This window comes from Eximiradius proteiniborus (genome assembly GCF_058546985.1).
On record NZ_CM178592.1, the window covers coordinates 403,700 to 519,042 of the forward strand.

Below are 115,343 nucleotides of genomic sequence, written 5' to 3' on the forward strand. Positions count from 1 at the left end.
CAAATATGTAGATGATTTTAAGAATATTATTTTAGAGTATAGAACGAAAAGTGAATTTATTAAACATGCTAATGTAAGCGGAATTGTTGTCAAAGATGATTATGGAAGAGTGAAAAGCGTTTATGGGATTAGCGTTGATTTGGAAGAGAAAATACTTCTTGAAAAAAATTTAATAATTGAAAAACAAAAAAATGAAGAAGCACAAAAATTTAAATCAATTATTTTGGATTTGATTGGTCACGAATTCCGGACTCCATTAATAGGGATTTTAGGATTTATAAAAATATTGATGAATAATACAAAAAATGAGGAAGAAAAAGAAATACTGAATTATATCTATCATTCATCTCAAAGATTGAATTCTTCTCTCAATTCGGTTATTACTCTTGCAGCTATTGAAAGCGGACAAATAGAAATCAATTTCAAAAGCATTGATTTGATGGAATTGATATATAACATTTATAATTCTTTCGAACCAATTGTTAAAGAAAAGAACATTACTTTTGACATTAATTTGAAGAACTATTCATCCAAAATTGTGTTTGATGAAAATTGCCTCTATCTTATTTTATCAAACTTAATTGATAATGCCATTAAGTTTACCGAAAAAGGCAGAGTTTTCCTAGATTGTGGAATAATAACAAAAGAGAATGGAGAAAAAATGTTAAATATTACAATTCAAGATACAGGCATTGGAATGGATTCGAGTAAATTTGATGTTATTTTTGAGCCATTCAGACAAATTAGTGAAGGTCATAAAAGAATATATGAAGGTTTGGGTTTGGGGCTCACAGTAACAAGGAAATTAGTCGAAAAATTCAATGGTTCAATTCAAGTAGAGAGCAAATTAAATGAAGGTTCTATCTTCACAGTCTTTCTACCTCTGGCATAATTCATTTTATAAAAAATATAACTTTTATTAATTTACCAATTATTTTTTCATCAAATGGAGAAATTATGAGGAAAATTATTTTTTTTATTATCGCACTAACTTTGGGAATTAATATGTCTGCTCAAACATTACCAACACGAGAAGAAATCCCTGACAAATACAAATGGGATTTAACTCATATCTATAAAACAGACGCAGATTGGGAAAAGGATTATCAGACATTGACAAAAGACATCTCAATGATTTCAAAGCATAAAGGAAAAGTAACAAAATCTGCAAAAAACTTATTAGATGCTTTCAATGATTATTATTCATTAGAAAAAAGACTAATGAAACTATATTTTTATAGTTCGATGGCAAGAGACCTGGATATTACAGACGGTAAATATCAAACAATGTATCAAAAAACACAGGAATTGTATAGCAATTTTGCTGCTGCTTCGTCATTTTTGATGCCAGAAGTTATGGAAGCCAACGAAGAGACAATCAGACAATACATAAAACAAGAAAAAGGTTTGCAAAATTATTCCCAAACGCTCGATAATATGCTTAGAATGAAGAAACACACTTTATCCGCAAAAGAAGAAGAACTCTTGGCAAAATTATCTCCAGTAATGAGTATTCCAAGTGAAACTTATGGAATTTTGAATGATGCTGAATTACCCTTTCCTTCCGTGAAAGATTCAAAAGGTAACGATATTCAAATCTCTCACGGTAGATTTCGTTCTGCTTTGTATTCCAATGATAGAGACTATCGTAAACGCATTTATAAAGCATATTATGAGCCTTATCGTCAGTTAATAGGTACTTTTGCTTCATTATACAATGGTCGTCTGAAAACAAGAAAAATTAACGCTGAGATTAGAAACTTCTCTTCACCGCTTGAAGCTGCATTGTACGATGATAATGTGCCGGTTGCTGTTTATGAAAATCTGATTAAAGCAACTCACGATAATATTAAGCTCTTGCACCGTTGGGGTGAAATCAAGAAAAAGGTGATGAAAATTGATGAACTTCATCCATATGATACCTATGCATCTTTATTCCCATCATTGACAAAAGAATATTCTTTTGATGAAGCGAAAGAACTTGTTTTGAAAGCTCTTGCTCCACTTGGAGAAGAATACCAGAAAGTTCTCAAAATGAGTTTCGATAATCGATGGATTGATGTTTATGAAACGAAAGGCAAAAGAAGTGGAGCGTATTCAAATGGTTGTGGATGCGGGGTTCATCCTTATATTTTACTTAACTGGAATAATACATTAGATGATGTGTTTACCTTAGCACACGAGTTAGGCCATAATATGCATTCGTATTTTACAGAACTCAAACAACCATATCATTATGCAAATTATTCAATTTTTGTTGCAGAAGTTGCATCGACTACTAATGAAGCACTTTTGCTTGATTATCTGTTAGAAAATGCTAAATCGAAAGAAGAGAAAGCTGCACTTATTGAGAAGTTCTTACTTAATATTCAACAAACGTTTTTTAGACAAACTCAATTTGCTGAATTTGAAAAAATAACTCACGAAAGAGCTCTCAAAGGTGAAATAATGACTGCTGATGAGCTATCGAAAGTATTTGGAGACTTATATCAGCAATACTGGGGACCTTTAATGGTAACAGACGAAGAAGAATATATTTCCTGGGCAAGAATTCACCATTTGACCAAATATAATTTCTATGTTTTTCAATATGCAACTGGATTTGCTGCCGCCCAGGCTTTTGCTGAAAATATTAAAAAGCAAGGGAAACCTGCGATTGATAAATATCTCGAATTCCTCTCTTCCGGAAGTTCAATTTATGGAATTGAAGTTCTGAAACGTGCCGGTGTTGATATGACAACTCCTGAACCTGTAAACAAAACATTGGAAAAAATGAAAAAATACTTAGATGAACTTGAAAAACTTCTCAATAGTTAAAAGCATTATTCTATAATTTTTGAAGACAGGTTGTTGCTCGACCTGTCTTTTTTTATATTTATTGATAATCATATTTATTATTCATTTATGAATAAAATCTCAAAATGTTTTGATAAATTGCAATAGAAATTGAGCACAATTTGAGAAAACAAATGAAAGTATTAGTTACGGGTGCAACTGGTTTTATTGGTAGTCACGTAGCAGATAAACTTCTGCAAAAAGGATACCAGGTCCGATGTATTGCTCGTAAATCAAGTAACTTACGTTGGTTAGAAGGCAAGAACTTTGAAATAGTTGAAGCAAGCTTAGATAATAAGGATAGCTTAGTAAGAGCAGTAGAAGGTGTTGATTATATTTATCACATAGCGGGGCTTACTTTTGCTAGAAATTACGAAGAATTTTTACGTGGGAATAGAGATGCTACTGCAAATTTGCTTGATGTAACTGAAAAATATGCACCTAACATAAAGAGGTTTCTTTTTGTGAGTAGCCAAACTGTTACTGGACCAGCAAAATCATTAGATGAACCAGTTGATGAGACTACTCCTTGCCATCCGATTACGTCCTATGGCAAAAGTAAGAAAGCAGCAGAAGACGTTGTGCTTTCTTATTTGGGGAAGATACCTTTTACAGTTGTTAGAGCTCCTGCTGTATATGGACCTCGCGATACTGCAATATTCGATGTTTTCAGAACAGTAAAAATGGGGCTTGGTGCTATGGTAGGATTTCGGGACAAATATATCAGTTTGATTCACTCTGAAGATCTTTCACGTGGAATTATTGAAGCGGCTGAAAGCGATAATACTGCTAATGAAATATATTTTGTTTCAAGTGAAGAATTTTATACTTGGAAACAGTTAATAAATTTGATTGCAGAGAAAATGGATAAAAAGTTTGTAATAAAAATAAGGCTTCCTCACTGGGCTGTTCTTACTGTTGCTGGTATTTCAGAATTTCTGGGCAAATTTTCAGCAAAACCCCCTGTGTTTAATTACGAAAAAGGTATTGATTTTATTCAAGATTACTGGATCTGCTCAACTGCAAAAGCAAAACGTGATTTTGGCTACAAGCAACTTATGTCAATTGAAGATGGTATGAAAAACACTATAGATTGGTACAAACAAAATAAATGGCTATGAGAAATACCTACAAAATAATTATTATCTCTTTTTGTTCTATTATTCTGGCTATTTCAATTATTAGTTTTTTAGTTAATCTTAAAAATATATCTATTTCTCAAAAACAACAATTCACAAAATCTGTTCAATTAATGGATACTGTGAAAATCTTTACTAATAATTACGGTATTCCATATTTTAAAGCTAATAGTGATAATGATTTATTTTTTGCCGTTGGTTATTTCCACGCGAAAGAAAGACTATGGCAAATGGATGTAGCTCGTCGTGCTGGAAAAGGCAAGTTATCTGAAATTTTTGGTGAAAAGACATTAAAATATGATTTATTTCTTCGTACTCTCAATTTAGAGAATACAGTTAGAGAAACCAAAGATGTATTAAGCAAAAAATCATTACAAATTCTTACATCTTATACAAACGGTGTTAATTTTTATATTCAAGAAAATAAAAATAAATTAAGTTTCGAGTTCGGACTTCTTTCTTATGAACCAGAAGAATGGACAGTAGATGACTGCATAATAATTAGTAAAATGATGGCTTTTGAGTTAAGCCTCGGTTTTTATTACGATATTGCTTTCGGAGAAATGGCTAATTCGTTTGGGTACGATAAAGCAAAGAAACTAATACCTTCCTATCCTTCCAATAGCCCGTTTGTTCTTGATGAAACAGTAAAGACAAGAAACTATTCTATTCCAGAAATTTCTCGTGATTCAATTAAGCTTGATAGTTCTTCAATCACACGTTCCTGTAATAATAAGTTTGATAATATTTGTAAAGATGATTTAAAATCAATCTTTCAAACAATTTTTGAAACAAGAGATTTTTTAGGAATGAATGGGATGTCCATTGGTAGTAATTCTTGGGCAAGAAATAAAAGTTTTAATAATAAATCAGCTGCAATTTTAGCAAACGACCCCCATCTTCCTGTGGGATTGCCTGCAAGATGGCTACCAATGCATATTCAATCAGATGAGCTAAATGTTTTTGGTTTTTCCATACCTGGAATACCATTGGTAATAATAGGACGTAATAATAATATTGCTTGGGGAATTACTAATGTTATGCTTGATGACGTAGATTTTTTTGTGGAAAAAGTAGATAATTCTGGGAAATTCTATTTTTCAAATGATTCTATAAAAAAAGAAATTACTTATGTTCTAGATACTGTTAATATTCGTGGCAAAGAAAATTACGTTTACTATAGAAAATTTACTGAAAGAGGGCAAATTATTTCTGATTTGCATATCTTTAATAATGAAAAAAACTCAAAAAATAAATATCTCGATAAATTTTCTCTTACTTTTCGCTGGGTTGGTAATGTCGCAAATGATGACTTTATTAATATGTATAATATTAATAAAGCAAAAAATTGGCAGCAATTCACAGAGGCATTGAATTTATGGAGTGCCCCAGCTCTGAATTTTACCTATGCTGATAAACAAGGGAATATTGGTATAGCTCCAAGTGGATTTATTCCTATCCGTGATATAAATTGCAATCCTAATTTTCCAAATAATGCTTTTGAAAATAAAACTGGTTGGTTAGGAATTGCAAAAGGCAATGTTTTCGGAAAGCTATATAATCCTCAAAAACGATTTGTTGCATCAGCCAACAACAAAACTGCCGATGGAATACCTTATCACATTACATCATTTTGGGAACCTCCTTCAAGAATTGAGCGAATTGAAGAATTGTTATTAATTAGCGAAGAATATTCTGTAAGAGACGCTCAATATATGCAAATTGATTATTATTCGATGTATGCGAAACAAATGTTTATGTATATCATTCCTATACTTGAAAGATATAAGAATTTGCTGGATTCAGATGAAATAAATATTTACCGTGTCTTCAAAAAATGGGATTTTGTTTTAAATACTGAGAGTTTGGAAGCAACAATTTTCAATTTATTTATAGAGCGATATCTTTATAATACTTTTTTTGATGACCTTGGCGAAGGGTACTATAAAAAGTATCTTTTACTTAGTGGCATACCACTTAGAAAATTGATGGAGATTACAGAAGATAATTTTAATATATTCTTCGATAACGTTAAAACCTCGAATGTAGAAAGACGTGATTATCAAATTGTGAAAAGTTTCAAGGAAGCAATTAAAAAAGCTCAAGAAATTTTCAAAAATACAAATTATAAAAGTTGGAAATGGGGAAATCTTCATACTATTAATCTTAAACACAAACTTTCAGAAGTTGATTTTGTTGGCTCAGTGGTTACAGTTGGTCCATATCCAATCGGTGGGAATAGCACAACAATCAATAATACAGAATATAGAATATACAATAATTATGAAACAGTAATTGCTCCATCGGTTCGTTTTGTTGCCGATATGGGGGAGGATATTCTGTATTTTTCTCTCCCAGGTGGTGTTAGTGGAGATCCGCTTAGCCCAAATTATTCTAATTTAGTCCAAATTTGGTTAAATGGTGGATACATAAAATATTATTTTAATGATTTTTATTCAAATGATTTAAATCTTTCAGTTGTAATGGAACCAATATTATCTGAAATTGAATAAAATAAAAAAATATTATTTTCGATTTGTTATTTTTGTATTCAAGAGAAATTTCATTATTTCATTTTATAAATGTGAGGTATAAGAATGTCAAAAGAAAAAAAATCAAAAACTAAGAATCCAAAATATGTTTATTATTTTGGTGGTGGCAAAGCCGAAGGCGATGCAAATATGAAAGAACTCCTTGGTGGTAAAGGTGCAAATCTTGCTGAAATGGTGAATATGGGGTTACCAGTTCCAGCCGGTTTTACAATTACTACTGAGGTATGTACATATTTCTATCAAAATAATAAAACTTATCCGAAAGAATTATATAAGCAGGTTGAAGAAGCTATAGAAAAATTAGAAAAGGAAATGGGGGCAAAATTTGCTGATCCCAAAAATCCTTTATTAGTATCAGTTCGTTCTGGTGCTCGTGCATCAATGCCCGGAATGATGGATACTATTCTCAATTTAGGCTTAAATGATATTACTGTTCAAGGATTAATTGAACGTTCCGGCAATCCTCGTTTCGCTTATGATTCATATCGTCGTTTTGTTGCTATGTATGGCGATGTGGTCCTCGAAATGAAACCGGAAAACAAAGATGAAGAAGATCCATTTGAAGTAATTTTGGAAAGAAAGAAGCACGCTCGTGGAGTAAAACTTGATGTTGAACTTACCGCTGAAGATTTAAAGGAATTGGTATCTGAGTTTAAGCAAGCCATTAAAGAACGCACTGGTAAGAACTTCCCGGAAGATCCTAAAGAACAGCTCTGGGGTGCAATCGGTGCTGTTTTCAATTCCTGGATGAATCCAAGAGCAATTGTTTATCGCAAACTTAATAATATTCCGGAATCTTGGGGTACTGCTGTCAATGTTCAGGCTATGGTCTTTGGCAATATGGGAGAAGATTCTGGTACTGGTGTGGCTTTCACTCGTGATGCTGCAACAGGTGAAAATTATTTCTATGGTGAATTTTTAATGAATGCTCAGGGTGAAGATGTTGTTGCTGGTATTCGCACTCCACATAAGATTGAATTATTAAAAGAAATTGATCCAGATTCTTATAATCAACTTGAAAAAATTCGCAAAATATTGGAAAAACACTACCGCGACATGCTCGATATTGAATTTACAATTCAGAATAAAAAGCTTTATATGTTGCAATGCCGTGTCGGAAAACGCACAGCAATGGCAGCAATGAAAATTGCAGTTGATATGGTTAATGAAAAACTCATTAAGCCAAAAGAAGCATTGATGAGAATAGAACCCGACCAGCTCAACCAATTGCTTAGACCTGTTTTCGATATTAACGAGAAGAAAAAAGCACTGCAAGAAAATCGCTTGTTAGCTAAAGGGCTTAATGCCGGACCAGGCGCTGCAACCGGAAAGATTGTATTTAATGCAGAAGATGCTGTTGAAGAAGCAAAGAAAGGTGAAAAAGTTATTTTAGTGCGTATTGAAACATCGCCAGAAGATATTGCCGGAATGAATGCTGCAGAAGGTATTCTTACTGCCCGTGGTGGTATGACTTCCCACGCGGCACTTGTTGCAAGACAAATGGGTAAGGTTTGTGTTGCTGGATGTGGCACATTGGTGATTGATTATAAAGCTCGCACCTTGAAAGTCGAAGGTTCGGATGTCGTTCTCAAAGAAGGCGATTGGATTTCTATTGACGGTTCAACTGGTGAGGTAATTGCTGGTAAAGTTGAAACTAAACCAAGTGAAGTAATTGAAGTATTGCTGCAAAAGACTTTAAAGCCTGAAGATGCACCAACTTACAAAATTTACGAGCAAATAATGAATTGGGCTGATGAGTATCGCCGTTTGAATGTTCGCACAAATGCTGACCAGCCAGATCAGGCAGCCAATGCGGTAGCATTTGGTGCCGAAGGTATTGGTTTGTGCCGTACCGAACATATGTTCTTTGGTGAAGGTAAAATCGGTCCAATGAGAGAAATGATTTTGGCTGATAATGTTGAAGATCGCAGAAAAGCTTTAGCAAAATTACTTCCATTCCAGAGAGCAGATTTCGAAGGTATTTTTGAAGCAATGGATGGTCGTCCGGTTACAATTCGAACAATAGATCCTCCACTTCACGAATTCTTGCCACACGACGAAGCCGGACAAAAACAAGTAGCCAAAGAAATGGGAATAGATTATAAGAAAGTTAAAGAAAGAGTTGAGGCTCTTCACGAGTTCAATCCTATGCTTGGTTTCCGCGGCTGTCGCCTTGGTCTAATCTATCCAGAAATCACGGAAATGCAAGCACGTGCTATTTTTGAAGCAACTGTAAATGTAATGAAACGTGGCAAAAAAGTTCTTCCGGAAGTAATGATTCCGCTTGTTGGAAATGTGAAAGAATTAAAGCACCAAGAAGAAATTGTTCGCAACGTTGCCAATAAAGTAATGGAAGAAACTGGCGTTAAGTTCGATTATTTGGTTGGTACAATGATCGAAGTGCCAAGAGGTGCAATAACTGCAAAACAAATTGCAGAAGTTGCAGAATTCTTCTCATTCGGAACAAACGATTTAACGCAAACTACTCTTGGTTTGAGCCGAGATGATTCTGGTAGATTCTTGCCAGAATATGTAAACCGTGAAATATATGCAGTAGATCCGTTTGTCTCAATAGATCGTGAAGGTGTCGGCTTCTTAATGAAACATGCAGTTTCCGAAGGAAGGATAGCTCGTCCGAATATTAAACTTGGAATTTGTGGAGAACACGGCGGAGATCCATCATCAGTTGAATTCTGCCACGAAATTGGCTTGAATTATGTTTCTTGTTCTCCATTCAGAGTTCCTATTGCTCGTTTAGCTGCTGCACGTGCAGCAATTCGCGAAGATTTAGCTAAAAAAGCAGAAAAAAAAGATAAGAAAGAATCTAAAAAATCTGATAAAAAGAAAGAAAAAAAAGATAAAAAATAAAGTAATAAAGAGATGATTTTTGATTGTATTTTAAGGCGAGTTTCTATAACTCGCCTTTTCATTAATATTTTGATAGTTAATATTTAATGTAAATCGGAACTGTCGAAAAATTATTATTAATACTATTCTTGTTCTTTTCTATTCAAATTTTTTTATTAATTTTGAAAAATTGTTTAAGTGTAATTATTTATTAAATGGCAGTTTTTATTAAAAAAATCGCTTTCCCTGATAAAAAATTAATTGAAACCCATTGGAATGACGGATTTAAGTCAACTATCAAACTTGAAGTTTTACGAAATAATTGTCCTTGTGCTGATTGCCAAGAAAATAACGCTCAAAACCAATCTGGATTTATTAACTTGAATCAATTTAAACCAGGAAAGTTTTCAATTAAAAAGATAAATGTAGTTGGGAACTATGCTATTAATCTGATTTGGGAAGATGGGCACGACACAGGTATTTATCCATTTGATTTTTTACGTGTTTTATTTGAAAAATATAAACTTCAAGATGAAGAAATAGAAAAAATGATAAACATTAATAATCAATCGCAAAATAATTAAAGGAGTGTTATGAGAACCGTTAAAGTTCCTAAAGGAACAGAACTAACTTGTAAAAACTGGCAAATTGAAGCCGCATATAGAATGATTCATCATAATTTAGATCCTGAAAATGCAGAAAAACCCTCTGAATTAATTGTTTACGGAGGATATGGTAAGGCTGCTCGCAACTGGGAGTGCTTCGACGCAATAGTCAATTGCCTGAAAAACTTAAATGAAGATGAAACTTTGCTCGTTCAATCCGGAAAACCAGTTGGTGTTGCTAAAACTTACACTTCTGCACCAAAAGTCATTATTGCAAACTCTAATCTTGTTCCAAAATGGGCAAACTGGGATGAATTCCGTAAGCTCGATGAACTTGGATTGATGATGTATGGACAAATGACTGCTGGAAGCTGGATATATATTGGTACTCAGGGAATTTTACAAGGCACTTACGAAACTTTTGCAGAATGTGCTCGCCAGCATTTTGGCGGTGATTTAGCTGGTCGTTTCTTGCTCACCGGTGGAATGGGAGGAATGGGTGGAGCTCAGCCTCTTGCTGCTACTTTTGCTGGTGCAGTATCAATAACAGTTGAAATTGATGAAACAAGAATAGATAAAAGAATTCACGACGGTTATTGCGATATTAAAGTTGATAACTTGGACAAAGCACTTGAGCTTGTTGAACAGTACAAAAGAGAAAGAAAAGCAATTTCAATCGGATTGATTGGGAATACCGCTGAAATACTTCCCGAAATATTACGTCGTGGAATTATTCCTGATGTAGTAACTGACCAAACAGCTGCTCACGATCCTCTTAACGGATATTATCCTGCTGGCTATACGAAACAACAAGCTGATGAACTGAGAAAAAATAATCCTCAAAAGTATTTAGAAGAAACATATAAATCTATTGCAATTCACGTTCAGACAATGCTTGAATTCCAAAAACATGGTTCTATAGTTTTTGACTATGGAAATAATATTCGTGGTATTGCAAAAGAATACGGTAATATTAATAATGCTTTCGATTTTCCTGGATTTGTTCCTGCTTATATTCGTCCACTGTTTTGTGATGGCAAAGGTCCTTTCCGTTGGGTTGCTTTATCTGGCGATCCGAATGATATTAAGAAAACTGATGAAGCAATAATGGATCTGTTCCCGAATGATACTGCTTTATATCGATGGATTAAAAATGCTCAGCAACGTGTTCGTTACCAGGCTTTGCCTGCAAGAATATGCTGGCTTGGATATGGTGATAGAATGAAAGCAGGATTACTATTCAACGAGCTTGTTAAAAATGGTGATGTAAGTGCACCAATCGTTATTGGGCGCGACCATTTAGATTGTGGCTCCGTTGCTTCACCTTATCGCGAAACAGAAAGTATGAAAGATGGTTCAGATGCTATTGCTGACTGGGTTTATTTAAACTTTGCTTTGAATGCAATTGGTGGCGCTTCTTGGGTTTCTTTCCACCATGGTGGTGGCGTTGGTATGGGACTTTCGCTTCATGCTGGTATGGTAGTTGTTGCAGATGGTACCGAAGAAGCAGAAGGCAGACTATCACGTGTTCTTACCTATGATCCTTTAATGGGTATTTTGCGTCATTCTGATGCGGGTTATGAACGAGCCATTGATAACGCTAAAAAGCACAACATTGTAATTCCGATGTTAAAATGATATTAAAGTTTATAATAAAAATTACGATAAAAAAATGTAACTTATTTGTTTTATATTAGTATATTGAAATAAAAGGAGGTGTAACTCTAAATTTTTATTCTTTCATTATTGTAACTTTCAAGGTAATAGTTGTGGGAAGAAAAAAGAAAATAGATTCGTTAAAAATAACAGCGAATGGAAGCCATTCTGAGGATTTGAAAAATGGTAATGAAGGTGCAAACACAAGCTTAAATTTGACTGATCAGATTGAACAGCTATTTAAAACCGATAGAAAAAAGTTCTTGGGCTTCATTCGTCAAAGAGTCCGTAGCCAGGAAGAAGCAGAAGATATTTTACAGGACGTTTTTACAAACGTTTTAGCTGCTTCTGCAAACGTTCAGAAGCCAATTGAAAATATTGCTTCGTGGGTGTTTACTGCTGTTCGTAACCGCATTATTGATTCATATAGAAAAAAAAGAGCTGAAACTTTTACCGATATGCAAACTCAAGGTCAAGCCGACGAAGGAGTAGATTCATTTGAAAACTTTCTGGGAGATTTATCTACCAGCCCAGAAAGTGATTTGATTAGAAAAACTATTTGGGAAGCTGTTCTGGAAGGTTTAAATGAACTTCCTGATGAACAGAAAGATGTTTTTGTAAAAAATGAGTTCGAAGGTATTTCATTCAGAGAAATGTCCGAAGAAACAGGAGTGAACATTAATACTTTACTTGCTCGTAAAAGGTATGCTGTTTTGCATTTAAGAAAAAAACTAAAGGATTTGTATAAGTCTGTAAATAATTCATGAAACTATTAATAATCTATGTTTTTCACCCCAATATAGTATCTGCTGTGTTGGGGTTTTTCTTTTGTTTTTGATAAGTATTTACCGAGAATTTATGGATGAAAATCCACCTAATTCAATTATAAATAAAGTTGTTGTGTGAAAAACAAACGATATTGTTAGTTGATTTACGGATAAATTGGTAACGATAAAAAAATATCTATTAATTTTATTGTCATTTATTTTTCATTTATAAATATATAATATTCACTATATATTAATTTAGAGTTAATAAAATCTATAAATACTTATAAATTATAGGTTTAGGTGCGTCTAAATTTATTTTTTCTTTGTTTTATTCTTAATTATCTCTTTATTTTGTATAGTTTATAAGGTTACTTAATATAAATTTATTAAGGTAGTATATGGCAAATGTTCTTCAGAATTACGAAAATCTAAAGAAAGCTCTCGAATTTGCTTCAACCGATGCTGATAATACCGGAAAAATTATTATTCAGGTTGGTTCTGCAACTTGCGAAAAAGCAGCAGGTTCTGATGCTATTCGAGACGAATTCATCAAGCTTATCAAAGCTTCCGGACGTGACGACATTGTTGTCAAGCAAACCGGTTGTACTGGTCGCTGCTCGCAAGAACCAATTGTTGGTGTTTTTATTCCCAAGCAGTTTCCTGTAAAGTATTCTCAGGTTAAAGTCGAAGAAGTATTAGAGATTTTTCAAACACACGTGCTTGGGCAGCAACCTGTTGCTAAATTTATGCTTGACAAAACAACGGAAACGCTCTACAAACACGTTGTAACAATATGTTCGTCGAGTCGATGCAATACTGACAACAAGTCTTGGATTGATATTTTCAACAGACTTATTAAAGAAAAAAATTTGCCTCCAACTGAAGTAAAAGTACTTCAAGGAGGCTGTATTGGTTTATGTACAGAGGAGCCAAACGAAATTAGCCATGGCGTTATGATGGTTTTCCCTGAAAATGTTATCTACAAATTTCATAATGAAGAAGAATTATCAAAAATAATTGATATTCATATAGTTGAAAATGGTCGCGCACGCGATTTTATGGTTCATACTGATAATTTAACAGAAGTATATTTTAAATTTTATGGTGATGTATCTTTCTTTAATAAGCAAACAAGAATTACGTTAAGAAATTGTGGTATTATTGACCCTGAGAGCTTAACAGATTATATTCATGCTCAAGGATTTGAGGCTCTTGCAAGAGTTCTTTATAAAGGTGATCCTGAATTTGTAATAAATGAAATTATTAAGTCCGGATTGAGAGGTCGTGGTGGTGGCGGTTTCCCAACCGGTATCAAATGGCGTAATACCAGAACGATGAATCCGGATCCTATTAAATATGTTGTTTGTAATGCTGACGAAGGCGATCCAGGTGCATTTATGGATAGAAGTGCTCTCGAAGGAGATCCATTCTCGATTATTGAAGGTATGATAATCGGAGCGTATGCTATAGGTGCATCAAAAGGTTATGTATATATCCGTGCTGAATATCCGCTTGCCATTCAACGCATAGAAAATGCAATTTGGAAATGCCACAAAATGAATTTGCTTGGCAAAAATATTCTTGGTTCTGGATTTGATTTTGATATAGAAATAAGATTAGGTGCCGGTGCTTTTGTTTGTGGTGAAGAAACAGCATTATTGCAATCTATTGAAGGCAAACGTGGACAACCCGTTATTAGACCTCCGTATCCATCAGTAAAAGGATTATGGGGACATCCTACTTGTATCAACAATGTGGAAACCTGGGCTAATGTTCCTGCTATTATGCTGTATGGTGCAGACTGGTTCTCTCGTATTGGCACAGAAGGAAGTAAAGGCACAAAAGTATTTGCTCTCGCTGGTAAAGTGAAAAATACAGGGCTTATTGAAGTTCCTATGGGGACTACACTTCGTGAAATTATTTTCGACATCGGTGGCGGTATTCCAAATGGTCGTCAGTTGAAAGCTGTTCAGACTGGTGGTCCGTCTGGTGGATGTATCCCAATGAATAAAATCGATACTCCTGTTGATTATGAAACTTTAAAAAGCATCGGCTCAATGATGGGTTCCGGTGGTATGATTGTTCTTGATGATGCAGACTGTATTGTATCCACTGCAAAATTCTTCCTTGAATTTACAAAAGATGAATCTTGTGGAAAGTGCTTGCCTTGCCGTGAAGGTACTTTCAGAATGCTCGAAATTCTTGAGAAAATTACTTCTGGACACGGTGAAATGGAAGATTTGGACAAATTAGAAAGACTTGGGCGAGCAATTCAAAAGTCTTCTCTCTGTGGTTTAGGTATGTCTGCTCCAAATCCAGTTCTTTCAGCGTTAGAACATTTTAGAGAAGAATTCGAAATACATATCAAAGAAAAACGCTGTCCTACTCAAAGATGTTCTAAACTTATCACATACAAGATTATACCTGAGAAATGTACAGGTTGTACTCTTTGTGCAAGACGCTGTCCGGTTTCTTGTATTCGTGGATTTGCTAAAAAACCACACGAAATTATGCAAGAGCATTGTATTAAATGCGGAGAATGCTACAATGCTTGTAAGTTTGATGCAATAGAGAAAATTTAAGGAGGAGAATAAATGAAATATGTAAATGCAATAATAGATGATATCCCGGTTTCCGTAGTCGAAGGCACAACTATTATGGAAGCTGCGGATAAAATTAATGCTCATATCCCACGGTTGTGTTATCATCCGTTTCTTTCTACAGAAGGTGCATGTCGTATTTGTGTTGTAGAAGTTGAAGGTGCTCGCAATTATTTGCCTGCATGTGCTACTGCTATTCAGGAAGGAATGGTAATTCGCACTAATTCACCGCAGATACGTCAAACTCGCAGAGATTTGGTTGAATTGTTGTTGGATAATCATCCTCGTGCTTGTTTGACTTGCGTCAGAGACGGTAATTGTGAACTTCAAAATCTTGCTTATAAGCTTGGCGTGAGAGACAGACTTTATGCAGGAGAAAGAAAACGTCATCCAATTGAAAATTCAAGTGTATCTGTTATTCGTGATGCCGAAAAATGTATTCTATGCCGCCGTTGTGTGCGTGTTTGTTCGGAAATTCAAGGTGTTCATAACCTTAGCCAGATGCATCGCGGCTTCCGAACTGTTGTTACTCCTGCTTTCGAAGCACCTATGGATGATTCTGTTTGTATAAAATGTGGTCAGTGTATCAATGTTTGTCCTACCGCTGCTTTTATAGAACAGGATGCAACTGAAATAGTTTGGAAGGCACTAGAAAACCCAGATTTGCACGTAGTTGTTCAGACTGCTCCAGCAATTCGTGCTGCAATTGGTGAGGGATGGAACCTTCCACCAGGTACTTATGTAACTGGTAAAATGGTTACAGCTCTTCGTCGCCTTGGATTTGACGCTGTATTTGATACTGATTTTGCCGCCGACCTAACTATTATGGAAGAATCTCACGAACTAATCGAGAGAATAAAAAAAGGTGAGAATTTACCTTTGATTACTTCCTGTTCACCAGGGTGGATTAAGTTTTTAGAGCATTTCTATCCTGAATTAATTCCAAATGCATCTTCTTGCAAGTCACCTATGCAAATGGAATCCACACTTCTTAAAACGTACTATGCAGAAAAAATGGGCATAGACCCTGAGAAAATTTTTGTTGTGGCAATTATGCCTTGTGTTGCGAAAAAATATGAAGCTAAAAGACCCGAACATTATATGAAAGAAAATGTTCCTTATACAGATGCAGTTCTTACAACTCGTGAGCTTATCTGGATGATTAAGGCTTATGGAATTGACTTTGTAAATCTTCCTGATAGTGAGTTTGATGCTCCTTTGGGCTATTCAACAGGAGCTGGTGATATATTTGGTTCTACTGGTGGTGTAATGGAAGCTGCGCTTCGCACTGCTTACGAAAAAATTACCGGTGAAAAAATTCAAGAACTTGAATTTACAAATGTTCGTGCAATTGAAGGATTACGCGAGGCAACTATTCAAATCGGTGATCTATCTCTGAACGTTGCAGTTTCTAATGGATTAAATAATGCTAAAAAGATTTTGGAAAAAATCAAGTCAGGTGAAAAACAATATCATTTAGTTGAAATTATGGCTTGCCCAGGTGGATGTGTTGCTGGCGGTGGACAGCCACTTGTCAATGCAGGTGATTATGTTTATCCATTAGATCCGGAAACAGTTCGTAAACGTCAAATGGCACTATATAGAATTGACGAAAGTAAAGAGCTGAGAAAATCTCACGAAAATCCTTTCATTATCAAATTGTATGAAGAATTTTTAGGTGAACCGGGTAGCGAAAAAGCTCATCATCTTCTTCATACTACTTATGAACCAAAATTACCAAGGGGGATTAAATAATGGAACAACCTATCTATACATTGGATCAGGATATTCAGGATTTTATTTCGAATTGCCTGAATTTAGAGCATCCTGAAAGTTATCTTATTGCAGTTCTGCATAAAGTACAAGAACGCTATGGTTATCTTTCGGAAAAACATATGGACGAAGTTGCTCACCTGTTGCAAGTTCCTACTTCCACTGTTTATGGTGTTGCAACTTTCTATCATTTCTTCAAGCTCAAACCAGCTGGTAAATATAAAATTTCGATCTGCCTTGGCACAGCTTGCTTTGTGAAAGGTGCTGATTTAGTCCTTGATTCATTTAAAACTGAACTTGGATGTGGAGTTGGCGAAACAACCGCTGATGGAATGTTCTCAATCGAGGGAACACGTTGCCTTGGTGTTTGTGCATTAGCCCCGGTTGTAACAATTAATGAGCAAGTTTTTGGCAATGTTAAGCCAACTCAGGTTACTGAAATTTTGCATAAAATAAAAGAAGCGAAACCAACTGGTGCAAAAACTTATTGATAAGTCATTCATTTAATAAAACGAGCCACTCTTTTTTAAGTGGCTCGTTTTTTATTCTTGTTTTTAAGTTAGGCTTTTTTTCATAAATTAAGATTTTATTTTCGTGCAAGTTGAAAAAAATGATTGACGTTAATTCTTCTATTGGTGTTTTTGATTCAGGAATTGGTGGGCTAACAGTTCTCAGGCAACTAATTCGGTTTATGCCAGATGAACACTATATTTATCTTGGTGATACTGCTCGTGTTCCGTATGGGAATAAATCAGAGTCAATTGTTCGCACATATGCTGAGCAATTTACTCGTTTTTTAATTGCAAAAAATGTAAAATTAATTGTTGTAGCCTGCAATACTGTTTCCTCTGTTGCATTAGATACTGTTAGAGAAATTGCCGGGGATATTGAAGTTATTGGGATGATTGAACATACTTCCTACGCTGCTTTAAGAACCACATTGAACAATAAAATTGGTATTATTGGCACTCGTGCTACAATTAATAGTAATGCATATCTGGAAGGTATTAAGTCAATAGCCGGTGGAGAAAATGTTAAAATCATCTCGCAAGCTTGCCCACTATTTGTTCCTATTGTTGAGGAAGGATTAATAAATCATCAAATTGCTTATCTTGCTGCACAAGAATATTTATCAAATTTGATAAGCGAAAATGTCGATACGATAGTTCTTGGCTGTACTCACTATCCTTTATTGTCTCGTGTGATTTCTGAAATTGTTCCTGGTGCTACTCTGATTGATTGCGGTGAACACTCTTCCGTCGCAGCATTGAGAAGTTTAGCTGAGAAAAATTTATTACGTAAACAATCCTCTACTATTAATCAAAAGCCAGAAATTGAATTTTATGTTACTGATATTCCTTCTGTATTTTATGAGCAGGCTCAAAGATTTCTTGGATTTCCTATTGATACACCTAAAACAATTGATTTCAGGGATTTAGTATAAAATGGAAAAATTAATCTTAAAGAAAAATGCCGATGAGAGAATAAAACACGGTCATCCTTGGATTTTTAGCAATGAAGTTGAGAGGCATATAAATTGCGAAGATGGTGAAATTGTAGAAATTGTTTCTTCAAGTGGAATATCTTATGGATTAGCATTCTATAATGCTCATAGTTTAGTTTCTGCTCGTTTGTTATACACAGACAAATTTGATTATTCGCTTATTTGCCAAAGAATTCGGCATTCGCTTGAATATCGAAAATCCATTTTCCAAAATGAGGATTCATACAGAGTTGTTTTTGGAGAATCAGATTTATTACCGGGTCTGATTGTTGATAAGTATTCAAATTTCCTTTCTGTTCAATTTCTGTCTGCTGGTGTGGATAAAATAAAAGATACAATTATTAATGCACTTTTAGAGGTCATCCCAAATATCGAGGGTATTATCGAAAAAGATATTTCTACACATAGGAAATCTGAAAATTTGCCAGAAATCGAGACTATTCTCTACGGAAATATTCCCGATAAAATTCGTTTCAGCGAAAATAAAATTCTATTTGACGTTTCCCTCAAAGAAGGTCAAAAGACGGGTTATTTCTTAGATCAGAAAATTAATCGTAAGTTTCTTCAAGATATTTCGGCAGGAAAAACTATCCTTGATTGTTTTTGCAACCAGGGCGGATTTGCCCTAAATGCAGCAGTTGCTAATGCTTCCTATGTTTTAGGGATTGATATTTCTCAGAATGCAGTTGATGCATCGAGTAATAACGCTAAAATTAACAACTTTAATAACGTCGAATTTATTAAAGATGATGTTTTTAATTTTCTGGAAAAAGAAAATACACGAGGGAAGAAGTGGGATATTATTGTTCTCGACCCACCAGCATTTACAAAAAATCGTAAAACTCTTCCGAAAGCAAAAGCTGGATATGCAAAAATTAATCGTTTAGCTTTGAGATTATTAAATAAAAACGGTTTTTTAGTTACCTCTTCTTGCTCGCATCATTTGAAAGAACAGGATTTTTATGAGATAATTCAACGTGAAGCATCGAAGCAAAAAATAAAATTAAGGCTTGTTTATCGTGGTATGCAGTCGCCCGACCATCCAATTCTAATTTCAATGCCTGAAACTCAATATCTTAAGTTCTTTGTTTTTCAATCGATTTGATATAACTTAACATCTTCGAAAGCAAAAAAATTAATCTAAACTAAAATAATATTTAAAAAAAACACTCTATATAGTTTGTGTAATGTTGCTGAACACAAAAAAGGGATATTTATGGCAAAGAATGTTAAAAAAAATGCATTGGATAATACAGTTGTAAAATCTATTAAGCCAGGACTTAGGAATGTAATGATCAATGGCAAAGAAACAACTGTTGAAATCACCTGCAAATTTGATATTTCTGGATTTGATAGAGATACAATTCTTGAATGGTATAGAATTATCAATTTAGGAAGACGTCTGGATGACAAAGCAGCTTTATATCTGAAAATGGCAAAAGGATGGTCTTATCACGCACCTTTTGGTGGACATGACGGAATTCAGCTTGCAATAGGTGTGTCTTTTCGTCAAAATAAGGATTTTTTATTCCCTTATTATAGAGATATGCTCACCTCACTCGCAGCAGGGATTACCCCAGAAGAAATTATCCTAAATGGGCTTAGCAAGGAAACTGATGTAGCGGGTGGTGGTCGACATATGAGCAATCATTTTGCTAAGCCATCTATTAGAATACAAAATGTTTCCTCTTGCACAGGGAACCACTCTTTGCATGCTGCTGGTGTAGCTCGTGCTATTAAGAAGCTCGGTTCAGATGAAGTGGCTATTTGTTCAAATGGCGAGTCAGCTTGTTCGGAAGGCTACTATTGGGAAGCTATAAACGTTGCCACTTTGGAAAAATTACCAGTTGTATTTGTTATTCAAAACAACAAATATGGTATTTCTGTTCCATTAGTAGATCAAACAGCTAATCAGGTCGTTTCTGATAATTATAGTGGAATGAAGGATTTGCTTATTGTTAATTGCGATGGACGCGATCCATTCGATTCTTATCGTGCTATGCAAAAAGCAATCGAGTATGCCAAATCTGGTGCTGGACCTGCAATGGTGCACGCTGACTGTGATAGAATTGGTTCTCATTCAAACTCTGATCGTCACGAAGCGTATCGCTCTGAAGAAGAGCTTGCGATAGTCCGTAGGCGCGACCCAATGTTGCAATTAAGGACTTTTATAATAGAAAGTGGAATTGCGACAGAAGAGGAAATATTAAAAATCGAGGAAGCAAATAAAAAGGAAGTATTTGATGCTGCCGATAGAGCTGAAGCAGCTCCAAGTGCAAACGGTAAATCATATGATCAATTTGTACTGCCAGAACCATATTTCAAAGATGAATTAAATGTCGATGAGTTTATCGATTCTTCATCTAATCAAGTGAGTTTTCTCGAAGCAATTAATCTGACACTTAAAGAGGAATTTCGCCGCAACCCTAAGACTTTTCTCTGGGGACAGGATGTCGGGAAAGGTGGTGTTTTCAATGTAGTAAAAGGTATGCCGCAAGAGTTTGGGAAAGATCGTGTGTTTAATGCTCCTATTGCCGAAGACTGTATCGTTGGCACTGCGAATGGTTTCTGCCGGTTCGATAGAGATGCTCGTGTAGTTGTTGAAGGTGCTGAATTTGCAGATTATTTCTGGCCTGCTATGGAGCAATTAGTTGAATGTTCTCACGATTATTGGAGGACTAAGGGGCAATTTACACCGAACATTGTCATTCGTTTAGCAAGTGGTGGTTATATTCAGGGTGGATTATACCATTCACAGAATTTAGAAGCAGTATTTACGACTTTACCGGGAATACGTGTTGTTTGTCCTTCATTTGCAGATGATGCCGCTGGTTTGCTCCGCAATGCTATACGTTCCGAAGGTGTTACTTTATTTCTCGAACCAAAGTTTTTATATAACTATAAAGGTGCTTACTCTCATTTTCCGAATGAGAATTATTTCATACCTTTTGGGAAGGCAAAAATTATTAAACGTGGTTTTTCTATGACAATTATTACTTATGGGAATGCAACTCACATAACTCTAAATGCTCTGAAAGAACTTGAAAAAAATAATATTTCAACTGAAATTATTGATCTGCGTTCACTTTCTCCTTGGGATAAAGAGACTGTTTTTGAATCAATTAAAAAAACTGGTCGTGCACTTATTGTTCACGAAGATAAAGTTTTTGGTGGATTTGGTGGCGAAATTGCATCAACAATTTCGGACGAAATGTTCAAATACTTAGATGCTCCTGTGAAGAGAATTGGTTCAAAGAATACACCAGTGGGTTTTGCAAAATCTTACGAAAATGAAATCCTATTAAGTGTAAAAGATGTTGTAGAATCTGCTATCTCTTTGATGAGTTATTAGGGAATACTCTTATTAATTTCATCTTCTTTAACAAAAAATCGAATAACTGAAAATTCAGGTTATTCGATTTTTTTATTGTCATTTAATTAATTATTTATAAACTTTCATTAGTGAAAATGAGAGGATATGTGTAAGCATCATCATATTTTTGACGCATTTTCAAAAAATTAGTGATATATTGCCCACAATTGCTTCCAATCTTATTTTCTTCCATTTCTCCAATACTTAGTATTACATCAAATCCTGATGCCTCAAGTTGTTTCACTAATTTGTGAACATTCGAATTCGAAAAGACTTCTGAAACAATGTTATTATTTTTTGATGCAGCAGTTGGATTGACAGGCGTTAATTTTATTAAGAAAAATTCAGGATTAAAATACTCTCTAATAATATTAACATCAACTTCGGCATCTTTAAATAAAGCAAAGTTTAATGTTATTTTTCTATTATTTCCGCTGTAAAATTTTTCACCATATTGAGCGATTTCTTGAAAATTCATTTTTTTTACTGGGATAATTTTATCTCTTTGAGCATAGTTAGTAGAATGGATTGAGAATTGAAGCTGAAATGTATCGTCATATTTTTTCTTCTTTATTTCAAGTAATCTTGCAAAAAAATTATCTCTTCCAATCGGTGCAACTGTTGACAAGGAAGGGATAAAGTTTTTAGCTTTGAAATGTTGGTCAAATTCTTCCAATACATCGAGAACGTTTTCATTCAAAGTTGGTTCGCCCATTCTCGAAAATTGTATTTTGAATTTATCGGTGTTTATTTCACGCGTTGGGAAGCGTCTGGAAACAATATAATCGATTTGTTGGAAAATTTCTTGTTTAGATAATTTCCCAAAATACTGCCAACCTGAATCACAAAACTTACATCCGATTGGGCAACCAAACAATGTGGATACAATTAATACCCATTTCTTTTCTCTGGGAATAGGCGGTTGTGTTGATTCGACAAATTCTAAATATTTCCCTTCCCCGAATTCTGCAATATAAACTGTTGCTATATCTGATTTTTCTGTTTCTGCAATAACTCTCATAGCTTATTCCAATTTTTTAAATAAACACTCATTGCAGCTTCCATTCCTTGTCCAGCTGCTATTGATGCTTGTCTTATGTTTTTCTCCGTAGCAACATCTCCGATTAAAAATAATCTATCTGATTTTAAAGCTTTTTCACTCATCTTTGGTAGATTTTTTTCTCTACCTATTGCTACAATTAAATAATCAACTTCAAAATTGACTAACTCACTATCCTTAATGCAATTTAACAACAATTTGTCATTTATTCTAATGATTTTTATTAACTGAATATTTTTTTCTAATGAAATATTGTTAATTTTATTGCAAGTATCAACTAATGTCCGAATTGCTTTGGGGTTACATCCTCTCATTATTATCGAGACAGTATTTCTCTTTGATAATGAGATTGCATAATCAAATGCTGCATCTCCACTCCCTAATACCGCTACTTTACAATTGTTTATTTGATGTTTGATGTTCGAAATTTCATAAAAAACATATTTTCTTGCTTCTTCTTCAATTATTACCTCAGAAAGTTGAATAGGCTTCGTTCCAGTTGCAACAATACAAATATCGCATTTCTTAGTATTCTTTGTTAGGCTCAAGATAAATTCGTTATCGATAATTTCTATTTGCTTTACTTCGTCGTAAATAACACTAATACCCAATTTATAGATTTGTTCATTAATCAACTTGCAAAACATATCACCAGAAATTCCATCTGGAAAACCCAAATAGTTTTCTATTAAATTTGCATTTTGCAGTAGTCCACCTATGCAATTTCTTTCAATTAATTCGACATCGAATCCAAATCGCCTTAATTGCATAGCTGCAGTACATCCAGCTGGTCCCGCACCAATAATAATCACTTTCAAATATTATTCTCCAAATAGTTAATTAATTCGCTTGATAAAGGTGTGGAATTAATTGAAAATGAGAGATTAATGAATGATGATAAATGTAAATCTAAATTATATGTTGCTGTTGTATCAATTGGAACTATAGTGTGAAATCCATTGACAAATGAAGAACGAGCAGTGGTTTCAACACACAAGTTGGTGATTACACCTGTAATTATCACTTGTTTTATTTTTCTCTCTTGTAAAATATTTAACAAATTAGTGCAGAAAAATGCGTCATATTGATTTTTGTTTATGAAAATTCCTTTAGTACTATCAATTTTATCATAAATTTCATTAAAAACACCGGATTCAGGTGTTAAATGTTTCCAACGTACTGCCATCTGCCTGGCATTCTCTTCGTTATTTGAGTGTTTTGTAAAAATAACAGGAAAATTATTACGATTGAATATTTTAATCAATTTATTTATGTTTGTAACAATTGATTTCGCTGATGGAATAAACGCATTAGATTCTTCGAGTAGGAAATAATTTTGCATATCAAGCACTATCAAAGCTATCGCATCGGTTGCAAACTCTCTGAATTTTCCTAATCCGTAATCTTCAAGCTTTTTTTGCATCTCTTGAGCAACCTTTTCGATACTTGCTGGAGTAAAATATGGTGATTTCTTCATTGCTGATGCTTATTCATATCTTAATGCTTCAATTGGGTCAAGTTTTGCAGCTTTCCAGGCTGGATAAGCACCAAATGCAACGCCTAAAAGTGTGCAAATAATAACGCTAAATACAACCCATCCGATTGGAATTGAGAATGTTCCACCAATCATTAATCCGAATGCTCCACCTGCTAAAATACCAACAACAATACCAATTGCTCCGCCAACCTGACATAGTGTAATAGATTCAATAATAAACTGATACATTATCCAACGTCGCTTAGCTCCAACCGCTTTTCGAACACCTATTTCGCGTGTCCTTTCTTTAACAGAAACTAACATTATATTCATTATTCCAACACCTGCGGCAATTAAAGCAATACCTCCGCTAATAAACCCAAACCATTGCAGGTATTTTGTAAGCCCTGAAAATTGTTCTTTGATTGATTCATTTGTTTCTATTTCAAAATCATTTTCTTCCCAAGGCTTTAAATTCCTAACTAATCGCATTACTCCAATGGCTTCGTCAATAGCCTGAGTAAATTCATCTCTTGATCGTGCTCTTAAAACAATCTGTACAGAGGATTCCCAGAACGAAGCAAAATAATTAAGTAAGTGAGTGATAGGAATTAAGACCATATTATCCTGACTTTGCCCAAACATTGCTCCTTTTGGTTCAAGCACACCAATTATTTCATACTTCTGGTTGTTAATTGTAATCATTTTGCCAATTGGATTAATATTAGGGAATAATTTCACCTTAACATCATTGCCTATGACAGCAACATTTCGATTTGCAATAATATCGCTTTTAACAATATTTCTTCCATCTGAAAAATTACGGTTTTCCAAAATAAAATAATCCTCATCAACACCTATCAAATTAACATCTGGATTTGTTTCGTTGTTACCAAATTTCACAGTTTGCCCGGAAGAAACAGATACAGCAGAAGCAAGTGAAACAAGCGATAATTTATTTTTCAACTGTTGATATTGTGCATAAGTAATAGGCTTTCTTCTTGCATATTTTCTCCAAGAATTGCCCATCTGTATTTTAGGATCTTTGAATATATAAAATGTTGTTTCTCCAAGTGCTTCTATTTCGCCTTCAACAGTTGAATTGATTGATGCGACAAGCGAGCCTGCGCCAATAATAGCAAATACTCCGATAGATATACTCAATAGAGTTAAAAAAGTTCTGAGCTTATTAACTCGAATTGAGTCAATTGCTAATTTTACACTTTCAAGAATATTCATATTACCTCACAGTGTTCTTTTCAAATTTACGTAATTAGCATAAATTAGTTTCAAATTTATTGATTCTCTTTATAAAAAATTCAGTTAATATTATTTTCATTCTTATTTCATATAAATATTCAATTTTGAATAACTATTCAATTTCGCATTCCAAAATAAAAGTTCATTCAAAATTGAAAGATTAATTTTAGGTTTGTCTAAAACTTGTATTTCTATATATATCAATTGATTATATTGGCGATTTCTTATGTTTTAAGTGTGGTATATTAATTGTATGTATTATGAACAGTATATTTTGTATTGGAGGTAAATATGAAAATACTTATCGTTGATGATGATTGCTCGACAATCGAAATGTTGAAAAATGCTTTAGAGATTAATGGTTACGATTGTGATGCTTTTAATGATGCAAGGGAAGCTCTTGATCATTATCAGCCTTACAAATACGACGTTGTTCTTTGTGATTACTTTATGCCAAATATTAACGGAATTGATCTGCTCAAACACTTAAAAGCATTAAACGAAGATATTGTTTTTATTTTGTATTCAGGTTCTCCAAATCAAGCTATTATTAAAGAAGCGTTCAATTTCGGTGCCACTGATTTTCTTAATAAGCCTATGGATTGGAGTGCTTTTATTGAACTTATCCAATTTTATGAATGTAGCTTTGATATTTAAATAGAATGAAAAAATGACAGATACTTCAAATATAATTTCAAAAATAATATTGAATGATTCAATTAATACTATCGATGTTTTTTTTGAATTTTGTCCTATTCCAATAATTTTGTTCGACACTCAGTGGCGTATCAATAAGTGGTCTAAAAAAGCTCAACAAATTTTCCTTTGGGAAGAGAATGAAGTAATTGGCAAATCTGTTTCTCAAATAAATTTTGTTTATGAACAAGATATTGAATTATTCCAAAATGTGATTAATGAATTGACTGCTAGTGACAGTTGTTCAAGTAAAAATCGTAATTACAAAAAAGATGGTTCGGTTGTTGTTTGCGAATGGATTAATGTTAGATATTGCAATGCAAGTGGTGAAACGATTGGTTATTTAACATTTTGTCAGGATATTACTGAACTTGAAGAAAAAAAATCTCTTCTTGAAGAAATCAAACATTATTTCTCTACATTTTTTGATTCTATTCCTATCCCCGTTATCTATTTAAATAATAATCTGATTATTAAAAATTCAAATAGTACTTTTAATAAAATTTTCCAAACTAATTCGAATAAACTTTCGAATATTAACTTAACAGAACTTGATTCAAACTCACAGACAACTAAACACAACTTGCATCAACAACTTATAAACTTTATTAATTCTGATGAGCTGACATTAGTAACCGATACTACACTTTTAATAAGTCCAAATAATGTTCGGGATTATTATGTTTCTTTTACCAAACAATTAGATAGAAACAATAAATTAGTTGGAATTTTCGGATTTTTCCTTGATATTACCAAAATTAACATCCTGTCTCGCGAGTTAAACGAATCTATACGACTATATCAAAATTTATTTCACACAAGTTCTGACGGAATTGTATATGTTTCCAATGACTGGGAAATAATTGATGCTAATAAAACTTTTTGTGAAATGGTCGAACTGAATTATTACGAGATAAAAGGCAAAACAATACAGACTATAATAAGCTCTATTCATACTTCTAATTTGGACAAAGAAAATCATTTTATTGATGAATTAATATTCCTAAAAAAAGATAGAAGCAAAATTATTTTAAATGCCAAAATTTGGGCAAAAAAAGATTTCTTCGGTAAAACTAACGGGTATTGGATGATTTTCAGAGACGTTACTGTTGCTCGTGAATTAAGGAAACAATTAATTGAAACTCAACAAAGATATGAGCTTGCAGTCGAAGGTTCTAATGATGGCTTATGGGATTGGGATGTTCAGCAAGAACGACTTTGGCTTTCTCCTAAGTTGAAAAATATGCTTGAAATTGAATCAGAATGCAATATTTACAATAATTCATTTATATTAAATTTAATTCACTCAGATGATGTGAATTTTGTAGTTGAGACAGTTCAACAACATTTCAGTCAATTCTTGCCGTTTGCTTTTGAATTGCGATTAAAATCAAACAAAAATAATAGCTACAGATGGTATTTAGTTAAAGGAAAAATTATTAAAGATGAAAATGATTTACCAACACGTGTTGCTGGTAGTTTACAGGATATTCACAAAAGAAAAATACTTGAAGAAAAGGAAAAAGTATTATTAAGCAAACTCATTCGTTCAAATGAAGAACTCCAGCAATTTGCTTATGTTGCTTCTCACGACCTACAAGAACCTTTGCGAATGATTAGCAGTTTTCTGCAACTTTTCAAATCGCGATATTTTGGTTCACTCAACAAAGAAGCAACTGAATTTGTAAACTTTGCGATTGATGGCTCTATAAGAATGCAACAAATGGTAAACGATTTATTGTCTTATTCCCGGATAAATACTCGTCCCGGAAAATTTGAACCTGTTAATATGAACAATCTTGTAAGCAAGGTTATTGATAATTTAAAGTTAGCTATTAAAGATAAAAAAGCGTGTATTTATTTCAATGAACTTCCAGAAAACATTGTTTGCGACGAAGGACAAATGTTCCAACTTTTCTTAAATTTAATTAATAATGCACTGAAATTCTCAAAAAATGAGGTTAGACCAGAAATTGTAATCTCTTCTGACGAAAACGAGAGTGAATATGTTTTTAAAGTAAAGGATAATGGTATAGGAATTGACGAACAATTTAAAGATAGAATTTTTAAGATTTTCCAGAGATTACACACGCGAGACGAATTCCCGGGCAACGGCATTGGGCTTGCTATTTGCCGCCGAATAGTTCAACGTCATAATGGTTGGATTACCTTCGAATCCGAATTGAACGAAGGAACTACTTTTATTTTTTCTATTTCGAAAAACATTAAGGATGAGCTATATGAATTATGATTTACGTCCTGCTGAAATTTTATTAGTTGAAGATAATATCGGTGATGTTCGCTTAATCGAAGAAGCACTCAAAGATACCAAGTTGCTTAATAATTTACATAATGTTTCTGATGGTGTATTCGCGATGGATTTTTTGCGCAAGCAAAATGGTTTTGAAAATGCCCCTACACCTGATCTTATTATTCTCGATCTTAATATGCCAAGAAAAAATGGGTTCGAAGTTTTGGAGGAAGTAAAGAAAGATGAAAAGTTAAAGAAAATACCAATTGTGGTGATGACAGTATCTAATGATGAACAGGATATTCTGAAATCATATAATCTTCACGCTAACTGCTATGTAACAAAGCCATTGGATTTTAGTCAATTTTGCGAAATAGTTCGGCGAATTGAAAATTTCTGGTTTTCAATTGTAACACTTCCAAAGAGGGAAGAATGAAAATATTAATGATTGAAGATAGTAAATCTGACTACTTTTTAATAAAAACTCTTATTGAAGAATATACTAATGAAAATGTTGATATTAATTGGCAAATCAGATTGGAAGATGGTATAAGCGAATTCAACAAAGATAATTTTGATTTAATTCTGCTTGACTTAGCTTTACCTGATTCATTCGGTATTAATACATTTTTTAAAATGCAGACACTTGCAAAAGGAGTTCCTATTGCTGTACTTACTGGTTATCAAGATGAAGATTATGCTATTATGGCTGTTCGAAATGGTGCAATTGACTATATCTCAAAAAATAACTTAAATACTGGTATTCTAAGACGAGTATTGAAATACGGATTAGAACATAATAGCAACTTAGAAGCATTACAAAAGTCAAAACAAGCTTTTCAAAAATTCTTTGATTTTGCAAACGATGCTGCTTTTATTATGGATTGCAATACTGGAATTATTTATGATATTAATTACACAATGTATAATCTCCTTGGATACAAGAAAAAACCCAACATTGGAAAGCACTATTCTAAAATTTTTTCCAATACTAAACTTTTTCTTCAGGAAAACTTTCTCGAGTCAGTAAAGATTAATGGTTCGATTCATCATTCTGTCAGTTTTCCAAAAGCAAAAGGCGGTTATCTATTTGTTGATGTTTCTGCCTCGATTGTTCCTTGGGGAATGAATAAAGCAATCCTTTTCCTTTTGCGCGAAGCAGAAAAACGTCTTGAATTAGAAAGATGTCTGATTGAATTAAATGTACAGATTGAAAACCTAATTAAAAAGAACATAAACGGTAGTAATAATAAAGAAACATTGAATATTCTTAAATCAAGTGCTTTTCAGAAATTTCAGCAAGCAAAAGAAGAAATTGCTTCTTTCAGTGAAAAAGAAAGGCAATCCAAAATTTTACGTAAAGCATATATAGAGGAAGTTAAGAAATATTATGGTCTAATTGATATTAATTATTTAGAACCTTTCGAGGAAAATTTAGATGAAATATCTACAAAGCATTTACAAAACATTTTTGATTTAATTGATTCACTGACAAAGTCTATGGAGGTAGCCCATTTAATTGAGCAAATCCGTTCCGACAAAGATTTTTCTACTAAAAAAGAAAGAATCGTATTACCAAAAATACTTTATTCAATTGAGCAGGCTATAGTAAATAGTCCTCTGAATTACAGGAACATTAAAATCTCTTACGAAGGTGATGAGGAAATTTTGATTCATAATGGTTTAGTTATTCGATCGCTACTTAATAATCTTATCGATGTCGTCTCCAAAATTGCTGTTGATGAACAAATAACGATTGCTAACAGAATTGGAGATGATTTTTATGAAATAAGTATTTTAGGTGATTTTTCTCCAAATCTTTTTGTGTTTAATAATACAAAAAAGATAAACAATTCCGGTACTTTTCAAAGCATTTCTATTAATTTAAAACTAATTGAATTTATTATGAAATCTATTAATGGAACTTTGAAAATTCAACCACATAAAAACAAAAAATCACAAATTTGTGTCATTTTGCCACTAAATGATATGTGAGTAATACTGAAATAGCTACTCAATTTAACTTTTCCTATTTATTCTTTATTATACTTAAATAATGAGCGTTTGCTAATTATTTAAGTATTTTTTTGTAATTTTAAAGTGATAACAAATTAATTCTGTTAATTTTCGTCAAAGTTCTTTTATGTTTTGAAGGTTAAAAAATGAGAAAACTATTTTTGTTAATATTTATTATATTTTTGGGATATTCAATTGAATTAGTGTCTTCCAATATAGAATTATTGGATATTTTGAAAAAAGAGATGAAAAGAAGTCAGGAAGAGCTATCATCACAGAAGTTGCCACCATATTTTATCTCTTATTATGTATTAGAAACTCAAAAAGCTAATATACAAGCCTCTTTCGGTAAAATAAGTATAAATAGCTTTGATCAATCAAGATTTCTGGATATTGATCTACGAGTAGGTAGCCACAAATTTGACAATACTCATATCATTAGAGGAAATCCTTTTGATTTTTCATCGAGTGTAAGCAAAATATCATTGCCATTAAACAATGATGAAATTTCAATTAGAAATATCATTTGGTATGCTACCGATCAGATATATAAAAATGCTACCGAGCGATATGAAAAGGCATTGACAAATCAGGCAGTAAAAGTTGCCGAAGAAGATACTTCTGACGATTTTTCCAAAGAAAAACCAATTCGAGATATTCAGACCTGGCAAAATATCAATTTACTTCATAATGATAATAATAAACAAAATTATTATTTGGATACAGCTAAGTGGGCTGGTATTTTGCGAAATTTATCAGCTAAATTCAACTCTCACAAATGGCTACACAATGCGTCTATTTCTTTTTCGTTCGAAGTTAATAATAAATTAATCCTAAATACTGATGGATTTGAGGTTGCTACCAGCGAAAGCTTTGCTCGAATTTTTATCTATTTGAAAACAAAAGCAGATGATGGAATGAGTCTTCCACTGTACCAATCGTATTTTGCTTTTACACCTGACGGATTGCCTTCGGAAGAGGAAATCTCTAAAAAAATTGATGAAATGATAGTTCTTCTTGATAAATTACGTAATGCTCCATTAGCTGAAACTTATTCTGGTCCTGCAATATTATCAGGAGAAGCGGCTGGTGTGTTTTTTCACGAAATATTCGGACATAGGGTGGAAGGACATCGTGAAAAAGATCCTTCCAGTAGCCAAACTTTCAAAAGTTCGCTTGGAAAAAAAATTCTACCAGATTTCATTAATGTAATCTTCGACCCTACTGTTTCTGAAATTAATGGGAAGGCAATTTCTGGTTATTACAAATATGACGATGAAGGTGTGCCAGCTCAAAGAGTTGAAACCGTCAAAAATGGCACTTTCAATGGCTATCTAATGTCTCGAATTCCTATTGAAAACTTTCCTAACTCAAATGGTCACGGCAGAAAACAGATTGGGTATCAAGCAATTTCCCGCCAGTCAAATTTAATTGTTCAAGCTACTCAAACAGTATCTAATTCTGAATTAAGAAATAGACTTATAGAAGAAGCCAAAAAGCAAAACAAAGAATATGGATTGTTTTTTGAACAAGTTTCAGGTGGTTTTACTTTTACCACGCGATATATTCCAAATGCATTCAATGTTACCCCGATTGTTGTTTATAAAGTATATGTTGACGGTCGTCCTGATGAACTTGTTCGAGGTGTTGATTTAATTGGAACACCGCTTACAACATTCTCAAATGTGATTTTAGCAGCTAATGATATAGGTATCTTCAATGGCACTTGTGGAGCCGAATCTGGAGGAGTGCCTGTATCTGCTGTTTCTCCAAGTTTATTAGTTTCGAGAATAGAAGTTCAGAAAAAAGTTAAATCACAAGCTAAACCCCCAATATTAGAGGCACCTGATTATGAAGCAATTTCTCAATGAACAAATTGAATTTTATGAAGTTCAGAAATTTAAACAAAAAACACTAACTGTTTTGGTAGTTGTAGCAGCTATTTTCCCATTATTATTTTTTATTTATGGTTATTATCTTCAATCGGTTGAGCATATCCCTTTTGGAGATAAACCATTATCCAATCAAGGATTATTAATATCAATTGCTATTTCATTGATATTTGCTGTAGGTATTCTTGTGCTTTTCTTTTCGAGTAAGTTGGAAACCTATATTACAAAATCCGGTATTCACGTTAGACTATTTCCTTTTATGAAGTTTAAAACGTATAGTTTTGACAATATTAAACGTTTCAATATCCGTGAATATAGTCCTATCCTTGATTATGGAGGATGGGGAATTCGTATTGGACCTGCTGGACGTGCATTTAACGTCTACGGTAAAGTAGGAATTCAACTGTTATTTAAAGATGGTGCACGATTGCTTATTGGCACTCAAAAGCCTGAAGATTTCTATAATGCTTTATCCAAATTTTGCAATCAAAACGAGGTTCATAAATGAAAAAAATATTTTTGCTTGTTGTATTTGGGATACTTATCTCTGATTTGTATGCCAAAGATGAAATAATGCAAGCTTTGCGAGATGAAATGAATCGTTCTATGAAACAACTGAAAATAGAAAATTTGCAAAAACCATATTTCATTGAATATAAACTTGAATATTCAACAAATTTCAATGTGCAAGCAGTTTTAGGAAATACTACCGATTTGAAAGCTTTACCAGTTGCTCGGCTTACTGTTAATGTGAAAGTCGGCGATTATCAGTTCGATAACTCAAATTATATTGATTTTGGATTAAATTTGTTCGGTAGTGGTGATGACGAAGAACAATTTATGAACCGACGTATTCCTACTGAGCTTGATTACTATAATCTTCGAAAACATTTGTGGCTTGCAACTGATGCAGCCTATAAAAGAAGTGCTGAAATATATACCAAAAAAGAAACTTCTCTAAAAAATAAAATCAGAAGGGACACAACCCCTGATTTTATTAAAACACAACCATATAAGTCTATAGATACTAATTATATAGTCAATATTGACATTAATAAATTAGAAGAAATCGCAAAAAAAGTTTCTTCTGTTTTCAGAAGCTATGAAAATATTGACGTTTCTAAAACAACTGTTGAAGGTATTGATGAATTTGTTTATTACATTAACAGTGAAGGCACTGAATACATTAAAAGAAACAGTCAGTGTGGGGTAGAGGTCATTGCCGCAACTCAATGTGTCGATGGTATGCTTGTTTTTGATTTTTTTTCGTCATATAGCAGAACTCCTGAAAAACTTCCTACGCTTGATTCACTAATTAAAGGTGCTGATCTTGTTGCCAAAAATGTTTCACAATTGAAGAATGCCTCAACTATCGATGAGTCATACAACGGTCCAATATTATTTACTGAACAGGCTTCTGCTGAATTGTTTGCTCAAATTTTTGTCCCAAATCTTGTTGCTCAAAGAAAACCGATGATGGATGGTGGCTTCTTTACTGATGATGATAAATTTTCTGTTTTTCAGAATAAAATCGGTGGCAGAGTGTTGCCTGAATTTATTTCTGTATGGGCAAAACCAAACCTTTCAGATTATAAAAACACTCAGTTGTTTGGTTATTACAAAATCGATGATGAGGGAATTCAAGCTCAGGATCTGCTATTAGTTGAAAATGGTTATCTAAAGAATTTAATGTCCTCTCGTGTGCCTACTCGTCGGGTAAAACAGAGTAATGGACATAATAGAGGTGGTTCTGCTATGTTTAGCAACATTATTTTATCTGCTAATAAAAATCAACTTTCATTCAATGAACTGAAAAGCAAACTGATAAAACTTGTAAAAGCCCGCGAACTTCCTTACGGCATTATTGTAAAGAAAGTACAAAATATCAATATTCTTTATACCGGTTTGTATGGTTTAACTTTTGGAAATATTGATATTCCACGGGGTGGAAATAAGTTACTGATAACACAGGCTTATAAATTATATCCAGATGGCAAAGAAGAATTAGTTCGTGGGGCTTTCGTAAATAATATTTCTACCCAATCTTTTAAAGATATTATATATGTTGGGAAAAATCAATTTGTTTATAATTTTTTAGCAAGCGCTGTTGTAAATCCATTTATGACGGGTGGGAAATCATATCTTCCAGCGAGCATAGTTTCATTTGACTTGCTTCTTGAAGATGGTGAGATTAAATCAAGCGATGACGATTTTAAGAAGCCACCAATTTTGTCTAAACCTGTTGTTTTGAATTGATTTGTTTTTCATTTTTTGAACTATTATGAATTTTATAAATCCATTGTTTTTGATTGGCTTAGTTGCAGCTTCAATACCTGTATTATTGCACCTTCTTAATTTACGTAAATTAAAGAATATTGAGTTTTCATCTTTAAAGTTTTTAAAAGAACTACAAAAAACTAAAATAAAAAGATTAAAAATAAAGCAAATTATTTTATTGATTCTGCGAACTCTTATCATTACTTTCACTGTTCTTGCTTTTGCTCGACCAATTATCGAAGGCTCAATACCTGGATTCGAGAATTATGCAAAGTCGAGCATAATAATTTTGATAGATAACTCCTATAGTATGGATGTTTCTGATGAGTTTGGGAATAGATTTGTTCAGGCGAAAAAAAGTGCCGAGAAAATTATTAATTCTATGAAAGAAGGAGATGAGGCACTAATTATTGAAATGTCAAGTATTAATATTAATAATACTTTTCAACCTGCTTTTACTAAAAATAAAGATTTGTTAATTCAGTCTCTGTCTCAGATTAAATTGCAGCCTATACCTGCTTCATTGGATAATTCAATGAGATTAGCCGCAAAATTTTTTCAAAACGCTAATAATTTTGCAAAAGAATTATTTGTTATTTCAGATGCACAAAAAAATGTCTTTCATTCAGAAGATTCACTAAAACTAAATAATAAAAACATTGCTATATACTTTATTCCAATTGGTTATTCATCGAATAGTAATTTTGAAAATCTTTCTGTTGATTCTGTCGATGTTCTTACAAAATTTTTCACAATAGGGAAAACAGTTGAATTATCAGTTACAGTAAAAAATCATTCTGAAAAGGATGCAAAAGGTGCTTTAATAAGTTTACTGTTTAACAAACAGAAAGTGGCTCAGAAATCATTTGATATTTCTGCAAATTCTACTAAAACAATTCCTATTGCAGCCCAAATTCAAAAATCGGGTGTGGTTTCCGCAGCAATAGAACTTGAAAACGATGCTTTTCTTGCTGATAATAATCGATACTTTGGATTTATTGTTCCTGAAAAACCTAATATTGCAATCTTCGGTGAGCAAACTAACAACTACTTTCTTAAAGCATTATTCTCAACAGATGATGCTCAGAATCAAATAAATGCTTCATTTTTTGATGAAAGCTCAGTTGATAATCTTGATTTAAATAAGTTTGACTGTTTAATACTTAATTTTTCAAATTATTCTGAAAACAAGAAAAAACGGATAAAGGATTATGTTTCCAACGGTGGTTCGGCAATATTTTTCCCATCAGAACCAATTAATGATAATTATCGGAATTTACTTGCAGAATTTGGATTTAATTTATCTGATAAAAAGAGTTTTTCGGAAAAATCTCCTGCAACATTTTCAAATTTTGATGCAAAACATCCCATTTTTGACGGTATGTTCAAACTTTCCGGCGATGCTATTAACGTTAACCAAATAGACAACCCAAAAATATTTACGATTTTACCTGCAAATACAGGTTTCCCAATAATTGAATTTCAGGATGGCTTTTTCCTATCAGAAAATCAATTTGGAGATGGTAAATGCCTTTATTTTTCTGTTGCACCAAACTTAAATTGGAGTAATTTCCCACTGCTTTCGCTTTTCCCATCATTAATTTTTAGAAGTGTATTTTATTTGTCTTCTTCTATTACATTAGGTTATTCTTTTGATGTTGGGAGTCGGCAGACCGTGATGATTCCAAAAAAATTATCTACTAACCCTAATTTTAAGTTAATTGATCCATCCGGAAATCAAACCATTGTTCAACTGCCTCTTCTACAAACTGGCGCGGCTTTATATCTCGAACTATTTAATGAAACTGGTGTTTATCAAATAATTAATTCTCAGAACAAAATAGCATATGTATTTTCTTTGAATATGCCTAAAAATGAATCTAATATTCAAAAACCAGATATTTCAACGCTTCTATCTCATCTCTATTCGAAAACAACTCTCAACAAGAATATATTTATTCTTACAAATTACTCTCAACTATCACATGATTTGAAACGAGCCAGAATTGGAACGGAGATTTGGAGTATTTTGTTACTACTGGCTATTTTCTGTGTTATTGCTGAAATGATTGTTCAAAAAGTATCTAAAAATCAGGATTTTTCGGAATAATTCAGATTTTACAAGTTTAAAATGAATTATTCAAATTGCTTATTTATGGATTATTTTTTATTCAATTCCTCAAATGATAAATCCATCAATGGATAATTATTCCAGCCTTGATAGTCAAAGTGCCACCATTCAGTTGGATAATGAGTAAATCCAAAATGAGACAAAATGTCAAAGAGAAATGAACGATTTTTTAGCACTTCTTCAGGCAAATATGGATATTCTGGGTGTGCTTTCTCTGAGAAATCATCAAATAAAGTAGGCAGTGGAATTTCGTTGCCTGTCAATAAGTTAATTAATGATAAATCAACTGCACATCCTCGATTATGGCGTGAACCGTATTTTGGATTAGCAACAAAATTTGTATCCGGATATACTTCATAAAATTTCAAAGTTGCTGAGTATGGTCTGTATGCATCATATATTTTTAATCCTAACCCTAATTTGTTTAATGAATCCTGAAGCTGTTTAAGAGCAATTGCAACAGGTTTACGAGCGTAAGCTTTAGCCATTGAGTATATGATTTTACCAGTAAAATTATTTTCAGATGCATATCTTATGTCTAATTTTATATTCGGTATATATTCCTCCAAATCAACCAATTCCATATTTGGATTTTTTAGCACTAAAGCTTGGTAATCTGAAATACATTGTATTAATGGTAATTTATACGGATTTGGTTTATTTCTGCAGTCATTAGTGCTTTCAGAATTGCAACTGATTAATAAAAGAAATAAGACATTACTTAATAATGTCTTATTAATTAAAGATTTACATTTCATTTTTTCAAAAATGTATTTAAAAAACAATTTATCTGAAATCTAATATAAAAAAATATTATTTGATACAGAATAAAATTAAACTTTTGCCATCTTGCTTATTCCGTCAATAATTGTTTTATCTTCTTTTGCAAAGCAGAGCCTTAGCATTGTTTTACCTTCTTCGCTTTTAACATAAAATACAGAAGGTGGTATAGTTGCTACTCCATATTCCTTGACAAGTGTCATAGCAGCTTGAGTATCATCAGCAAAAATATTTGATGGTAAATCTACCATAATGAAATAGCTTCCAAGAGGTTTGTGTGGAATAAATTTTGTTTTTAATAATTCATTATATATCAAATTTCGCTTTTCTTGGTATAGTTTTCGGAACTCAGGTAAATAATCATCCAATTTTGAAAAAGCATAAGCCATAGCGTGTTGAGCTGGTGTATTTACAGCAAAAGTTGTCCATTGATGCACTTTCTGAATAGCGGTAGCAAGAGTTTCATTTGCAATTGCATAGCCAATTTTCCAGCCTGTCATACCAAATGTTTTGCCAGTTGATGAAATAGTGATTGTTCTTTTTTTCATTCCATCTATAGATGCCATTGGAATATGTGCTTCATTATCAAATGTTAAAAATTCATAAACTTCATCGGTTAGCACAAGCAAATCATGCTTAATTGCAAGCGAGGCGATATATTCAAGCTCATTTTTTGTAAATATTTTGCCAGTAGGATTATGTGGGGTATTAACTATTATCATCTTTGTCCTATCATTTATTGCATTGGCAAGTTCATCAAAATCAAATGAAAAATCGGGTTTTCTGAGTGTAACAGCAATAGGAGTACCGCCTGCAAGTGTAATATCTGCAAGATATGAATCATAGAAAGGTTCAAAAATAATTACTTCATCACCAAGTTCAATAAAAGCCATAATAGTCGAAAACAAGGCTTCAGTTGCACCAGCTGTTACAATTACTTCATCAAGCGACCAATCTAAATCATAATATTTTTTATGATAATCAGTAATTGCTTTTTTTAATGACAAAATTCCTGAGCTTGGTGCATATTGATTTTTTCCCGACTTCATTGCTTCATAAGCTGCGTCCATTATCCATTGTGGACCATCAAAATCAGGAAAACCCTGTCCTAAATTAGTTGCTTTGTAATCAAAAGCAAGTTTGCTCATTGTAGCAAATATCGAAGTTGTCATTGAAGAAATTCTGTTAGCATTAAATATTTTGCCCATAAAGTATCCTCTAATAATTATTTTTTTCAAATTTACAAAAAAATGGGAATATTTATTTTAATCGTGAAAAAATATTGTATTTAGAATAATTAATTATTACTTTTGCGATAGTACTCTTTAATTTCATTTCAAAAAGGTGAAACTATGAAAATTCGCAAAGAAGATGCCTTATTGTACCATAGTATGGGACGTAAAGGCAAAATTGAAGTTATTACTACAAAGCCTTGTGTTACACAAAGAGACTTGTCTCTTGCTTATTCACCGGGTGTTGCTGAACCCTGTCGTGAAATTCATAGCGATGAGAGTTTAGTCTATGAATATACTGCAAAAGGCAATCTCGTTGCTGTTATTTCAAATGGGACAGCTGTGCTTGGTCTGGGTGATATCGGTCCTCTTGCCGGAAAACCAGTTATGGAAGGAAAAGGCGTTCTTTTCAAGTCATTTGCCGATATAGATGTTTTCGACATTGAACTTGCTTCTAAAGATGTAGATGAAATAATCAGAGTTATTGAAGTTATTGCTCCAACTTTTGGTGGAATTAATTTGGAAGATATAAAAGGACCTGAATGCTTTGTAATAGAAGAAGAATTGAAGAAACGACTTGATATTCCAGTTTTTCACGACGACCAGCACGGAACAGCAATTATTTCAGGCGCTGCTTTGCTCAATGCTCTTGAAATTGTAGGAAAGAAAATTGATGAAGTGAAGGTAGTGTTTAACGGTGCAGGTGCTTCGGGTATCGCTTGTGCAAAATTCTATATTTCACTTGGTGTGAAAAAAGAAAATATCATTATGTGTGATTCGCAGGGAGTAATTTACAAAGGTAGAACAAAGGGAATGAATACTTATAAAGAAGAGTTTGCTATTGAGACTGATGCCCGAACTCTTGCTGATGCACTTGTCGGGGCAGATGTTTTTGCAGGGCTTTCTCAAGGGAATGTCGTTACGAAAGACATGGTTCGCACAATGGCAGATAATCCAATAATTTTTGCAATGGCAAATCCTGACCCCGAAATTTCTTACGAAGATGCTGTTGAAGCTCGACCAGATGTTATTATGGCTACAGGTCGCTCCGATTATCCAAACCAGGTGAATAATGTTCTTGGTTTTCCGTTTATTTTCCGTGGTGCATTAGATGTTCATTCCAAGGCTATCAATGAAGAAATGAAACTTGCTGCTGCTTATGCATTAGCCGCTCTTGCAAAGGAAGAAGTGCCTGAAAGCGTCAAACGTGCGTACGGAGTAAAAGAAATGAAATTTGGACGTGAATATATTATTCCGAAGCCATTCGACCCACGTGTGCTTACATGGGTTGCACCTGCTGTTGCTAAAGCAGCAATGGATACTGGGGTTGCTCGTCGAAAAATTGAAGATTTCGAAGAATATAAACGTCAATTAAATATTAGAATGGGACGAGCTCAGGTAATTATGACACCAATTTTCAAAAGAGCCAGCCAAAATCCGAAGTCAGTTGTACTTCCCGAAGGTGATAATCCGAAAATTATGCGAGCAGCTTTGAACGCTATTGACGCAAAAATTGCAAAGCCAATTTTGCTTGGCAATCCAAAAGTGATAGAAGAAGTAGCGAAAGAACATGGTATTGATATTTCCGAAATGCAAATAATTGATCCAATGAATTTCAATAATCTTAATAAATACATAGACGAGTTTTTAGCACTACGCCAAAGAAAAGGTATTATCCGGCAGGAGGCTTACGATAGATTGCGTTTCCGTAGAAATTACTTCGGTGCAATGATGGTTCATCTGGGTGATGCCGATGCTATGGTTACTGGGGTGAGCACTCATTATCCGGATGCTGTACGACCAGCGCTCGAAATCATTGGCAAAGATCCAAAATACAACCATGCTTGTGGCTGTTATATTGTCTCATCCAAAAATAAAGCCTACTTTCTGGCTGACACAACTCTTAATATTGAACCTACTCCTGAGGCAATTGCAGATATAGCGCTCGCTACAGCTGATTTTACTGCGAATTTCGATATAACACCTAATATTGCTTTGCTAACATATAGTAATTTTGGTTCTGCTTATGGGGCATCACCTGAAAAAATGCGTAAAGCTTTGGAAATTATTCGACATAAAGCACCAGAATTAATCGTTGATGGTGAAATGCAAGCTGATACGGCAGTGTCTCCTGAAATAATCAATGAAACATTTCCATTTAGTGTTCTCAAATCAGGTGCAAATGTATTAATTTTCCCAAATCTTGATGCTGGCAATATTGCATACAAGTTGCTTGGGAAGATAGGAGGAATGAGATTAATTGGTCCTGCCTTGCTTGGTATGGAGCGTTCGGTTCATATCCTTCAACGTGGCTCTGATGTTGATGATATTTTCAATATTATCGCAATTGCTGTTGCTGATGCAATACATAAAGAATAAAAATTAATTTTAACTCTCTATTTCAGATATACCTATTAGGAGGATTAACTCTTAATAGGTATTATTTTTTTGAAATTATTCGTTATTTCTTTAATTTTGTAATATTATAATATGAGCGTTCTTTAAAAATATGTTGTTATCTGAAATTGAATTATATCCGTTAAGCAAAAGTAAAAAAATCACTGGTTCGCGACGGCTTGTAAGAGAAAAAGTTCTGCAAATTTTAGTTGCTTTTGAAGTTTCAGGAAGTGATTTAGATTTCCTTTTTACTAATATTTTCTATCGAGAATACACATTCGATCCAGCTAATCCACCTCAAGGCGTTCTTCTAAAACAAGAGCAAATTATTGAATTAGAGGCTGATATTCCAATTCTATGGAAAGAAGACAATATTAATTTTGCTCGAAGCCTTATCAATGCTTCAATTGAATTGAAAGATTTTACTATTAATTTAATCAAAGAAGAAGTTCGGCACTGGGAAATAGAACGAATAGCTCTAATAGATCGGATTCTTATTAATATGGCTCTTGCCGAATTTATTTATTTTCAGGAAATTCCTGAAAAAGTTACAATTAATGAAATTATTGAAATTTCAAAGAATTATTCTACTGACAAAAGTAACATTTTTATTAATGGTTTGCTTGATAATTTCAGAAAAAAACTAAAAGAACAAGGAAAAATTAAGAAAACCGGAAAAGGATTAATAGAAAAGTAATTACTCGTAGCTGAAATATAAATTATGAGCCGCTTCAGAAAAATGAAGCGGCTCATTTGTTTTTACAAAATCATACGTCATTGGTTTTCAATCATTTCCTTGAATTTTGCCGTAGGGAGTGATTTAGGTCTGATAATTGGCAAGCTATAAGCACGAGCAATAATATTTTGTGCACAAATACCCAATGCACGCGAAACAGCGAACAAAACAGTGTAATAACTAAATTCCTGTATTCCATAATGATAAAGTAAAGCACCAGAACCTGCATCGACGTTTGGCCATGGGTCCTTTATCTTTTTCACTTGTGATAATACGTTTGGAACTACGTTGAATACTCTTGCAACAGTTTTGAATACAGGATCATTTGGCATATATTTTTTGCCAAATTCCAAGAATGCTTCAAATCTTGGGTCAGTAATTCTAAGAACGGCATGTCCATAACCAGGAATTACTTTGCCTGAATTTAAAGTATTCCAAGCGTATTTTTCAAGTTGCTCTTCGGTAGGTGCCCCACCAAATTTTTCCATTGTATCAAGTATCCAAGCTAAACACTCCTGATTTGCAAGCCCGTGGAGCGGTCCAGCAAGCCCGTTCAATCCACCTGAAAGAGCGTAATACAAATCAGACAATCCGGAATTAATAGTTGCTGCTGAGAACGATGAAACGTTTCCACCTTCGTGATCGCAGTGCAATGTTAGATATAATCTCATTAATTTACTGAATTCGCCGTTAGGGTCGTCAATTCCAAGCATATAAGCATAATTGGCTGCCCAATCCAAATTATCAGCAGGCTCGATACGTGGTCCTTTATTGAATCTCTTTCTATAAACGTAAGCCGCAATAGCAGGAAGTTTGGCAATAATATTTAATGCATCTTCCAGAGTAGGTATCCAATACTCGGATTTTGGCAATCCCTCTGAATATCGTTTTGCAAATTCTGACTCAATCTCCATTACAAGTATTGCAGTATTGAACATTGCCATTGGGTGTGAATTATCTGGCATTGAGTCGATAACTTTCCAAACATAGTCTGGAACTCTCTGACGTGCTAATAGTTCGTTCTGTAAATCACGCAACTCGGTATCATTTGGCAATTCGCCCGTAAGCAATAACCAAAATACCTCTTCTGGAAGCTTATCTACTAAATCTTTCAGCGGAATTCCACGTATTATAAGACCTTTATCAGGCGGAACTTCGGAGGTGTCGCATACTAATGCTTTTACTCCTCTTAATCCACCATAAACCTGTGCTAACTTCACATCGGAGACAATTCTATCTCCATATTCGTTTAGAAAATGTTTGATTTCTTCTACCTGTTTTGGTAGAATTTCACCAAGTCTTTGTTTTAATAGGGACATAGAGAAACCTTATTATTGGAAAACAACTTAATAATGTTGAAAAAAATAGATTCTGCCTTAATTTAAAGAATTTTTCTTTTTATTCAAAATAATATTTGTCGATTTACAAGCAATTTTTTTGAACTTATAAATAAAAATAATAATTGTGCCAGTTCGTTATGTATTACTGATTTGAACAGTTGTATGATTACTTAAATATAATAATGATGGATTTGAACTATTTTTTCTTTATCATATTGTCGGTTCTTGCTGTTGCTTCTGCAATTGTAACCATTTCAACAAAGCATCCTATCAGGTCTGCAATGGCTTTGGTAGTGCATTTTTTTATGTTGGCAGGACTTTATCTTACTCTTAATGCTCAATTTGTTGCCGTAATGCAAATATTGGTTTATGCTGGGGCAATTATGGTTTTGGTAGTCTTTGTGATAATGCTTCTTAACTTGGGCAAGGATCAATCTCTTGAAAAGAAGATAACAATAAATAATTTCGGTGGGATAATATTAGCAGGAATTTTTGGATTTGCTATTATTTATGCGTTTGTTAATCTATATCCTGAACCTACTTCTTTCCCCGTGTATAATTTGAATTTTACTACTGTGCAAGCTATTGGACGGTCGTTGTTTACAAACTACATAGTTCAATTTGAAGCTATAGGGCTTTTGCTTACTGCTGCAATAATTGGTGCCGTATTACTTGCAAAACGAAAATTAATGTAAAGAGGAATATTATGCTCATTACAAATATACCTTTGGAATTTTATTTAGTCCTTTCTGCAATATTGTTTGTCATTGGTGCTGTTGGTGTTCTTACTCGCAGAAATGCGATTATTATATTTATGTCTATCGAAATTATGCTGAATTCAGTAAATCTAACTTTTGTAAGCTTCTCAATTTTTTTTGGCGACACTCTTGGTCAGTTGTTTGTTTTTTTTGTGATGGCAATTGCTGCGGCTGAAGCTGCGATTGGTCTTGCTATTGTTCTTGCTTTGTATAGACTTAAACAAACTGTTTTTGTTAATGAAGTGAATTTACTAAAGTTGTAATTTCTTCGAATTATTTTGGTAAATTTTTATTGACAAAATAATATCAAAATTTTATTCTATCAAAACCAATTTTGAATTGAATAATAGGTATCTGAAAAGTATCATCTTTGGTTTTACGTTTTTTTTCTGCGTTAATAATAAGTAATGATGAGGCTGTTCCAACCATTGCACCAGCAATAACATCTGAAAACCAATGTTTATCAAAATATATTCTTGCCATTCCTGTTGAGCCTGCTATTGCATAATATATTATTGGTAAAATTGAACTTTTACTTCTGTAGGATAATATTGTTGCCATTGCGAATACCATAGAAGTGTGTCCAGACGGCAGGGACATAAAACTATCATCTTCATATGAAAAATACTCAAAACGTGAATTACCTGATTCAACATATGGTCTGGCTCTTCCAATGCTTGTTTTTAATACTGTCGTTATCAATCCATTTAACAAAACGCTTTCATACAAAAGGCGACCGGTTTTTCTTGTTGATTTTGAGTTGAAAATATAACCTGTGCTGTAAACTATTCCAGGAAATACACAGAAAGAAATAGGTTCCCCCAGTTGATTAGCAATTATTTGAAATTGATTAAAATTATCATCCTCAACTGTTTTAAATATATTCCTGATCTCCTCATCGTATTGAGCTGCAAGCAAAGTACTCAACACAATTGCAGATGGTACTGCTAAATCTTTAATTTGAGCGTTAGAGACATTTCTAAATAATTGGCGGTAATCTTCTTTAAATTCTCTCCAATCATTAGAAATGTAGCTCGAAAATAAGTTGTTGTTGGTTAAGACAACTGTAATGAGAATAATTAGGATTTTCTTCATTTTTCAGATATTTTTACTATTTTTGTTTATTAATTTATTAATATTTTCTGAATTAATTGAAATTATTATGAAAAAGCTAACTGACTTACTAAAAAAAATCTCTTATCGTGAAGTAATAAATTTAGTTGATAGAAGTATTTCTTCAATTAGTTATGATTCCAGACTTGTTTCTTCTGATACTCTTTTTGTCGCTATGCAAGGCACAAAGGTTGACGCGCATTCTTTTATTCCTGATGTAATTAAACAAGGATGCAAGACTATTGTCTGCGAGAAAGTGCCAGATTCATACGATGATGTTACTTTTATTAAAGTAGACAGCTCACGGCAAGCACTCGCGGAAATTTCTCACTGGTGGTTTGATGATCCTACACGTTTTATGAAAATGATTGGGGTAACCGGAACAAATGGGAAAACAACAACTACTTATCTGATAGCTCAAATATTAGAGAGGATGGGACTTAAAGTTGGGATTATCGGAACAACGGGAATTTTTTTCCTGAATCGTTTTTATAATGCAACTCATACAACTCCTGAATCGTTTGAACTTTGTCGTATTTTTAAAGAAATGGCGGCAAACGGAGTTCAATGCGTTGTTATGGAAGTTTCATCTCATTCATTAGAACAAAAGAGAGTGTTTGGTATTGACTTTGATTTAGCAGTTTTCACAAATCTTACACACGACCATTTAGATTATCATAAAAATATGGAGAATTATGCTTCTGCTAAAAAGATTCTATTTGACAATTTAAAACCAGACGCTATAGCAATTTTGCAAGGTGATTCCGAGTGGGCTAAGTTTATGGTTTCTAATTGTCAATCCAAAAATATTTCTTTTGTTGGAAGGAATAATTCGAATAAATATGTTATCCATAAAGAAAAAATAATGCGAGATGGCATTTCTTTCCAACTCTCAATTAATATTTTCAATTTAGAAATAAATACATCACTTTTAGGGAAGTTTAATATTGATAATTCCTCGCTTTCAGTTGCCTCTTGCATTGAGCTTGGTTACAATCCGGATGATATAGTTGTAGCAATGAAAGAAGTTTCGCCGGCAGAAGGTAGAATGTCTTCAATTCAGTTGCGAACAGGTGCAGTGGGTATAGTTGATTATGCCCATACTCCTGATGCTCTTGAAAAAGCATTGCTTACTTGCCGGGAAATTCTTCAAAGCACAGGGTATAGTAATTCTAAACTAATTTGCGTTTTTGGATGTGGGGGAGACCGGGACCGTTCGAAGCGACCTAAAATGGGTGATATTGCATCTCAAATTGCAGATATTGTAATAATAACTGACGACAATCCGCGAACAGAAGATCCGGCGAATATCAGAAAGGAAATTCTTGATGGTATAGCAGAAGTTAATAAGTCTAAAGTAATTGAAATTGCTGAGCGCGCTGAGGCTATTCGTTATGCTGTAAATATTTCGAGAAATGAAGACATTGTTTTAGTAGCAGGTAAGGGACACGAAAAATATCAAATTATCGGTCAAACTCGCTTTCATTTTGATGATCTTGAACAATTGAAAAAAATGTAAGATAATTATTCAACAACAATTACTTCTCTTTCAAGTAATATTCCAAATTGCTCCTGAACAGATTGCCTGATATTTTCTGAAAGTTGGTATATTTCTTCTCCTGAAGCATTTCCGTAATTAACTAATATTAATGAATGTTTGTCATAAACTCCACAATTACCTACACTCCGACCTTTCCAACCGCATTTTTCAATTAAATATGCAGCCGGAATTTTATATTTATCGTTCGACAGAAAATAAGGAATATCCGGATATTTTTCTTTTAAAGTTAAAAATTGACTTTCATCAACAACCGGATTCTTAAAAAAACTACCTGCATTTCCAATATCCAACGGATCAGGCAATTTTCTTTTTCGAATTCTTTTGACAGTATTCAGTACATATTCAGCATCAGGCATGACAAATGAAAATTTGTCGAGTTCTTGTTTAATATCTTTGTAATTGATATTGGGTTTCCACTCTCTTGAAAGTTCGTAATATACGTTTGTAATAATGGCTTTTCCTTCGAGGTTGCCTTTAAAAACGGAACTACGGTATTCAAATTTACATTCGTCTTTATCCACAACTTCAATTTTACCAGTTGTTGAATCTATGTATTCAACTTTGTGAAGATAATCTTTTTGTTCTACACCATAAGCACCAATATTTTGCACAGGAGCAGCACCAACTTTGCCCGGAATGGACACTAAGTTTTCTAATCCATACAATCTATTTTTCACACATAGTTCAACAAAATCACTCCAATTCTCTCCTGAAGCAACTTTCAAAATTGTATTTGATTTAGTTGAACCTTCGAAATGAACACCTTTGATTTCGACCAAAATAACAAGTCCCTGGAAATCACTCCTAAATAGTAAATTCGAACCACCTCCAAGAATTATCCTGCGATTTTCCTGAAACTGCTTCGTTTGCAATAAATCAAATATATCATCTATACTATGAACTTTAACGAAATATTTTGCTTTCGTGTCTATTCCGAATGTGTTGTATCTTTTTAACGATATGTTCTCTAAAATATTTATCATTCTATAAAATAAATTCCATTGTAAGAAAAGGAAAGAAGTAAAATAATGATAGTTACCCATCCAATCGTTTTTCTAACAACACCAATATCTCCCTCTTGAAGAACTGGTGGGTGATCTAATTTAACAAAAAACTTTGTTACCAATGCCCATACAAGCCACCCAAACCATGACTTGAAAATAAAAGGTACTTTTGTATCAATAAATGAAAGTATTGGCAATAATAGTTCTTGAAACCAGATAAATAATTTATTCGGATTATCAACTTTCAGAGCTTCATACAAAGCACCAAAGAGTGAAAATATTCCCAAAATGATTAATATTCCCCAACATATACGTGCAATCTTTGCATGGTTTGTTCTTCCAAACATTGCATATGTAATATGTCCGCCATCGAGCTGTCCAATAGGAAGCATATTTAAAGTAGTAACAAATAATCCAAACCATCCTACATTCAAAAAAGGATAATGATATATTTCATTCATTGGTGGCAAAAATCCGTTAGGATTAGCAAATAATTTGGCAAGCAACCAGAAAAGTATTGTATCTCCGAAAAATAAACTCTTATTGGGAATCTCTCCACCATAAAGAGTGATATATTCTGGGTGGATTGAATAAAGAAAATCAATAGGTGGGAGCGTTGCAAATCCATAAATAAGAAAAATTAACGAAACAATAAATCCAGCAATTGGTCCTGCCGCGCCAATATCAAAAAGTGCTTTACTATTAGGAATTGGTGAACGTGTCTTAATTACTGCACCAAAAGTTCCGAAATTAATTGTAATTGGTATTGGAAATGGTATGTAATACGGTAGAGTTGCATCAACACCATAATATTTCGCAGCAAAATAATGTCCAAATTCGTGGGCAGACAAAAAAGTTAAAATTAATACAGCATAAGTAATACCGTAATGCCAATTCAATACTTCTGTGAAATCTACATTTGCCCACTGTGCTCCTGCAATCGAGCAAGTAATAAATGTTGCTACAAAGAGCCCTATATGAATAATTAACGAGCTTTTTGTTTTCTTTTTTATTGAATAATAATCATCCATTTTTATTTGTTTTTTTCGGGTCTCATCATAGGGAATAGTATGACATCACGTATTGAACTTTCGCCTGTCAGCAGCATAACAAGCCTATCAATCCCAATGCCCAACCCAGCTGTTGGTGGCATACCAACTTCAAGCGAATATAAGAAGTCTTCATCAACAACCATTGCTTCTTCATCACCTGCTGCTCTAATTCTTGCTTGTTCTTCAAGACGCTGTCTTTGGTCCCGGGGATCGTTAAGTTCACTGAATGCATTTGCAAGTTCATTTCCATTTACAAATAATTCAAATCGTTCAACAAGACCTTCTTCGTTGCGATGCTTTTTGGCAAGTGGCGACATTTCGAGAGGATAATCTATTACAAAAGTTGGCTGAACAAGATGTTCTTCAACTTTTGCACCGAATATCTCATCAAGTATTTTCATTGATGAGGCATCCTTATCTATTTCAACGTTTAATTTTTTTGCTATTTCAAATAATTCTTCACGCGACTTTCCTTTTAGTTCATATCCTGTATATTGCTTGAACAAATCAAACATTTTGGCTCTGCGAAACGGTGGTTTTAAACTAATTAGTTTTCCTTCAAATTCTACTTCATAAGTGCCATTTACTTCTAAAGCAGTTTTTGAAATCAATTCTTCTGTTAAATCCATCATCCAGTTGTAGTCTTTGAATGCAACGTAAAGTTCTAACATTGTAAATTCAGGGTTGTGAGTTCTATCCATCCCTTCATTCCGGAAGTTTCTGCCAATTTCATAAACTCCTTCAAAGCCACCTACAATCAAACGTTTCAAATATAATTCAACTGCTATTCTTAAATATAAAGTAATATCCAAAGCATTCAGGTGTGTAATGAATGGTCGTGCTGTTGCACCACCATAAATAGTTTGCAAAATTGGTGTATCAACTTCTAACCAACCTTTTTCATCAAAAAATTTTCGAATGTAAGAAATAATTTTTGAACGTTTAACAAATGTATTTTTAATGTCAGGATTTACAATTAAATCAACATATCTACGGCGGTAACGAAGCTCTTTATCAGCAAATGCGTCATATACAATTCTATTTCCCTGCTCGTCAATTTCTTCCTTTACCACAGGTAAAGTTCGCAAACATTTTGCAAGTAGAGATACTTTTCGTGCGTGAATAGTGATTTCACCAGTTTTTGTTCTAAATGCAAATCCTTCAATTCCAATAATATCGCCTATATCAAGTAATTTTGTATTTTCGTAAAAATCTGGTAAATCATCCTTTTTCATATAAATTTGAATTTTACCGGTTTCATCTGCAATGTGAAAAAAACTAGCTTTTCCCATTCTCCTTATTGCAGAAATACGTCCTGCAACGCCGACATTTGATAATTCATCGGGTTTTTCGTCATTATAATTCTCTAAGATAAATTTTGCAGAATGTGTTTTATTAAAACTATATGGGTAAACCTCAATTCCTGCTTTTTCAAGCAGTTCGAGTTCTTCAAAACGTCTTAAATCTTGCTCGTTTAATTGTTCTGCCATTATTAACCTCAAAATTGCAAAATATAACTTTGCAAATTAATAATTTTTTACGATTTATCAGATAAAATGATAATTACTCAAATTGTATTTTGAACGCAAATTTTTTTTTTGTATTATTGAGTAAATAACTTAAACAGGATTGCGTAATGAACCAAGATAATTCATATAACATAGAATTTTTATCTGAAGAAGCGAAAATCGCAAAAATTTTATTGAAAAAACAGGTTCTTGGTGGAAATGATGCGCTAGAATTCAATCTTGCTATACAAAAATGTAAAGAGCAGAATGTTAGTGTTATCATTGCTGATTTGTGCGAAGTCGAAGTTATTAATAGCACAGGCTTGGGTATGCTTGTCGGGACAATGAGCACATTACGCAATTCCGATATTTCATTTGCTTTAGTAAATGTGCCTGAGAAAGTTAAGTATTTACTCGAAGTTACCCATTTGCACAAGGTTCTTCGCATATATAACAATATTGAAGAAGCTATCTCAATACTTAAATAGAGTTACTTATGAATACATTAGAAGAGAAAATTGCTCATCTTAAACTAAATTATGAGCATTGTTCACATTTAGAGTTTCAGCAATTTGCCGATGAATTTATTGACCTTTTAAACAAAGGTAAAATTCGCGCTGCTGAAAAAATTAATGAAGAATGGGTAATAAATACCTGGGTGAAAGAGGGCATTCTTATACTCTTTCGATATGGGAAATTGATAGAAATATCTGTTTCTGATGAATTCCGATTTTTTGACAAACATACTTTACCACTAAAACAAATTTCACTCGAGGATAATATTAGATTAGTTCCTGGTGGCTCATCCATTAGAACCGGAGCATACATTGCGAATGGTGTGATTTGTATGCCACCTATGTATATAAACATCGGGGCTTACATCGATTCGGGGAGTATGGTTGATTCTCATGCACTCGTTGGGACATGTGCTCAAATCGGGAAAAATGTTCATATTAGTGCTGCAGCTCAAATAGGAGGTGTGCTTGAACCAATTGGAGCTCGTCCGGTGATAATCGAGGATAATGTGCTCATCGGTGGTAATTGTGGCATCTACGAAGGGGTGCTCGTTCGACAGAACGCGATTATTGCATCAGGTGTTATTTTAACTGCATCTACTCCAATATACGACATTGTTCATAATCGTATTATAAAGGGCTCAAACGACAAACCATTGGAAGTGCCACGCTCCGCTGTTGTTGTGGCAGGTAGCAGAAAAGTTAAAGGCTACTTTGCAGAAAATTATGGATTGGGTATCTATACACCCGTTATTGTGAAATATAGAGATGAACAAACCGACGCACGAGTAGCTTTGGAAGAAATATTAAGATAAGTTTATGATTGAGCATCAATTATTGCTTTATCTAATTTTACTCGTAATAGCATATATAAGCCTATTATAAAAAATAATAGCAGTGATAATATTGCCAGCCTATAAGATGAAGTAAATTGATACACCAAACCAAAAAGCAATGGAGCAAGCCAACTTGTTCCACGTTCGCTTATTTCATAGAAACTAAAGTATTCTGCTTCCTGATTTTTTGGAATAATTTTTGAAAAAAGTGAGCGGCTCAAAGCCTGAGTGCCACCCATTACTAATCCAATTGTCAGACCTAAGATTAAAAACTCAGTTTTACCAAATAAAAAACCGAATGCAAAAATAATTGCACAAATCCAGATAATAATGCTTATTGCTAATGCTTTTTTAGTTCCTAAATAGTTCGCAAGTTTGCCAAATAGTAATGCACCTCCGAAAGCAACAAATTGAACAATCAATATTACAAACGTTAGAAAAGACATTTCCAAACCAAGTTCCTCTTGTCCAAATTGTGCTGCAAGGGCTATTACTGCTTGCACACCATCGTTGTACATCAAATATGCAATCAAAAAATACAGTGTTCTTGGATATTTTTTAGCATTTTTAAATGTATCAATGAACTGTTCGAAACCGCCCCTTAATATTTTTACTGGACTTTTGTCTCGTTTGTTTATCTGATTTTTATAATTTCTTATCCATAATAATGGAAATAAAGTAAATATTGCCCACCAAGCTCCAGCAGAAGCAAGACAAATACGAACAGCATCAGATGTACTTATTCCAAAGCTTTCAGCATTGCTAAAGAAAACGAGATTTATCAGTAGGAGTAAACCACCACCGATGTATCCAAATGCCCATCCTTTCGACGAAACTTCATCGCGTTCGTCTATTGTAGAAATATCATTTAAAATTGAGTTATATACAACAATGGAAGCACCGAAAGAAATATTTGCAACTACAAACATCCAGCCACCAAAGACATATCTGTTTCCGTCCAAAAAAAATAAACTCAATGTTGCTAATGCTCCAATATATGCGGCGACACCTAAAATTAATTTTTTTGCTTTTGTTTTGTCTGCAATGCTTCCAATTATTGGGAGAAAAAATACTTGCAAGAAAACAGAAATCGAGACTAAGTATGGATAGTATGAACCACTTGCAATTTCTAACCCATAAACATTAATCTGTCCATTGACTGCAACATTGTTTGCGATAGAAGTAATATATGGTCCTAAAAAAACTGTTATGACAGTTGTAGGAAAGGCTGAGTTAGCCCAATCATAAAAATACCAACCCAGCCTTTCTTTTTTGTTTTGAACGGACATTTTATTTTGAATTTAAAAATTTAAGAAATTCATCTTTATTAGTAGTGAAGGCAATTTGATTTATAACTTTTCCATCTGCATTCATCAAAACATAAAATGGAATTGCAACTGAATTAAAATGTTCCATTTGGTATTTTTTATTTGAAATATATGGTTCTTCTCGTAAATCTGTTATTAATTTAACTTTTACAAGTTCATTCAGTTTTGCAGCAACTTCTGGTAATGTGAATATGTTTCTTTCCATTAGCCTGCAATTTGGGCAATGCTTACCTGTGAAGTCAAGTAAAATGAGCTTATTAGAATTTCTTGCTTCAATTTTTGCTTGCTCTATATTGTCGAACCATTTTTGTTCTGTTTGGGCTGTGCCTACTACATTAGAAGTTGTTTCAGGAGCTGGCAAAAATGCTTCAAGGAAACCCATCGAAGAACTGAAAAATCCCGTTGCAACATACAATGAAATACTTGCAAATAATATTGCAAAAGTTAAACGAGTTGGGCTAACTGAATCGATTGGGGCATCGTGCGACATTTTGAATATGCCGAGAATATAAAGAGTAGCAAGGGAAAGGCAGGCTACCCATATCGCTATAAATATTTCTCTGCTTAATCCAATTCCCCAGTCAGCAAAAGCATTGTTCAAAAATTTAAGTGTTGCTGCGATTACAAGAAAACCAAGCACAACTTTGATGTTGTTCATCCAGCCTCCGGCACGAGGCAAAGAAGAAAGAGCGGTAGGAAATAATGCAAGCAAGAAAAATGGAGCTGCAAGAACAGTAGAAAATCCTAACATACTAATGATTGGGTAGAACCATTCACCTGATGCAGCACTTACCAAAGCTGCTGCTACCAACGGACCCGTACAGGAAAAAGAAGCTAACGAGAATGTTAGTCCCATCAGAATTACACTAAATATACCTTCTCCCTGCATACTCTTTTGATTAAGTTTGTTCGTTATTGATGTCGGTATTTGAAGTTCGAAAGCTCCAAATAAACTATATGCAAATACGATAAAAATAAGGGCGATAACAAAATTTACCCAAGGACTAGATGTGAAATCCTGTATTCCGCTCGCACCAAATAATATTGAAAATAGGAAACCAAGTCCTGTAAAAGTGAAAATAATTCCAAATGCATATACTAATGCATCTCTAAGCCCTTTACCCTTATTTTTTTCAGCTCTCTTAGTAAAAAATGATACTGTAATAGGCACCATAGGGAAAACGCAAGGAGTTAGAAGTGCCAATGCTCCAGCTGTCATTGAAAACCACAGGAATGACAATATTCCTTGCTCTTTCTTTTTTTCTAACTCAGATTTTGGTTGTGATTTTGCAGCAGCAACTTCTGTAATGTTCTCTTTTACTGTGTCTAATGGATTCTCAACTATATTTTTTGATACTGTATCTATTTCATTTTCCAATACTTCTTTTTCGCTACTTGCATAGATATCATTTGAAACTATTGCAGAATAATCTTCAGGTGGCAAACACCTTTCTTCTTCACAGAGTTGCATATTTGCAATAATCTTTACTTTATCTTTTGCGAAATTAAGATCTTTTTTGGCTACTAAAGGAACAATAAAGTTTACTGTACCTTTATGGTATAATACCTCGATTTCAAATGCTTTATCAAACTTTTTTTTAGGCTTTGGCTCTTTTACTTTTCCAATAATTTCAACTAAATTTTTTGGTTCGGCACTGATTACAGTTGGCATTGGACCCAATCCATCTGGACCAATAACTTCAACGAGCGAGTATGAATACCAATGCCCATCAAAAGTCATTGTGAGTTGAACATCGAATTTTTCACCTTTTTTGACTTCTAATTTAGAAGGTTTTGCAACTAATTTTACAGGGGAGGCGGCATTTAAACTAAAATGTAATTCAATTAAAAAAAAGAATAGTAACAAAAAGAATCTTCTCATAAATAATATACCTCGAAATTATACATTCAATTATTCATTATCGCCTTGGAAATAATTAATAAGTCTTTTATCTTGAAAATTCCTTTGGGGTCCGGCAGAACGTTTTTTGATAGCATCTTTCAGATTATCTGTAAATACTTTAGCGGCATTATATCCGTATGTTCGCAATAAATAATTTATGGCAATTACTTCTGCAATTACTGTAATATTCTTACCCGGAATAATTGGTAATTTTACCATAGAAATTTCTACACCCATAATGTTAGCATAAGTCTCGTCCAAACCTGTTCTTGTATACTCTTGTTTTTGAGACCACTCTTCCAATTCAACAATTATCTCAAGTCTTTTCTGAAAACGAATTGCTCGTATGCCAAACATTTGCCTGATGTCAATTATTCCTAAACCCCGAATCTCCATAAAGTGTTGGACTAAACTTGTCCCCGTTCCCATTATTATTGTTTCGCGCTTCTTTGTTAACATTACAATATCGTCTGCAACAAGTCTATGACCACGCTCAACTAAATCAAGAGCGATTTCACTTTTTCCAATCCCACTTTTCCCAATAAATAGAACTCCTACACCATAAACGTCAACGAAAGAACCGTGAACAACTACGTGTGGAGCAAATTGATCATCTAAATATTCTGATAAAAGATTAAATGCTTTTGTTGTATTGTAATCAGTTGAAAAAACAGGTATGTTGTGTTCTTTTGCAATTTGTAAAAATTCCGGGAAAGGTTCACGACCATTGGTAATAATCACACAGGGTATATCGAATTGAGCCAAATTTTTTATTGAGTTAATTCTTTGTTGCTTTGATAAACTTTTTAAGTAAAAATACTCGGTATTTCCAATGATTTGAATTTGATTATGATTAAAGAGCTCAACAAATCCTGCCAAGGCAAGCTGCGGACGATGCAAATCTTTGTTTTTTATTAATTTATCTAAACCAATATTGCCAGTAAGAAGCTTTAATTTAGCAGGAGAATTTAGCAAAGATTCAACAAAAATACTCTCCTGAGTTATTTCTTCTAATTCTTCAAATTTCATTTTACAATTCTATCTCAGTTTTAGTATTATTTTTAGAAAAAGCTGGATTATTATTTAATACGTTTCTTACTTTTTCTTCTAATTCGCTCATCAATTCAGGCTTTTCTGATAATATTTTTTTCAAACCATCTCGTCCCTGCACTCTTTCATCTTTATAAGTAAACCACGAACCACTTTTTGTAATTATTCCGTGTTCAATTGCAACATCCATCAAATCACCAATCTTAGAGATCCCTTCATTATAAAGAATATCAAATTCTACTTCTTTGAACGGAGGAGCAACTTTATTTTTCACTATCTTAACTTTTGTTCTGCTTCCGATTGCTTCTTGTCCATCTTTTATAACTTCTTTACGACGAATATCTATTCTAACCGAAGCATAAAATTTTAAAGCATTGCCACCAGTAGTAGTTTCTGGATTACCATACACAACTCCAAGCTTACTTCTGAGCTGATTAGTGAAAATTACTGTAGTTTTAGTCTTTCCAATTGCAGCATTTAATTTTCTCATTGCTTGCGACATTAATCTTGCTTGCGAGCCCATTTGTGCATCGCCCATTTCTCCCTCGATTTCAGCACGTGGAGTGAGTGCTGCAACAGAGTCAATTACAATTACATCAATTGCATTGCTTCTAACAAGCGTCTCAACTATTTCCAAAGCTTGTTCACCAAATTCAGGTTGTGCAAGCAGCAAATTGTTTAAATCCACACCAAGACGCTCAGCATACTTTACATCAAGAGCGTGTTCTGTATCGACAAATGCCGCTATTCCACCTCTTTTCTGTGCTTCGGCTATGATATGCAAACAGATAGTAGTTTTACCTGATGATTCAGGACCAAAAATTTCCGTTATTCTTCCTCTTGGAACTCCTCCAATCCCGATGGCTGCATCAAGCGACAAACATCCTGTTGGAATTGCTTCCACTTGAACTACGTTTCTGTCGCTCAATCTCATTATAGAGCCTTTGCCGTAATTCTTTTCGATTTGTTCGATAGCTAATTTCACAGCTCTTTGTTTTTCATCACTTATCTTTTGTATGTCTTCTTTTGCCATTTTATTATTCACTAATTATTAAACAAAAATAATATGAAATTGAAAATTATTAACGTGTAAATTATTAATAAATTTTTATAAAAAATGTCTGATTTTTTCTATCGTATCAAAAACATCAATTGGCTTTAAAATATAATCATAATAATCAACTTCAGAAGCTTTTTCTTTATCTTCTAAAGAAGTAGAAGCAGTGATGAAAATAATTGGTACCTTGTAACCATTTTCTTGCAGTATTTTTGCAGCTTTTATTCCATCTATATTTGGCATTTTAATATCCAGTAAAATAAGAACTAAATTTTTTGCTGACTTGGCTTTTTCTACAACTTCATCTCCACTCATTGCTTTAACAATTTCGATGTCGTGAAAATTATTTAATAAAATCTTTTCTAATAGAGTAATATTGGTTAAATCATCATCTGCGACTAATACTTTTCTTTTCGATGTGTTGTCTTCAGATATTTCCAAATTTTTTTCTTGACCAATATCTGATAAAGATAATTTTTCAGATGGAATTGTGAAATAAAATCTACTTCCTTTTCCCTTAGTTGATTTTAAATGCATTTTCCCGCCAATAGATTCTACCAATCCTTTTGCGATTGTAAGCCCTATTCCAGCACCTTCGTAACTTCTTGTAAATGTAGGGTCTTCCTGTACAAATGCATCAAATATTTTTTCTTGATGTTCTTCAGAGATTCCTATTCCTGTGTCCTCAACAAAAAATTCAATACTAGAGCCTTTTTTCCAGCATCCAAATTCTACGTGCCCTTTTATTGTAAATTTTAATGCGTTGCTTATTAATTTATCTAATATTGTACATAATTTTCTTTCATCAGAATGAATAATAATATTTTCTAATTCGTTGTCAATAAAGTATTTAAATTCAATTTCTTTTTCTTTAAACTTAGTTATGTAAGATTCATATAGCTCAATTATTAAACTGCTAAGACTAAATGCAGTATAAGAGATCTCTACTTGTCCGGTTTCAATTTTCGATAATTCAATGATATCATTTACGGTTTTTAATAGTCTTTCAGAACTTTTATTTAATAAACTTGTATATTCCAGTTTCTCTTTGTCAGACAGATTAGGCTCAGAAAGTAAATTCGCAAATCCAATAATTCCATTAAGTGGAGTACGGATTTCGTGACTAAGGTTAGCAATAAAAGCACTCTTTAATCTGTTGTTTTCTTCAGCTTTCTCTTTTGCTTTTACTATCTCTTCTTCCAATATTTTATTAACAGTAATATCGCGTGCTGCAGCAATTACAACTTCTTCTCCAAAAAACAAGCCTTTCGATAAGACTACACTTTTAGGGAAGATTCTTCCATCAGCTCGTTTGCCCCAGAATTCAAATTGCTGACTTTGTCCTTCAAACGCAAAATTGATTAAATTTTTCACACCTTCTAAATCATTTTTGCCTTCTGCTGATAAGAATTCAGGAGTTTTTCCAATTATTTCCTCTGATTTATAACCATAGAACCTTTCAGCTGCTTTGTTAACAAAAATAAATTTATGTTCTTTGTTTAATATATAAACAGCCTCATTTAAACTATTTATTATTCCAACATAAGTTTCTAATGAATTTACTAATTCGGTTTCTAAGCGAATTCTGTCGGTAATATCATGAATAATGCCCATTACAGCAACCTCGCCTGCTGTAGAAAGCGAAACAGTAGAGATTTCTACTTCTTTTATTTCACCGAACTTTGATAATAGCTGAGTTTGGTACTTGTTTGGGACATATTCGCCTCTTAATCGTGCTTTAAAACGTTGTTCAACAATTTCCTTGCTTTTTTCTGTTAGCAAGACAGTGAAGTCAAAATCAGGTGAAGTTACTTCTTCAAGAGTATATCCTAATAGATTAATAAATTGAGGGTTTACATAGCTATATCGCCTTCCTTCCAATATATATATTGCATCGTATGAATTTTCTATTAATTGCTCAAATTTTTCATTCAGTTTTTCTAATTTTTCTTTTATCTGTTTTTGTTTATGAAGATCTTCAAAAATCACGCATAATTTGTTATTTTCAAATTTAAATAGTTTAATTTTAAAGATACCTTTAAATCCATTGATAAAATAATGGATATCATCAAGTTCCCTTATACTTTCAGTTTTAAAAACACTGAGAAATTTTTCTTTTAATTCAGAAACACCTGAATATTGCCAAATGTAACTAAAATCTTTACCTATTAACTCCTCGCAATCAGTTTGCAATATTTCGCCAGCAAGTTTATTACTATATATTAATTCTAAAGTCTCTGGTTCGGTGAATTGGTAAATAAGAATTCCATAAGGGAGGAATTCCAAAAAATCAGCAAAATTTTTAGAATTGAAAATATTAGCGATGTTTGAATGTGAGTAGGTCATTTTTTACAAAGTAATCGGAAACATTTATCTAAAATTACAAAACGAATGTTAATTTTAAAATTAATTTTAAATAATGAAAAATAGTAAAAGAAATTAATAATTGTATATACCTGGCTTATAAACATTCTCGCTTTCATCTACTTTTTCGAGCATAAACATTAATACCCAACCTTTTTTATGTCCTTTAGAAATAATATATGCAAGCCATCTGAATAAATTTGAAAATAATAGTTTGGGTTTAAATTCGGAAAAGTCAAAAATTGGCAAATATCCACCAGGTCGGATTTCGAGCACTTTCCAACCAGTGTTTTTTGCAATAAGTTCAATTTCATAGCCAGATAGTGGGTTTATATGTCCATAGCTCAAGTCATAAGGCATAAAACCGTGAAAATGACCTGATCTTAAAAAATACATTCTGGACCAGAATGAAGTGATATTAGGTGTTGTTAAAAGTAACTTCCCTCCAATATTTGTAATGCTATTGATTTCACGGAGAAACCCCCAAGGATTTTCCAGATGTTCAATTACTTCAAGACAGCATAGGGCGTCATATGCTTTATTGACAGAGTTTTTAAGTCCTTTATTTAAATCCAACTTTAAAAATGGTATCTCTTTGGGTATCCAGTCGAATGTTTCCACATCAATAGCTTCAACATTATAGCCGTTGTTATATAGTCTTTTGGAGAAAGCCCCTGCTCCGGCACCAATATCAAGTACTTTCGTTCCTTTTTCAACATATTTTGTAAAGAACTCAAACGCTTGTTCGTGCAAACCTATATCTGCGTGAATTTCAATTCCATCATAATATTCTGTTTGTTTTTTTTCAGTTGATATAAGCCAATTTCTCATTATTTGTTCCCGATTTCATTCAACAAGACAATTTCACGTTCTCTAATATCGTAGCGATAAGCAAACTCTTGCAGTTTTTTTCTTTCAGAATTCGACAGTTCTTTTGCTTTTGAAATGGCATTGATAATTTTTTCTTTTGTTTGTGCAACAATTGCGTCGCTACCTGAAATGATTTCTGGCAAAGCACCACCTTCTGACACAATTGGCAGACTGCCGCAAATCATAGCTTCCAAGACAGCTACTCCGAAAGTCTCTTCAATAGAAAATTGGCAGTAAGCAAAACTTTTTCTATATAATGGTACGATTTCCTCATAAAGATTCAGAGGTCCAGGAATTATTTCAATATTTGATGCACTGTTGGCGTCTTTTTTTGCAAGTTGCAAAGCTTCACCACGAAGTCCTGCAACAACAAATTTAGTATCTTTAAGTTCCTTTGCTATTTCAATAAATTTTTGAGTTCCTTTGCGAATGTACTCTATCCAGTTATCACCCTGAGAAACTGTAAGAACGAATTCTCTGTTAGAATTAGTTGTTTCTTCCCCAAATGACGAAGTATCTATACAGTTATAAATCATTTTTACTTTATTTTCATTAACATTGGTCAGTTTGAGAAGTTGTTTCTTTGCATAATTGGAAACTGGGAAAATCTTATCGGCTAAACGAAAAGTATTTTTTACACAAAACCATCTGAACGGGCGTAACCTTGCACCACAATTAATTCCCGGAAGATTTGTAACATCAAATCCACCGGCTACAACATAAATTTTTTTCCTAAAAACTTTTGCGATCAATGATGGAATTAATGTTGTATAATCAGCGAACCAACAAAAAATCGCTTCACTTCTTAACGTTTTGAAAACTGACCTGAATGTTAGAAGAAATAAGTTCCGAATTCCTCTAATTCCTCTACCAATTGCTGAATTTTCAAGGAATAATTGATTTTCTTTACCTAATATCTTAATATCATTTTGAACGAATGATGAATTAATTGGACCAATGAGAAAAATTTTCATAATTAACTACTTTTTCATTGAAAATGCACGATTAATTTTATCTTTTTTGCCTCTGAAAGGATAGTTATTCATACCAGGAAGAGAGCCTTCACGAACGAATTTTACATCTTCAACGGTATAAAAAGCATTTGGATTGTATTGTTTAATAATTTGAATGGCTTCGCTAAGATACTCGCGTTTTAATACCATAAAAATTATTTTTACTTTTCCAAATTGACCGTCGGCATCAATTGTTGTTAAATTATAATTGTCGCTAATTAACCGAGAAACTAATTCTGAAGCATCGTATTTGGTTATTACTCTGACAATTACTTCACCTAATGAAAGCTTGCTTTCAATGAACATCCCAAAATAAGTGCCAAGAGCAAATCCTGAAGCATACATTACAAAATAATATAAATTATCCAAGTTTTTCATTATTTGACTAACAGCGAGTATCCAGATGAATGATTCAAAGAAACCGAGCATTGGCGCGATTTTTCTGTAACCTTTTGCAATAAGAATAATTCTCAGAGTTCCTAAGCTTACATCTGTAACTCTCGCTAATACAATAAAAACTGGCATTATTACCAGTCCAAAAAGTTCACTACCGAAAAACTTTTCAAGTTCTACAAAAAAATCCATAGATGAATACTATTTATTATACCAATCAATAATATTTGAAATAGTGGATTTGAGTTTTTTTCTATCTACTATCAAATCAATTTGCCCAGAATTAAAATAATAGTCAGATTTTGGGAATTTATCGGATACCCTTTTCTTTGATTTTTGTTCCAAATTACTTTTACTAGATAATCCAAGAGTTGATCCAGGTTCTGCAATAATAATATCACCTTGTACTGCGAGTGCAAAAGCTGTTTCTCCAACAGTTGGTTCAGTGAGAATAGAAACACAAATAATACCTTCGTTTTTAAGCTCATTAGAAATAGATGTTAATTTGGCTATTTGCATTAGTGAAATCGCACTTTCCTGAATTCTGTTTTCAGATGAACTAAATAATAAAACAAAAGGAATTTTATTTTCTATAGAAAATCTAACTGAACGATAAATTTTTTCAGTTTCTAAACTTCCCAAAGAGCCCTCTAAAAACGATGAATTCATTGTTCCAAAAACTACTTTGTGAGAAAAAATATCTCCTGTTCCACATATGATAGAATTTTCAAACCCTGATTTGTTTTTCGCTTCTTTGATTCTTTCAATATATGGTTTGCTGTCAATAAAATTAATTGCATCAACTGCTTTTAAATTAATATTGAACTCTTTAAATGTATTTTCGTCGATAATTAAACCGATATATTCATTAACGCTAATTTTAAAATGATGATTGCATTTGAAACAAGTGAATAAGTTAAGTTCGAGTTCTTTTTTGTAGATTGTCTCATTACAAGAAGGACACTTTGCCCAGAGACCATCTGGCATTTCGATTAATTCAACAATTTCATTAGAAGATTTAGATTTACTGAACCAGACCATTTATTTCCCCAGAGCAATTTTAACTTCTAGCAAATCAGTAAATTCACTATTGTAAATGTGCAAAACATTTCGGTAAAAGATATTCTCTTCAGTATTATAGAAAGGTGCAGGTTTTATAACAACTCCTGAAATCCCCATATTAGCAAAAATCCCTCTGTTTAGAGCAATCTTATCACCAAGTTTATATACAACCGCAACCTCTTTGCCAAGCGAAGTCTTTACATTTTGTAAAATTTGCTTTTTTATTTCTCTGACTTTAAGTTTGTCGTCTAAACTAAAAGGCTTTTTGGCTTTTATTAAATCAATTCCATTAAGGTTATAAATGTTAAGCATTATCAATTTGTCTTTTTCAAAAAAACTTAATGGCGTTTTTGCCGCTTCACCATCTAACTTCAATATTATCTTATCTGATAGAACTGTTTCAAGTATTCCACTTTTAAGGGCAACTTTGTTTCCTTCTACCCAAATGCAAAAAAGTTGGTTCGATAAATGTTTAGTTAATAATTGATTCAAATATGTTGGAATAGATGTCATATCACTTTCTTTTTGTTTTTATTTACAAACAAATTTTCATTAAATTAATCTAACAAATTCTAACGAGATATAAAACGCTTTTATAAAAATGAAATTTTATCTTTTTCTTATTTTGTTAATAATTTTATCTTCTTGTGAGGAAAACAATAGTATTTTTTATTTCGTTTCTAAAGGTCCTTCAAAATATTCATTTCGTATTACTAAACAAATTACTCAATATTTAGATGTCAATAGAACTGACACTGCTTTTTATTATTATCAAAAGGAGAATGATTTTTTTCCTTTTTTAATCGAGGTAAAATCAAGTGATAATGTTATCACGAAAAAAATTACTCTTAATGAGTGGACAACTCCAAGTTCTGAACAAATCTTTAAAAACGATTCCTTGGTGGAACAATATTTTTATGAACATTCTCCCAAAAATTATTTCTTAATTAGCAAAAGTAAAGTTATTGATAGCAATGTAGCTTATGTTGAGAGTTATCATTATGATAAGGACGATTATTTAAGATTTGTTGAAATAATCCATTACTCTCAAAACAAATATTATATTAATACAGATAGCAACAAAATAACTGAAAGATATTTATATCTCGTGCTTCCTGATACTATGACGCGGTATAAAGGATGCATAGCACCGTATTTATTTTTATCAGAATATGCAAAATACTACGAATCCAAAAAGTTAACTTCTAAACGAAGACAAATTAAAAGACAGAAAGATAAAGTAGAAACTGGAATGCTAATAGAAAGAATTCATACAATATTGGATGAAAGAGGTTTTCCTAAAGTCCAACAAATATTTAAACAAGATACCTTATTCAAGCGAGTTTTTTTTAAAGTAGAAACTGATGGGTTAAATAATGTACGTATGCTGATTCCATTTAAAGATAGTTTGTATACCCAACCAGATATGGAGTATTTTTCAATCACTTTTTCTTATGGAGATGATGGCATTGTAAATTATATCTCGAAAAACTATTATAATTATTCTAAAAGAAAATATATTAATAGTGATACAAGCATTTATTATTCTTGGTTCGATTTTCAGGAAAATAATCTCCAAAATTATTTATTTTTAAAAGCTACTAGTAAAACAATAAGTTTCTCTAATCAAACTAAATTAAATGAAGTACTTGAGAAAAGAATAGCAAAATTTGAAAGAGATGAAATCATCGAAGAATATTTTAATTATCCTTCAAATATCACAAAACGAAATTATTTGAATTTAAAACCGTACAAAAGAGTTATTACGTTATTGGAGAAAATTAAATTGAAAACTTTCAAAGGATTATGAGAATTCGACTAAATATTTTGTTTATTTGTTTATTATTTATTTGCTCAGAGATAATTTTTGCCGGCAATACTTCACTGTTTGTTTCTGATACTTCTCTTATGATAGGTTCACATGCTGAAATTAAACTTTTAATACAGCTACCTCAAAACTATTCAGCTCAAATACCTAATATTATTTATCCTGATAACGTTATTCTGCTGAAACGGCAAATTGACACTACTTATGATGCCGGAATATTGAAGATAGCAAATCGAGATGTTATTACTTCTTTTGTAGAGTCAACTTATATTATTCCTGAAACTAAGATTATTTTTACGAACAATAGCAACAATAACATATCGATTGAAACAACAAACCCTTCAAAAATTGAATACTTAAATCCGATAGTCGATACAAATAAGCCGTATTATAATTTTTTTGATAGTATCCTTGTCAAAAAAAATATGCTAATTTATCATAATAACAGTTACTTATATATATTATTCTTTGTTTTTTTATTATTATTAGTTGCTCCAATAATGAGAAAATACCTTAATAAAATAAAAACTAAAAACAATAATGTCAAAATATTACAAATGTTATTAAATGATGCTAATAATTATCTTGAAAATCAATCGATTATCTCGATTAACCGAATTCTGCTCAATTTTATTACTGATGAAATTGGATTAAACAAATCTGAGATAAATACAAACAATATTAAGAGGGAATTAAGAAAGAGATTTGAAATAAATGACTTAACGATTTTTATTGATATAAAAAATAAAATAGATTTTATATTATACAATAACGGGCAAATTTCAAAAGACGAAGTTATTTTAATGATAAAGGAATTAATCAGAATATTTGGTAAGTATACAAAATGATGCATTTCTATTTTAAATATCCCGAATTCATTTTTTTCTTACCTGTCGCTTGGATATTGTATCTATTGTACCTCTTCTTTGTATCAAAAAAAGGCGCTGTTATTTTACCAAGTATTATGTTCTATGGTAAGAAGCATAAACTTAACTATAAACTATATTTTCTTTTCTTATTAAGGATTTTATTAATTTCCTTAATTATTTTGGCTTTATCAGAACCGTTTAAAAAGATAATTATTATTGAAAAACAAATCATACCTAATGATATTGTTCTTGTTATTGATATTTCCGGTTCTATGCTGGCAACTGATTTTTCTCCTAATAGATTTAATGTTGCAATCGACAAAGCTTCGAAATTTATTGAGCAAAGAAAACAGGATAGAATAGGTGTTGTTTTATATTCTGCCGAAAGTTTTTTATTATGTCCGCTGACAAAAAATACAAACTACTTAATTTCTCAACTTAAAAATGTGAAACCTGGAATTTTGCAAGATGGAACAGCAATAGGAATGGGTATCGCAACTGCAATTAACTCGTTAGAAAACTCAAATGCTAAAAACAAAATTATTATTCTTCTGTCGGATGGGGTGAATAATAGTGGTCTGATTACTCCTATTAAATCTGCTGAAATTGCCAAAGAGAAAAATATAAAAATTCATACTGTTGGAATTGGCACAACTGGCAAAGCCTTAGTTCCAAGATATGCTGATGGTTCAGGTGAATTGATATCTGTGGATATTCATTTAGATGAAAAAACATTAAAAGAAATCGCAAACATAACCGGAGGACGTTACTTTAATTCTGAAAACGAAATAAAACTATTAGAAACCTATAATCAAATAAGTTCATTAGAAATAAATGATTATATCACTTTTCAAAAAATTATTTATACTGAATATAAACTTTATTTATTTTTGGGATGTTTTTTTCTCGTGTTTATTGAATTATTATTAAGATTATGGCTAATAAAAATTTATCCTTAAATGCAATAGGCAAATTAGTTGAAAGCGAAAAATTTTTAGAAAATACAGAATATGTAGCTCAATTTTTATTAGGGAAATTGTTAATTGTTGATAGTAATGGTTGCTTGCTTGGTGGAAGAATCTCTGAAACTGAAGCATATCTTGCAAAAGATGATGAGGCAAGTCATTCATTCCGTGGTAAAACGCAAAGAAATGCTGCAATGTTTGCTAATGGAGGCACTATTTACGTTTATCGCTCTTACGGTGTCCATTATTGTATGAACATAGTTTCCGAAAGCAAGAATATTGGCGCGGCTGTATTAATTCGCTCAATTATTCCTCTTTTTGGTGTAGAAATAATGAAGTTTAATCGCAAAACTGAAAATTTGAAAATCTTGTGTAATGGTCCCGGAAAGCTAACCCAGGCGTTAGGAATAACAATTTATGATAATTATAAAATAATCAACGAGAGCAATATTTTTTTACTCGATGATGGTTGCAAACCTGATTTTATGGCTACTAAACGTATAGGAATTTCAAAATCTATTGATTTACCTTTAAGATTTGTAATTATCTGATTTTAATATTAACTAACTTTTTGCTATTTTTGTCTTTTGTTTAATATCTTAGGTGGTAAATTGGCAAAACTCACAAAGCCCAAAACTTCAAAGCAACTTGCAACAATGCTTGCAAAGATTTGTGATAATAAACTCGCAGAAAATACGATTGTTATTGACCTTACAAAAATAGATACGGCACCAACTGATTTTTTTGTTATATGTAGTTGTAGTTCTCAGCCGCAAGTTGGAGCAATTATTGATGAGATTTATAAATATTGCAACCTTGTTGAATTAGATAAACCTCGTAGCGAGGGACTTGAGGCTAAAGAGTGGGTGCTTGTCGATTTTTTTGATGTGATAGCGCACATAATGCTTGATAAATCTCGAAAATACTATCAAATTGAAAAGCTTTGGGCTGACGGAATTTTCTATACGTTGGGCGAATCTGGAAGGCTAAAAAAACTCGATCAATCGAAAATCTTTGATTTGTTCCTTTCATCGAATGGAGAAATTGAGTAATGAAGTATTTATTTGATATTTTTTCCGATGCATTAGATAAAATTGGTGCTGAGGGAACTGAATTATTGTACTTTGAAGAACCCAAAAATCAAGAATTCGGTGATTTTTCAACAAATGTGGCAATGAAGCTAGCTAAACAAATGAAAAAATCACCGGTTGCAATTGCAAATGAAATAATTAACAACTTGGATTATAATCCCGAAAAAGTAGCAAGTATTAGCATTGCTGGGGCTGGATTTATTAATATCAAACTAACAGAGAAATACTGGACAGAATTACTCTCAGAAATATTAGTTCAAAGAGAAAATTTTGGTAAAAGTACAGTATCCAGTGGAAAAATTGCTAATGTTGAATACGTCAGTGTCAATCCTACCGGACTTCTTCATATCGGGCATGGGAGAAACGCAGTCATTGGAGATACTGTTGCCAATTTACTTGAATGGATCGGATATGAGGTAACTCGCGAATACTACTTCAACAATGCTGGCAATCAGATGAAATTGCTTGCCGATTCAATTTATGCTCGATATATGCAACTTTTTATTGATAAAGATTTTCCTTTTCCAGAAGATGGGTATCATGGGGATTATGTTAAAGAAATTGCAACCGATTTATATAATTCTTTCGGTGAAAGGTTGAAAACAGGAGATTTTCAAGACTTATCTCAAATCAGAAAATTTGGTGAAAATTGGTGTTTTCAAAAGATAAAAGCTACTCTTGAAAAACTTAACATCAAGCAAGACGTTTATTTTAATGAAGATAGCTTATACAAAGATGGCAAAATTAAGGAAGTAATCGACTATTTTAAGAGTAGCAATTTAGCTTATGAAAAAGATGGTGCTTTGTGGTTAGCTCTATCTCAAATGGGATTACAAGAGGATAGAGTTATCATTAAATCTACGGGCGAACCAACTTATCGTTTGCCGGATATTGCTTATCATCGAGAAAAATTAGAACGAAAATACGACTTAATTGTAGATTTATTCGGTGCCGATCATATTGCTACATATCCAGATGTTCTTGCGGCGCTGAAAGCGATGGGATACGATACTGATAAAATAAAAGTGCTTATTCATCAATTTGTTACTCTGACTGAAAACGGTGAACAAGTGAAAATGAGTAAACGTACAGGCAAAAGTTATACCCTTGATGAGTTAATCGACGAAGTTGGTGCCGACGTTGTTAGATTTTTCTTGTTGATGAGAAGCATCAATACACATTTGGAATTCGACTTATCTCTTGCAAAAGAACAAAGCGAAAAAAATCCTGTTTTTTATCTCCAATATGCTCATGCCCGTATTTGTTCTATTATTGACAAAATCAAAAATGAAAATCATAAAATAATCAATAATCCTGATTTGTCAGTTTTAACAAATCCAGAAGAACAAAGTCTAATTAAACACATTTATAAATTTCCGAACATAGTTATACAAGCTGCTAATAAATTTGAACCTTACATTTTAGCTGAATATTTGAAAGAAGTTGCTTCTGCATTTCATATTTTTTATCATAATTGTAGAATCATTGGCTCTTCTGTAGAAGTTGCTTCTGCAAGATATGCTTTGTGCGAAGCAACAAGATATGTTCTCGCAAACGGATTGAATATTTTGGGTGTTTCTGCACCTGAAAAGATGTAATAATGAACGTATTAAGTAAAATAAAAGCATTTCTAATAGCAACAAGACCAAAAACTCTTGCTGCTAGTACAGTTCCAGTTCTTATTGGTACAGCTGCAGCATCGAAATATAGCTATATTGATATTAAAATATTCGTTCTTATTTTGATTTGTGCAGCTTTTATGCAAATATTATCAAATTATTTAAATGAACTATATGATTTCAAGCACGGTGCTGATACTATTGACAGAATTGGTCCGAAACGAATGGTTGCATCTGGAATTATTTCACCTAATGAAATGTCGCTTGTTTCAATTTTTTTAACAATTATTACATTTACGATAGGACTTGAAATTGTTGAGTATTCAGATATTTATATTTTGATTGTTGGAATTCTCTCTTTGTTTTTTGCTTTTGCTTATACCGGCGGTCCTTATCCGCTTGCATACAAAGGTCTTGGTGAAATATTTGTTTTTATTTTTTTTGGATTAGTTGCAGTAAATGGCACTTTCTATATTTTCACAAAAGAGGTAAATTTAATTTCTCTGTTGTCATCTTTACCTCCTGCTTTTCATTCTGTTAATCTATTAGCTATAAATAATATTCGAGATATTGATACCGACAGCAAGGTTGGTAAAATTACGCTTGCTGTTAAAATTGGGCGAAAGAATGCTCTGATGCTGTTTAAGGTATTAGTATTCTTAAGCTACATTCCACCAATAGTATTATCCTACATTACAAACAATTTTCTTTTTTTATTAGTATTTATTAGTCTTCCTATTGCTGCAAAATTAATCATTGATATTACACGCAAGTCAGGCAAAGAACTTAATTTACTAATTGCATTAAATTCTATTCTTATGTTATTCTTTTGTTTAGTGTTTTGTTTGAGCTTCATTTTGTGATTTTATGACCGATACAATTATTCCACCATTGAGATATGACATCAATACAGTTGAAACAATTATTGATGATGAAAAATATATTATTTTACAAGATCCATATGGTATAGCAAATCAAAATTTGATGCTGACAAAGGATTTTTATATTTTGCTTCGTTCGCTAAATGGTGCATTTACTTATCAGCAGTTAAAAATAGAACTGAACGACGAAGAGATATACAAGTTGCTTGTAGATTCTTTAAGCTTTTTGGATGAAAACGGTTATTTGATTTCTCCGAATTATTTTCAGAAATTAAATGATGTTCAAGAAAAATATGCAAAAGAACCATTTCGTCCTATGCTTACAGCAAATAGTTCCTATCCCGAATCTCCTGAGGAATTTATTTCTTTTGCTACGAAATTTTTTAATAAATTTAATGATATTAAATTCGATACTGAACCTGCTGCCTTAATTCTTCCTCATATTGATTTTTCATTAGGTCATTTATCAACGGATGTATATGCAAAAGGATACAGTTCGATTTCTGAAAATGAATATGATTTATTTGTGATTTTAGGTACTTCGCATCGTTTCTCGTCCGATTATTTTATGTTCTCCCAAAAACATTACCAAACGCCACTCGGAATAGTAGAATGCGACCTCGAAATACTCAATAGTTTGCAAGAACAATGCTCACAAAAACTTACAATTGACGATTTTTCTAATAAATTTGAGCATTCAGTTGAATATCAAGTAGTGTTGCTTAAACATTATTTTAAAAATAATTTCAAAATTTTACCTATACTTGTTGGTTCTCCATATGAATTTATTTTGGATGGCAAATTACCTGAAAATGACAAAATAAATAATATTCTAAGATCGCTTAACGGAGTTATCCAGCAATCGAATAAAAAAGTGATGTTCATTGCAAGTGTGGATTTCGCTCATATTGGAAGAAAATTTGGCGATGACTTTGATGCTGAACCTCTTCTCGGACAGCTTGAGATAGAGGATAGGAAACTCATTCGTTCGATTGAAGAGGGAAACAGAGTAGCTTTTTTTGAAAAAATTATTGCTGACCATGATAAATGGAAAATTTGTGGTGTTTCGTCGATTTACGCTTTAATGCAATTAATTAATTCAACAAAGGGGAAATTAATTGATTATGCAATTTGGAACGAAGAGCCAACAAAATCTGCTGTATCTTTCGCATCTATCGCTCTATTTAAATAATATACAATATTTTTTCTTTCATTTTATCTTTACTATAATAATCTGTATTATTTCAAAAAGGAATTAGCTATGATAAAATCAATTCTTGATGGTAATTTTGATGGAAAAAATGTTTTGGTGCGTGTTGATTTCAATGTTCCATACGATAAAGATGGAAAAGTTGCAGACGATACCCGTATTAAAATGACATTACCTACAATCGACCACATTATTGATGGTGGAGGTATTCCTGTAATTATGTCGCATTTAGGTCGTCCCAAAGGAGAACGCAATCTAAAATACTCACTTAAACCTGTTGCAGATCATTTAATTGAAAAATATGGCTATAAAGTTTTGTTTGTTGAAGATTGTATAGGAGAAATTGCTGAAAGAGCAGTCAAATCAGCAGTGCCGGGAGAAATAGTTTTGCTTGAAAATGTTCGTTTTTATCCTGAAGAAGAAAAAAATGATCTCGAATTTGCAAAAAAATTAGCTCGTTTGGGTGATGCTTATGTAAATGATGCTTTTGGTTCTGCTCATAGAGCCCATTCATCTACCGAGGCTGTTGCAAAGCTTTTTGAAGAGAGATATGCAGGCTTTCTTATGAAAAATGAACTCGATTATTTAAACAAAGCTTTAAAATCACCAATCAAACCATTTGTTGCCGTAATTGGCGGAGCTAAAATTTCTGGGAAAATTGATGTGATTAATAATCTTTTAGATAAATGCGATACAATTATTATTGGCGGCGGAATGATATTTACTTTCTACAAAGCAATGGGGAATAACATAGGTAAGTCAATTTTAGAAGAAGACAAAATAGAATTGGCAAGCAGCTTATTAAATAAAGCAAAAGAAAAAAATGTTCAATTATTACTACCGGTTGATGTCGTTGTTGCTGATAAGTTTGAAAATGAAGCAAATATAAAAATTGTTCCAGCTGAAGAAATAGGGAATGAGGATATTGGAATGGATATTGGACCTAAAACTCAGGAAGAATTTGCCAAAGTTATCTTACAGGCTAAAACAGTGGTCTGGAATGGTCCGATGGGGGTTTTCGAAATGCCAAATTTTGCAAAAGGCACTTATACTATTGCTGAAGCTCTTGCTAAAGCTACAGAAAATGGTGCTGTAACAATTGTTGGTGGCGGTGATTCTGCTGCTGCTATTAACCAAATGGGCTTTGATAAAAAAGTATCACATGTTTCAACTGGAGGCGGCGCATCACTTGAATTTTTAGAAGGAAAACAGCTTCCGGGTGTTGTTGCATTAGAAATATAGTAATGTCTTATGTTGAAGATATTGTATCTAATAATGACTTTAGCAGTTTTATCTCAATCTGCCCAATCCGAACCACTTCGAATTGCAATTTCAAAAGGAAGTGGTTCGGATTCATATCTACGTTATGGAGAATGGCTTAAAAGTACTGGCATTGATATTGAAATCGTAGATATGATAAGCTATTCACCTGACGAGGCAGCTAAATTATTGGAAACTTGTAAAGGTTTGGTTCTATCAGGTGGTTCAGACGTCCATCCCGGACGCTATGGAAAAGAAGCAGATTCTTTGCGTTGCCAGATTAATCCTGAAAGAGATACATTGGAATTTAATTTAATTGAAAAGGCATTACAGTTAAAAATGCCAATTTTAGCAATTTGTCGGGGTATGCAGATACTAAATGTAGCACTTGGTGGCACTCTGATTGTTGATATTCCACAAGATCACCCATCAAATATTTCTCATCAATGCAAAGATAAGTTCCAAAATTGTCACTCGGTTGATATTCTTCCGAACACAAAATTAAACAAGATTACCGGTACTCTTCGTGATGGTGTAACATCTTCTCATCATCAGGCTGTTGAATATTTAGCGCTTGGACTTGTTCCGAATGCTCTTGCCGAAGATGGTATTGTCGAGGGATTTGAGTGGCTCGATGATTCTGATAAATCGCCCATTATTGAAGTTCAATGGCATCCTGAACGTATGAGTAATAGCAAATTATCACTTCCGTTAGCAATAGAGTTCCTAAATTTTGCAAAACGATTTAACAAGTAATGCAAGAACTTATGCTTCCTATAGAAAATTTCGATTTAACATTTCTCCCTCGTTTCCCTGAGAAAGGATCATTTTGGGAAAGTCGGGGGGACCGTTTTCATTGTGGTGTCGATTTCTATTGTGAAGAAGGGACTCCAGTATTATCTTGTGAAGATGGATATGTCTTAGAAACCGGAATTTTTACTAGTCCAAATCTAATTTACTATTGGAATATTACTTATTTTGTTTTAATTCAATCTTTGAGGAACGGTTATATTTTTAAATATGCTGAAATGAAAACGATTTTTGTAAGTAAACACCAACATATAAAGCAAGGTCAAATTATTGGGTTAGCTGGGAAAGTAATAAATTCAAATAAACTGTCTATTTTTTCACCTTTGTATATTCAAAAAATTGCTGCAAGTAATAATTGTTCTATGCTTCACCTTGAATTGCACCAATCCCCTTACAAAGAAATAAGACCTTATCTTGGAGGGAATTATTTCGGTTTGGATAAACCAAATTCTCTGCTTAATATTGAAAAATTATTAATTGAAAATTATTAATAAATTAAATGATGGATTTAACAGAATTTTGGACAATTGCATCAGGAAATGGGATTGTTCTGGATAAACAGCAGTTAGAACGTATTGAACGTTATGCTAAAGAATTAGTTTATTGGAATAAACAAGTTAATCTCATAAGTCGAAAAGATGAAGAAAAGGTATTAGAAAACCATATTTTGCATAGCATCTCACTTTTAAAATATATAGAGGTACCAGCTAAGTCTCGTTGTTTAGATATAGGAACAGGTGGTGGTTTGCCAGGTATTCCAATTGCGATTGCAACGGGAAATATTTCTATGCTTCTTGTTGATTCAATAGCAAAAAAAATAAAAATTACTCATATGCTTGCAAAACACACCGGACTGCGTAATATTGAAGCAGTCTCTTTAAGAGTTGAAAATTTGGCTCAAAACAATAAATATTTGCAATACTTTGATTTTATTTTTGCTCGAGCAGTTACTAAAATTAACGATTTGCTAACTTGGACTTTACCAATTGCCAAAAAAAATGCTAATTTTGTATTTTATAAAGGAGGAGATATTTCGGAAGAAATAAGTATTGCAATGAAAAAATTTCCATCGCTTAGCTTTAATGTTATCGATATTGATTTCTTTGGTTATCCAAAATTTAAAGAAGACGAGAAAAAAATTGTTCACATAAAAAAAATGGAATAGTCTATGGAATGCAAAAAAGAAAAAAATTTACAAATGTGCAATTGTTCATATGAACCTTGTTCAAGAAAAGGAATATGTTGTGAATGCATTGCATACCATAGGCGGTCCCGTCAGCTTCCTGCTTGTTTTTTCCCAAATAATGCCGAAAGAACTTTTGATAGGAGTTTTGAACATTTTGCACGTCTTGTAAATGAAAGAAAAGTTTAATTTTTCCAATATATATTAGGTGAAAAATGGAATTATATGTTGATACTGCAAATATTGAGCATATTCGTGAGTGTGCTAAATTAGGGTTTGTTAGTGGTGTAACAACCAATCCATCGCTGCTTGCTCTTGAAGATCCATCAGTAGATATTAAAAAAAGAATTTTGGAAATTTATGAAACTATTGGTGGACATTTATCAGTAGAAGTTATTTCAACTGATACCAATGGAATGCTCCGCGAAGCAGATGAGATTTTGAGTTGGTTCCCTGAGGCAACAATCAAAATTCCTATGATTCCAGCAGGGCTGGCAGCTGTGCGTCAATTATCTGCCCGGAATGTTCCAACAAATGTTACTCTTGTTTTTAGCACAACACAAGCGATTGCAGCTGCAAATGCAGGTGCTACTTATGTTTCAGTTTTTATGGGTAGGCTTGATGATATTGCTTCAAGTTCCAAACAAGTTTTGGATGAAGTGTGTGAGATATGGGATGTACAAGGCTACGAAAGTTTAATAATTGCTGCTTCTGTGCGACATCCACAACATATTATTGATGCTGCTCTTGCAGGTGCAGATATTGCTACTGTTCCATACAAAGTATTAATGCAATCAATAGCACATCCTCTTACCAATTTAGGTTTGGAAAAATTTTTAGCTGATTATGATAAAATGCAGACAGAAAAGCAAAAACTAATGAGTTTGTAATTTAAAAAGCCCGCTTATAAGCGGGTTTTTTATTAATGTATCTTTCAATAAAATAATTGATTTGATTTCAATAAAATAATAATTAATTTGCTTTTCTATTTTTAACAAAATTAAAAATATTTAATGGGTGATAAATGAAGACTAAAATTGAGCCATTTAAGATTAAAAGTGTTGAAGAGATTCCTATTACTACTGTTCAGCAAAGAGAAAAATACCTTAAAGATGCTTTTTATAATCCTTTTTATTTAAGATCTGAACATATTACAATTGATCTTCTGACTGATAGTGGTACTACAGCGATGAGCAGTAAACAGTGGGCGGCTTTAATGGATTCTGATGAAGCATATGCGGGTTCAAGAAGCTACTACAAATTTGAAAACATTGTTAAAAAGATTACTGGTTTTAAGCATATTATTCCAACTCATCAGGGAAGAGCTGCTGAACGCATCTTGTTCCAATGCTTTGATGTTCATGGTAAATATGTTCCAAATAACACTCATTTTGATACAACTCGCGGCAATATTGAATACAACAGGGGTATTGCTCTGGATTTGCTAAATGAGAATGGGAAAAATCCAGCTCTTCGTGATGATTTCAAAGGGAACATAGATATAGATAAACTTGAAGAAATAATTAAAAAATATGGTGCTGAAAATATTCCATTAAGTATGATTACTGTTACAAATAATAGTGGTGGTGGTCAACCTGTTTCAATGGAAAATATTCGCAAAACAAAAGAAGTATTGAGCAAATATGGTATTCCATTTTACATTGATTGTTGCCGTTTTGCTGAAAATGCCTATTTTATTAAGAAAAGAGAAAAAGGATATCAAGATAAATCAATTTTAGAAATTGCACAAGAAATGTTTTCTTATGCTGATGGCGCTACAATGAGTGCCAAGAAAGATGGCTTATCTAATACAGGTGGTTTTATTGCTACAAATGACGATAAGATTGCCGAAAAAGCACGAACAATTCTCATTGTTACAGAAGGTTTTCCTACTTATGGTGGTTTAGCTCGTCGCGATTTAGAAGCTCTTGCAGTTGGATTCGAAGAAGTGTTAAACGAAAACTATCTTGAATATAGAATTGGTCAAATAGAATATTTAGGCGATAAATTACTTGAGGCAGGTGTTCCTATTATAGAACCAACTGGCGGGCACGGCGTTTATTTGGATGCGAAGCGTTTTGCTCCTCATATTGCACCGGAATTCTATCCAGGTCAATCTATTGCTAATGAAATATATCGAATTAGTGGTGTAAGAACAGTTGAAATTGGCTCCGTTATGTTTGGTAAAAAAGATGAACAAGGCAACCACATTGCACCTGAGATGGAGCTTGTTCGACTTGCAATTCCTCGCCGGGTTTATACTCAAAATCACCTTGACTATATTGCCGAAGCAGTTATTGAAACATACAAAAATAGAGAAAGTTTAAAGAAAATGAAGATTGTTTGGGAAGCTGAGTTCTTGCGTCATTTTACTGCAAAAATGGAATATATTGATTAATTTTTTAAATTACAAATCATAACTATTTTTGGGGAGAGACATATTTTTTATGTCTCTCTTTTTTAATAATGAACAGTATTTATTATTTTTGCTATTATTAACGCTTGATATTTTCAATATGAAAGTCGGTATATTTGGTGGAACTTTCAACCCGGTGCACAATGGGCATTTAATAATGCTCGACAAATTTATTTCGCAGATGAATATCGATCAATGCTATGTCGTTCCAGCTGCTATTTCACCGTTTAAAACAAACTTTTCCGTTTTTCAAGCAACAGATTATGATAGACTTTTTATGCTTAAACTAGCAATTAAAAACATTAATAATAATGTTGAAGTCTTAGATTATGAAATTATCAAAGGTGGTGTTTCATATACAATCGATACGATTGAATTTCTAAAAAATATACATCCCGAAGATGACTTTTATTTGTTGATCGGTGCTGATCAAGCAATTGCTTTCGACAAATGGAAAAGATGGGAGGAAATCCTTTCAAATTCAAATATTTGTATTGTTCGTCGCCCAGATATCGATAATACTTATTTAGAGCAAAATATCAAGTTGATTTTTGGAAGCTATATAAATAAAATTCATTATATTGATGCTCCAATTATTAATATTACAGCAACCCAAATTCGCGAAAAACTAAAAAATAAGGATAGTATTTCTGGTTTAGTTCCAAAGCAAGTTGAAGAATATATTGCTGAAAATAAACTATATATTAGTTGAAAAAATGTTATATTTATTTTTGTTATCAAACAAATTAGGATAATTATGAGTGTTACAATAGTTGTTGGATCTCAGTGGGGAGATGAAGGAAAGGGGAAAATTGTCGATTTAATAAGTAAAGATGCAGACATTGTCGCTCGCTACCAGGGTGGTGCAAATGCCGGACATACAATCGTAATAAATGGTAAGCAATATGTATTACATTTAATTCCTTCTGGTATTCTTCACCCAAATTGTATATGTGTAATTGGAAATGGAGTTGTCATTGATCCAATTGCTCTGAAAAGCGAAATCAAGATGCTTGAAGAGAATGGCATTGATGTTCATAATCGCCTTTTCATTAGCCATAAAGCGCACCTTATTATGCCATATCATAAATTGCTCGACCAGGTTCGCGAAAAAGATGCTAAAAGTTATGCTATTGGAACAACTGGAAGGGGAATAGGACCTGCTTATTTCGACAAAGCTACTCGGGTTGGTATTCGTATTGTTGATTTGCTCGATAGAAAAGGTTTTGAACAGAAGCTTCGAAATAATTTGGAAGAAAAATATAATATTCTTCACAAAATTTATGGTTTTGAAAGTTTTAATATTGATGAGTTGATGGAAGAATATCTCTCGTTTGATGCTGAAATTGACGACTTAATTACAGATACTACGCTTTATCTGAATAATGCAATACAACAAGGAAAGAAAATTATTGCCGAAGGTGCACAAGGAGCTTTGCTTGATATTGATCACGGAACTTATCCTTTTGTTACAAGTTCAAACCCTACTTCAGGCGGAGCCTGCACTGGTCTTGGTATTCCTCCGACATCAATTTCCAATGTGATTGGTATTGTAAAAGCATACACAACACGAGTTGGCAATGGTCCATTCCCGACAGAACTTAATGATGAGACAGGTGAGCGTTTGCGTCAAATTGGTGCTGAATTTGGGGCAACAACCGGGCGTCCGCGCCGTTGTGGTTGGCTCGATTTAGTAGCTTTGCGTTATTCTGTGATGGTTAATGGCATAACAGAGATTGCTATAACGAAGTTGGATGTCTTAGATGATTTTGATGAGATTAAAGTGTGCACTTCCTATACTTATGAAGGTAGAACGCTAAAATCTTTTCCTGTTGATATTCATACTCTCGAAAATTTAAAATGTGAATATACAACACTAAAAGGATGGAAAACATCGTTAAAAGGTATTAGACATTGGACCGAACTTCCAGCAGAAGTTCTGAAATATTTTGAATTAATTGAAAAATTCACTGGCGCTGAAATAAAGATTGCATCATTAAGCCCTGATAGAACTGATACATTAATCAAATTATAAATAAAAAACCCCCGCTAAAGCAAGCGGGGGTTTTTCTATTAATAATCCATATCTGCTGGCGTTTGTGGCATTGGTTTTTTCTTTTTCAGGCTTTTCAACTGTTTTTGCTTCTACCAGCTTGAGTAGAACTGTTACTGATGCATTATTTCAACCAAAAATTCCTTTTTATATTTTAGATTTTTTGCTGTAAAATGTAACTTTATCTGAAAGTATTAAAGAGCATAAAAAATACTTGATAATAATAAATTATTTGTATAAATTAACATGTAGATATAATTTTACTTAATTATTATTGGAGTATTTATGCAAATCACAAATCACAAATCACAAATCACAAATATAATAATATTGTTTGTCTTCATTCTTCTCCTCATGACCTCCTGTGCTAAAGATGATGATTGTATATCAAATCCAACAGTTAAGGAAAAAAATTATGTGCAAAATACTGAGTTATTTTCAAGGTATGATTCAGTAGGTATCTACCATAATATGATAATGAATTCTTTCTATAATATTGTCTATAATGAGGATTTTGACACTAATCAGACTTTTTCGGAATGGCTTTATAATACTCTTAAAAGTTCATTTATTTCAAATGGTATTACAGTTGAGAATTGCTTTCAAGAAGAGGTTGATGCTTTTCTTGATTTTTCACAATTGTATGAAAGTATATTTCATCTAGATTTATCCGATACAAGTGATTTAAGTATGGAAGCATATTTTGACAATATTAGAAGGTTAATTAATATTGAAATGAGTGATTCTTTGACGTCTTTGGAAAAATATTATTTAAATATAATGTTTTCAGTTGTTGAAACCGCATACAATAAAGCAGATGATTTATTCACTTTTTATTATACTGTAGAAACTGAGTTAAATAAACTAAAGTGTTCAATGATGTTTGAAACATGGAAGGATAATGAACATAAAGCAATTATATCTTTTGTTATTATGGAACATTCTTTTGAATTAGTAAGGAGTAGATTTTTAGCGATTTCACCATATAGGAAAAAAACTGAAACTCTAGGTTTAAATGATAAACAAAAACAAAATTTATGGGCTGCTGCTCATATAACAGCAGATGTAATTGGTGGGACCATTGGAGCTGTTTTTGGAGCTACTGCTTTGTCTTGTACTGGACCTTTGGGTTCTTTGATTGGAGCGGCCAAAGGGGCTTGTAAATTTGCTGTCGCTGGTACTGGAACTGTTAGTGCGATAAAAGCTTGTGTTGATTTTAAAAAGTAATGCTTTTTAATGTTTGCTGGTAAATTTGTGCAAGGTTGCAAGAATTTTACTACATTCAAAGGCAATAATTATGCAGAGTAATAAAATAGAATTAATCAGTGAAATTATTTCATATTCCGCATTGATATTTTTGATAGCATCATCCTTTGTGAGAGATTCGATATTGTCATCATTTTTTAATAATTGTGATATTTTGCCGAAAAGGTTTGCTGATGCTGAATTAATGGCTTTTTTGGTTTTGATTATGTTCATCATAGCAAGTATTCTAAAAAATGTCGTGTATGAGGTAAATAAGGAAGTCCCTATATTAACTTCAAAATTTAGAAAACTTAGTATCGATATTGGGATTTTTATTGTTGGAATAATCATTCTGTTGGCAAACATTACACATTTCTCGGGAATTATTTTATCCATATTAAATATTTATTACATTGCTCTTTTAATTATCGAAATGATTTTTTCCCATAAATCCAAATGCAATAAAGTTTAAAAAAATAATAACGAAGAAGACGATAAATTTGCATTTTCATCAAGAAAAGCTAATTTCATTTTTCCTACTTCGATGATTACGTTGTCAATACTAAATTGTATCTGGTGATTGTTCTATTGAAAGTGGTATTATTAATGGAAGGAGTAATAAAATACAAGAAAGCTCCGCTAAAGAATAGCGGAGCTTTTGATATGATAGCTTATTTATCTATTAATAATCCATACCTGCTGGCATTTGTGGCATTGGTTTTTCTTTTTCAGGTTTTTCAACAATTGTAGTTTCTGTTGTCAGCATAAGGCTTGCAACAGATGCAGCGTTTTCTAAAGCTACGCGGCTAACTTTTGTTGGATCGATAACGCCAGCTTCGTATAAATCGCAATATTCTTCGCGAGCAGCATCAAATCCAAATGCACCTGTTCCTTCTTTAACTTTATTAGCTACAACAGAAGCATCCAATCCGCAATTTGAAACAATTTGACGAATTGGTTCTTCTAAAGCACGGCGAATAATTTCGATACCAGTTTTTTGATCTTCATTTGCTGGTTTCAAATTGTCCAGAGCAGAGAGTGCTCTTAAATATGCTGTCCCACCACCGGGTACAATCCCTTCTTCAACTGCAGCACGGGTAGCGTGCAAAGCATCATCAACGCGAGCTTTCTTTTCTTTCATTTCAACTTCAGTTGCAGCACCAATCTTCAATACAGCAACCCCACCAGCGAGTTTTGCAAGGCGTTCTTGTAATTTTTCTCTGTCGTAATCAGAAGTTGTTTTATCGATTTGGATTTTGATTTCATTGATACGTTTTTTGATGTCTTCTTGTTTGCCAGCACCTTCAACGATTGTAGTGTTGTCTTTATCTACAATTACGCGGGTTGCTGTTCCAAGATATGCAAGAGTAGCATTTTCCAACTTGAAGCCTTTTTCTTCACTAATAACTGTTCCACCAGTGAGAATTGCAATATCTTCGAGCATTGCTTTGCGTCTGTCTCCAAAACCAGGAGCTTTGACAGCTACGACACGCAAAGTGCCACGCAATTTGTTTACAACTAATGTTGCAAGTGCTTCGCCTTCAACGTCTTCAGCAATAATTAACAGGGAACGACCAGCTTGCGAAACTTTTTCGAGAACTGGTAGCAAATCTTTTATTGAAGAAATTTTCTTGTCGTGAATCAAGATATATGGATTGTCTAAAATAGCTTCCATACTATCAGCATCAGTGATAAAATATGGAGAGAGATAACCACGGTCGAACTGCATACCCTCAACAGTTTCCATTGAAGTTTCAGTTCCTTTTGCTTCTTCAACAGTGATTACGCCATCTTTGCCAACTTTTTCCATTGCTTCAGCAATGAGTTCACCAATTGTTGGGTCGTTGTTTGCAGAAATTGTACCAACCTGTGCAATTTCTTTTTTGCTTTCTACTTCACGGCTGATTTCTTTTAATTTTTCTGTAATTGCAGCAACTGCCATATCAATGCCGCGCTTTAAATCCATTGGGTTTGCGCCGGCAGTTACATTTTTCAATCCTTCACGGAAAATTGCTTGAGCAAGAACAGTTGCAGTAGTTGTTCCATCACCAGCTAAATCGCTAGTTTTCGATGCAACTTCTCTAACCATACTTGCGCCAAGATTTTCAATTGGATCTTCGAGTTCCACTTCTTTTGCAACTGTTACACCATCTTTAGTTACAAGCGGAGCACCAAATTTTTTATCTATAACAACGTTGCGACCTTTGGGACCTAAAGTTACTTTTACTGCATTAGCAAGTTGATCAACGCCTCTTTTTAATGCTGCACGTGCTTCAACATCAAATGTTATGATTTTTGCACCCATTATTTTATCTCCTTGATTTATTATACATTTAACAGTTATTTTTTATTACATTAATTATTTATTTGAAAATTCAATTAGTTGATAATAGCAAAAACATCACTTTCACGCATAATTAAGTATTCATCGCCATCAATATTAACTTCAGTGCCAGCATATTTGCCGTAGAGCACTTTGTCGCCAACTTTTAAATTCATTGGAATTAATTTCCCATCATCAGCAACTCTGCCTTTTCCAACTGCAACTACTTCGCCTTGCATTGGTTTTTCTTTTGCAGTATCAGGAATAATGATACCACCTTTGGTAACTTCTTCTGCTTTTGCAGGTTTTACGATGATTCTGTCGTGCAATGGTGTTAAGTTCATATTATACCTCCTTTTATTTTACATTTTAATAATTATTAGCACTCTGCACAAATGAGTGCTAACAAAAATACGAATTATTATCCATATTATTTTAATTATTTCAAAAAAAATTCAATTTTAATTTTGATTATTTGATTATTAAATTTTTTTTATTGATTTTTTAACATTTTTTCATAATTTAAAAATATTGTTTAAGCGTAACTAAACTATTATTTATGAATAATCAAAATATCTGCTTATGAAAACCAAAATTGCGTTAATTGTATGTCTTTTTATTAATTCTCTTTTTGTTTATTCTGGAGAAATTCAAGGGATTGTGAAAAATCCGGAAGGTCAGCCGCTTTCAGCTGTTTCCGTTCGTATCCCGGAACTGAAAATTCAAACCTCGACCAATATTAACGGTGTATTTGTTATCAAAAATATAAAACAAGGAAACTTCAGTCTAAAACTATCAAGAGCTGGTTGCAGACCAATTGACACGGTTATTAGTGTCGAACAGTTTCCTTTGAAATTAGAAATTACTATGCTTGATGTGTATAGATTAAAAGAAAATGTCGTCGTTACAGGCACACGCACTGCAAAACAAATTGAAACAAACCCAATTGCAACAGATGTTGTAACTGGTTCTTCGATTAAATCTGCTTCGAGATTACGTCTTGATAATGTATTAAGTGAAGAGCTTGGAATGGTAATTGTTGAAGATCACGGACGTGGTGTTCAAATTCAGGGACTTGACCCCGATTATGCTCTAATTCTAATAAATGGTGAACCTATCATTGGCAGAAGTGGCGGAATACTTGACACTCGTCGATTTGCAATGGGAAATGTTAAAAGAGTAGAAGTAATTAAAGGACCTTCTTCTTCACTTTATGGTTCCAATGCCCTTGCTGGTGTAATAAACCTGATAACAGATGATAATGAAGATGCTACCTCAGTTCGTGCAAATTCTCGTTATGAATCATATAATACTTTAGATTTGGGAGTTGAAAATAGTGTCAATTCCTTCAGTGGTAAGTTGTCAAATAACTTATTTATTAACAGACTTTCAAGTGATGGTTTTAAATTGTCAGACGACTATTATGGAAAAGCTGTTCCTGAATATGTGAATTATACTGTTCATAATAATTTTACATATAAATTCGATCCTAATACATATATTAAAATAGGCTTGCGTCTGAATACTGAGGACCAGAAAAACTACTTTAATGTTCGTCAGAATACTGATACTTTCACTATCGATGATAATAGTAAATTGCGTGATTATGGGGTTTCTGTTTCCGGGAAACATCAATATTCGGACTTATTTAACGTTGAGTCGCGCCTCTATCATACAGAATACAGAACTGAGTCAAAATATAATTATAGAATAGGTGGTGCCTTATACGAGAAATACTCATTCACTCAGTCTTTGACAAAGTTAGAAACTCAGTGGAATTGGATGATTTCACGACATCATATTCTGACATTTGGTGGCGGAGGAAATTATGAATCTGTTGAAGCTCAAAGGTTAAATAATGGTAAAGTGTATGCTCATTCTTATTATTCGTTTTTGCAAGAAGACTGGATTGCTTCAAAAAAACTAAACATTATCGCAAGTTTAAGATATGATTGGCATAGCGATTATGCGGATAATCTAAGTCCAAAAATTGCTTTCTCTTATAGCCTTTTTGATGGGTTAGTTCTCAAAGGTTCTGTCGGTTCTGGTTTTAAAGCACCAACATTTCAGCAATTATATCTTAATTTTACTAACTCAATAGCAGGATATAGTGTTTTTGGTGTTGCTTTTTTCAATGATTTATTTGGCAAACTTGTAAATGATGGGGTAATTGTAGATACCATTTTTGATTTAAGAAAAATAAGTAACTTAAAACCAGAGAAATCGATTTCTTTTAATTTTGGATTTGTTTGGGATATTAATCCGTTCATTGAGACTAAGCTAAATATTTTCAGGAACAACATTTCTGAAATGATAGAAACAATTCCTGTTGCGAACAAAAACAATGGTGCTCAGGTATGGTCGTACATTAATTTAAGCAAAGTTTATACTCAGGGTTTAGAAGCGAATCTAAGAATAAATGCCAATGAGAATTTTAATATCTCTTTTGGTTATCAGTATTTAGAAGCAATTGATGTTGAAACTTATGATGATATTAAGAAAGGCAAAATTTTTATGCTAACAAAAGACGGCGACCGTCGTGTAAAATTGTCCGAATATGGTGGGCTCTGGAATCGTTCAAAGCATTCAGGAAATGTGAAATTTGAATATAATAATTCAGATTATGGCTTGAATGCTTTCCTTCGTGGAACTTATCGCGGGCGTTATGGGTTTAAAGATAAAAATAACAGTAACGTTTTGGATCAGGATAATGAATACGCTCCTGATTATTCGATTTGGAATTTTACTATTACAAAGGAACTTATCTACAATTTTTCGTTACAGGCAGGTTGCGATAATATTTTTGATTTGAGAAAACCAATGTATTTACCATCTAATCCTGGAAGAACATTTTTTGCAAATCTTATATATAATTTTTCATCTAATTAGGGGGTTTTTATGAGAAAATACTTGTTTTTATTCTTTGCTACTTTATTAAGTATAATGTTTGTTTCTTGTTCAGATGACGATAATAATTCGACAAATGGCGGAAATGGGGAGTTACTGCCAAGCGTAACTGTAAAAAACATCAAAACTTTCAATCCAGAGCAAGGCGACACAATGACTTACTATAGTCTTCGTGAGAACAAAATTATTGATAAGTCGCTGGCTAACACAACTCAGTGGGATATTTGTTTCCATCGAACAAGCATTTACGTAAATCAGGGATATCGCGGTCCAGGTAACGGGGGAGCTTTTGTGCTACGTGGAGTAGATTTCGAAACTCTTTCTGAATTACCGCAAGACTCGACTTTCTATGTAGAAAAATCTGAAACAGAACGAGCAATTCCGATAGGTAGTGGTAAAGGATGGTACAACTACAATCATTCTACTTTTGAAATTACTCCAATTCCAGGTGTTGTTCTTGCTATTAGAACCGCTGATGGTAAATATGCTAAAGTTAAGATATTGAGCTATTACTATGGTTATCCGGATAGTATCCCTTCAGATGTTTATAGTAGAATAGATCGAACTTATTCATTTAAATATGTTTACCAGCCAAACGGCACAAAGAAATTCACTAAATAATTAAGACATAAATCAATCTTTTTTTAACCCTTCCGAAGGTTTTGAACCTTCGGAAGGGTAGAAATGAACACAGAGTTGGGCTCCACCTTTTGGTGGAGCCCATCTTTTGAATATGCTACACCCACCATAAATGCTACACGATCTTATTAGATAATTTTCATTATTAATTAGAATGATATTCCTACATTAATGCTAGCTGCCCCAGAGTTTTCCATAGACTCATCATAATAATACCAATCGTAGTAGATAAACTTCATTCTTTGTATTTCATATCCAAGTCCAATGTTCATAGCAGACTTTTCAGAAACTTTAAAACTAACACCCATAGTAGGAATAAGAAGAAGACCAACTCCTAAGATATTATTTTTTTTCTTTTTCTAAAGACATATAAATATTATCTTGGTCTAAGACGTACCAGGAACCAGTTGCTGCATCGATAATAACAGGTACTAAACCACCTAATATATCAAAAATTACGTAGCCTGCTCCTAAGCTATTGGACAATTGATAAGTTCTAGTTGCATATCCTTCTTTTTTAAATTCTATGATATGCGTTTGATTAGATTTAAGTTCAACTTTGATGGGTGTTTCGCCAATAAAGGCACCATTTACAAAAACTTTTGCTCCAGTTGGTTCGGAATTGAAAGATACATTTTCTCTGGTACCTTTAAATATTGTTGCGCATCCCGTTATTAAAATAATTAAAGAAAAAACAAAAAACTTTTTGAAATAAATTGGATTAATTTTAAACATAAAAACCTCCATTATGATTGTGTGGTAAGATTATATAAGATAGTAAATACTTTAGAAAAGTAAAGTATTTTCTAATTCTATACTAGAATAAAAATCATTCAGAAGATAAACAAATAAAAAAATATGTTCGTTAGAAAATTATATAAATTGGTGAAATAATTATTAAAAAAAAAATTGTTCCTAAACCTTCGGAAGGGAATAGCATAAGTCCAAAGTTTAGTGTATATAATAATTGATGAAAACCACCGTTAATAATAACTAAATGCTGAGAATTTGAAAAATACTTTTGGAGTTTGGTAAAGTGGTAAATATACTGAGATAATGAGAGACCTCATTACTCTAACCTCTTTCAGTAATTAAAAAGGATGAATTCCAAATATTACTTAACTTACCTTTTTGATTAATATTTTATCACCATAGCAAACCTCAAGACAAATAAATACAATACAGTTAGGAAATTATATGAATACCAATGATTTTAATTATTTAGTTGAGTGTGCAACAAAAGCACCATCTGGACATAATACACAACCTTGGAAATTTGAAAAAATTCAAGATGGTATTATCATTCACCCGGATTTCACAAGAGCTTTGCCAATTGTTGATTCAGATAACCATGCCCTATATATTAGTTTGGGGTGTGCCTTAGAGAACTTAGTTATTGCCGCATCAAAAATAGGATACAAAAGTATAGTGGATTACCCTAACAATCCGAATGCCTCAATTACCATAGAACTTCATCCATCCGACGAAATCAATCCTTCTGAAGAGGAATTATTTGATTTTATTAAATCAAGACAAGTAAATAGAAGTAAATATTCCGAAAAGATTGTAAATAACACTGAACTTGAAAGGCTAAGGAACTGCTTTAACTATGATGGGATTTCGTTAGTTCTTCTAAATGGAAAAGAAAACTTTGAAAAAGTTATTCCACTAATTATTGAAGCAAATAATATACAGTTTCAAAACAAACTATTTGTTAATGAACTCACTGATTGGTTTCGTTATTCAAAAGCTGAAGCTGAAAAGACAAAAGATGGGCTGTGGACTGCTACGATGGGATTACCCAGTATGTGGCGATTTATCGGCAATTTTGTGATGAAAAATATAGTTTCAGCTAAAAGTGAAGCAAAACGTATAAACGAGATTTTACAACACACCGCAGGCATTGCAATATTTTTTAGTGAGAAAAATGATGTTACATCTTGGATAAATGTTGGACGTGCTTTTCAACGTTTTGGGCTTACTGCTACCAAATTAAGTATTTGTCATGCTCACTTAAATATGCCTTGCGAAGAAATATCTGTAAGACAAAAACTTGCAAATCTCTTAGAATTAGAAGACAAACATCCTTTATTACTTATCAGATATGGTTACGCAGAAAAAATGCCTTATTCTTTCAGAAGAAATATTGAGGATGTAACTGTGAATTAAAGTTTTAGGATGAAATAGTAAATTTTGAATTTTTAAAATGCCCTGTCTCGTTTGAGTTAATTGCCTCTATGTAATTGCAGGTGATTTCCTCTAAATTTACAATAATAAATAAGGCGAACTATAATTCTTCACATTCCAGTGATTCGCTTTTGAGTAATGCCGTAAGTTACCAGCAGTTATTTATTTTTTCAATAAATCTCGTATCTCTGTCAGCAATATTTCTTCCTTAGACATTGCAGGAGGTGCGGCATCAGCTTCTTCTTGTTTTTTCTTAGCGGCAATTATTGCTTTGATAACCAAAAAAACAGCTAAAGCCACTATAAAGAAATCAAAACATACCTGCAAAAAATTTCCATAATTAAGTGTTACTGCCGGAGTTGTTTCAGTAGCCGCTTTCAATACAAATTTTAAGTCGGTGAAATTTATGCCACCTATAAGAAACCCCAGAGGCGGCATTATTACATCGTTTACTAAAGAGCTGACAATTTTACCAAAAGCAGCACCAATTATAATACCAACTGCCATATCTACAACATTGCCTCTTATGGCAAACGCTTTAAATTCGTCAATAAATTTCATTTTTTTACTCCATTAATTATAAAAGATTTAATATATTATTATAAATGAGTGTTTATTTAACTAAAATATAATTATTCATTGTTAATTTAATAAAAGTTACGAAACTTACAACACTTTTTTGCGAATTATTTAAATAGCTTGAAAATAAATCAATTTTTGAAGAAACGAAACTTTTATTAAGTAATCATTAATGTAATAAATTATTCTTATATTTCTATGAGATACACTTGAGCTTAGATGATCCGCAAGACAAAATATGACAATGTTTAATGCATTATTGTGATTATTAGGAACAAAAAAATCATTCTTTATTTCAATAATTCTTCGATGAATTTTTCAAACTTATTTTCGGACATTAGTTCATGAGTCTTGAACTCGCCCTGATAATAAATTCCAAGTGTCCCAAATGGACTGCCTATTTGTTGGGCTTCTTGATAATTTTCTAATTTCTTAGTCTCAAAAGGTATCTTTTTGTTTTTAAGAACTTCTGATAATCGTCCAACATACTCTTCCATAAAAGGGCATTGATTTGAATAAGTAATAGTAAATCCATTTTTGTTTGAACAGGTGCCTTTTTTAGCATTTTCAGAAAAAGTGGGGTTATTTGCATTTTTATTAAATTTGAGTGCCAATAATTCGAAATATGGAGGTGCTGAATCAACAACTTCAAAATTATGTTTTATGTAGAATTTTTTGTCAGTCAAGTACGGTCTCACTTTTGAGCTACTTACGACAGCAATTCCATCCATTTTTTTTGATTTTGCGTCCTCAATGCATTCATTAAGTAACTGTATTGATAAACCCTTTCCTTTAAACTGTCCAGAAACCCAAAGACAGTTAATGACCATATAGTTTTTTCCACAAATCGGTTTCCATACTTTTTCAATCGGCATATATTCAATGAATATTTTACCACGTTCATCAAATCTTTTAAACACTAATCCATCTTTAAAGCGTTCCTTCATCCAAGCTTTTTTTGACTGAGCCCTATTTTGGTTTTGTTTGTCATTTCCAATAGCACAACAAATATGCTCTTGGTCGATATTAGTTGCATCAATTGTAATAATCTTCATAATGTTTTCTCCATATTTTAAGGTAAATATTAGAAATCATTATTTAGCAAATATAGATTTTTTCTGCAATTTATGTCTATTCTAACGACTTTGTTGCGTCAAACATTAATTTTGTTTGTTTTAAAAAAGGTTCAATCCTTTTTCTTGCTAATTCTATATATTCTTTGTTAATATCATAACCAATAAATTTTCTGTCTGCTTTTAAAGCAGCAACGGCGGTTGTTCCACTACCAGAGAAAGGGTCTAAAACAATGTCGCCAGGGTTGGATGTTGAGATGATAATTCTATAAAGTAATTCCGCAGGCTTTTGTGTTGAATGAGCTTTCTGTCCATTTACTTTTATTCTTTCATCACCTTGGCAGATGGGTATTAACCAATCACTCCTCATCTGTAGATCATCATTCATCACTTTCATCGAATGATAATGAAAGGTATAGTTTGAAGATTTTGATTTAGTTGCCCAAATCAATGTTTCGTGTGCATTGTTAAATCTTGTTCCTTTAAAGTTAGGCATTGGGTTTGTCTTGATCCAAATAATATCATTTAACACCCAAAAACCAATATTCTGCAATATAGTCCCAACTCTAAAAATGTTATGATAAGTTCCAATAACCCAAAAACTACCTGAATTTTTTAGAATTCTGTAACATTCTTTCATCCATAATGTTGTGAATTTATCATATTCTTCATTTGACTCAAATTTATCCCAAGCATCATTAACAGCTTCAACTTTTGTTTGGTTTGGTCTATATAATTCACCATTTAATTGAAGGTTATAAGGAGGATCTGCAAAAATTAAGTCTATTGAATTGTCGGGTATTTGTTTTAAAAGTTCAATGCAGTCCCCTTGGTGAATCTTATTAAGTTCTAATATTCCGAGTTTTTCCATTGCTGTTTCTTTTTGTAATAATTCAGAAATATTATTAGTTTTATTACAACTTTCTTTATTGCATTTATATATATAGTTTGATGCCTTTTTTGTTACTATTAACGCTTGTATATTTACAATAAAAAAATATAATTATTCCTCCAAAATTAATAAATAATTCTTTAATTTCAATGATGTTTTTCCATTGCTGTTTCTTTTTGTAATAATTCAGAAATATTATTAGTTTTATTACAACTTTCTTTATTGCATTTATATATATAGTTTGATGCCTTTTTTGTTACTATTAACGCTTGTATATTTACAATAAAAAAATATAATTATTCCTCCAAAATTAATAAATAATTCTTTAATTTCAATGATTTGTTGAGTTGAACCAAAAATCTGCTGTTGCCGGACCGCAACTCAAAAAGAATTGATGAAATCGCGGATAAGCGTATACATGCCACCGATAACAAACATAACGATGAGAACCCACATGATGAATTTAAAAATCATCCAGGCAAGCTCGACGAGTTCATCAAATATGCGAGACATAAAATTAACCCAAAGGAATTCACAGATAATACTAAAATTAAGTTAGCCGAGTGAAAAAAGCAAATGGAAAATTGAACGGTAACGGGGAATTGCACGTTTAAATAATTTTCAAAATTCTAAACGCAAATGTAGTTGTTGGAGAAGATTGTATTTATGACGAGGGGGCAAGCTATGGTAGGAACTACTTGGCTTAGAAGTAGGGAAGAGAAGGGGTTTTAGTGAATGATATTGAAGTTAATTCTTTGTTGTATGAATGTAGAGAAAATATTTTCGCTAAAATATAATATAATTCTTTAAAATTTTGTAAATTTCTATTGTTGTATTTCTCTAATATTTGATTTCAATTTTATTCTATGAAATATATTCTTTGCATAATTGTTGTTTTTATTGTTGTAAATTTTAATTTGATTTCATCAGGAATAAATATTCAGGATGTTGAAATCGGACAATCATATTATTTTCGTCTTATTAATGGAGATATCATTACAGCTAAGGTGGCAGAGAAAAATATCGATAGTTTGCAAATTTCTTTAAAATTAAATACGGTAATAGGAACTGCAATTGTTTTTGAAAATGAAATTGTTGAAATTAGAAAAATATCTGAAAAATATCGCCATAGTCATAGAATTTATCTACTTCCTACAGCATTACCAATTTCCAATAACCATTTTGTAGGAAACTTTGAGTTAGGTTTCTTTTATGCTGGTGCTGGGATTGGAGATTATTTCTCTGTTTGTGCTGGTCAAAGTATTTTACCTTTTGTTTATCCAAATCAGGAAATTAGTTCATTTAATGTTAAATTTTCCTATCCCGTTATGTCTATTAGAGATTTGCCTGCTGATATCTGGTTTGGAGGTGGAGCAAATCTTGCTTTTATTAATTCTGGAAATAAATTTATGCATTATTACGCCAACGCCACATATCAAGGTAACGTATCTTCTGTTTCTGCAATTTTTTTCTTTAAAAACGGAAATAAAGACATATACCCAATTAGATTTAAAAATGAACTATACGAACTTACCTATCCTAATGGGTCTTTTGGAGTAGCTTTAGGGCTTGATACAAAATTTTCTTCGAGAAACGATTTGCATTTTATTGGCGAACTTTGGAATAGCGATGTCAATAATCCGTCTAATACTTTGATTTTACTTGGTATTCGGCTTGCCAACACTAAATTTTCCGCTGATTTTGGGCTGGCTTTTGTTACTGAACCTTTAGCATTTCCATTTGTTAGTTTTGTTTGGACACCTTATTAATTTTGAAACTTTTTGATAATTTTATACGTATCTAAATATCCTTAATTAATATGTTCAATTATTTGATGAATTAAAATGTACAAAAAATCATTATCATTTCTGACAATTGCTGTCTTTTTGGCAATTATTATGTTTACGTCTTCTTGCAAAAAAGCAGAAAAAACAGGAGAGACATCTGAAATGGAAAAGAAACTGACTGAATTTATCAACAAGTATGTTGAAAAAGTAAAACCATTAGAAAAAGCCCTTAATACTGCTTATTTCGATGCATCCATTAATAGCAATGAAGAAAATTGGGGTAAAGTTGCAAAGCTCGAAAAAGAATACAACACAATTTTCTTCAATAAAGATGATTTCAATACTTTAAAGCAAATCAAAGAATCTAATGCTGTCAAAGACCCACTTTTAAAACGACAACTGGATATTCTATACAATACTTATTTATCGAAGCAAGCAGATACTGCTAAAATCAACCGTCTTACCGATATGGTTTCGAATATCGAGCAAATGTATTCTAAATTCCGTGCTAAAGTCGGAAGCAAACTACTAACTGATAATGATGTAGAGGAAATTCTGAAAAATTCAACTAATAATGAAGAATTGAAAAAAGTTTGGCTTGCACATAAAGAAATTGGACCAATTGTTGCCGATAGTATAATTGCAGTAGTAAAATTACGTAATGAAATTGCTCGTGAACTCGGTTTCAAAAATTATCATGAAATGAGTTTGAAACTTTCTGACCAAGATCCTGAAGAAATTAGCCGATTATTCGATGAACTTGATAATTTAACTCGCGATGAATTCAAAAAAATGAAATCTGAAGTTGATGAGTTTCTTGCTGCTCGTGTTAAAATAAAGCCAGAACAGCTAATGCCTTGGCATTACCAAAATAGATTTTTCCAGGAAGCACCACAAGTATTTGAAATAGATTTCGACAAATATTATAAAGACAAAGATATTGTCAAATTGACCCAACAATACTATGCAAGTATTGGACTTCCAATTGACGACATTATTGCTCGAAGTGATTTATTCGAAAAACCGAATAAAAATCAACATGCTTACTGTATTAATATTGATAGAGAAAACGATATTAGGGTGCTTTGCAACGTTCGTCCTAATGCTCGTTGGATGGAAACAATGCTTCACGAGTATGGACACGCTCTATATGAAAAGCATTATGCAATAGATTTGCCTTATTTACTGAGAACTCCGGCACATATATTTACTACCGAAGCTATTGCTATGCTTTTTGGACGCAAAGGTGCTGAAGCACAGTGGATTCAAGATATGGTCGGGATTTCTGATGAAGAAAAATCTAAAATTTTTGATATTGCAAATAAACGACTTAAATTACAACAACTTGTATTTAGCCGTTGGTCGCAGGTTATGTATCGCTTCGAAAAATCAATGTATGAAAATCCAGACCAAGATTTGAATAAGCTTTGGTGGGATTTAGTAGAGAAATACCAGATGATTAAACGTCCTGAAAACCGTAATTCTCCAGACTGGGCTACTAAAATTCATATTGCTACCAGCCCTTGTTATTATCACAACTATCATTTAGGTGAATTATTTGCTTCGCAGTTATATTTCACAATCGCTGAAAAAATTCTTAAAGATGACCCATTTAAAGTATTAAGCTTCACTGGTCATCAGGAGGTTGGTAAGTTCCTTATAGACAAAGTTTTTTCTGTTGGAGCAAAGTTCGAATGGAACGATATGATAGAAAAAGCAACAGGAGAAAAAATAACTCCGAAATATTATGCTAAGCAGTTTGTTCATTAATTTTTATTTTTTCAAATGTTATGAAGGGCTGATTTTCAGCCCTTTTTTATTAATAAAACATTATTAATTCTTTATCGTATATTAACAATATGTTTTCTCTATTGGAGGTCTGAAATGAAAAAGTTACTACTTATTTTATTTTTGTTTTTTACACCATTAGTAAATGCTCAACTAATAACTGAGTATTTTACTGCAAAAGAAGGTTATAATTCTGCTTATGATGCGGCTTCAACTGTTCTTACAGAACCAAAATTATTTTTTATTAGTACTACTTTTATGTATGATCAATCATTAGGTCAGTTAAAATACGATTTGAATACGGGTAAAGCTAATTTCTGGATTTATGGCTTTATTGATGGTCAAGATACAACAACAAAAGTTGTTGTTGGAACTATTAAAATGTTTGTTTATTTGTCTCAGATTTTTACTCCAAATGAAATTGATCCGGAAGATTTTCCGTATGTAAGCGAACATTACTTTGATAACCTTGAATGGTTCGATAGTGATAGTGCTAATATTTACTTCAATACTTGTCAGCCATATCTTGATTTTGCGAATTCTGGCGAAGAACCTGAATCTTTCAATCTTGGACTTTTCTATAATTCTGATTTCGATGAGTTGCCACTTAATATTCCAATCTGGTCAGCATATATTCAACTCTCTGGTAATCGTGGTTTTATCTCTCCTGCTGTCGATATCGAATCTCGTCAAACTTTTTGTAATTATCTAATCACGTCTAATCAAGAGAAGAAGTTTGCTTTTGATGGGATTAATATTGTGAGAAACGGAGATTATTTAATACTTTCTTCAGATGATATTCTTGATAATATTGAAATTAATGTCTTTTCGTTAGATGGTAAAAGTGTTTTTTCAAAGTCTGTTTTCTCTCATGGACAGCAAGAGAATGTATATGTTCCTTTCAGTAGTTTCATAAATGGGATGTATTTAGTAATTGCAAAATCTAACAAGCAAATTGGTGTAACAAAGATTAACTTATCAAATTGATTTTAGTTTTATTATTTGATTATCTATATTGGGGGCGTATGTTATTACGCCCCAAATGTTTAATAAGTTAATAAAATTCACCTTAATGCTAAACAAGAAACTAAGTCGAGGAAAGAGCAGCAGATACAGCCTTAACTAAGGAAATAATTTTGGGATAATTCATCCTTTTTGGTCCAATAAGTCCAATTGAACCAAAGCTTGAACCTAATTTATAAGAACTTATTACTAATGCATATTCATCTAAGATGCTATCGTTCATTTCACTTCCAATTAGTACTTTTACATTGCCTGGTTCTTCGTATTCATCAAGCAAGTGAATTACAATATCCTGATTTTCAATTAATTCAATAATACTTTTTATACGTTCTTTTGATTCAAATTCCGGGTATTGTAACAAATTTTGAGTTCCAGCTACAAGCAATTGATCCTGATTTTTTGTGGTGAAAATATCGTCTAACGATTCAGTGAATAATCTCAATAATGGAATATTTTTCGATGGATAATCAGAAATCAAATTATGAAAATTATCTTTAATAAACTTAATGGTTTTATCTGAAATTTTTTCATTAATATATTGATTTATCTGAAATAGATTTTTTTCATCAATTTCATAATCTACTTCTAAAGAAATTGTTCTTACAATATTTGAATCAAGAGCTAATACAATTAATAATCTATTAGAACTTATTTTAATAATATCGAGCTTTATCACTTTGCAGTCAATGATTTTAGGTATTTTCACTAAGCTTAAATAATTGCTTAGCATCCCTAAAATTTTAGATGTATCTCGTAATATGTTTGATGTATCTGTGCTTGAAAGATTTTCTTTGACTTTGTTTATTTCTGTTTCATTTACTTGTATGTAATCATTAATCGAATCAACGTAAAATCTATACCCCTTATCAGTAGGGATTCTACCGGCAGAAGTGTGGGGATGGGTAATGTATTCTAATTCCTCAAGGTCTGCCATTACATTTCTTATGGTGGCGGGACTTAAATTTAATTCACCTTCCAGATATTTCGAGAGTGTTCGTGAACCAATAGGAGAAGCCTTTAATATATATAGTCTAACAATTTGCATCAATATTTCACGTTCACGTTCTGACAGTTCTTTTCCAATTTCATTCATATTATTAAGCTGAACAATCTAATAACATACCGATATTATTAATTAAGTAACGAATAAACTTTTATTTTATGATTATCAGTAAATATAGTAATAAATGTTATTTATTGTTACAATATTTAGCAAAAAGATTAGTTAATATTCAGTAGATATTTTCCCTTATTTAACCAAAATATCAGGAGATGAAAATGGACGACCCGAAAGTATCTCAGAAATCACCATACCGTGTAAAATTAGAACCTGGCAAAAAATATTATTGGTGCAAGTGTGGAGAATCAAAAACACAACCATTTTGTGATGGCTCTCATAAAGAAAAAGGAGAGTTCCGTTCTGTGCCATTCGAAGTATTTGCTGAAAAGGAGTATTATTTATGTGGCTGTAAAAAAACAAAGAGGCCGCCATATTGTGATGGAACACATAATAATATTTAAAAAATATTAATCTTAGCTTTATTTACTATTAATTGAATAATGAGTATATTAAAAATAGCAGTTAGTATTAATGAAATGGGAATTTACATTTGATAATAATACAAATTATATTTAATCTAAGCCTATTGATTGCGGCGAGTATTGTTTCTGGATTTGTAGATTCAATTTGGAAGACAAATACTAAACTTGGTAAAGTTGTTCAAGGAATAATATTTGGTATAGTAGCTCTGCTTGGGGTTTTTTATCCTTTTGTCTTGCAGCCGGGATTAATTTTTGATGGTCGGTCCGTTATTATTAGTTTGTGTGCTCTTTTTTATGGTCCATTAGCAGGATTAATTTCTGCAATAATTACTGCAATAGGTAGAATTTATATAGGTGGGATTGGTGCAATTACAGGTTTATCTGTTATCGCCTCTTCTTTTCTTATTGGATTAATTTTTTATCATTTAGTGGAAAAGAGGAAAATAAAACTAAATATAAAAAATCTCTATTTTTTGGGAATAGTTGTTCATCTTGCTATGCTAATCTTGATGTTTACTCTTCCGTCAAAATTAGCTATTGATACTCTTAAAACTATTTCAATTACGGTTATTGTATTTTATCCGTTAGCTACTGTACTGATTGGAAAAATAATTCTATATCAAATAGAATTACGTAAATTGCTTAGAGAATTAAAAGAATCTGAATATAAGTTTAAACTAATTACTGATTATTCCAAAGATTTTATTTGGATGACAGATTTAAAATTGAATTACATTTTCTTATCTCCATCAGTTGAACGAATCTATGGTTATACGATAGAAGAAAGAAAAAATAAGAAAGCTACAGACTTGCTTACTCCTGAATCTTACAATTATGCTATGAAACTATTAGAGGAACAATTCGAAATAGAGGCAAAGTATCCGGATAATAGAGATAGATATGTGGATGTTCGCTTCAAAGAAATACGGAAGGATGGCAAAATAGTTATTACTGAAGCAGTTGTTACTTTCATCAGAGATTCAAATCTTAAGCCAATTGGAATCATGGGGATAACCCGTGATATTACAGAAAAATATCTTATTGAAGAAGAAATTAGAGAAAGAGAAGAAAAATATCGTCTGTTAGTAAACAATATCACTGATTTTATTGTTAAAATCGATAGCTCTTTTAATTATATTTATCGAAGTGATTCTTTCACTAAATTTTTTAACAAAAAAGAGTTTGCTAATTCTTTTCTATCAATTTTTTCTGATAAGGAACAGATTTCAAAGTTATTTGCTAATTTGGGAGAGAAAACTGAAATATCTTATGAGCAAGAAATTGAGTTGGATGGTTCAACAACATTCATACTATGGAAAATTAGATTAATAAAAGGCAATAATGGAGGTTTGCAATATCTGTGTGTTGGAAGAGATATTACTCCTTTAAAAATTATTACTGAAAAACTCCAAGAAAGTCAAGAAATTTTCAAAACCATTTTTCATTCAAGTCCTTTAATAAAATTTTTAGTTGAAAAGGGGACTAATATTGTTAAAGATATTAATGAAACATTTATTCAAGTTTTTAATTCGAATCAAAATGTAATCAGAAAGCGAGTTGATGAACTTTCTTTTTGGTGTAATCCCTCTGATTATTATACAATAGTTGATAAATTGAATAGAGATGGTTTTGTTAGAAATTTTGAAACAATAATGAAACTACCTAATGGAGAAGTTAGAAATATACTGGTATTTTGTGAATTAATTATTATTAGGGGAACTGAGCACTTGATATTTTCTTTACTTGATATAACAGAAAGAAAAATTGCAGAAGATAAGTTAAGAGAAATTAACAATGAATTAGAACAAATTGTAGAAAATAGAACAGAAGAATTAAACAAGGCATTGCAAAACCTAAGCAATTCCAATTACGAACTGCAATTGCTTAATCAGCAAATGCAGCAAGATGCTGAAAAAATAATTCGATTAAATGAAGAGCTTCAAGATGCAATTGCTTCTCGGGACAAATTTTTCTCAATCATTGCACACGATTTGAAAAATCCTTTTTTAACACTTTTAAATAATTCTGAAATGCTAATTCGTTATTACGACAGAATTAGTGAAACCAAGAAAATTGAATTGATTACAAATATGAAACAAGCATCGCAATCAACATACAATCTTCTTGAAAATCTCCTTCAATGGTCTCGGGCTCAAATGGGGCATTTCCAAGTTCATTCAGAACTTCTTGATATTACAGAAATTGCTCATAAAGTTGTTTCTCTTGTGCATCCTCTTGCTCAGAATAAAAATATTCAAATAGTCAATAGTATTCCTGACAAGTCTTTTGTCCTTTGTGATTTTGAAATGACTTCTACCATTTTACGCAACTTGTTAACCAATGCAATTAAATTTTCAAGTAACGATAGTAAAATTGAAATCGGAATCTCTGAGGTGATTTTCAAGCATTTTAACGATAAAAAGATACCGTATTCAGTTTTCTTCGTAAAAGATTACGGAGTTGGAATTGAAGAGGATAAATTAGAAAAATTATTTAGTATTTCTGATATTGAAGCAACAAAAGGAACTGCAAACGAAAAGGGGTCAGGATTAGGGTTAATTATTGTCAAAGAATTTGTTGAAAAACAAAATGGCGAAATTTGGATAGAAAGTAAAGCTGGAGTTGGAACAACAGTATATTTTTCTTTACCAATGTATTAATGATACAGTTATTACATACTTGTTCTCTTGTTTTTTCTGCAAACAGAGAATGATCAAAAATTATGGAATTCTTGTTAGTGATTAATAAATATCTTCAGGAATTTCAGTTTTTGGCTTTTCTATTAAGTTAAACATAAAATTAAATCCAATTTGAATAGAAGCAATTCTTGGATTATGAATATTAGTAACTTTTTCGTCAGCAGGAAGCAAAGATTTAAGTGGATCATTTTTGGGAAAATTATTGTACACTCCACTTAAGAAATATCCACCACTTACAAATCCATTTAATTCACCTGAATTATCTACATATATTGGAAATTCATATCCAATTTTTAGTTCCAAAGCATTATTCTGGATTTTTGTTTTTATGTTTGAACCTTCAACTTCTGAATTCAAAGGAACCAGATATGACAATCCTAATAGAAAGTTATTAAAATAAAAGTTGGGTGCAAAAGATAAATAATTATGCGACAGTTTGTATTCAGTTTTATCTTTATGCGCCGAAATCATCATATATGAATATGATGAATACGATATATCGAATTTAAATCCAATGTTCTCGTTTTTTGAAAGCGGAAAGTACGAACAAACACCAAAATCAGGAATATTATTGAAGCTTAATCCATTTTTTCTTCCTAACGGAGTATTAATTGCACTCACCCCTGCTTTGTAACCAAGATATGGTCCTATGCTAAATTCTTTTGTTTGTTCTGCTTTAATGCCATTAATAATAAGAATAAAAATCAAAGAAGTAAATAGCAATTTTTTCATATTTATCCTATACTATTTTTTTCTCACAAAATAAGTAAAAAAATCATAATTTTGCCAATTATTTTGTAATATAATTTATTAAAAGATATGGAAAAATCTAATAGTATTAATAGAAAAGATTACGAACTGTTGATCAGACGCCGAGGAGAAAACGACTATTCATCTTACTGTCCACAACTTGGTTTAGTAATAAAAGGTGAAGAGCACCAGGAAGTTCAGGACAAAATGGAAGAAACGATTCGTAAACACATTGAGCAACTGATGCAAGAGCAGGAACAATAATCATTTTTTTTCGGAATTAATTAATTCATCGAGTTCCAACCATCGTTCAGTTTTCTGATTGATTTGTTGAACTATATTGTTTAATTCAGAATATAGTTGGTTCATTTCCTGAAAATTACTGCTACTTAACGAAGCAATTTTAAGTTCAATTGAAGATTTATTCTTTTCAAGTTCTTCGATTTCAGAAAATAAACTTTCGTGTTCCTTTTTGTCTTTGTAGCTTACTTTTTTTGATTTTAGTTCTGATTTAGGCTTATTAGAAATGTTTTCTTTCAATGCTTTTTCAGTAGCCGGTATTTCACGGTTTTCCAAGTAATAGGAGTAATTTCCCGGATATTCTTTTATTTTGCCATTTTGTTCGAAAGCAAAAATGAATTGAACTGTTTTATCTAAAAAAGCTCTATCGTGAGAAACAATAAGAAGAACACCATAAAAATCTTCTAAATATTCTTCTAATGAATTTAAAGTTTGAATATCTAAATCGTTAGTAGGTTCATCCAACAAGATTACATTTGGGTTTTGCATAAGAACTTTCAATAATGACAGTCTTCGACGTTCTCCTCCCGAGAGTGTAGAAACAAATGCGTTATGTTGTTCAGGAGGAAATAGAAACTTATTGAGCAAATCACGGGCTGTTAGATACCTATCGCGTCCAACTCCGCAATCGATATATTCAGCAATTTCGCGCAAAGTGGCTAATACAGTTTTATTCTCATCAAGTTCAGTTAGTTCTTGTTTGTAGTAGCCAATTTTAATAGTGTCGCCAATTTTTATTGTTCCACTGTCAGGTTTGGCAATTCCGGCTAAAATATTCAGTAAAGTTGATTTACCACAGCCATTTGGACCGATTAGACCAATCCTATCACCCGGCTTTGCAATATATGAGAAATTTTCGAACAGAAGTTTGCCATTTATTGATTTTGAAATATAGTGAGCTTCGATAATTCTGTTACCTAAATAGGTTTTTCCCAACTCGATTTTTATTTTTTTCTCTTCTATTTTTTTGATTTCAGCAGAGATTTTGCTAATCCAATCTTGTCGGCTTTTTTGTTTCTTTCTGCGTGCGGGAGCGCTTTTCTTTAACCATTCGAGTTCCTTGATTAATTTACTTCTTGTATGTTCAGCAGTTGAGTTTATAGTATCTATGTAATTTGTTTTCTTTTCAAGATAATCTTCGTAATCACCATCATACCAGAATATTTTTTGTTCATCTAATTCTAATATTTTAGTTGCAACTGCATCTAAAAAATATCTGTCGTGTGTAATAAATAATAAAGATTTTGATTTTTTAATAATAAAATCCTGCAACCATTGAATGCTATCAGTATCTAAGTGGTTTGTTGGTTCGTCCATTATTAGTAATTCAGCATTAGAAAAAAGCAATTTTGCCAATGCTACACGTTTACGTTGTCCACCGGAAAGTTCTGAACAAAGTTTGTAATAATCAGAAATTCCAAGTGCTGAAACAATAGACTTTGCTTCGCTTTCTAAATTCCAAATGCCAAGTTCATCAATTTTTTGAGAAATATGTTGCAATTCATTATGTTCGTTTGAGTTAGGAAGTAGTTTTTTGCTACATAGGACATTATATCTCTCTAATAATTCAAAATCTTGCTTTCTTCCATCTAATACTTCTTCAATTACTGTTAGTTTTGAATTAAACAATGGATTTTGTTCAAGAAAGCCATAAGATATGTTTTTATTAAAAATCACTTCTCCTTCGTCAGCATCTTCGTTTCCAACAATTATATTCAACAAAGTAGATTTACCAATTCCATTTCTTCCAATTAATCCAATTCTATCGGACAAATTCATTCCAAACGAAATGTTTTCGAAAAGTGTAATTTTATCGAACTTTTTTGTCAAATTATTTACTGTAAACAATACCATAACATTCCGAAGAAAGATTTTCGGTTGAAAAAAATATTATAGAAAAAAACTATTCTTCCCAAGGAAGTTTTATTTTGATTGGTATCGCCTTTGGCTTGTATGCAACAAATAATGGAGAAAGTGAATTAATTAAATATGCTTCTACGCCATCTCTTTTAACTTTACCTACTTCGCTCCAGGTAACAAATACTCCGCGAGTAGCAAAAGCATTAATTGTTACATCTTGACGCGCTGTCATCAACTGTGAACGAATTAATCCAGAGCCGACTTTCAATACTTTCCTTTCGTTAATACCTGTCCAGATAATATATACTCCCTCAGCTGTTTTAAGAACTGGATGTTCCATATCTAATTTAAAAAGGTCGCACCAAACCTCACCCTTACATTTGTACCATAAGTTTCCCATTCAGCCTCCAATATTATTCATTTATTACAATAATTTTCTGAACACCTGTTGAATTTGTTGTTTCGGATGTACCAATAACAAAATAGACGCCACTTGATACTTTTTTATTATTTGCATCCCTTCCATCCCAATAAGTCTTTCTACTGGTTGTTTGCAATGAACGCACAAATTCACCATTAACGGTGATAATCTTTAATTCTGTATTAGATGCAAGCCCGTCAATAGACAAATATTCGTCTTTATTTAATTTAAATGGTTGAGGATAACATAATATATCGAATTTATCTTTCGGTTCAATTATATTGGTTTTAACAGAATATAGTCCATTATCAGAACCAAAATAAATCGTTCCATTTTCAAAATTTCCACAAATAGAGTAAATATTGTTTGTTTTTAACGGAGAATTGCTCGTGTTTATTATTTTAACTAATTCAAAAGTATTATACGAAACTATGTAAATTCCGTTTTGTGTTACAATCCAAGCATTGCCAGTTGGGTCCATCAATATATCGTTAATATACTGATTGTTTAAATGATTAATTTGTCGTACAATTAGTTGATTTTTCGATAATACAGCAGAAGGATTGAAAATAATACTCAAACCTTGTCTGAATCCCAGCCATAAGCATCCATTCGGGTCTTTTTTGATAACAGTAGGTGAATTATCAGGCAAAGATGAAAATGTTGAAGTTGAAATCATTCCGCAAACATCATCGGAATTATTTTCGAATGTATTTTTTTCGTTAAAGTAAAAGATTCCGATACCTTCTCCCGGATATGAACCTATCCACTTTGTCCCAAAGTTATCAATTTCAAGTTTTAAAATACGCCGTTCATCTGATTTATAACAATTGGAAAAAGGATAAGATTTTCCGTCATTCGTTCTTGCTAAAAGAATTGGTCCAGCACTTTGCTGTCCCCAGTTAGTGAACCAAACATTTCCTTTAGAGTCAGATTTGAAATCCCCAACAAATAGAAAAGTGTCACTTTCGGTTTTTGTTCCGACAAATTTTTCATTTCTTTCCGAAAGAAATGAAAATTGCAATGGTCTTTGGTAAGGGTTGCAATAAGCAACGCCTCCACCGACACTGCTACTATAAAGGATGCCGTTAATAATAGCAACGTTATAAAAATTATCAGTTATAAAAATTGGGAATTCCTTAGACGAAAAATTTTCCCAAACTCCATTTTCAAATTTGGTGAGCCCACCTTTATAAAAAAGTGCTTGCAAGTGGGCACTTGTGGACCATAAAACTCCGTTTTCATCAATGGCAAGGCTCGAAAAAGTATTATTTGATGGTGAATTTGGTGAAATTGGCTCACTTGAATTTCCATTTTGAATAATTACTACACCAGAGGTTGTATTAGCAAGCATTAAACTATTATTAATAAATCCGCCATTGCATTCATTAGTGTAGAAATATTTGCCATCTTTGTCAATAATGCCATTTCGTGTGATAATCCAAAAGGAATATTCATTCGAAATTAGTTCAAGTATTTCGCTATTTACTTGAGCAATACTTTGTATTGAATTATTATCAATTGCAAATACTTCTTGTGGATTACAAAAAAGCAGTTGATTTTGAAAAGATGTTATCCCTACAATATTTTTGTTAGTTGACGGGAATTCAATAATTTCCCAGTTGTTCGGTATTTCAATGAATTTGGTAAGGTCGCAAGAAGCAATTCCACTTTTTGAAGCTGCCCAAATTTTATTATTGACAATGTGAATAGTGTTGATATTTTCTGTTCTATCCCAATTAGCGATTTTGACAACACTTGTAGTGAAAATTTCTCTATTAATATCATATACAGCTATTCCGAAGCCAGTTGCAATGTATAAAAAGCCATTATGCGAAATAATCTTGTTTATTTTTAAGTTAGGAAAATCACTTGTTGAAATACTAGTAATGTGCTGAATTTTAAAATCTTTTGTGAAAATTTCAATTATCCCATTGGAAAAACCAGCAAAAATTAGCTTAGAAACGGGATCGAAATGAATAGCTGAAACATTGTTACTCAATATCCCATTCATTGAATTGAGAGTTTTAAAACTATTATCTAACGACTTATATACAAAAATTCCACCATTCGTACCACACCATAGATTACCAGAATCATCAACTGTTGAAGCAGTAATGTTTTTAAATGAAGTGTATAGTTGCCAATCAAACAAAAGAAGATCTTGTGAAAATATGCTTGATTTGCAAAATAATAAAAAAACTAAAAAAAGATATTTTTTTGACATTTTATTTGAATTCAGGATTATCAAAAAGTGAAACCATTTCGATTGCACTCATTGCTGCATCGAAGCCTTTATTCCCAGATTTTGAACCAGCACGTTCAATTGCCTGTTCTATTGAATCTGTAGTTAATACCCCGTAAATACAGGGAATACCTGTTTCTAATGAACTAATAGCAATTCCTTTTGTAACCTCCGAAGCTATGTATTCAAAATGTGGAGTGGCACCACGAATGACGGCACCAATTGCGATTACTGCATCATACTTTTTTGTTGCAGCGAATTTCTTTACAGCAAGAGGTATTTCGAATGCACCAGGAACGTATGCAATTGTTATATCTTCTTCATTGACCTCATTTCTTTTAAGAGCATCTAAAGCTCCATCAAGCATTTTGGCAACAATAAACTGATTCCAGCGAGAAACAACAATTGCGAACTTTTTACCTTTTGCGCTAAAAAAGCCTTCAAGTATTTTAGCCATTTTGATATTTCCTCTTAATTCATATTTGCAAATATATAAAAAAATAGACTAATTTTTCAACTATGTTATTTATCTTTGTTAATAAAGAATATTCAATTACGTCTAATAAATTGTATTTTTTTTGAGGTGTTATTATGCCAATTATTACTGTTTTTGGCGGTGGTACTTATACTGAAAACATGCCGGAATATTGTAGTGGTATGGAATTAGGTAAACTACTTGGAGAAAAGAATTTTCATATCGCTACTGGTGGATATTCAGGCATAATGGAAGCTGTGCTGCGAGGAGCAAAAGATTATAATATCAGACGTATTGGAGTTACAACTGACTTTTTTAAAAATAGGCAACCTAATGAATATATAAATGAAGAAATAAGATTGAATGATTATTTTGATAGACTTAATAAATTAATAGAAATAGGTGATGCATATATTGTGATGCCGGGGGAAACAGGTACACTTCTTGAGTTCGCTGCCGTATGGGCATTGAAAGAAAAGGGAGTAATGAAGGAAAATAAGCCTATTGTATGTTACGGTGACCAATGGAATGAAGTTATTCAGACTATGTCTTTTTATTCGGAAGCTCTTCTTGAACGTTCTTATTTAATTGATTATGCTGAAACAATAGATGATGTTATTGATAATGTATGCAAATACTTTGGATAACTAAATGAAGCAGATTTTTGATAGAATTAAAAATATTTTGAAAGCAGAATTAAATTCAGCTGATAGTAGTGATTTTTTAGATATTGATATCGATGATAACTTAAAGAAAGAATTCGATAATTTATCTGATAATAAAAATAATTGGAAAAATAATTTTACTGTTGATTTAGATGAAAAAAAAGCTTTTGCAATTTTAGAAATTTCACCTGAAGTTTCGAACGATGAAATTAAAAGAGCATATTTATCTAAAATGAAAGAGTATCATCCAGACAAAGTCGAAAATTTAGGAAAAGAAATTCGATTATTGGCAGAACAAAAGACTAAGGAAATTAATGAAGCTTATAACTTGTTGAGGAAGAAAAGAGGTTTTTAATGTTAAGTAAAAAAGTCATTTATGAGTCCTTAATTATTATTTCATTTTCAATTGTAATTGCCATCATTTATAATGCTTTAAATCCGAATGGTCTTGGCTGGTTCCGTCAAAAAAGTGAAATTGTGGCAGATTCCCTTTTGTTTAACGATACAGGTATTATTGAACAAACCAAGAATGATACAATTTTTAATCAACCTATTTTAAAAACAGATACAGTTAAAGCAATTGTTAAAGATAGCCTTTCTGAAAATAATAAAAATATCACGAATGATAATGATGAAATCACTGCAAAGAGCAAAGGGAATTTTAAAATTGTCTCTTTTGAGCAGATGAAAAGAATTGTAGAATCTGATAAGTTTATCATTATTGATGCACGCCAGCCTGAAGCTTATCAAACAGCTCATATACCAAATTCAATAAACATTTTTGCTTATGAGGAAGAATCAACTCTAATTCCTAAAATTTTATCACTTCCTAAAGATAAAACAATTATTGTATATTGTGATGGTGGTTCTTGTGATATAAGCCATCATCTGGCTGAAAAATTGATATTTTCATTCGGTTTTAAAAGAGTGTTTCTATACGAAGGTGGTTGGGAAGAATGGAGTGCCAAGGTAAGGAGTTAAATTAATGGATGATACAAATATTAAGCGTGATTTCAGATATTTACTGCAATTAAGATACGGTATTATTGGCGATTCGCCTGAAATTCAAAAAGCCATAGAAATTTTGGAAATGGTTGCTCCTACTGACTTGACTGTTCTTATCACAGGTGAAACTGGGACAGGCAAAGAAGTTTTTGCGAATGCAATTCATTCATTAAGTAACCGTAAAAAATTTCCCTTTGTTAGTGTCAATTGTGGAGCTATTCCTGAAACTTTGCTTGAATCTGAACTTTTTGGTAGTGAAAAAGGGGCTTATACTGGTGCAGTTGAAACACGAAAGGGTTTTTTTGAAACAGCGGACAAGGGAACAATTTTTCTCGATGAAATTGGAGAGATGCCAATAGGAACACAAGTAAAATTGTTGCGTGTGCTCGAAACAGGGCAATTCTCTCGGCTTGGCTCACCTGAAATAAGAAAAGTTGATGTGCGTGTAATTGCTGCTACAAATCGCAACCTTGAAGATGAAGTTTCGAAAGGAAATTTCCGGCAGGATTTATTTTTCAGGCTAAATGCCGTTCAAATAGAACTTCCTCCATTAAGAGAACACGTTCAGGATATTCCTTTGCTGGTTGAATTTTTTGCTGAACGTATTGCTGAAAAATATAAATTCAAATTTGAAGGCATTTCTTATGAAGCGATTACGATATTAAAATCGCTTCCCTGGCCTGGGAATATCAGACAATTAAAAAATTTAGTAGAAACAATAGTTACATTAGAAAAAGGTGCTTTTATTACTCGGGAAGTATTACTTAAATATATTCCTCCAGCTCTTCCGGAGCATAAACCCGGGGAAATTCCTAAAACAAACTCAATCGTTGCTATTTCTAAAGATTTGCCTGATAATGAAACAAGCATAATTTTCAAATCAATTTTAGAAATTAAAAACGATATTGCAGACATCAAGCATTTTTTAGGAAGAATTGCGGGTAATTTTGATTTGTTGTTTGAAGAAATTCATTCTTTAAAACAAAATTTAAATTTTCAGAATGAAATTTCTGAAAATGAAATCACAATAAAACCATTAGAATTAATTGAAAAAGAAATGATAATTGCTGCTTTAAATAAATTTTCCAATAATCGTAGAATGGCTGCCCGTGCGTTGGGAATTAGCGAAAGAACGCTTTATAGAAAACTTATCGAATACGGTATAAAATAATATATGAAAAAATTCATTCTGATAGTGTTTGCTTTATTATTAATTACTACAATTTATTTTTTGTACTCGCTTTTCTACTCTCCCAATAAAAGTGAAAGCGTTGTTGTTAAGATCGACCGAGGTTATTCTATTTCAAAAATTATTGATGAATTGAATAAGCAAGATTATTTAAAGCCTAAAGAATTCTATTTGATTATTTCACGTGTGGTAATTCCTAAAAATAAAACCATTAATCAAGGAACTATTATTATTCCACCTAACACAAGTAATTTCAAGCTTTTTTTCGGGCTATATACCGGGGAATTTGTTTTTAAGAAAAAAATAACTATGCCCGAAGGTATGAATATAAAACAGTATGCTTCAATTTTCAAAAAAGAGCTTGATATTGATAGTGCAAAGTTTGTACATTTAGCCAACTCTTCACAAATCATTCAGAAATATAATATTCCAGCAACTACATTAGAAGGATATTTATTCCCTAATACGTATTTTATCGATTATGGTAAAAGTGAAGAAGAAATCATAGATTTTCTGGTTAATCAATTTGAAAAAGTTTGGCAAAAAAGTTTTGCTGGAAAAATCCTGCCACTTGAAATGAACCGACATCAAGTAATTACTCTTGCTTCAGTTGTCGAAGCAGAAACTCCAGTTTCTGAAGAAAGACCAAAAGTTGCTGGTGTGTATATTAATAGATTAAAAAAAAGTATGCCTCTACAGGCAGATCCAACTGTTCAGTACGCTTTGAATAAGTTTTCACGTTTAACATATTCCGATTTGAATTACGAGAACCCCTATAATACTTATAAAAATATTGGTTTACCGCCCAGTCCGATTAATTCCCCAAGCAAAAGTTCAATTGATGCTGTTATTAATTATGAAAAGCATAATTTCATTTTCTTTGTTGCAAAAGGTGATGGTTCTGGGACGCATAATTTTGCTCGAAATTATGATGAACACTTGAAAAACGTCTCTTTATATAGAAAAAATATTGGACGAAAAAATGGTTAATTCTGTTCAAAAGAAAATCAGCTCTGCATCAATAATGATACTTGTTTCTAATGTAATTGCAGGCTTAGCGTTTATTGTTGCAGGAATAATCATCAATGAAACAATATTGATGGTTGGCGGTATTTTTGTTATATGTGCTGGTATAGCATTCAAATTTATTATGCAAAGAATGCTAAAAAAAATTGAAAAAAATAGTGAGCAATAATTCTTTTGGCTTTCTACCAAATTATTGATTGAGCTGCTGACATTGCTATATCATAAGCTTCTTTTGTTGTTTTCCCAAGTGCAGTAACGTGTCCCATCTTTCTTCCTTTTCTTGAGGTTTTCTTGTTGTATAGATGTAATTTGATATTACCGTAACTTAATACTTTTGAAATATCTGTCGGGATGCCTATCCCATCTCTTTCGCCAAGCAAATTTACCATACAGGCAGCTGGTGTAATCATTTCGGTGGATCCGAGTGGCAGACCAGTGATTGCACGAATTACATTCTCGTATTGTGATGTTCTGCACGCTTCTATTGTATAATGACCTGAATTATGTGGTCTTGGAGCAATTTCATTGACAAGTATTTTTCCATTACTGTCTTCGAACATTTCTATTCCGAAAACACCAATACCATCAATACTTTCAACACATTTTATTGCGATTTTCTGTGCATTACTTTGTTGTTCTTCTGAAATATCAGCCGGAGCTAATACGACTTTGCAAATATGGTTTTCTTGGATAGTTTCAACTACTGGATAAACAGCAATTTCTCCAGACAGGCTACGTGCAACCATTACTGCGAGTTCACGCTTAAAATTAATAAAGCGTTCAGCCATAAGTTTTCTTTGCTTGCCATTTAAAGTAAATTTAGCAAAAGCAGTGCTAATATCATCAGTATTTTTTACTGAATAATTGCCATATCCATCGTATCCAAGTGTCCTTGTTTTAATAAGGAATGGATAGCCGAAACGCTCTCCAAATTGATATGCCTCCTCTATCGTATCAATTGATGCAAAATCAGGCACCGGAATATGATTTTCAGAAAACACAGTTTTTTGATTAAATTTGTCCTGAACTAATCGCATAGTTTTTGCTGAAGGGAAGACATCTACAAAGTTTGCTATATATTCAAGTATTTCTGGTTCAATAAATTCATTTTCTAATGTAATAATATCGGAAGCATTTATGAAATCATCAAGATTCCGTTTGTTATGCCATCCTTCAGTAAATTCGAGTTTTGTCATATCCCCGGCTGGTGAATTTGTGCCATTTTCAATAATTGCTACTTCTAAGCCCAAGCGATAAACATCGAGTGCCATCATCTTTGCAAGTTGTCCGCCGCCAAGTATTCCTACTGTAAATGTTTTTTCGTGTTTTTTCGATTTAAGCATAAATTATTCCGTTAATTTATTATTAAAATAATTAATTTTTTGTCAAACACTTTTTTTACAAAAATATTATTTGTATTTTAGAATATTATTAATTTTTTTTAGGAGTTGAAAAATTCAGTTATCAATCACAAATAGCTGAAAAAACACAAAGTTACAATTCAACAAAATCTGTTCTTAATGGTAGAGTGCTCGTTTTAAATCAAGGTTACGAGCCTATTAGTGTCTGCTCTCCTCGTAAAGCAATTATCCTAAGTTTGCTAATGAAAGCTGAAATTATTGAAGTTAGAAATGGTATGCATATTCATACAATTTCAAATATTTTCCCGTATCCAAGCGTCATTAGATTGTTTAGTTTTGTTCGCTGTCCTTCGAACTTCATAGAAATTTCGCGAAAAAATATTATGAGGCGAGATAATTATCAATGCCAGTATTGCGGTAAAACGAAGTCTGACCTTACTATTGATCACGTATTGCCACGTTCGCGTGGAGGAAAAGACACTTGGGAGAACCTTGTTACAGCTTGCCATTCTTGTAATTCAAAAAAAGGCAATCGAACACCTGAAGAGGCTGGAATGAAACTTTTAAACAAACCTAAAAAGCTATGCCATATTCATTTATTAAAACAGTTTGCTGATATGTCGGAAGATAGCTGGAACAAGTTTCTTTTTATGTGATTTTGTGTGATTATTAAGTTATATTCTAATGAAGCGAAAAATTGAATAATCGCTAATATTTTCTTCTCTCTTTTTAATTAAGCTAATTTTATTCAAATTTCAACGTCTAATATTAAAGAATTTACAAGATAAATCGATATTATTGGTATATTTATTGCTTACTTTATTACTGAATTTATGGAGTTTGGATGAACGAAACACTAAAAGAATCAGAACTTTGGATAGATAGGGGCGACCAATTTGTAAAATCTGGTGAAACAGAAAAAGCACTGGAATGTTACCGCAAAGCTTTGGAAATTAATCCACGTGCGGCGTATGGTTATTTTAAGCGAGCTCAAGTTTATATTAACATAAATAAACTGGATGATGCACTAAGCGATTTAAATAATGCAATTATTTTAAATCCAAATCTTTCTTTTGCTTATTTCAAGCGCGGTTCAATATACTTAGAGATGAAATCTTACAAAGCTGCTATTGAGGATTTTAATTCTGCTATTGCTTTAAATTCTGATTTTCCTTTTGCTTATTTTAAAAGAGGGGTATGCTTTTTAAAATTAAAGAGATACCGTGAAGCGCTTGAAGACTTCAATAAAGCGATTGATCTAAATCCTACATATTTTGAAGCTGTTCTTTATCGGGCAAACACATTTTTTGAATTGAAACAATACAAAGAGGCTATTGATGATTACTCAAAAGTAATCGCAATGGAGCCATCGAATGAAACAGCTTTTATTTCTCGTGGCATTGCTTATGGTGCATTAGGAATGTATAGAAATGCTATTGAGGATTTTTCAACTGTTATTGCATTAAAGCCTAATGAACCTATGCCATATAATTACAGAGCTTTGACGTATATCAAACTAAAACAATACGATAAGGCTCTCAAAGACTTCGATTTCTTAATAGCAAATGAGATACCTGTTCCTGACATCTTCAGCAATAGGGCAATTGCTAATTTCTTTTTGAAAAATTTTGAAGAAGCCGCAAAAGACTATACACGTGCTATACATCTTAATCCTAATTCATCTGTTTTGTATTATAATAGAGCAAATGCTTACTATAATTCAAAAAAATATCTCGATGCGATTCTGGATTATGATAAAGCAGCCGAAATTGAACCAAAATTTGCTAATGCATATTTAGGACGTGGAAATGCTAATTATGCACTTGGCAACTTCAAAGAAGCTATCAAAGATTATAGTAAAGCAATAACTATAAATCCAAGACTTTACCAGGCATATATTGGTAGAGGTAATTGCTTTATGAAGCTAAGATACTATAAGAAAGCACAAGAAGATTTTACATTAGCAATTGAGATAAAGCCCGATAATCCATTCGGTTATCTCAATAGAGGTAGTGCTTTTCGTGCGGATAATAAATTCTCAGATGCAGCAAGAGATTTTAATCAGTTTCTGAAACTTGCTCCCGCTTCTAATAATTCAATGCAAATTAGACAATGGTTGAAAAAAAATGGATTGCCTGTTGAGGCTTAATTAGCACTTTTGTATTTATAGCCATCAATTAATGCTTTGAATAAAGTTTTGAGATGTTCAAAATTCTCAACAGTTCGCAAAAAAGTCAAAAAATAGCCAATCGGTCTGAAATAGGGAACAAATCCGTTTCCGTGTAGCTTGTCAATAGCAGATAAGTTGCGAACCATATAATAAGTTTTCCAGGTAAATTTAGCCTTGTCAGGAACGGGAGTTATAAGTCTAATGAATATAGCATCTCTTATTACAGCAGCTCGGAAATTATTCTTTAAGGCTCTAACCGAAAATTCAGTATCATCCCCATAAATGAAAAATTTTTTTTCGGGAAGACCTATTTTTTCGAATACATTTTTATGAATTAGTGGTCCTTCGAAAGTAAATGCTTCAACTGGTATTGTTTCATTAGCTAAGTCATTTTTTGAGATAATTTCTCTCCATATGCTTTTAAAAGGATTATCAAGAGAAATTTTTTTTACATCATTTAGATAAACGTCTTCTATATTATATCGTAATGGGCATAAAATATCATATTTATCACAATATTTCAGTAAAACTTCCAGACAATTTGGTTTTGCTACTACATCATCATCCATTAACCAAATATAGTCAGCACCTTTTGAATATGCATATTTTGAAGCTGTATACTGTCCGCCTGAACTTCCAAGATTATCCTGAGTAATTGTAGTAATATCGGTTTGTTCAGATAACCATTCGTAGGTTCCATCATTAGAACCATTATTGACAACAACTATTTCATCAATTTGGTGAGTTTGCTTCCTAAGTCCATCAATTACCTGCTTCAATAAATCGAGCCTGTTATATGTTACTACGCAAGCAATTATTTTTTCCATATACTTTCATCAATTAAGTAGAAATGATTATTTTCGTTGTGAAGAATATATTTTTCTATATAATCAGAAGCAATAACGTGGCTTGGGAACATTACATGTTTTGAAATATCATTTAAACCAATCCATTTGAAGTCCGAGTGTTCTTGTGAAATATTAACTTTTGCATCATCATATACTTCAAAAACAAAAACCGGTGAAAAATTAACTTCATTTTCGCGATAATTGTAGAATGAAGCTAAATAAGGCAAGTTCCATAATTTTATTGGTACAATCCCAGTTTCTTCGAATACTTCTCTAATTGCTGTTTCAATTGGAGTTTCAAATTTTTCAATACGACCAGTTACTACTTGCCAAACATTTGGATATGGCTTTGCATTTTCATTTCGCTTAAGAATTAATTGTTCATATTTTTCTTCTTTTTTATTAAAGCGAATAATATGAACCTGAACAGTTTTAGTTTTGTAATTCATTTTAAAATATATACTTTATTGCAACAAATCCTCCAATCAAGAGTATTGCAAATGCAATAGATAACTTATCGAAGTATTTATCTATGAAATATTTTATTTTGGGACCTAAGAAGTAAATCAGACCGCCTACCAGTGTAAATCTTGCGGCTCTTCCAATTAGTGATACTCCAACGAAAGAGAAAAATTCCATATTTACTGCTCCTGCAGCAATAGTCGCAACTTTATAGGGGATAGGAGTGAATGAAGCTAAAGCAAGAAACCATATTCCCAATTCGCTATTATATGCTTCTACAATTCTGTGCCAAGCATCCTGTGCGTGGTAAAAATCAATAATTCTGTTGCCAACAATTTCCATCAGCCCCCATCCAATGTAATAACCACCAATTCCACCAATCACCGAACCTATTGTACACCAAAAAGCTGCTCTAAATCCTTGCTTAGGAGCGCTAATTGCTATTGCAAGCAACAATATATCTGGTGGCAATGGAAAGAATGATGCCTCTATGAAAGAAATAATAAATAATGCTTGAAAAGCATAAGGTTTGTTGGCAAAGCTTTCCATCCATTCCTTGCCATATTTCATCCATTTTTGAACTGCAGACAATATCATAATATTAATTAATAGTAAATAACAAAATTAAACAAAAAATTTATTTTATATTCTATGAATATTTACGATTACCAATAATTCTTATATTAATTTTGAGAATTCGACTATTTTCAATAAATTATATTTCTTATAAACTGAAAATTGCAAATAATTATAGGAGACAAAAAATTGAAAAAGGGCTTTAAAATTGTATTAGTTTTGTTAGTGTCTGCATTGTTAATGCAAGGTTCTCAGTGTGCTTCACGGGAAATGACAACTGCAAAAGTTGCATATCAAAACAAAGATTATCAGAAAGCAATTGAATTTGCAAAACTTGAAGTTCAGAAAAATCCAAATAATTATGAAGCAAAACTCTTGCTTGCAGATTCATATATTCAATTGCGTGATATTGAAAATGCTCATATTGTTTTCAAGGAGTTGATGGATAAAGATACTATTAGTATCATAAAAGAAAGAAAAGTTGGTATGCGTAATGCTCTTTGGGTGAATGCATACAACGAAGCCTGGAATTACT

104 protein-coding genes and 1 pseudogene (2 of these 105 running past the window's edge) are annotated in these 115,343 nt (G+C 32.5%); 65 read left to right on the top strand and 40 right to left on the bottom strand.

Annotation, left to right across the window (positions count from 1 at the left end):
• From ACY2LT_RS01695 to ACY2LT_RS01760, 14 genes are all read left to right on the top strand, one after another.
• Window positions 1-892: the 3' portion of a PAS domain-containing sensor histidine kinase gene (locus ACY2LT_RS01695; protein WP_491815930.1), read on the top strand. It extends 233 nt beyond the left edge of the window; the window shows 892 of its 1,125 coding nt (coding positions 234-1,125); its start codon lies beyond the left edge, outside the window; it ends in the stop codon at window positions 890-892.
• Window positions 893-957: 65 nt separating this feature from the next.
• A complete protein-coding gene (gene pepF, locus ACY2LT_RS01700) occupies window positions 958-2,817 on the top strand; it encodes an oligoendopeptidase F (RefSeq protein ID WP_491815931.1) in 1,860 nt (619 codons plus the stop codon).
• A gap of 152 nt (window positions 2,818-2,969) precedes the next feature.
• Window positions 2,970-3,956 carry an NAD-dependent epimerase/dehydratase family protein gene (locus ACY2LT_RS01705; RefSeq protein WP_491815932.1) on the top strand — a complete coding sequence of 329 codons (987 nt, stop codon included), beginning with the start codon at window positions 2,970-2,972 and terminating at the stop codon, window positions 3,954-3,956.
• The gene (locus ACY2LT_RS01710; RefSeq protein ID WP_491815933.1) at window positions 3,953-6,487 is read left to right on the top strand and encodes a penicillin acylase family protein; all 2,535 of its coding nucleotides are present in this window, start codon (window positions 3,953-3,955) and stop codon (window positions 6,485-6,487) included. Before ACY2LT_RS01705 ends, ACY2LT_RS01710 begins: the two co-directional genes overlap by 4 nt.
• 84 nt (window positions 6,488-6,571) lie before the next feature.
• On the top strand, window positions 6,572-9,394 hold the full coding sequence (gene ppdK, locus ACY2LT_RS01715; protein WP_491815934.1) for a pyruvate, phosphate dikinase: 2,823 nt from the start codon (window positions 6,572-6,574) through the stop codon (window positions 9,392-9,394).
• Window positions 9,395-9,588: 194 nt separating this feature from the next.
• Window positions 9,589-9,957, top strand: a complete 369-nt coding sequence (locus tag ACY2LT_RS01720) for a DUF971 domain-containing protein (protein WP_491815935.1) — start codon at window positions 9,589-9,591, stop codon at window positions 9,955-9,957.
• Between the two features lie 9 nt (window positions 9,958-9,966).
• Window positions 9,967-11,616 carry a urocanate hydratase gene (gene hutU / locus ACY2LT_RS01725; RefSeq protein ID WP_491815936.1) on the top strand — a complete coding sequence of 550 codons (1,650 nt, stop codon included), beginning with the start codon at window positions 9,967-9,969 and terminating at the stop codon, window positions 11,614-11,616.
• A 131-nt stretch (window positions 11,617-11,747) separates the two neighbouring features.
• Window positions 11,748-12,401, top strand: coding sequence for an RNA polymerase sigma factor (locus ACY2LT_RS01730; RefSeq protein WP_491815937.1), 654 nt, complete (start codon window positions 11,748-11,750; stop codon window positions 12,399-12,401).
• Window positions 12,402-13,150: 749 nt separating this feature from the next.
• Entirely contained in the window at window positions 13,151-14,986 is a 1,836-nt protein-coding gene (locus ACY2LT_RS01735; RefSeq protein WP_491816772.1) for an NADH-ubiquinone oxidoreductase-F iron-sulfur binding region domain-containing protein, read from the top strand.
• Window positions 14,987-14,998: 12 nt separating this feature from the next.
• Entirely contained in the window at window positions 14,999-16,759 is a 1,761-nt protein-coding gene (locus ACY2LT_RS01740) for an NADH-dependent [FeFe] hydrogenase, group A6 (protein ID WP_491815938.1), read from the top strand.
• Window positions 16,759-17,268 carry an NADH-quinone oxidoreductase subunit NuoE gene (gene nuoE, locus ACY2LT_RS01745; protein WP_491815939.1) on the top strand — a complete coding sequence of 170 codons (510 nt, stop codon included), beginning with the start codon at window positions 16,759-16,761 and terminating at the stop codon, window positions 17,266-17,268. Before ACY2LT_RS01740 ends, nuoE begins: the two co-directional genes overlap by 1 nt.
• Window positions 17,269-17,387: 119 nt before the next feature.
• On the top strand, window positions 17,388-18,221 hold the full coding sequence (murI, locus tag ACY2LT_RS01750) for a glutamate racemase (RefSeq protein WP_491815940.1): 834 nt from the start codon (window positions 17,388-17,390) through the stop codon (window positions 18,219-18,221).
• 1 nt (window position 18,222) lies between these two features.
• Window positions 18,223-19,386, top strand: a complete 1,164-nt coding sequence (locus ACY2LT_RS01755) for a class I SAM-dependent rRNA methyltransferase (RefSeq protein WP_491815941.1) — start codon at window positions 18,223-18,225, stop codon at window positions 19,384-19,386.
• Window positions 19,387-19,572: 186 nt separating this feature from the next.
• On the top strand, window positions 19,573-21,633 hold the full coding sequence (locus ACY2LT_RS01760; protein WP_491816773.1) for an alpha-ketoacid dehydrogenase subunit alpha/beta: 2,061 nt from the start codon (window positions 19,573-19,575) through the stop codon (window positions 21,631-21,633).
• Window positions 21,634-21,727: 94 nt separating this feature from the next.
• Here the strand turns inward: ACY2LT_RS01760 and ACY2LT_RS01765 are convergent, their stop codons facing one another.
• From ACY2LT_RS01765 to ACY2LT_RS01780, 4 genes are read right to left on the bottom strand one after another with little or no spacing between them, the layout of a single operon-like run.
• A complete protein-coding gene (locus ACY2LT_RS01765; RefSeq protein WP_491815942.1) occupies window positions 21,728-22,675 on the bottom strand; it encodes a radical SAM protein in 948 nt (315 codons plus the stop codon).
• A complete protein-coding gene (locus tag ACY2LT_RS01770; protein ID WP_491816774.1) occupies window positions 22,672-23,526 on the bottom strand; it encodes an NAD(P)/FAD-dependent oxidoreductase in 855 nt (284 codons plus the stop codon). Before ACY2LT_RS01770 ends, ACY2LT_RS01765 begins: the two co-directional genes overlap by 4 nt.
• 2 nt (window positions 23,527-23,528) lie before the next feature.
• On the bottom strand, window positions 23,529-24,191 hold the full coding sequence (locus ACY2LT_RS01775; protein WP_491815944.1) for a cysteine hydrolase family protein: 663 nt from the start codon (window positions 24,189-24,191) through the stop codon (window positions 23,529-23,531).
• Window positions 24,192-24,200: 9 nt separating this feature from the next.
• Complete coding sequence (locus ACY2LT_RS01780) at window positions 24,201-25,430, bottom strand: ABC transporter permease (RefSeq protein ID WP_491815945.1); 1,230 nt, start codon at window positions 25,428-25,430, stop codon at window positions 24,201-24,203.
• A 312-nt stretch (window positions 25,431-25,742) separates the two neighbouring features.
• Between ACY2LT_RS01780 and ACY2LT_RS01785 the strand changes: the two genes are divergently transcribed.
• From ACY2LT_RS01785 to ACY2LT_RS01820, 8 genes are all read left to right on the top strand, one after another.
• Window positions 25,743-26,108, top strand: a complete 366-nt coding sequence (locus ACY2LT_RS01785) for a response regulator (protein WP_491815947.1) — start codon at window positions 25,743-25,745, stop codon at window positions 26,106-26,108.
• Between the two features lie 13 nt (window positions 26,109-26,121).
• Entirely contained in the window at window positions 26,122-28,398 is a 2,277-nt protein-coding gene (locus ACY2LT_RS01790; protein WP_491815949.1) for a PAS domain-containing sensor histidine kinase, read from the top strand.
• Complete coding sequence (locus ACY2LT_RS01795) at window positions 28,388-28,834, top strand: response regulator (protein WP_491815951.1); 447 nt, start codon at window positions 28,388-28,390, stop codon at window positions 28,832-28,834. The genes ACY2LT_RS01790 and ACY2LT_RS01795 overlap by 11 nt, the downstream gene beginning before the upstream one ends.
• On the top strand, window positions 28,831-30,393 hold the full coding sequence (locus tag ACY2LT_RS01800; protein WP_491815952.1) for a response regulator: 1,563 nt from the start codon (window positions 28,831-28,833) through the stop codon (window positions 30,391-30,393). Before ACY2LT_RS01795 ends, ACY2LT_RS01800 begins: the two co-directional genes overlap by 4 nt.
• Window positions 30,394-30,560: 167 nt before the next feature.
• On the top strand, window positions 30,561-32,285 hold the full coding sequence (locus tag ACY2LT_RS01805) for a TldD/PmbA family protein (RefSeq protein WP_491815954.1): 1,725 nt from the start codon (window positions 30,561-30,563) through the stop codon (window positions 32,283-32,285).
• Window positions 32,266-32,814: a hypothetical protein gene (locus ACY2LT_RS01810; protein WP_491815955.1), complete on the top strand. Its 549-nt coding sequence runs from the start codon at window positions 32,266-32,268 to the stop codon at window positions 32,812-32,814. The genes ACY2LT_RS01805 and ACY2LT_RS01810 overlap by 20 nt, the downstream gene beginning before the upstream one ends.
• On the top strand, window positions 32,811-34,562 hold the full coding sequence (locus ACY2LT_RS01815; protein ID WP_491815957.1) for a metallopeptidase TldD-related protein: 1,752 nt from the start codon (window positions 32,811-32,813) through the stop codon (window positions 34,560-34,562). Before ACY2LT_RS01810 ends, ACY2LT_RS01815 begins: the two co-directional genes overlap by 4 nt.
• Window positions 34,563-34,587: 25 nt before the next feature.
• The gene (locus ACY2LT_RS01820; protein ID WP_491815958.1) at window positions 34,588-36,693 is read left to right on the top strand and encodes a BatA domain-containing protein; all 2,106 of its coding nucleotides are present in this window, start codon (window positions 34,588-34,590) and stop codon (window positions 36,691-36,693) included.
• Window positions 36,694-36,743: 50 nt separating this feature from the next.
• Here the strand turns inward: ACY2LT_RS01820 and ACY2LT_RS01825 are convergent, their stop codons facing one another.
• Together ACY2LT_RS01825 and ACY2LT_RS01830 are read right to left on the bottom strand one after the other, a co-directional pair.
• Entirely contained in the window at window positions 36,744-37,298 is a 555-nt protein-coding gene (locus tag ACY2LT_RS01825) for a M15 family metallopeptidase (protein WP_491815959.1), read from the bottom strand.
• Between the two features lie 249 nt (window positions 37,299-37,547).
• Complete coding sequence (locus ACY2LT_RS01830; RefSeq protein ID WP_491815960.1) at window positions 37,548-38,702, bottom strand: pyridoxal phosphate-dependent aminotransferase; 1,155 nt, start codon at window positions 38,700-38,702, stop codon at window positions 37,548-37,550.
• Window positions 38,703-38,846: 144 nt separating this feature from the next.
• On the opposite strand from ACY2LT_RS01830, the gene ACY2LT_RS01835 reads away from it, so the two are divergent.
• Entirely contained in the window at window positions 38,847-41,105 is a 2,259-nt protein-coding gene (locus tag ACY2LT_RS01835) for an NADP-dependent malic enzyme (RefSeq protein ID WP_491815962.1), read from the top strand.
• 130 nt (window positions 41,106-41,235) lie between these two features.
• Window positions 41,236-41,820, top strand: a complete 585-nt coding sequence (gene nusB / locus ACY2LT_RS01840; protein ID WP_491815964.1) for a transcription antitermination factor NusB — start codon at window positions 41,236-41,238, stop codon at window positions 41,818-41,820.
• A 77-nt stretch (window positions 41,821-41,897) separates the two neighbouring features.
• Here the strand turns inward: nusB and ACY2LT_RS01845 are convergent, their stop codons facing one another.
• On the bottom strand, window positions 41,898-43,178 hold the full coding sequence (locus ACY2LT_RS01845) for a citrate (Si)-synthase (RefSeq protein WP_491815965.1): 1,281 nt from the start codon (window positions 43,176-43,178) through the stop codon (window positions 41,898-41,900).
• A 203-nt stretch (window positions 43,179-43,381) separates the two neighbouring features.
• Between ACY2LT_RS01845 and ACY2LT_RS01850 the strand changes: the two genes are divergently transcribed.
• The gene (locus ACY2LT_RS01850; protein WP_491815966.1) at window positions 43,382-43,894 is read left to right on the top strand and encodes an NADH-quinone oxidoreductase subunit J family protein; all 513 of its coding nucleotides are present in this window, start codon (window positions 43,382-43,384) and stop codon (window positions 43,892-43,894) included.
• A gap of 11 nt (window positions 43,895-43,905) precedes the next feature.
• On the top strand, window positions 43,906-44,220 hold the full coding sequence (nuoK, locus tag ACY2LT_RS01855) for an NADH-quinone oxidoreductase subunit NuoK (protein ID WP_491815968.1): 315 nt from the start codon (window positions 43,906-43,908) through the stop codon (window positions 44,218-44,220).
• 43 nt (window positions 44,221-44,263) lie between these two features.
• Here the strand turns inward: nuoK and ACY2LT_RS01860 are convergent, their stop codons facing one another.
• Complete coding sequence (locus tag ACY2LT_RS01860) at window positions 44,264-45,052, bottom strand: phosphatase PAP2 family protein (RefSeq protein WP_491815969.1); 789 nt, start codon at window positions 45,050-45,052, stop codon at window positions 44,264-44,266.
• A 67-nt stretch (window positions 45,053-45,119) separates the two neighbouring features.
• Here ACY2LT_RS01860 and ACY2LT_RS01865 point away from each other — a divergent pair, with 67 nt between their 5' ends.
• On the top strand, window positions 45,120-46,589 hold the full coding sequence (locus tag ACY2LT_RS01865) for a UDP-N-acetylmuramoyl-L-alanyl-D-glutamate--2,6-diaminopimelate ligase (protein ID WP_491815970.1): 1,470 nt from the start codon (window positions 45,120-45,122) through the stop codon (window positions 46,587-46,589).
• Window positions 46,590-46,594: 5 nt separating this feature from the next.
• On the opposite strand, the gene murB is transcribed toward ACY2LT_RS01865, so the two are convergent.
• From murB to lysS, 3 genes are read right to left on the bottom strand one after another with little or no spacing between them, the layout of a single operon-like run.
• Window positions 46,595-47,614 carry a UDP-N-acetylmuramate dehydrogenase gene (gene murB, locus ACY2LT_RS01870; protein ID WP_491815971.1) on the bottom strand — a complete coding sequence of 340 codons (1,020 nt, stop codon included), beginning with the start codon at window positions 47,612-47,614 and terminating at the stop codon, window positions 46,595-46,597.
• On the bottom strand, window positions 47,611-48,666 hold the full coding sequence (locus ACY2LT_RS01875) for a site-2 protease family protein (RefSeq protein ID WP_491815973.1): 1,056 nt from the start codon (window positions 48,664-48,666) through the stop codon (window positions 47,611-47,613). Before ACY2LT_RS01875 ends, murB begins: the two co-directional genes overlap by 4 nt.
• Window positions 48,667-48,668: 2 nt before the next feature.
• Window positions 48,669-50,177, bottom strand: coding sequence for a lysine--tRNA ligase (lysS, locus tag ACY2LT_RS01880; RefSeq protein ID WP_491815974.1), 1,509 nt, complete (start codon window positions 50,175-50,177; stop codon window positions 48,669-48,671).
• A 146-nt stretch (window positions 50,178-50,323) separates the two neighbouring features.
• On the opposite strand from lysS, the gene ACY2LT_RS01885 reads away from it, so the two are divergent.
• Entirely contained in the window at window positions 50,324-50,683 is a 360-nt protein-coding gene (locus ACY2LT_RS01885) for an STAS domain-containing protein (RefSeq protein ID WP_491815975.1), read from the top strand.
• A gap of 8 nt (window positions 50,684-50,691) precedes the next feature.
• Entirely contained in the window at window positions 50,692-51,525 is an 834-nt protein-coding gene (locus tag ACY2LT_RS01890; RefSeq protein WP_491815977.1) for a 2,3,4,5-tetrahydropyridine-2,6-dicarboxylate N-succinyltransferase, read from the top strand.
• A 2-nt stretch (window positions 51,526-51,527) separates the two neighbouring features.
• On the opposite strand, the gene ACY2LT_RS01895 is transcribed toward ACY2LT_RS01890, so the two are convergent.
• The 10 genes from ACY2LT_RS01895 to ACY2LT_RS01940 form a co-directional block, all read right to left on the bottom strand.
• On the bottom strand, window positions 51,528-52,835 hold the full coding sequence (locus ACY2LT_RS01895) for an MFS transporter (RefSeq protein WP_491815979.1): 1,308 nt from the start codon (window positions 52,833-52,835) through the stop codon (window positions 51,528-51,530).
• 1 nt (window position 52,836) lies between these two features.
• Window positions 52,837-54,756, bottom strand: coding sequence for a protein-disulfide reductase DsbD family protein (locus tag ACY2LT_RS01900; RefSeq protein ID WP_491815981.1), 1,920 nt, complete (start codon window positions 54,754-54,756; stop codon window positions 52,837-52,839).
• 30 nt (window positions 54,757-54,786) lie between these two features.
• Entirely contained in the window at window positions 54,787-55,806 is a 1,020-nt protein-coding gene (gene hprK / locus ACY2LT_RS01905) for an HPr(Ser) kinase/phosphatase (RefSeq protein WP_491815983.1), read from the bottom strand.
• Between the two features lies 1 nt (window position 55,807).
• Window positions 55,808-56,860 (bottom strand): recombinase RecA, encoded by a 1,053-nt coding sequence (gene recA, locus ACY2LT_RS01910; RefSeq protein ID WP_491815985.1) that lies wholly within the window; start codon window positions 56,858-56,860, stop codon window positions 55,808-55,810.
• 75 nt (window positions 56,861-56,935) lie between these two features.
• The gene (locus ACY2LT_RS01915) at window positions 56,936-59,230 is read right to left on the bottom strand and encodes a PAS domain-containing hybrid sensor histidine kinase/response regulator (protein WP_491815986.1); all 2,295 of its coding nucleotides are present in this window, start codon (window positions 59,228-59,230) and stop codon (window positions 56,936-56,938) included.
• A 93-nt stretch (window positions 59,231-59,323) separates the two neighbouring features.
• Window positions 59,324-60,079 carry a class I SAM-dependent methyltransferase gene (locus tag ACY2LT_RS01920; RefSeq protein ID WP_491815987.1) on the bottom strand — a complete coding sequence of 252 codons (756 nt, stop codon included), beginning with the start codon at window positions 60,077-60,079 and terminating at the stop codon, window positions 59,324-59,326.
• Complete coding sequence (locus tag ACY2LT_RS01925) at window positions 60,079-61,092, bottom strand: glycosyltransferase (RefSeq protein ID WP_491815989.1); 1,014 nt, start codon at window positions 61,090-61,092, stop codon at window positions 60,079-60,081. Before ACY2LT_RS01925 ends, ACY2LT_RS01920 begins: the two co-directional genes overlap by 1 nt.
• 6 nt (window positions 61,093-61,098) lie before the next feature.
• Entirely contained in the window at window positions 61,099-61,716 is a 618-nt protein-coding gene (locus tag ACY2LT_RS01930) for a DUF2179 domain-containing protein (RefSeq protein ID WP_491815991.1), read from the bottom strand.
• Window positions 61,717-61,725: 9 nt separating this feature from the next.
• Complete coding sequence (locus ACY2LT_RS01935) at window positions 61,726-62,565, bottom strand: acetyl-CoA carboxylase carboxyltransferase subunit beta (RefSeq protein WP_491815993.1); 840 nt, start codon at window positions 62,563-62,565, stop codon at window positions 61,726-61,728.
• Window positions 62,566-63,099 carry a hypothetical protein gene (locus tag ACY2LT_RS01940; protein ID WP_491815994.1) on the bottom strand — a complete coding sequence of 178 codons (534 nt, stop codon included), beginning with the start codon at window positions 63,097-63,099 and terminating at the stop codon, window positions 62,566-62,568.
• Window positions 63,100-63,187: 88 nt separating this feature from the next.
• Here ACY2LT_RS01940 and ACY2LT_RS01945 point away from each other — a divergent pair, with 88 nt between their 5' ends.
• The 18 genes from ACY2LT_RS01945 (at window position 63,188) to ACY2LT_RS02030 (ending at window position 79,998) form a co-directional block, all read left to right on the top strand.
• A complete protein-coding gene (locus tag ACY2LT_RS01945; protein ID WP_491815996.1) occupies window positions 63,188-64,396 on the top strand; it encodes a hypothetical protein in 1,209 nt (402 codons plus the stop codon).
• A complete protein-coding gene (locus ACY2LT_RS01950) occupies window positions 64,393-65,262 on the top strand; it encodes a hypothetical protein (RefSeq protein ID WP_491815997.1) in 870 nt (289 codons plus the stop codon). The genes ACY2LT_RS01945 and ACY2LT_RS01950 overlap by 4 nt, the downstream gene beginning before the upstream one ends.
• Window positions 65,262-66,242, top strand: coding sequence for a vWA domain-containing protein (locus ACY2LT_RS01955; protein WP_491816775.1), 981 nt, complete (start codon window positions 65,262-65,264; stop codon window positions 66,240-66,242). The genes ACY2LT_RS01950 and ACY2LT_RS01955 overlap by 1 nt, the downstream gene beginning before the upstream one ends.
• The gene (locus ACY2LT_RS01960) at window positions 66,218-66,799 is read left to right on the top strand and encodes a DNA-3-methyladenine glycosylase (protein WP_491815999.1); all 582 of its coding nucleotides are present in this window, start codon (window positions 66,218-66,220) and stop codon (window positions 66,797-66,799) included. Before ACY2LT_RS01955 ends, ACY2LT_RS01960 begins: the two co-directional genes overlap by 25 nt.
• A gap of 60 nt (window positions 66,800-66,859) precedes the next feature.
• Window positions 66,860-67,300: a ribosome silencing factor gene (gene rsfS, locus ACY2LT_RS01965; RefSeq protein ID WP_491816001.1), complete on the top strand. Its 441-nt coding sequence runs from the start codon at window positions 66,860-66,862 to the stop codon at window positions 67,298-67,300.
• Complete coding sequence (gene argS / locus ACY2LT_RS01970) at window positions 67,300-68,937, top strand: arginine--tRNA ligase (protein WP_491816002.1); 1,638 nt, start codon at window positions 67,300-67,302, stop codon at window positions 68,935-68,937. Before rsfS ends, argS begins: the two co-directional genes overlap by 1 nt.
• 2 nt (window positions 68,938-68,939) lie before the next feature.
• On the top strand, window positions 68,940-69,821 hold the full coding sequence (locus tag ACY2LT_RS01975; RefSeq protein WP_491816003.1) for a 1,4-dihydroxy-2-naphthoate polyprenyltransferase: 882 nt from the start codon (window positions 68,940-68,942) through the stop codon (window positions 69,819-69,821).
• A gap of 4 nt (window positions 69,822-69,825) precedes the next feature.
• Window positions 69,826-71,031, top strand: a complete 1,206-nt coding sequence (amrB, locus tag ACY2LT_RS01980; RefSeq protein ID WP_491816004.1) for an AmmeMemoRadiSam system protein B — start codon at window positions 69,826-69,828, stop codon at window positions 71,029-71,031.
• 69 nt (window positions 71,032-71,100) lie between these two features.
• The gene (locus ACY2LT_RS01985; RefSeq protein WP_491816005.1) at window positions 71,101-72,291 is read left to right on the top strand and encodes a phosphoglycerate kinase; all 1,191 of its coding nucleotides are present in this window, start codon (window positions 71,101-71,103) and stop codon (window positions 72,289-72,291) included.
• 33 nt (window positions 72,292-72,324) lie between these two features.
• Window positions 72,325-73,065, top strand: a complete 741-nt coding sequence (locus ACY2LT_RS01990; RefSeq protein WP_491816006.1) for a gamma-glutamyl-gamma-aminobutyrate hydrolase family protein — start codon at window positions 72,325-72,327, stop codon at window positions 73,063-73,065.
• Between the two features lie 11 nt (window positions 73,066-73,076).
• A complete protein-coding gene (locus ACY2LT_RS01995; protein WP_491816007.1) occupies window positions 73,077-73,610 on the top strand; it encodes a M23 family metallopeptidase in 534 nt (177 codons plus the stop codon).
• An 8-nt stretch (window positions 73,611-73,618) separates the two neighbouring features.
• Entirely contained in the window at window positions 73,619-74,284 is a 666-nt protein-coding gene (rsmG, locus tag ACY2LT_RS02000) for a 16S rRNA (guanine(527)-N(7))-methyltransferase RsmG (RefSeq protein ID WP_491816009.1), read from the top strand.
• A 3-nt stretch (window positions 74,285-74,287) separates the two neighbouring features.
• Window positions 74,288-74,491 (top strand): DUF6485 family protein, encoded by a 204-nt coding sequence (locus tag ACY2LT_RS02005; RefSeq protein ID WP_491816010.1) that lies wholly within the window; start codon window positions 74,288-74,290, stop codon window positions 74,489-74,491.
• Between the two features lie 26 nt (window positions 74,492-74,517).
• Window positions 74,518-75,192: a fructose-6-phosphate aldolase gene (gene fsa, locus ACY2LT_RS02010; RefSeq protein WP_491816011.1), complete on the top strand. Its 675-nt coding sequence runs from the start codon at window positions 74,518-74,520 to the stop codon at window positions 75,190-75,192.
• A 134-nt stretch (window positions 75,193-75,326) separates the two neighbouring features.
• Window positions 75,327-76,700: a tryptophanase gene (locus tag ACY2LT_RS02015; RefSeq protein ID WP_491816012.1), complete on the top strand. Its 1,374-nt coding sequence runs from the start codon at window positions 75,327-75,329 to the stop codon at window positions 76,698-76,700.
• A gap of 49 nt (window positions 76,701-76,749) precedes the next feature.
• Window positions 76,750-77,430 carry a nicotinate (nicotinamide) nucleotide adenylyltransferase gene (gene nadD, locus ACY2LT_RS02020; protein WP_491816013.1) on the top strand — a complete coding sequence of 227 codons (681 nt, stop codon included), beginning with the start codon at window positions 76,750-76,752 and terminating at the stop codon, window positions 77,428-77,430.
• 45 nt (window positions 77,431-77,475) lie between these two features.
• Window positions 77,476-78,753 carry an adenylosuccinate synthase gene (locus tag ACY2LT_RS02025; RefSeq protein WP_491816015.1) on the top strand — a complete coding sequence of 426 codons (1,278 nt, stop codon included), beginning with the start codon at window positions 77,476-77,478 and terminating at the stop codon, window positions 78,751-78,753.
• A gap of 303 nt (window positions 78,754-79,056) precedes the next feature.
• Window positions 79,057-79,998, top strand: coding sequence for a hypothetical protein (locus tag ACY2LT_RS02030; protein WP_491816016.1), 942 nt, complete (start codon window positions 79,057-79,059; stop codon window positions 79,996-79,998).
• Between the two features lie 6 nt (window positions 79,999-80,004).
• Here ACY2LT_RS02030 and ACY2LT_RS02035 read toward each other — a convergent pair whose 3' ends face one another.
• From ACY2LT_RS02035 to groES, 3 genes are all read right to left on the bottom strand, one after another.
• Complete coding sequence (locus tag ACY2LT_RS02035) at window positions 80,005-80,382, bottom strand: hypothetical protein (protein WP_491816017.1); 378 nt, start codon at window positions 80,380-80,382, stop codon at window positions 80,005-80,007.
• A 316-nt stretch (window positions 80,383-80,698) separates the two neighbouring features.
• Window positions 80,699-82,321, bottom strand: a complete 1,623-nt coding sequence (groL, locus tag ACY2LT_RS02040) for a chaperonin GroEL (protein ID WP_491816018.1) — start codon at window positions 82,319-82,321, stop codon at window positions 80,699-80,701.
• A gap of 74 nt (window positions 82,322-82,395) precedes the next feature.
• Window positions 82,396-82,683 carry a co-chaperone GroES gene (gene groES / locus ACY2LT_RS02045; protein WP_491816019.1) on the bottom strand — a complete coding sequence of 96 codons (288 nt, stop codon included), beginning with the start codon at window positions 82,681-82,683 and terminating at the stop codon, window positions 82,396-82,398.
• A 238-nt stretch (window positions 82,684-82,921) separates the two neighbouring features.
• Here groES and ACY2LT_RS02050 point away from each other — a divergent pair, with 238 nt between their 5' ends.
• On the top strand, window positions 82,922-85,228 hold the full coding sequence (locus ACY2LT_RS02050) for a TonB-dependent receptor (RefSeq protein ID WP_491816021.1): 2,307 nt from the start codon (window positions 82,922-82,924) through the stop codon (window positions 85,226-85,228).
• 9 nt (window positions 85,229-85,237) lie between these two features.
• Window positions 85,238-85,867, top strand: a complete 630-nt coding sequence (locus tag ACY2LT_RS02055) for an HmuY family protein (protein ID WP_491816023.1) — start codon at window positions 85,238-85,240, stop codon at window positions 85,865-85,867.
• Window positions 85,868-86,034: 167 nt separating this feature from the next.
• Here the strand turns inward: ACY2LT_RS02055 and ACY2LT_RS02060 are convergent, their stop codons facing one another.
• Window positions 86,035-86,193 carry a hypothetical protein gene (locus ACY2LT_RS02060; RefSeq protein ID WP_491816025.1) on the bottom strand — a complete coding sequence of 53 codons (159 nt, stop codon included), beginning with the start codon at window positions 86,191-86,193 and terminating at the stop codon, window positions 86,035-86,037.
• 34 nt (window positions 86,194-86,227) lie between these two features.
• Window positions 86,228-86,620 (bottom strand): PEGA domain-containing protein, encoded by a 393-nt coding sequence (locus ACY2LT_RS02065; protein WP_491816026.1) that lies wholly within the window; start codon window positions 86,618-86,620, stop codon window positions 86,228-86,230.
• A gap of 462 nt (window positions 86,621-87,082) precedes the next feature.
• On the opposite strand from ACY2LT_RS02065, the gene ACY2LT_RS02070 reads away from it, so the two are divergent.
• Window positions 87,083-88,054, top strand: a complete 972-nt coding sequence (locus ACY2LT_RS02070; protein ID WP_491816027.1) for an Acg family FMN-binding oxidoreductase — start codon at window positions 87,083-87,085, stop codon at window positions 88,052-88,054.
• 180 nt (window positions 88,055-88,234) lie between these two features.
• Here ACY2LT_RS02070 and mscL read toward each other — a convergent pair whose 3' ends face one another.
• From mscL to ACY2LT_RS02090, 4 genes and pseudogenes are all read right to left on the bottom strand, one after another.
• Complete coding sequence (gene mscL, locus ACY2LT_RS02075) at window positions 88,235-88,633, bottom strand: large-conductance mechanosensitive channel protein MscL (protein ID WP_491816029.1); 399 nt, start codon at window positions 88,631-88,633, stop codon at window positions 88,235-88,237.
• Between the two features lie 308 nt (window positions 88,634-88,941).
• Window positions 88,942-89,706: a YoaP domain-containing protein gene (locus ACY2LT_RS02080; RefSeq protein WP_491816030.1), complete on the bottom strand. Its 765-nt coding sequence runs from the start codon at window positions 89,704-89,706 to the stop codon at window positions 88,942-88,944.
• A gap of 130 nt (window positions 89,707-89,836) precedes the next feature.
• A pseudogene (locus tag ACY2LT_RS02085) lies at window positions 89,837-90,595 on the bottom strand (DNA-methyltransferase); the annotation flags it as partial.
• A 402-nt stretch (window positions 90,596-90,997) separates the two neighbouring features.
• Complete coding sequence (locus ACY2LT_RS02090) at window positions 90,998-91,129, bottom strand: hypothetical protein (RefSeq protein WP_491816032.1); 132 nt, start codon at window positions 91,127-91,129, stop codon at window positions 90,998-91,000.
• 353 nt (window positions 91,130-91,482) lie between these two features.
• On the opposite strand from ACY2LT_RS02090, the gene ACY2LT_RS02095 reads away from it, so the two are divergent.
• From ACY2LT_RS02095 to ACY2LT_RS02105, 3 genes are all read left to right on the top strand, one after another.
• Complete coding sequence (locus tag ACY2LT_RS02095; protein WP_491816033.1) at window positions 91,483-92,385, top strand: hypothetical protein; 903 nt, start codon at window positions 91,483-91,485, stop codon at window positions 92,383-92,385.
• Window positions 92,386-92,460: 75 nt separating this feature from the next.
• Window positions 92,461-94,173 (top strand): M2 family metallopeptidase, encoded by a 1,713-nt coding sequence (locus ACY2LT_RS02100; protein WP_491816035.1) that lies wholly within the window; start codon window positions 92,461-92,463, stop codon window positions 94,171-94,173.
• Window positions 94,174-94,287: 114 nt separating this feature from the next.
• Window positions 94,288-95,178: a T9SS type A sorting domain-containing protein gene (locus ACY2LT_RS02105; RefSeq protein ID WP_491816036.1), complete on the top strand. Its 891-nt coding sequence runs from the start codon at window positions 94,288-94,290 to the stop codon at window positions 95,176-95,178.
• A 100-nt stretch (window positions 95,179-95,278) separates the two neighbouring features.
• On the opposite strand, the gene hrcA is transcribed toward ACY2LT_RS02105, so the two are convergent.
• Window positions 95,279-96,307 carry a heat-inducible transcriptional repressor HrcA gene (hrcA, locus tag ACY2LT_RS02110; RefSeq protein WP_491816038.1) on the bottom strand — a complete coding sequence of 343 codons (1,029 nt, stop codon included), beginning with the start codon at window positions 96,305-96,307 and terminating at the stop codon, window positions 95,279-95,281.
• A 185-nt stretch (window positions 96,308-96,492) separates the two neighbouring features.
• Between hrcA and ACY2LT_RS02115 the strand changes: the two genes are divergently transcribed.
• Window positions 96,493-96,735, top strand: coding sequence for a CDGSH iron-sulfur domain-containing protein (locus ACY2LT_RS02115; RefSeq protein ID WP_491816040.1), 243 nt, complete (start codon window positions 96,493-96,495; stop codon window positions 96,733-96,735).
• Window positions 96,736-96,860: 125 nt separating this feature from the next.
• Window positions 96,861-99,416, top strand: coding sequence for a PAS domain S-box protein (locus ACY2LT_RS02120; RefSeq protein WP_491816041.1), 2,556 nt, complete (start codon window positions 96,861-96,863; stop codon window positions 99,414-99,416).
• Window positions 99,417-99,497: 81 nt separating this feature from the next.
• On the opposite strand, the gene ACY2LT_RS02125 is transcribed toward ACY2LT_RS02120, so the two are convergent.
• Window positions 99,498-100,187 carry a hypothetical protein gene (locus ACY2LT_RS02125; RefSeq protein WP_491816042.1) on the bottom strand — a complete coding sequence of 230 codons (690 nt, stop codon included), beginning with the start codon at window positions 100,185-100,187 and terminating at the stop codon, window positions 99,498-99,500.
• 87 nt (window positions 100,188-100,274) lie between these two features.
• On the opposite strand from ACY2LT_RS02125, the gene ACY2LT_RS02130 reads away from it, so the two are divergent.
• Complete coding sequence (locus ACY2LT_RS02130; RefSeq protein ID WP_491816044.1) at window positions 100,275-100,469, top strand: hypothetical protein; 195 nt, start codon at window positions 100,275-100,277, stop codon at window positions 100,467-100,469.
• On the opposite strand, the gene ACY2LT_RS02135 is transcribed toward ACY2LT_RS02130, so the two are convergent.
• From ACY2LT_RS02135 to ribH, 4 genes are read right to left on the bottom strand one after another with little or no spacing between them, the layout of a single operon-like run.
• Window positions 100,470-102,359 carry an ABC-F family ATP-binding cassette domain-containing protein gene (locus ACY2LT_RS02135; protein ID WP_491816046.1) on the bottom strand — a complete coding sequence of 630 codons (1,890 nt, stop codon included), beginning with the start codon at window positions 102,357-102,359 and terminating at the stop codon, window positions 100,470-100,472.
• A 49-nt stretch (window positions 102,360-102,408) separates the two neighbouring features.
• Window positions 102,409-102,765, bottom strand: a complete 357-nt coding sequence (locus ACY2LT_RS02140; protein WP_491816047.1) for a hypothetical protein — start codon at window positions 102,763-102,765, stop codon at window positions 102,409-102,411.
• Between the two features lie 13 nt (window positions 102,766-102,778).
• Entirely contained in the window at window positions 102,779-105,013 is a 2,235-nt protein-coding gene (gene porZ, locus ACY2LT_RS02145; protein ID WP_491816049.1) for a type IX secretion system anionic LPS delivery protein PorZ, read from the bottom strand.
• A gap of 1 nt (window position 105,014) precedes the next feature.
• Window positions 105,015-105,488, bottom strand: a complete 474-nt coding sequence (gene ribH / locus ACY2LT_RS02150) for a 6,7-dimethyl-8-ribityllumazine synthase (RefSeq protein WP_491816051.1) — start codon at window positions 105,486-105,488, stop codon at window positions 105,015-105,017.
• 134 nt (window positions 105,489-105,622) lie between these two features.
• On the opposite strand from ribH, the gene ACY2LT_RS02155 reads away from it, so the two are divergent.
• From ACY2LT_RS02155 to ACY2LT_RS02180, 6 genes are read left to right on the top strand one after another with little or no spacing between them, the layout of a single operon-like run.
• On the top strand, window positions 105,623-106,153 hold the full coding sequence (locus tag ACY2LT_RS02155; protein ID WP_491816052.1) for an LOG family protein: 531 nt from the start codon (window positions 105,623-105,625) through the stop codon (window positions 106,151-106,153).
• A 4-nt stretch (window positions 106,154-106,157) separates the two neighbouring features.
• Entirely contained in the window at window positions 106,158-106,526 is a 369-nt protein-coding gene (locus ACY2LT_RS02160; protein ID WP_491816054.1) for a J domain-containing protein, read from the top strand.
• On the top strand, window positions 106,526-107,152 hold the full coding sequence (locus tag ACY2LT_RS02165; RefSeq protein ID WP_491816056.1) for a rhodanese-like domain-containing protein: 627 nt from the start codon (window positions 106,526-106,528) through the stop codon (window positions 107,150-107,152). The genes ACY2LT_RS02160 and ACY2LT_RS02165 overlap by 1 nt, the downstream gene beginning before the upstream one ends.
• A 4-nt stretch (window positions 107,153-107,156) precedes the next feature.
• A complete protein-coding gene (locus ACY2LT_RS02170; protein WP_491816057.1) occupies window positions 107,157-108,347 on the top strand; it encodes a sigma-54 interaction domain-containing protein in 1,191 nt (396 codons plus the stop codon).
• 3 nt (window positions 108,348-108,350) lie between these two features.
• Window positions 108,351-109,355: an endolytic transglycosylase MltG gene (gene mltG, locus ACY2LT_RS02175; protein ID WP_491816059.1), complete on the top strand. Its 1,005-nt coding sequence runs from the start codon at window positions 108,351-108,353 to the stop codon at window positions 109,353-109,355.
• A complete protein-coding gene (locus tag ACY2LT_RS02180) occupies window positions 109,348-109,560 on the top strand; it encodes a hypothetical protein (RefSeq protein WP_491816061.1) in 213 nt (70 codons plus the stop codon). Before mltG ends, ACY2LT_RS02180 begins: the two co-directional genes overlap by 8 nt.
• 13 nt (window positions 109,561-109,573) lie before the next feature.
• Here ACY2LT_RS02180 and ACY2LT_RS02185 read toward each other — a convergent pair whose 3' ends face one another.
• Entirely contained in the window at window positions 109,574-110,734 is a 1,161-nt protein-coding gene (locus tag ACY2LT_RS02185; protein WP_491816063.1) for a 5-(carboxyamino)imidazole ribonucleotide synthase, read from the bottom strand.
• A gap of 185 nt (window positions 110,735-110,919) precedes the next feature.
• Here ACY2LT_RS02185 and ACY2LT_RS02190 point away from each other — a divergent pair, with 185 nt between their 5' ends.
• Together ACY2LT_RS02190 and ACY2LT_RS02195 are read left to right on the top strand one after the other, a co-directional pair.
• A complete protein-coding gene (locus tag ACY2LT_RS02190) occupies window positions 110,920-111,408 on the top strand; it encodes an HNH endonuclease (RefSeq protein WP_491816064.1) in 489 nt (162 codons plus the stop codon).
• 188 nt (window positions 111,409-111,596) lie between these two features.
• The gene (locus tag ACY2LT_RS02195; RefSeq protein ID WP_491816066.1) at window positions 111,597-112,901 is read left to right on the top strand and encodes a tetratricopeptide repeat protein; all 1,305 of its coding nucleotides are present in this window, start codon (window positions 111,597-111,599) and stop codon (window positions 112,899-112,901) included.
• Here ACY2LT_RS02195 and ACY2LT_RS02200 read toward each other — a convergent pair.
• From ACY2LT_RS02200 to ACY2LT_RS02210, 3 genes are read right to left on the bottom strand one after another with little or no spacing between them, the layout of a single operon-like run.
• On the bottom strand, window positions 112,898-113,749 hold the full coding sequence (locus ACY2LT_RS02200) for a glycosyltransferase family 2 protein (RefSeq protein ID WP_491816067.1): 852 nt from the start codon (window positions 113,747-113,749) through the stop codon (window positions 112,898-112,900). The two genes, ACY2LT_RS02195 and ACY2LT_RS02200, sit on opposite strands and share 4 nt — an antisense overlap.
• Window positions 113,737-114,219, bottom strand: coding sequence for an NUDIX domain-containing protein (locus tag ACY2LT_RS02205; RefSeq protein ID WP_491816069.1), 483 nt, complete (start codon window positions 114,217-114,219; stop codon window positions 113,737-113,739). The genes ACY2LT_RS02200 and ACY2LT_RS02205 overlap by 13 nt, the downstream gene beginning before the upstream one ends.
• Before the next feature lies 1 nt (window position 114,220).
• Window positions 114,221-114,829, bottom strand: coding sequence for a YqaA family protein (locus ACY2LT_RS02210; RefSeq protein WP_491816070.1), 609 nt, complete (start codon window positions 114,827-114,829; stop codon window positions 114,221-114,223).
• A 168-nt stretch (window positions 114,830-114,997) separates the two neighbouring features.
• Here ACY2LT_RS02210 and ACY2LT_RS02215 point away from each other — a divergent pair, with 168 nt between their 5' ends.
• Window positions 114,998-115,343, top strand: the start of a protein-coding gene (locus ACY2LT_RS02215) for a tetratricopeptide repeat protein (RefSeq protein WP_491816072.1). It continues 1,160 nt past the right edge of the window; the window shows 346 of its 1,506 coding nt (coding positions 1-346); its start codon is at window positions 114,998-115,000; the stop codon falls past the right edge of the window.

What these genes read in the sequence shown, in the direction of transcription:
- ACY2LT_RS02115 (WP_491816040.1), top strand. Translation starts at nt 96,493, where the DNA reads ATGGACGACCCGAAAGTATCTCAGAAATCACCATACCGTGTAAAATTA.
- ACY2LT_RS02070 (WP_491816027.1), top strand. Translation starts at nt 87,083, where the DNA reads ATGAATACCAATGATTTTAATTATTTAGTTGAGTGTGCAACAAAAGCA.
- ACY2LT_RS02160 (WP_491816054.1), top strand. Translation starts at nt 106,158, where the DNA reads ATGAAGCAGATTTTTGATAGAATTAAAAATATTTTGAAAGCAGAATTA.
- ribH (WP_491816051.1), bottom strand. Translation starts at nt 105,488, where the DNA reads ATGGCTAAAATACTTGAAGGCTTTTTTAGCGCAAAAGGTAAAAAGTTC.
- ACY2LT_RS01735 (WP_491816772.1), top strand. Translation starts at nt 13,151, where the DNA reads ATGCTTGACAAAACAACGGAAACGCTCTACAAACACGTTGTAACAATA.
- ACY2LT_RS02130 (WP_491816044.1), top strand. Translation starts at nt 100,275, where the DNA reads ATGGAAAAATCTAATAGTATTAATAGAAAAGATTACGAACTGTTGATC.
- ACY2LT_RS02155 (WP_491816052.1), top strand. Translation starts at nt 105,623, where the DNA reads ATGCCAATTATTACTGTTTTTGGCGGTGGTACTTATACTGAAAACATG.
- ACY2LT_RS02080 (WP_491816030.1), bottom strand. Translation starts at nt 89,706, where the DNA reads ATGAAGATTATTACAATTGATGCAACTAATATCGACCAAGAGCATATT.
- ACY2LT_RS01795 (WP_491815951.1), top strand. Translation starts at nt 28,388, where the DNA reads ATGAATTATGATTTACGTCCTGCTGAAATTTTATTAGTTGAAGATAAT.
- ACY2LT_RS01990 (WP_491816006.1), top strand. Translation starts at nt 72,325, where the DNA reads ATGACTTTAGCAGTTTTATCTCAATCTGCCCAATCCGAACCACTTCGA.
- ACY2LT_RS01875 (WP_491815973.1), bottom strand. Translation starts at nt 48,666, where the DNA reads ATGGATGATTATTATTCAATAAAAAAGAAAACAAAAAGCTCGTTAATT.
- ACY2LT_RS01960 (WP_491815999.1), top strand. Translation starts at nt 66,218, where the DNA reads ATGGCTAATAAAAATTTATCCTTAAATGCAATAGGCAAATTAGTTGAA.
- nusB (WP_491815964.1), top strand. Translation starts at nt 41,236, where the DNA reads ATGTTGTTATCTGAAATTGAATTATATCCGTTAAGCAAAAGTAAAAAA.
- ACY2LT_RS01890 (WP_491815977.1), top strand. Translation starts at nt 50,692, where the DNA reads ATGAATACATTAGAAGAGAAAATTGCTCATCTTAAACTAAATTATGAG.
- porZ (WP_491816049.1), bottom strand. Translation starts at nt 105,013, where the DNA reads ATGTCAAAAAAATATCTTTTTTTAGTTTTTTTATTATTTTGCAAATCA.
- ACY2LT_RS02180 (WP_491816061.1), top strand. Translation starts at nt 109,348, where the DNA reads ATGGTTAATTCTGTTCAAAAGAAAATCAGCTCTGCATCAATAATGATA.
- fsa (WP_491816011.1), top strand. Translation starts at nt 74,518, where the DNA reads ATGGAATTATATGTTGATACTGCAAATATTGAGCATATTCGTGAGTGT.
- ACY2LT_RS01900 (WP_491815981.1), bottom strand. Translation starts at nt 54,756, where the DNA reads ATGAGAAGATTCTTTTTGTTACTATTCTTTTTTTTAATTGAATTACAT.
- ACY2LT_RS01935 (WP_491815993.1), bottom strand. Translation starts at nt 62,565, where the DNA reads ATGGTCTGGTTCAGTAAATCTAAATCTTCTAATGAAATTGTTGAATTA.
- ACY2LT_RS01835 (WP_491815962.1), top strand. Translation starts at nt 38,847, where the DNA reads ATGAAAATTCGCAAAGAAGATGCCTTATTGTACCATAGTATGGGACGT.
- ACY2LT_RS01955 (WP_491816775.1), top strand. Translation starts at nt 65,262, where the DNA reads ATGCATTTCTATTTTAAATATCCCGAATTCATTTTTTTCTTACCTGTC.
- pepF (WP_491815931.1), top strand. Translation starts at nt 958, where the DNA reads ATGAGGAAAATTATTTTTTTTATTATCGCACTAACTTTGGGAATTAAT.
- ACY2LT_RS01995 (WP_491816007.1), top strand. Translation starts at nt 73,077, where the DNA reads ATGCTTCCTATAGAAAATTTCGATTTAACATTTCTCCCTCGTTTCCCT.
- ACY2LT_RS02035 (WP_491816017.1), bottom strand. Translation starts at nt 80,382, where the DNA reads ATGTTTGCCAACAGAATGATTATTCCAACAATAAAAATCCCAATATCG.
- ACY2LT_RS01950 (WP_491815997.1), top strand. Translation starts at nt 64,393, where the DNA reads ATGAGAATTCGACTAAATATTTTGTTTATTTGTTTATTATTTATTTGC.
- ACY2LT_RS02200 (WP_491816067.1), bottom strand. Translation starts at nt 113,749, where the DNA reads ATGGAAAAAATAATTGCTTGCGTAGTAACATATAACAGGCTCGATTTA.
- ACY2LT_RS02025 (WP_491816015.1), top strand. Translation starts at nt 77,476, where the DNA reads ATGAGTGTTACAATAGTTGTTGGATCTCAGTGGGGAGATGAAGGAAAG.
- mltG (WP_491816059.1), top strand. Translation starts at nt 108,351, where the DNA reads ATGAAAAAATTCATTCTGATAGTGTTTGCTTTATTATTAATTACTACA.
- ACY2LT_RS02015 (WP_491816012.1), top strand. Translation starts at nt 75,327, where the DNA reads ATGAAGACTAAAATTGAGCCATTTAAGATTAAAAGTGTTGAAGAGATT.
- hprK (WP_491815983.1), bottom strand. Translation starts at nt 55,806, where the DNA reads ATGAAATTTGAAGAATTAGAAGAAATAACTCAGGAGAGTATTTTTGTT.
- nuoE (WP_491815939.1), top strand. Translation starts at nt 16,759, where the DNA reads ATGGAACAACCTATCTATACATTGGATCAGGATATTCAGGATTTTATT.
- ACY2LT_RS01915 (WP_491815986.1), bottom strand. Translation starts at nt 59,230, where the DNA reads ATGACCTACTCACATTCAAACATCGCTAATATTTTCAATTCTAAAAAT.
- ACY2LT_RS02060 (WP_491816025.1), bottom strand. Translation starts at nt 86,193, where the DNA reads ATGGGTGTTAGTTTTAAAGTTTCTGAAAAGTCTGCTATGAACATTGGA.
- groL (WP_491816018.1), bottom strand. Translation starts at nt 82,321, where the DNA reads ATGGGTGCAAAAATCATAACATTTGATGTTGAAGCACGTGCAGCATTA.
- ACY2LT_RS01780 (WP_491815945.1), bottom strand. Translation starts at nt 25,430, where the DNA reads ATGAATATTCTTGAAAGTGTAAAATTAGCAATTGACTCAATTCGAGTT.
- ACY2LT_RS01775 (WP_491815944.1), bottom strand. Translation starts at nt 24,191, where the DNA reads ATGAAGAAATCACCATATTTTACTCCAGCAAGTATCGAAAAGGTTGCT.
- ACY2LT_RS01925 (WP_491815989.1), bottom strand. Translation starts at nt 61,092, where the DNA reads ATGAAAATTTTTCTCATTGGTCCAATTAATTCATCATTCGTTCAAAAT.
- ACY2LT_RS02095 (WP_491816033.1), top strand. Translation starts at nt 91,483, where the DNA reads ATGAAATATATTCTTTGCATAATTGTTGTTTTTATTGTTGTAAATTTT.
- ACY2LT_RS02065 (WP_491816026.1), bottom strand. Translation starts at nt 86,620, where the DNA reads ATGTTTAAAATTAATCCAATTTATTTCAAAAAGTTTTTTGTTTTTTCT.
- groES (WP_491816019.1), bottom strand. Translation starts at nt 82,683, where the DNA reads ATGAACTTAACACCATTGCACGACAGAATCATCGTAAAACCTGCAAAA.
- ACY2LT_RS01710 (WP_491815933.1), top strand. Translation starts at nt 3,953, where the DNA reads ATGAGAAATACCTACAAAATAATTATTATCTCTTTTTGTTCTATTATT.
- recA (WP_491815985.1), bottom strand. Translation starts at nt 56,860, where the DNA reads ATGGCAAAAGAAGACATACAAAAGATAAGTGATGAAAAACAAAGAGCT.
- ACY2LT_RS01800 (WP_491815952.1), top strand. Translation starts at nt 28,831, where the DNA reads ATGAAAATATTAATGATTGAAGATAGTAAATCTGACTACTTTTTAATA.
- ACY2LT_RS02030 (WP_491816016.1), top strand. Translation starts at nt 79,057, where the DNA reads ATGCAAATCACAAATCACAAATCACAAATCACAAATATAATAATATTG.
- ACY2LT_RS02100 (WP_491816035.1), top strand. Translation starts at nt 92,461, where the DNA reads ATGTACAAAAAATCATTATCATTTCTGACAATTGCTGTCTTTTTGGCA.
- ACY2LT_RS02170 (WP_491816057.1), top strand. Translation starts at nt 107,157, where the DNA reads ATGGATGATACAAATATTAAGCGTGATTTCAGATATTTACTGCAATTA.
- ACY2LT_RS01940 (WP_491815994.1), bottom strand. Translation starts at nt 63,099, where the DNA reads ATGACATCTATTCCAACATATTTGAATCAATTATTAACTAAACATTTA.
- ACY2LT_RS02185 (WP_491816063.1), bottom strand. Translation starts at nt 110,734, where the DNA reads ATGCTTAAATCGAAAAAACACGAAAAAACATTTACAGTAGGAATACTT.
- argS (WP_491816002.1), top strand. Translation starts at nt 67,300, where the DNA reads ATGAAGTATTTATTTGATATTTTTTCCGATGCATTAGATAAAATTGGT.
- amrB (WP_491816004.1), top strand. Translation starts at nt 69,826, where the DNA reads ATGACCGATACAATTATTCCACCATTGAGATATGACATCAATACAGTT.
- hrcA (WP_491816038.1), bottom strand. Translation starts at nt 96,307, where the DNA reads ATGAATGAAATTGGAAAAGAACTGTCAGAACGTGAACGTGAAATATTG.
- murB (WP_491815971.1), bottom strand. Translation starts at nt 47,614, where the DNA reads ATGATAAATATTTTAGAGAACATATCGTTAAAAAGATACAACACATTC.
- ACY2LT_RS02205 (WP_491816069.1), bottom strand. Translation starts at nt 114,219, where the DNA reads ATGAATTACAAAACTAAAACTGTTCAGGTTCATATTATTCGCTTTAAT.
- ACY2LT_RS02105 (WP_491816036.1), top strand. Translation starts at nt 94,288, where the DNA reads ATGAAAAAGTTACTACTTATTTTATTTTTGTTTTTTACACCATTAGTA.
- ACY2LT_RS02165 (WP_491816056.1), top strand. Translation starts at nt 106,526, where the DNA reads ATGTTAAGTAAAAAAGTCATTTATGAGTCCTTAATTATTATTTCATTT.
- ACY2LT_RS01830 (WP_491815960.1), bottom strand. Translation starts at nt 38,702, where the DNA reads ATGGGCAAAATATTTAATGCTAACAGAATTTCTTCAATGACAACTTCG.
- ACY2LT_RS02050 (WP_491816021.1), top strand. Translation starts at nt 82,922, where the DNA reads ATGAAAACCAAAATTGCGTTAATTGTATGTCTTTTTATTAATTCTCTT.
- ACY2LT_RS01805 (WP_491815954.1), top strand. Translation starts at nt 30,561, where the DNA reads ATGAGAAAACTATTTTTGTTAATATTTATTATATTTTTGGGATATTCA.
- ACY2LT_RS01825 (WP_491815959.1), bottom strand. Translation starts at nt 37,298, where the DNA reads ATGGAATTGGTTGATTTGGAGGAATATATACCGAATATAAAATTAGAC.
- nadD (WP_491816013.1), top strand. Translation starts at nt 76,750, where the DNA reads ATGTCTCTCTTTTTTAATAATGAACAGTATTTATTATTTTTGCTATTA.
- ACY2LT_RS02210 (WP_491816070.1), bottom strand. Translation starts at nt 114,829, where the DNA reads ATGATATTGTCTGCAGTTCAAAAATGGATGAAATATGGCAAGGAATGG.
- ACY2LT_RS02055 (WP_491816023.1), top strand. Translation starts at nt 85,238, where the DNA reads ATGAGAAAATACTTGTTTTTATTCTTTGCTACTTTATTAAGTATAATG.
- ACY2LT_RS01815 (WP_491815957.1), top strand. Translation starts at nt 32,811, where the DNA reads ATGAAAAAAATATTTTTGCTTGTTGTATTTGGGATACTTATCTCTGAT.
- ACY2LT_RS01885 (WP_491815975.1), top strand. Translation starts at nt 50,324, where the DNA reads ATGAACCAAGATAATTCATATAACATAGAATTTTTATCTGAAGAAGCG.
- mscL (WP_491816029.1), bottom strand. Translation starts at nt 88,633, where the DNA reads ATGAAATTTATTGACGAATTTAAAGCGTTTGCCATAAGAGGCAATGTT.
- ACY2LT_RS01865 (WP_491815970.1), top strand. Translation starts at nt 45,120, where the DNA reads ATGAAAAAGCTAACTGACTTACTAAAAAAAATCTCTTATCGTGAAGTA.
- ACY2LT_RS01985 (WP_491816005.1), top strand. Translation starts at nt 71,101, where the DNA reads ATGATAAAATCAATTCTTGATGGTAATTTTGATGGAAAAAATGTTTTG.
- ACY2LT_RS01740 (WP_491815938.1), top strand. Translation starts at nt 14,999, where the DNA reads ATGAAATATGTAAATGCAATAATAGATGATATCCCGGTTTCCGTAGTC.
- ACY2LT_RS02005 (WP_491816010.1), top strand. Translation starts at nt 74,288, where the DNA reads ATGGAATGCAAAAAAGAAAAAAATTTACAAATGTGCAATTGTTCATAT.
- ppdK (WP_491815934.1), top strand. Translation starts at nt 6,572, where the DNA reads ATGTCAAAAGAAAAAAAATCAAAAACTAAGAATCCAAAATATGTTTAT.
- ACY2LT_RS02135 (WP_491816046.1), bottom strand. Translation starts at nt 102,359, where the DNA reads ATGGTATTGTTTACAGTAAATAATTTGACAAAAAAGTTCGATAAAATT.
- ACY2LT_RS02140 (WP_491816047.1), bottom strand. Translation starts at nt 102,765, where the DNA reads ATGGGAAACTTATGGTACAAATGTAAGGGTGAGGTTTGGTGCGACCTT.
- ACY2LT_RS01820 (WP_491815958.1), top strand. Translation starts at nt 34,588, where the DNA reads ATGAATTTTATAAATCCATTGTTTTTGATTGGCTTAGTTGCAGCTTCA.
- ACY2LT_RS01975 (WP_491816003.1), top strand. Translation starts at nt 68,940, where the DNA reads ATGAACGTATTAAGTAAAATAAAAGCATTTCTAATAGCAACAAGACCA.
- ACY2LT_RS01765 (WP_491815942.1), bottom strand. Translation starts at nt 22,675, where the DNA reads ATGAGAGTTATTGCAGAAACAGAAAAATCAGATATAGCAACAGTTTAT.
- ACY2LT_RS01810 (WP_491815955.1), top strand. Translation starts at nt 32,266, where the DNA reads ATGAAGCAATTTCTCAATGAACAAATTGAATTTTATGAAGTTCAGAAA.
- ACY2LT_RS01845 (WP_491815965.1), bottom strand. Translation starts at nt 43,178, where the DNA reads ATGTCCCTATTAAAACAAAGACTTGGTGAAATTCTACCAAAACAGGTA.
- ACY2LT_RS02195 (WP_491816066.1), top strand. Translation starts at nt 111,597, where the DNA reads ATGAACGAAACACTAAAAGAATCAGAACTTTGGATAGATAGGGGCGAC.
- ACY2LT_RS02125 (WP_491816042.1), bottom strand. Translation starts at nt 100,187, where the DNA reads ATGAAAAAATTGCTATTTACTTCTTTGATTTTTATTCTTATTATTAAT.
- ACY2LT_RS02090 (WP_491816032.1), bottom strand. Translation starts at nt 91,129, where the DNA reads ATGTCTCGCATATTTGATGAACTCGTCGAGCTTGCCTGGATGATTTTT.
- ACY2LT_RS01860 (WP_491815969.1), bottom strand. Translation starts at nt 45,052, where the DNA reads ATGAAGAAAATCCTAATTATTCTCATTACAGTTGTCTTAACCAACAAC.
- ACY2LT_RS01760 (WP_491816773.1), top strand. Translation starts at nt 19,573, where the DNA reads ATGATCAATGGCAAAGAAACAACTGTTGAAATCACCTGCAAATTTGAT.
- lysS (WP_491815974.1), bottom strand. Translation starts at nt 50,177, where the DNA reads ATGGCAGAACAATTAAACGAGCAAGATTTAAGACGTTTTGAAGAACTC.
- ACY2LT_RS01755 (WP_491815941.1), top strand. Translation starts at nt 18,223, where the DNA reads ATGGAAAAATTAATCTTAAAGAAAAATGCCGATGAGAGAATAAAACAC.
- nuoK (WP_491815968.1), top strand. Translation starts at nt 43,906, where the DNA reads ATGCTCATTACAAATATACCTTTGGAATTTTATTTAGTCCTTTCTGCA.
- ACY2LT_RS01785 (WP_491815947.1), top strand. Translation starts at nt 25,743, where the DNA reads ATGAAAATACTTATCGTTGATGATGATTGCTCGACAATCGAAATGTTG.
- murI (WP_491815940.1), top strand. Translation starts at nt 17,388, where the DNA reads ATGATTGACGTTAATTCTTCTATTGGTGTTTTTGATTCAGGAATTGGT.
- ACY2LT_RS01850 (WP_491815966.1), top strand. Translation starts at nt 43,382, where the DNA reads ATGATGGATTTGAACTATTTTTTCTTTATCATATTGTCGGTTCTTGCT.
- ACY2LT_RS01930 (WP_491815991.1), bottom strand. Translation starts at nt 61,716, where the DNA reads ATGGATTTTTTTGTAGAACTTGAAAAGTTTTTCGGTAGTGAACTTTTT.
- ACY2LT_RS01895 (WP_491815979.1), bottom strand. Translation starts at nt 52,835, where the DNA reads ATGTCCGTTCAAAACAAAAAAGAAAGGCTGGGTTGGTATTTTTATGAT.
- ACY2LT_RS01920 (WP_491815987.1), bottom strand. Translation starts at nt 60,079, where the DNA reads ATGAGAAATTGGCTTATATCAACTGAAAAAAAACAAACAGAATATTAT.
- rsmG (WP_491816009.1), top strand. Translation starts at nt 73,619, where the DNA reads ATGATGGATTTAACAGAATTTTGGACAATTGCATCAGGAAATGGGATT.
- hutU (WP_491815936.1), top strand. Translation starts at nt 9,967, where the DNA reads ATGAGAACCGTTAAAGTTCCTAAAGGAACAGAACTAACTTGTAAAAAC.
- ACY2LT_RS01790 (WP_491815949.1), top strand. Translation starts at nt 26,122, where the DNA reads ATGACAGATACTTCAAATATAATTTCAAAAATAATATTGAATGATTCA.
- ACY2LT_RS01945 (WP_491815996.1), top strand. Translation starts at nt 63,188, where the DNA reads ATGAAATTTTATCTTTTTCTTATTTTGTTAATAATTTTATCTTCTTGT.
- ACY2LT_RS01705 (WP_491815932.1), top strand. Translation starts at nt 2,970, where the DNA reads ATGAAAGTATTAGTTACGGGTGCAACTGGTTTTATTGGTAGTCACGTA.
- ACY2LT_RS01720 (WP_491815935.1), top strand. Translation starts at nt 9,589, where the DNA reads ATGGCAGTTTTTATTAAAAAAATCGCTTTCCCTGATAAAAAATTAATT.